The 115,343-nt window shown below is 59.9% G+C and carries 96 protein-coding genes and 2 tRNA genes (1 of these 98 running past the window's edge); 32 read left to right on the forward strand and 66 right to left on the reverse strand.

The annotated features are described in order from the left end of the window. From AC1DA5_RS04080 to AC1DA5_RS04150, 15 genes are all read right to left on the reverse strand, one after another. Positions 1-189 (reverse strand): hypothetical protein (locus AC1DA5_RS04080; RefSeq protein ID WP_480289314.1); only part of this gene is annotated, 189 nt, incomplete at its 3' end. A gap of 74 nt (positions 190-263) precedes the next feature. Then, on the reverse strand, positions 264-794 hold the full coding sequence (locus tag AC1DA5_RS04085; RefSeq protein ID WP_058236954.1) for a hypothetical protein: 531 nt from the start codon (positions 792-794) through the stop codon (positions 264-266). Next, positions 782-2,122, reverse strand: coding sequence for a TNT domain-containing protein (locus AC1DA5_RS04090; protein WP_480289316.1), 1,341 nt, complete (start codon positions 2,120-2,122; stop codon positions 782-784). The genes AC1DA5_RS04085 and AC1DA5_RS04090 overlap by 13 nt, the downstream gene beginning before the upstream one ends. Beyond that, on the reverse strand, positions 2,115-2,453 hold the full coding sequence (locus AC1DA5_RS04095; RefSeq protein ID WP_074026186.1) for a type VII secretion target: 339 nt from the start codon (positions 2,451-2,453) through the stop codon (positions 2,115-2,117). Before AC1DA5_RS04095 ends, AC1DA5_RS04090 begins: the two co-directional genes overlap by 8 nt. Next, a complete protein-coding gene (locus AC1DA5_RS04100) occupies positions 2,450-2,863 on the reverse strand; it encodes a YbaB/EbfC family nucleoid-associated protein (RefSeq protein WP_074026187.1) in 414 nt (137 codons plus the stop codon). Before AC1DA5_RS04100 ends, AC1DA5_RS04095 begins: the two co-directional genes overlap by 4 nt. Positions 2,864-2,937: 74 nt before the next feature. After that, positions 2,938-3,411, reverse strand: a complete 474-nt coding sequence (locus AC1DA5_RS04105; protein WP_070725212.1) for a peroxiredoxin — start codon at positions 3,409-3,411, stop codon at positions 2,938-2,940. A gap of 108 nt (positions 3,412-3,519) precedes the next feature. Further along, entirely contained in the window at positions 3,520-4,617 is a 1,098-nt protein-coding gene (locus AC1DA5_RS04110) for an ABC transporter ATP-binding protein (protein WP_480289431.1), read from the reverse strand. A 148-nt stretch (positions 4,618-4,765) separates the two neighbouring features. Then, entirely contained in the window at positions 4,766-5,515 is a 750-nt protein-coding gene (locus tag AC1DA5_RS04115; RefSeq protein WP_480289318.1) for a TetR/AcrR family transcriptional regulator, read from the reverse strand. A 102-nt stretch (positions 5,516-5,617) separates the two neighbouring features. Continuing rightward, entirely contained in the window at positions 5,618-6,790 is a 1,173-nt protein-coding gene (locus tag AC1DA5_RS04120) for a hypothetical protein (RefSeq protein ID WP_480289320.1), read from the reverse strand. A 152-nt stretch (positions 6,791-6,942) separates the two neighbouring features. Then, positions 6,943-7,944 (reverse strand): hypothetical protein, encoded by a 1,002-nt coding sequence (locus AC1DA5_RS04125; protein WP_480289322.1) that lies wholly within the window; start codon positions 7,942-7,944, stop codon positions 6,943-6,945. Between the two features lie 769 nt (positions 7,945-8,713). Then, positions 8,714-8,794, reverse strand: a tRNA-Leu gene (locus AC1DA5_RS04130). Positions 8,795-8,817: 23 nt separating this feature from the next. Then, on the reverse strand, positions 8,818-10,050 hold the full coding sequence (gene mnmA / locus AC1DA5_RS04135; RefSeq protein ID WP_092648664.1) for a tRNA 2-thiouridine(34) synthase MnmA: 1,233 nt from the start codon (positions 10,048-10,050) through the stop codon (positions 8,818-8,820). Further along, positions 10,047-11,282, reverse strand: coding sequence for a cysteine desulfurase family protein (locus AC1DA5_RS04140; protein WP_092648665.1), 1,236 nt, complete (start codon positions 11,280-11,282; stop codon positions 10,047-10,049). Before AC1DA5_RS04140 ends, mnmA begins: the two co-directional genes overlap by 4 nt. Continuing rightward, positions 11,279-12,277 (reverse strand): electron transfer flavoprotein subunit alpha/FixB family protein, encoded by a 999-nt coding sequence (locus AC1DA5_RS04145; protein ID WP_070726917.1) that lies wholly within the window; start codon positions 12,275-12,277, stop codon positions 11,279-11,281. The genes AC1DA5_RS04140 and AC1DA5_RS04145 overlap by 4 nt, the downstream gene beginning before the upstream one ends. Positions 12,278-12,279: 2 nt before the next feature. Then, positions 12,280-13,080, reverse strand: coding sequence for an electron transfer flavoprotein subunit beta/FixA family protein (locus AC1DA5_RS04150; RefSeq protein ID WP_058236966.1), 801 nt, complete (start codon positions 13,078-13,080; stop codon positions 12,280-12,282). A gap of 180 nt (positions 13,081-13,260) precedes the next feature. Between AC1DA5_RS04150 and glgX the strand changes: the two genes are divergently transcribed. From glgX to AC1DA5_RS04170, 4 genes are all read left to right on the forward strand, one after another. Then, positions 13,261-15,615 carry a glycogen debranching protein GlgX gene (glgX, locus tag AC1DA5_RS04155; RefSeq protein WP_257590276.1) on the forward strand — a complete coding sequence of 785 codons (2,355 nt, stop codon included), beginning with the start codon at positions 13,261-13,263 and terminating at the stop codon, positions 15,613-15,615. After that, on the forward strand, positions 15,608-16,708 hold the full coding sequence (gene trpS, locus AC1DA5_RS04160; protein WP_092648667.1) for a tryptophan--tRNA ligase: 1,101 nt from the start codon (positions 15,608-15,610) through the stop codon (positions 16,706-16,708). The genes glgX and trpS overlap by 8 nt, the downstream gene beginning before the upstream one ends. Positions 16,709-16,794: 86 nt before the next feature. After that, on the forward strand, positions 16,795-17,517 hold the full coding sequence (locus AC1DA5_RS04165; RefSeq protein ID WP_480289323.1) for a VIT1/CCC1 transporter family protein: 723 nt from the start codon (positions 16,795-16,797) through the stop codon (positions 17,515-17,517). Between the two features lie 150 nt (positions 17,518-17,667). Next, the gene (locus AC1DA5_RS04170; protein ID WP_092648669.1) at positions 17,668-18,345 is read left to right on the forward strand and encodes a hypothetical protein; all 678 of its coding nucleotides are present in this window, start codon (positions 17,668-17,670) and stop codon (positions 18,343-18,345) included. 15 nt (positions 18,346-18,360) lie between these two features. Here AC1DA5_RS04170 and AC1DA5_RS04175 read toward each other — a convergent pair whose 3' ends face one another. Continuing rightward, a complete protein-coding gene (locus AC1DA5_RS04175) occupies positions 18,361-20,730 on the reverse strand; it encodes a glycogen/starch/alpha-glucan phosphorylase (RefSeq protein WP_058236971.1) in 2,370 nt (789 codons plus the stop codon). A 333-nt stretch (positions 20,731-21,063) separates the two neighbouring features. On the opposite strand from AC1DA5_RS04175, the gene AC1DA5_RS04180 reads away from it, so the two are divergent. The 5 genes from AC1DA5_RS04180 to AC1DA5_RS04200 all read left to right on the forward strand — a co-directional run bounded on the left by AC1DA5_RS04180 (position 21,064) and on the right by AC1DA5_RS04200 (position 29,287). Further along, entirely contained in the window at positions 21,064-23,088 is a 2,025-nt protein-coding gene (locus AC1DA5_RS04180) for a maltotransferase domain-containing protein (RefSeq protein ID WP_480289432.1), read from the forward strand. Between the two features lie 197 nt (positions 23,089-23,285). Beyond that, positions 23,286-25,001, forward strand: coding sequence for a maltose alpha-D-glucosyltransferase (gene treS / locus AC1DA5_RS04185; RefSeq protein ID WP_058237816.1), 1,716 nt, complete (start codon positions 23,286-23,288; stop codon positions 24,999-25,001). Beyond that, positions 24,994-26,403, forward strand: coding sequence for a phosphotransferase (locus AC1DA5_RS04190; protein ID WP_058236973.1), 1,410 nt, complete (start codon positions 24,994-24,996; stop codon positions 26,401-26,403). The genes treS and AC1DA5_RS04190 overlap by 8 nt, the downstream gene beginning before the upstream one ends. Positions 26,404-26,505: 102 nt before the next feature. Further along, positions 26,506-28,695 (forward strand): 1,4-alpha-glucan branching protein GlgB, encoded by a 2,190-nt coding sequence (gene glgB, locus AC1DA5_RS04195; RefSeq protein WP_480289324.1) that lies wholly within the window; start codon positions 26,506-26,508, stop codon positions 28,693-28,695. A gap of 70 nt (positions 28,696-28,765) precedes the next feature. Continuing rightward, on the forward strand, positions 28,766-29,287 hold the full coding sequence (locus AC1DA5_RS04200; RefSeq protein WP_070726447.1) for an O-acetyl-ADP-ribose deacetylase: 522 nt from the start codon (positions 28,766-28,768) through the stop codon (positions 29,285-29,287). A gap of 62 nt (positions 29,288-29,349) precedes the next feature. Here AC1DA5_RS04200 and AC1DA5_RS04205 read toward each other — a convergent pair whose 3' ends face one another. From AC1DA5_RS04205 to AC1DA5_RS04320, 24 genes are all read right to left on the reverse strand, one after another. Beyond that, on the reverse strand, positions 29,350-30,312 hold the full coding sequence (locus tag AC1DA5_RS04205; protein ID WP_227469280.1) for a tetratricopeptide repeat protein: 963 nt from the start codon (positions 30,310-30,312) through the stop codon (positions 29,350-29,352). Then, the gene (locus AC1DA5_RS04210; RefSeq protein ID WP_058236976.1) at positions 30,313-31,326 is read right to left on the reverse strand and encodes a DUF8094 domain-containing protein; all 1,014 of its coding nucleotides are present in this window, start codon (positions 31,324-31,326) and stop codon (positions 30,313-30,315) included. Beyond that, a complete protein-coding gene (locus AC1DA5_RS04215) occupies positions 31,323-32,975 on the reverse strand; it encodes a hypothetical protein (protein ID WP_141757307.1) in 1,653 nt (550 codons plus the stop codon). Before AC1DA5_RS04215 ends, AC1DA5_RS04210 begins: the two co-directional genes overlap by 4 nt. A 498-nt stretch (positions 32,976-33,473) precedes the next feature. Beyond that, complete coding sequence (locus tag AC1DA5_RS04220; protein WP_058236979.1) at positions 33,474-34,727, reverse strand: N-acetylglucosamine-6-phosphate deacetylase; 1,254 nt, start codon at positions 34,725-34,727, stop codon at positions 33,474-33,476. A gap of 13 nt (positions 34,728-34,740) precedes the next feature. Further along, entirely contained in the window at positions 34,741-35,439 is a 699-nt protein-coding gene (nucS, locus tag AC1DA5_RS04225; protein WP_070726439.1) for an endonuclease NucS, read from the reverse strand. 27 nt (positions 35,440-35,466) lie between these two features. Next, entirely contained in the window at positions 35,467-35,889 is a 423-nt protein-coding gene (locus AC1DA5_RS04230; RefSeq protein ID WP_058236981.1) for a DUF2550 family protein, read from the reverse strand. 79 nt (positions 35,890-35,968) lie between these two features. After that, on the reverse strand, positions 35,969-36,232 hold the full coding sequence (locus AC1DA5_RS04235; RefSeq protein WP_058236982.1) for a F0F1 ATP synthase subunit delta/epsilon: 264 nt from the start codon (positions 36,230-36,232) through the stop codon (positions 35,969-35,971). After that, on the reverse strand, positions 36,232-37,686 hold the full coding sequence (atpD, locus tag AC1DA5_RS04240; RefSeq protein WP_371935771.1) for a F0F1 ATP synthase subunit beta: 1,455 nt from the start codon (positions 37,684-37,686) through the stop codon (positions 36,232-36,234). Before atpD ends, AC1DA5_RS04235 begins: the two co-directional genes overlap by 1 nt. Before the next feature lie 18 nt (positions 37,687-37,704). After that, positions 37,705-38,631 carry a F0F1 ATP synthase subunit gamma gene (locus AC1DA5_RS04245; protein WP_058236983.1) on the reverse strand — a complete coding sequence of 309 codons (927 nt, stop codon included), beginning with the start codon at positions 38,629-38,631 and terminating at the stop codon, positions 37,705-37,707. Between the two features lie 3 nt (positions 38,632-38,634). Then, positions 38,635-40,269, reverse strand: a complete 1,635-nt coding sequence (gene atpA, locus AC1DA5_RS04250; protein WP_070726435.1) for a F0F1 ATP synthase subunit alpha — start codon at positions 40,267-40,269, stop codon at positions 38,635-38,637. A 43-nt stretch (positions 40,270-40,312) separates the two neighbouring features. Beyond that, the gene (locus AC1DA5_RS04255; RefSeq protein WP_058236985.1) at positions 40,313-41,140 is read right to left on the reverse strand and encodes a F0F1 ATP synthase subunit delta; all 828 of its coding nucleotides are present in this window, start codon (positions 41,138-41,140) and stop codon (positions 40,313-40,315) included. After that, the gene (locus tag AC1DA5_RS04260) at positions 41,140-41,724 is read right to left on the reverse strand and encodes a F0F1 ATP synthase subunit B (RefSeq protein ID WP_058237819.1); all 585 of its coding nucleotides are present in this window, start codon (positions 41,722-41,724) and stop codon (positions 41,140-41,142) included. The genes AC1DA5_RS04255 and AC1DA5_RS04260 overlap by 1 nt, the downstream gene beginning before the upstream one ends. Before the next feature lie 5 nt (positions 41,725-41,729). Then, positions 41,730-41,936, reverse strand: coding sequence for an ATP synthase F0 subunit C (gene atpE, locus AC1DA5_RS04265; RefSeq protein ID WP_058236986.1), 207 nt, complete (start codon positions 41,934-41,936; stop codon positions 41,730-41,732). A gap of 45 nt (positions 41,937-41,981) precedes the next feature. After that, positions 41,982-42,881: a F0F1 ATP synthase subunit A gene (gene atpB / locus AC1DA5_RS04270; RefSeq protein ID WP_070726433.1), complete on the reverse strand. Its 900-nt coding sequence runs from the start codon at positions 42,879-42,881 to the stop codon at positions 41,982-41,984. A 143-nt stretch (positions 42,882-43,024) separates the two neighbouring features. Next, on the reverse strand, positions 43,025-43,552 hold the full coding sequence (locus tag AC1DA5_RS04275; protein WP_058236988.1) for a hypothetical protein: 528 nt from the start codon (positions 43,550-43,552) through the stop codon (positions 43,025-43,027). A 2-nt stretch (positions 43,553-43,554) separates the two neighbouring features. Further along, positions 43,555-44,697 carry a glycosyltransferase family 4 protein gene (locus tag AC1DA5_RS04280; RefSeq protein ID WP_058236989.1) on the reverse strand — a complete coding sequence of 381 codons (1,143 nt, stop codon included), beginning with the start codon at positions 44,695-44,697 and terminating at the stop codon, positions 43,555-43,557. Between the two features lie 12 nt (positions 44,698-44,709). Beyond that, a complete protein-coding gene (locus AC1DA5_RS04285) occupies positions 44,710-45,369 on the reverse strand; it encodes an L-threonylcarbamoyladenylate synthase (protein ID WP_058236990.1) in 660 nt (219 codons plus the stop codon). Positions 45,370-45,373: 4 nt separating this feature from the next. Next, on the reverse strand, positions 45,374-46,282 hold the full coding sequence (gene prmC / locus AC1DA5_RS04290) for a peptide chain release factor N(5)-glutamine methyltransferase (RefSeq protein WP_074026190.1): 909 nt from the start codon (positions 46,280-46,282) through the stop codon (positions 45,374-45,376). Then, on the reverse strand, positions 46,275-47,378 hold the full coding sequence (prfA, locus tag AC1DA5_RS04295; RefSeq protein WP_480289330.1) for a peptide chain release factor 1: 1,104 nt from the start codon (positions 47,376-47,378) through the stop codon (positions 46,275-46,277). Before prfA ends, prmC begins: the two co-directional genes overlap by 8 nt. Before the next feature lie 83 nt (positions 47,379-47,461). After that, on the reverse strand, positions 47,462-47,674 hold the full coding sequence (gene rpmE, locus AC1DA5_RS04300) for a 50S ribosomal protein L31 (protein ID WP_058236992.1): 213 nt from the start codon (positions 47,672-47,674) through the stop codon (positions 47,462-47,464). 174 nt (positions 47,675-47,848) lie between these two features. Next, the gene (rho, locus tag AC1DA5_RS04305) at positions 47,849-49,714 is read right to left on the reverse strand and encodes a transcription termination factor Rho (RefSeq protein ID WP_480289433.1); all 1,866 of its coding nucleotides are present in this window, start codon (positions 49,712-49,714) and stop codon (positions 47,849-47,851) included. Positions 49,715-49,983: 269 nt separating this feature from the next. Continuing rightward, the gene (gene thrB / locus AC1DA5_RS04310; protein ID WP_285015669.1) at positions 49,984-50,928 is read right to left on the reverse strand and encodes a homoserine kinase; all 945 of its coding nucleotides are present in this window, start codon (positions 50,926-50,928) and stop codon (positions 49,984-49,986) included. A 148-nt stretch (positions 50,929-51,076) separates the two neighbouring features. Beyond that, the gene (thrC, locus tag AC1DA5_RS04315) at positions 51,077-52,189 is read right to left on the reverse strand and encodes a threonine synthase (protein ID WP_285015672.1); all 1,113 of its coding nucleotides are present in this window, start codon (positions 52,187-52,189) and stop codon (positions 51,077-51,079) included. Between the two features lie 3 nt (positions 52,190-52,192). Further along, complete coding sequence (locus AC1DA5_RS04320; protein WP_480289333.1) at positions 52,193-53,500, reverse strand: homoserine dehydrogenase; 1,308 nt, start codon at positions 53,498-53,500, stop codon at positions 52,193-52,195. A 263-nt stretch (positions 53,501-53,763) separates the two neighbouring features. Between AC1DA5_RS04320 and AC1DA5_RS04325 the strand changes: the two genes are divergently transcribed. The 6 genes from AC1DA5_RS04325 (at position 53,764) to hrpB (ending at position 62,867) form a co-directional block, all read left to right on the forward strand. Then, entirely contained in the window at positions 53,764-55,506 is a 1,743-nt protein-coding gene (locus AC1DA5_RS04325; protein WP_480289335.1) for a pyruvate dehydrogenase, read from the forward strand. A gap of 264 nt (positions 55,507-55,770) precedes the next feature. Continuing rightward, complete coding sequence (gene pflB / locus AC1DA5_RS04330; protein ID WP_058236996.1) at positions 55,771-57,867, forward strand: formate C-acetyltransferase; 2,097 nt, start codon at positions 55,771-55,773, stop codon at positions 57,865-57,867. A 56-nt stretch (positions 57,868-57,923) separates the two neighbouring features. Continuing rightward, positions 57,924-58,175 (forward strand): autonomous glycyl radical cofactor GrcA2, encoded by a 252-nt coding sequence (gene grcA2 / locus AC1DA5_RS04335; RefSeq protein WP_058236997.1) that lies wholly within the window; start codon positions 57,924-57,926, stop codon positions 58,173-58,175. A 146-nt stretch (positions 58,176-58,321) separates the two neighbouring features. After that, positions 58,322-59,203 carry a pyruvate formate-lyase-activating protein gene (pflA, locus tag AC1DA5_RS04340; RefSeq protein WP_480289337.1) on the forward strand — a complete coding sequence of 294 codons (882 nt, stop codon included), beginning with the start codon at positions 58,322-58,324 and terminating at the stop codon, positions 59,201-59,203. Positions 59,204-59,326: 123 nt separating this feature from the next. Continuing rightward, positions 59,327-60,223, forward strand: a complete 897-nt coding sequence (locus AC1DA5_RS04345; protein ID WP_058237823.1) for an aldose-1-epimerase — start codon at positions 59,327-59,329, stop codon at positions 60,221-60,223. 13 nt (positions 60,224-60,236) lie between these two features. Then, a complete protein-coding gene (gene hrpB / locus AC1DA5_RS04350; RefSeq protein WP_480289339.1) occupies positions 60,237-62,867 on the forward strand; it encodes an ATP-dependent helicase HrpB in 2,631 nt (876 codons plus the stop codon). A 183-nt stretch (positions 62,868-63,050) separates the two neighbouring features. Here hrpB and AC1DA5_RS04355 read toward each other — a convergent pair whose 3' ends face one another. The 10 genes from AC1DA5_RS04355 to AC1DA5_RS04400 all read right to left on the reverse strand — a co-directional run bounded on the left by AC1DA5_RS04355 (position 63,051) and on the right by AC1DA5_RS04400 (position 75,126). Beyond that, the gene (locus tag AC1DA5_RS04355) at positions 63,051-65,279 is read right to left on the reverse strand and encodes a S8 family serine peptidase (protein ID WP_480289340.1); all 2,229 of its coding nucleotides are present in this window, start codon (positions 65,277-65,279) and stop codon (positions 63,051-63,053) included. 239 nt (positions 65,280-65,518) lie between these two features. Beyond that, positions 65,519-66,358: an aldo/keto reductase gene (locus AC1DA5_RS04360; protein ID WP_092648689.1), complete on the reverse strand. Its 840-nt coding sequence runs from the start codon at positions 66,356-66,358 to the stop codon at positions 65,519-65,521. Between the two features lie 100 nt (positions 66,359-66,458). Beyond that, the gene (gene lysA, locus AC1DA5_RS04365; RefSeq protein ID WP_058237001.1) at positions 66,459-67,913 is read right to left on the reverse strand and encodes a diaminopimelate decarboxylase; all 1,455 of its coding nucleotides are present in this window, start codon (positions 67,911-67,913) and stop codon (positions 66,459-66,461) included. Positions 67,914-67,958: 45 nt separating this feature from the next. Further along, positions 67,959-69,638 carry an arginine--tRNA ligase gene (gene argS, locus AC1DA5_RS04370; RefSeq protein WP_058237002.1) on the reverse strand — a complete coding sequence of 560 codons (1,680 nt, stop codon included), beginning with the start codon at positions 69,636-69,638 and terminating at the stop codon, positions 67,959-67,961. Positions 69,639-69,734: 96 nt separating this feature from the next. Next, positions 69,735-69,807: transfer RNA gene (locus AC1DA5_RS04375), tRNA-Arg, on the reverse strand. 84 nt (positions 69,808-69,891) lie between these two features. Then, positions 69,892-70,569 (reverse strand): DUF4126 domain-containing protein, encoded by a 678-nt coding sequence (locus AC1DA5_RS04380; RefSeq protein WP_074026192.1) that lies wholly within the window; start codon positions 70,567-70,569, stop codon positions 69,892-69,894. Positions 70,570-70,628: 59 nt separating this feature from the next. Further along, entirely contained in the window at positions 70,629-71,393 is a 765-nt protein-coding gene (locus tag AC1DA5_RS04385) for a glycerophosphodiester phosphodiesterase family protein (RefSeq protein ID WP_070726404.1), read from the reverse strand. After that, complete coding sequence (locus AC1DA5_RS04390) at positions 71,384-72,484, reverse strand: M23 family metallopeptidase (protein ID WP_058237004.1); 1,101 nt, start codon at positions 72,482-72,484, stop codon at positions 71,384-71,386. The genes AC1DA5_RS04385 and AC1DA5_RS04390 overlap by 10 nt, the downstream gene beginning before the upstream one ends. 258 nt (positions 72,485-72,742) lie before the next feature. After that, positions 72,743-73,792 (reverse strand): hemolysin family protein, encoded by a 1,050-nt coding sequence (locus AC1DA5_RS04395; protein WP_058237005.1) that lies wholly within the window; start codon positions 73,790-73,792, stop codon positions 72,743-72,745. Beyond that, positions 73,789-75,126: a hemolysin family protein gene (locus AC1DA5_RS04400; protein ID WP_092648700.1), complete on the reverse strand. Its 1,338-nt coding sequence runs from the start codon at positions 75,124-75,126 to the stop codon at positions 73,789-73,791. Before AC1DA5_RS04400 ends, AC1DA5_RS04395 begins: the two co-directional genes overlap by 4 nt. A 272-nt stretch (positions 75,127-75,398) precedes the next feature. Between AC1DA5_RS04400 and AC1DA5_RS04405 the strand changes: the two genes are divergently transcribed. Further along, a complete protein-coding gene (locus tag AC1DA5_RS04405; protein ID WP_092648701.1) occupies positions 75,399-79,181 on the forward strand; it encodes a multifunctional oxoglutarate decarboxylase/oxoglutarate dehydrogenase thiamine pyrophosphate-binding subunit/dihydrolipoyllysine-residue succinyltransferase subunit in 3,783 nt (1,260 codons plus the stop codon). Between the two features lie 335 nt (positions 79,182-79,516). Continuing rightward, a complete protein-coding gene (locus AC1DA5_RS04410) occupies positions 79,517-80,119 on the forward strand; it encodes a GDSL-type esterase/lipase family protein (protein ID WP_058237007.1) in 603 nt (200 codons plus the stop codon). Between the two features lie 34 nt (positions 80,120-80,153). Here AC1DA5_RS04410 and AC1DA5_RS04415 read toward each other — a convergent pair whose 3' ends face one another. The 4 genes from AC1DA5_RS04415 to AC1DA5_RS04430 all read right to left on the reverse strand — a co-directional run bounded on the left by AC1DA5_RS04415 (position 80,154) and on the right by AC1DA5_RS04430 (position 83,607). Beyond that, positions 80,154-81,563 carry an Nramp family divalent metal transporter gene (locus AC1DA5_RS04415; RefSeq protein ID WP_227469278.1) on the reverse strand — a complete coding sequence of 470 codons (1,410 nt, stop codon included), beginning with the start codon at positions 81,561-81,563 and terminating at the stop codon, positions 80,154-80,156. A 757-nt stretch (positions 81,564-82,320) separates the two neighbouring features. Then, complete coding sequence (locus AC1DA5_RS04420; RefSeq protein ID WP_371935780.1) at positions 82,321-82,395, reverse strand: 50S ribosomal protein bL37; 75 nt, start codon at positions 82,393-82,395, stop codon at positions 82,321-82,323. Between the two features lie 175 nt (positions 82,396-82,570). Beyond that, entirely contained in the window at positions 82,571-82,882 is a 312-nt protein-coding gene (locus tag AC1DA5_RS04425) for a hypothetical protein (protein WP_058237008.1), read from the reverse strand. Then, entirely contained in the window at positions 82,879-83,607 is a 729-nt protein-coding gene (locus tag AC1DA5_RS04430) for a sigma-70 family RNA polymerase sigma factor (RefSeq protein ID WP_371935781.1), read from the reverse strand. The genes AC1DA5_RS04425 and AC1DA5_RS04430 overlap by 4 nt, the downstream gene beginning before the upstream one ends. 193 nt (positions 83,608-83,800) lie before the next feature. Between AC1DA5_RS04430 and AC1DA5_RS04435 the strand changes: the two genes are divergently transcribed. Genes AC1DA5_RS04435 through rsgA form a run of 3 tightly spaced genes read left to right on the forward strand, consistent with a single transcriptional unit; the run spans position 83,801 to position 86,813 of the window. Beyond that, positions 83,801-84,307, forward strand: a complete 507-nt coding sequence (locus AC1DA5_RS04435) for a DoxX family protein (protein ID WP_070726395.1) — start codon at positions 83,801-83,803, stop codon at positions 84,305-84,307. Next, positions 84,304-85,743 carry a 3-phosphoshikimate 1-carboxyvinyltransferase gene (locus AC1DA5_RS04440; RefSeq protein ID WP_480289343.1) on the forward strand — a complete coding sequence of 480 codons (1,440 nt, stop codon included), beginning with the start codon at positions 84,304-84,306 and terminating at the stop codon, positions 85,741-85,743. Before AC1DA5_RS04435 ends, AC1DA5_RS04440 begins: the two co-directional genes overlap by 4 nt. Further along, complete coding sequence (gene rsgA, locus AC1DA5_RS04445; RefSeq protein WP_480289345.1) at positions 85,740-86,813, forward strand: ribosome small subunit-dependent GTPase A; 1,074 nt, start codon at positions 85,740-85,742, stop codon at positions 86,811-86,813. Before AC1DA5_RS04440 ends, rsgA begins: the two co-directional genes overlap by 4 nt. Before the next feature lie 101 nt (positions 86,814-86,914). On the opposite strand, the gene AC1DA5_RS04450 is transcribed toward rsgA, so the two are convergent. Continuing rightward, positions 86,915-87,655 carry a glutamine amidotransferase gene (locus AC1DA5_RS04450; RefSeq protein ID WP_480289346.1) on the reverse strand — a complete coding sequence of 247 codons (741 nt, stop codon included), beginning with the start codon at positions 87,653-87,655 and terminating at the stop codon, positions 86,915-86,917. A gap of 93 nt (positions 87,656-87,748) precedes the next feature. Between AC1DA5_RS04450 and AC1DA5_RS04455 the strand changes: the two genes are divergently transcribed. Genes AC1DA5_RS04455 through AC1DA5_RS04465 form a run of 3 tightly spaced genes read left to right on the forward strand, consistent with a single transcriptional unit; the run spans position 87,749 to position 93,071 of the window. Then, entirely contained in the window at positions 87,749-88,558 is an 810-nt protein-coding gene (locus AC1DA5_RS04455) for an inositol monophosphatase family protein (protein WP_058237012.1), read from the forward strand. Positions 88,559-88,611: 53 nt separating this feature from the next. Continuing rightward, positions 88,612-89,883, forward strand: coding sequence for an exonuclease SbcCD subunit D (locus AC1DA5_RS04460; protein ID WP_480289347.1), 1,272 nt, complete (start codon positions 88,612-88,614; stop codon positions 89,881-89,883). Continuing rightward, positions 89,880-93,071 carry an AAA family ATPase gene (locus AC1DA5_RS04465; protein WP_480289349.1) on the forward strand — a complete coding sequence of 1,064 codons (3,192 nt, stop codon included), beginning with the start codon at positions 89,880-89,882 and terminating at the stop codon, positions 93,069-93,071. Before AC1DA5_RS04460 ends, AC1DA5_RS04465 begins: the two co-directional genes overlap by 4 nt. Positions 93,072-93,083: 12 nt before the next feature. Here the strand turns inward: AC1DA5_RS04465 and AC1DA5_RS04470 are convergent, their stop codons facing one another. Genes AC1DA5_RS04470 through AC1DA5_RS04480 form a run of 3 tightly spaced genes read right to left on the reverse strand, consistent with a single transcriptional unit; the run spans position 93,084 to position 95,609 of the window. Then, positions 93,084-93,635 carry a DUF6912 family protein gene (locus AC1DA5_RS04470; protein WP_157886370.1) on the reverse strand — a complete coding sequence of 184 codons (552 nt, stop codon included), beginning with the start codon at positions 93,633-93,635 and terminating at the stop codon, positions 93,084-93,086. A 46-nt stretch (positions 93,636-93,681) separates the two neighbouring features. Then, entirely contained in the window at positions 93,682-94,992 is a 1,311-nt protein-coding gene (locus AC1DA5_RS04475; protein WP_480289352.1) for a CpaE/TadZ family protein, read from the reverse strand. After that, positions 94,989-95,609, reverse strand: a complete 621-nt coding sequence (locus AC1DA5_RS04480; RefSeq protein ID WP_058237017.1) for an SAF domain-containing protein — start codon at positions 95,607-95,609, stop codon at positions 94,989-94,991. Before AC1DA5_RS04480 ends, AC1DA5_RS04475 begins: the two co-directional genes overlap by 4 nt. A gap of 258 nt (positions 95,610-95,867) precedes the next feature. Between AC1DA5_RS04480 and AC1DA5_RS04485 the strand changes: the two genes are divergently transcribed. After that, the gene (locus AC1DA5_RS04485; protein ID WP_058237829.1) at positions 95,868-96,083 is read left to right on the forward strand and encodes a helix-turn-helix domain-containing protein; all 216 of its coding nucleotides are present in this window, start codon (positions 95,868-95,870) and stop codon (positions 96,081-96,083) included. A gap of 7 nt (positions 96,084-96,090) precedes the next feature. Here AC1DA5_RS04485 and AC1DA5_RS04490 read toward each other — a convergent pair whose 3' ends face one another. Next, positions 96,091-96,663, reverse strand: a complete 573-nt coding sequence (locus tag AC1DA5_RS04490) for a hypothetical protein (protein WP_092648705.1) — start codon at positions 96,661-96,663, stop codon at positions 96,091-96,093. 117 nt (positions 96,664-96,780) lie between these two features. On the opposite strand from AC1DA5_RS04490, the gene AC1DA5_RS04495 reads away from it, so the two are divergent. Both AC1DA5_RS04495 and AC1DA5_RS04500 read left to right on the forward strand, forming a co-directional pair. Next, positions 96,781-97,929, forward strand: coding sequence for a LysM peptidoglycan-binding domain-containing protein (locus AC1DA5_RS04495; protein ID WP_480289354.1), 1,149 nt, complete (start codon positions 96,781-96,783; stop codon positions 97,927-97,929). Continuing rightward, positions 97,926-98,408: an Rv3235 family protein gene (locus AC1DA5_RS04500; RefSeq protein WP_083314439.1), complete on the forward strand. Its 483-nt coding sequence runs from the start codon at positions 97,926-97,928 to the stop codon at positions 98,406-98,408. The genes AC1DA5_RS04495 and AC1DA5_RS04500 overlap by 4 nt, the downstream gene beginning before the upstream one ends. Positions 98,409-98,493: 85 nt before the next feature. Here AC1DA5_RS04500 and secA read toward each other — a convergent pair whose 3' ends face one another. The 6 genes from secA to mtrA all read right to left on the reverse strand — a co-directional run bounded on the left by secA (position 98,494) and on the right by mtrA (position 107,875). Then, positions 98,494-101,472: a preprotein translocase subunit SecA gene (gene secA / locus AC1DA5_RS04505; protein ID WP_092648707.1), complete on the reverse strand. Its 2,979-nt coding sequence runs from the start codon at positions 101,470-101,472 to the stop codon at positions 98,494-98,496. A 673-nt stretch (positions 101,473-102,145) separates the two neighbouring features. Beyond that, on the reverse strand, positions 102,146-102,820 hold the full coding sequence (hpf, locus tag AC1DA5_RS04510; protein ID WP_058237022.1) for a ribosome hibernation-promoting factor, HPF/YfiA family: 675 nt from the start codon (positions 102,818-102,820) through the stop codon (positions 102,146-102,148). Between the two features lie 177 nt (positions 102,821-102,997). Further along, complete coding sequence (locus AC1DA5_RS04515) at positions 102,998-103,705, reverse strand: ComF family protein (RefSeq protein ID WP_480289357.1); 708 nt, start codon at positions 103,703-103,705, stop codon at positions 102,998-103,000. A gap of 114 nt (positions 103,706-103,819) precedes the next feature. Then, positions 103,820-105,559 (reverse strand): LpqB family beta-propeller domain-containing protein, encoded by a 1,740-nt coding sequence (locus AC1DA5_RS04520; protein WP_480289359.1) that lies wholly within the window; start codon positions 105,557-105,559, stop codon positions 103,820-103,822. Then, positions 105,556-107,214, reverse strand: a complete 1,659-nt coding sequence (mtrB, locus tag AC1DA5_RS04525) for an MtrAB system histidine kinase MtrB (RefSeq protein ID WP_480289361.1) — start codon at positions 107,212-107,214, stop codon at positions 105,556-105,558. The genes AC1DA5_RS04520 and mtrB overlap by 4 nt, the downstream gene beginning before the upstream one ends. After that, a complete protein-coding gene (gene mtrA / locus AC1DA5_RS04530) occupies positions 107,195-107,875 on the reverse strand; it encodes an MtrAB system response regulator MtrA (protein WP_480289363.1) in 681 nt (226 codons plus the stop codon). Before mtrA ends, mtrB begins: the two co-directional genes overlap by 20 nt. A gap of 163 nt (positions 107,876-108,038) precedes the next feature. Between mtrA and AC1DA5_RS04535 the strand changes: the two genes are divergently transcribed. From AC1DA5_RS04535 to AC1DA5_RS04555, 5 genes are read left to right on the forward strand one after another with little or no spacing between them, the layout of a single operon-like run. Then, positions 108,039-109,466, forward strand: coding sequence for a DUF7847 domain-containing protein (locus tag AC1DA5_RS04535; protein ID WP_480289365.1), 1,428 nt, complete (start codon positions 108,039-108,041; stop codon positions 109,464-109,466). A gap of 14 nt (positions 109,467-109,480) precedes the next feature. After that, positions 109,481-110,212 (forward strand): DUF4129 domain-containing protein, encoded by a 732-nt coding sequence (locus tag AC1DA5_RS04540; RefSeq protein ID WP_480289366.1) that lies wholly within the window; start codon positions 109,481-109,483, stop codon positions 110,210-110,212. Next, a complete protein-coding gene (locus AC1DA5_RS04545) occupies positions 110,209-111,390 on the forward strand; it encodes a hypothetical protein (protein ID WP_480289368.1) in 1,182 nt (393 codons plus the stop codon). The genes AC1DA5_RS04540 and AC1DA5_RS04545 overlap by 4 nt, the downstream gene beginning before the upstream one ends. A gap of 19 nt (positions 111,391-111,409) precedes the next feature. Next, positions 111,410-112,408: an AAA family ATPase gene (locus tag AC1DA5_RS04550; protein ID WP_227469282.1), complete on the forward strand. Its 999-nt coding sequence runs from the start codon at positions 111,410-111,412 to the stop codon at positions 112,406-112,408. After that, a complete protein-coding gene (locus tag AC1DA5_RS04555) occupies positions 112,405-113,784 on the forward strand; it encodes a DUF58 domain-containing protein (RefSeq protein ID WP_480289370.1) in 1,380 nt (459 codons plus the stop codon). The genes AC1DA5_RS04550 and AC1DA5_RS04555 overlap by 4 nt, the downstream gene beginning before the upstream one ends. Positions 113,785-113,790: 6 nt before the next feature. Here AC1DA5_RS04555 and AC1DA5_RS04560 read toward each other — a convergent pair whose 3' ends face one another. After that, the gene (locus AC1DA5_RS04560) at positions 113,791-114,717 is read right to left on the reverse strand and encodes a stage II sporulation protein M (RefSeq protein WP_480289371.1); all 927 of its coding nucleotides are present in this window, start codon (positions 114,715-114,717) and stop codon (positions 113,791-113,793) included. An 85-nt stretch (positions 114,718-114,802) separates the two neighbouring features. On the opposite strand from AC1DA5_RS04560, the gene AC1DA5_RS04565 reads away from it, so the two are divergent. After that, a protein-coding gene (locus AC1DA5_RS04565; RefSeq protein ID WP_480289373.1) for an RDD family protein crosses the window boundary here: on the forward strand, positions 114,803-115,343 show its 5' portion. 299 nt of this gene lie beyond the right edge of the window; the window shows 541 of its 840 coding nt (coding positions 1-541); its start codon is at positions 114,803-114,805; its stop codon lies beyond the right edge, outside the window.

Consider the following 115,343-nt stretch of genomic DNA (forward strand, 5'->3'; position numbering starts at 1 on the left):
GTGGTAAATCGGATCACCAGCATGACTGATACTGATCGAACGAGGATGGTGTATATTGCGCATAAAATGAACATCTGCACAATCCGCCAGCTTCGACAGCTCCTCGAAAAACGGCTCATCAAGACTCGTGAGCGTCAATATTGCATCATCCCTTATTCTTAAGACATGTGACGGAGTCTTATCCTTCATTATACGGTCTGAACATATGAGAGCCATCCAGCTCCGGGTGGAGCCTCCGCTCTCAGAGTTTTCTTGCGTTGGCTCTAAGGGGCAAGGAATTGGGAAAGCGAAGGTTCTCCGTTTGCGTTGGTCACTGAATCGACCAGGTCGTGTACCTCTATGTCATGAATGTGAGAGTAGCGCACGCATTGGGAGACGTCATGTACAAGGTCGTCGCTCATCTTCATCGGCAGAAGTTCGCCATCTGGAGCTCGCAGAGTCGAAAGTGTGCGCGTCAAGCGGTGGAGAGCATATCCTTCCCGTATCTGACTAGTTCGGTGAGGAATGGAGAACTGCAGGTAGGCGCGAGCGTATCGATAGGGGAAGCTGGCGTTTAAGATAAGCCAGCGTAGGGCAATCTGTGCGTCCATAGTGACAAGTGAGAAGGAAATAGGACCACCTCGACCGCTTGAACCGAATGCGAAAGATCCGTCGTTGTGGTGTACCACGTGGAGGGCGGGGTCGCCATAGTCGTAGCTCAGCGTGACAGATTCATGTGCTACCTCGTTGAGTGCAAATCGGGCCCATCGGCATTCAGCTAAAGGCCGTAACTCATCGAAACTCAGTGTATCCATTCGAGGAGAATTCCTTTCTCTATGCACTCTGCAATTGACACCATTTCACCTCGTTCATTTAAGAAGATGAATTGCTTACCTCCGCCTTCAAATCCTAATGCGGGGGCGATTGTACCCTCTTCAACAGAGTAGCCACGAGGCAGTTCACCCAGCTGATAACCGTAGAGACGGTCATGAGCTTTCGGAGGCGGCATTGATCGCTTTTCAAATGGAATATGACGGCCTTCAGGTGCCGATGCGACGAATTGTCCCCCTGGATGACCGATCCGGTCGACGAATCGTCCATACTTTTCCTTGATTTGTTGAAGGCTGCTATGGCGCACAACTGAGTCAGGCAAGGCGCCGTTTGTATCTTGAAATCTATAATTCGGAACACCTCTCGAGTTTAAATTCTTTGAAGCCCACGCGTCGTAGGTCGGATACGGCTCTCCGTGCGCGTTCTTCCCAAATGGTGCGGGGCTTGTGTCCCAATGGGGGGTTGCGTCGGAGCGATGCAAGGAAAACTCGGTATATTGAGCTGGGTCTACGTGAGGGGCAGAAGCGTTGATGCGTGTCGAGGGTGTGTCTGCGCCTTTGCGGAGGAGCCTGTTGAGGGTGTCAGAGAACTTCCTGAACAACTCGGTGAGCTTGCCGAGCAGTCCCTTGAGATTCTTGACTGAATCAATGACCTTGTGAACAGTTGTGCTGATCCTGGATGTCATCGTGGCAACACTGGTGGATATTTGCGCCGCGATTGCGGGAATACCCAGCCCAGCGGTGGCAACCGCTTCGATAATGGCAGATGCGAACTTGCCGATGATTTCAGATAGAGCATCACGCACCAGGTCGTGAACAATCTGAACAAGCGTGGCAGCAACGTTAAGAGCCTGCCCCATCGCGCTGGCCCACTTGCCTGCCTGCTCAATCAGCTTACCCAGGTCGGCTTCCAAGACGGTGATCGCGCTGATGGTTTGCCCGCTCATAGATGACAGGTCAGAGCGCGTATACCCGGCCAACTGCTGGGAGCACGCGGACAGCTGACTGTTAATGTTGCCCCACGTCTGAGCATAGGCCGCAACCTGATCCGCATCGCCAGTGAACTCATCGAGCCACTGATCCAAAGGGTGAACATGCTCAAGCACCCATCCGGCACCCATCGCGATCAGCGAACCGATCGGGTCAGCGATAAAACTGGCCGCATCACCCACAGCAGCGAACGCAGCCATACCGCCACTGACCCAGCTGCCTGAATTGAACGCGCCAACCAGCTGCTCGCCGTCTTCAAGAAGAAACGTGCCGGCAAGCGGGCTGGTCGAGTCCTGACGCTGCGCCACCAAAGGATTAACCACGCCGACCTCGCTTCCCCCACACGCTCACCTCATTGTTGAAGGAGCGTGCCAGCTCGTCTTCGTGAGCAGTAAAATCCTCCACAGCAATACCCAGCTGACTGCACAGCCGGTCCAACGCGCTCGACGCGCTTGACAGCGCGTCACGCGCCTGACCTTCCACGAGCGACAGGGGCGGGACCAAAAAAGGCGAACACAACACGCCGAACGCGCCATCACCCACACCGACCTGAACGGACGCATCACGGGCCATCTGAATTCCCTGCCCCACGTGAGCGACATGACACCGGTGCTCATCAAGCTGGTCAGTGTTAATACGCAGATCACCAGTCATTGGTCCGCAAGCTTTCGCACAGTCGGCGAATCAGCACCGAAGATCTCTGAGGCCACAGCAACCATCTGGGTGCGCACATCGCTCAACGCTGCCCTGTACGCCTCCATCACGCTGGAAGTCAACTGGCTTTTCGACAAGGTCGACACCTGGGCGGCGAACTCAATCCTGTCAAGATGACCACTGTGATCCACATGCACCGTGACAATACGATCACGGCTCGAACCACTCCCACACGTATCCTCAGCCCGGCGCTGAAAACTCACCGCCGCTTGGGCATGACGCTCAGCGCCCGCCACCTGACAGTCAACCGCATCATGCGCCCCATCAAATTCATCCACACAACGTATATACGAGTTTGCACGGCATCCCGTCCATGAAACACACGTCACACCTTCAGCCGACACGCGCATAGAGCTGTCGCGCCTCGTTTGGGACACGGGCACCTGCCCTCCAGACCTGCAGGCGCAGACCGTCCCTGTACGACTCAGTCGATGCCGAGTTCCCTGCGCAGACGCTTGACGTGGCCTGAAGCCCTGACGCCATATTGTGCAAGGGCAATTGTGCCGTCAGGGTTGACGACAAATGTGCAACGTTTTGGTCCCAGAATTTTGCGGCCGAAACTCATTTTTTCGCCAAAGGCCCCATAGGCGTCAATCACGGTGCCTTCCGGATCTGACAGCAGCGGAAATGTCAGTAACTGGTTTGCCTCGAACTTTTCCAGCGCCGCCATGTCATCCTTGCTGATGCCGACAACCTCATATCCTGCGCCCTGCAGCGAGGCCAGCGAGTCACGAAAATCGCACGCCTCGGTGGTGCATCCGGGCGTGAACGCACGCGGGTAGAAGTACACCACCACGCCGCGTGCAGCACGAGCCAGCATGTCAGTCAGTGACACAGTGCCGTGCGTGGAATCCAAAGTGAATTCAGGAGCCTTGTCCCCCACCTTCAGTCCAGCCATGGCAGCCTCCTCATGTGTCCGCCGTATTTGTCCGTCGTCATCCACCACTGTAGGTCACGCCCGCTGCGAGCGCTCATGAAGGAACCATCCTGCCGCATCACGGCAACGCTAGAATCCTTTGGACTGCAGCCATCTCATCAGTTCTCGTGTCCTGGCCTCCCAGTAGTCATCCCGGTCAGCCGCGTCGCCCTCGTGCCTCCTATCGAGTTTCCTGCTGTCAATGGCATCCACGATCACCCCGTCACGCAGGTAGACGATCCGGTCCGCGCGCGCAGCGCACACCGGGTCATGTGTCACCATGACAATGGTGGTGCCATCCTGATGTGCTTCCTCAAGCGCCTCCAGCACCTCACCGGTCATGGAGGTGTTCAGCGCACCGGTTGGCTCGTCAGCGAACACGATCGATGGCTGGGTGGCGAGTGCGCGACAGATGGTGGCGCGCTGGAGCTGTCCCCCGGATACCTGGGTGATCTCATGATCAGCTACTGCGCCAATGTCGAATCGCTCCATCAGTGCGTCGACGCGTTCCTCGGCCGCCCTCGTCCCTGACCGTCCGGCAGCTTTCAAGGCGGGCAGCGCAATGTTGTCGCGAATCGTAAAGTTCTTCAGGAAGTGCGCCTGTTGGAAAACGAAACCCATCTCGTGCAGGCGCACGTGGCTCATCTGCTGATCGTTCAACTCGGTGAGCTCATGCCCTGCCAGTTCGACGGAACCGCCGGTGGGTCGATCCATCCCGCTCATGCAGTACAACAATGTGGACTTCCCTGAACCTGACGCACCCATCACAGCGACGAACTGTCCGCGCGGCGCCTCCAGGTCGATGCCTCGCAGCACCTGCGTGGGCGGCTCCGTCGTCGAAAAGGTCTTCGTCAGGCCCTGCACGCGCAGCAGCGTCTGCCCCGCCTGCTGTGTGTGATCTGCAGGTTCGCGCGCTTCCATGTTGTCTGAGGCCATGCGCATTGTTGCCCACACCAGACCAAGTGCAACGGCGCAGATAATATTGCCGATCGCCATCAGGCGTATGCGGTCAAATCGATCGGCAAGCACTCCGGCGGGCGGTGCCAACAGGACGGCGGGCAGGAACCCTGCCAGCGTGATCAGCGCGACCGACGTGCTCAAGCCGGTGTGCTGGTAGGCATAGATGGTCCGAGCGAACGGTGTCAAGTCGTTGCCAGTCTTGGCGATCAGCTGCGCCAGCCAGATCAGGGCGAAGCGGCGTCGGCCTTCGCGTTCGTGTGAGTTGGTAAGCGTCGGAGTACTGGTCGGTGCAGACGAGTTAGCCCCTGAGAGCCCGCCAGTTGGTGGCGGCGCGTCGGTTGGCTAAGGCGTGCCGGTGGGTGCAGCGGTGCTCATCTCAGTCGCGTCCATCCAACACGGCTTGCGAGGCAGTCGCGCCACCCTCGGCGTTCGTGCTCTTTCCCTCGGTCAGTGCGCCGTCGGCCTCCCTCGTAGCTTCGCTCCAGCCGTACACCATTGCTCGCAGCGCATCGTCGTATTGACGGTCTGCATCGTAGCGCCACCCGCTGTTGAACACGGCTGCGAGGTGCGGAAACGAGGCTGGAAGTACCGTTTGGTGGCTCATCTGGTCGGCCTCGCCGCCCACTGGCTCCCCCGCCTCTGCGAGGACATGGCCAACCGTGTAGTTCACCAGAGCGTTCAGCTGGTCAGCGGCCTGGGAGTTCACAGGCATTCCTGCCTCCGCGAGAGACGTCAGCAGGCGTTCCATCAGGGCGAATAGTTCCGGTCCGGTTGCGGGGCGTGTGCCGACGATTGAGATGGCACGAGGGTGTCTGAGCAATGCGCGTCTCAAAGTGTGCATCACAGCGACCAGGTGCTCGCGCCACGAAGGTGTTGTCTGGGCGGCTGCCGGTACGGTGACGTCGCGCCACATGACCTCCATCAGGCCGTCAAGCACCGCCACCTTGTTGGAAAAATGCCGGTAGATCATCATCGGATCGACGCCGAGATCGCGTCCGAGCCGTCGCATGGTCAGTGCGTCGATACCGTCGTCGTCCACGATCTGCATGATGTATCGACGGGGAGGCCCCACAAGTCCTTCCTCCTCATCGTTCGTCGCACACAGGTCGGGACAACCGTCCAGCATGTCAGCGCGCAAATTCCGCTGCGATAGACAGCTGCTGACCAGCATCAGGGCTCTTGAGCAGCGCCAAGCTTGAGGCCGCTTCGGACAGTGTGTCGCGCATATTCAGCAACAATTTGCTCCGGCGCTGCTCGGTCCTGTGTCGGCGACGGTGGGTTTTGTCATGCCGGTGTGGTAAGCGGTGCCTTCGAAGGTGACGGGCACGTATGTGCCGTCAATCTGGACCCATTTGCCGTCTCCGTAGGTGGGGTCTGCCATGACGGTGACCTTGTCGGAGATGGTGCCGTTGTCACCGACTTTGGGGTCGGCCACGGTGGTGGCTTGGGGCTGGAAGTCGAAGATGACTTCGAAGTGCGGCACAGGCTTGTTGATTTCTTCAGGGTCGCCGGGGAACTTGGGTGGGTAGGTGACGGTGTCTTGGATTTGGCCGCTGACATGCACCTTGTTCAGAGAAAAACGCGGAATATGACTGTAAGTGTAAGTGCTGGAGACCGTTCCGTTTCCGGTGGAGCGCCACTCCAGGCTGATCGGCGTGTTACTCGTTTTGCCGGTCCACACGTTCGTGCCGGTTGACGTGAAGACAGCCGGACCCGACAGCGTGACTTTCGCGTTTGCCCCGGCGATCCAGTTGCCCTTGTTATCGGCGGCACCGATGTTGTGGATAGCGCCCTGACGATCACCCTCACCGGTCACTGTTGCATCTTTCGCGTTGAAGCCGCCCGAATTGCGAGCCTCTTGTGCCATTGCCTGCGCAAGGGAGAGGATATCAGGCTGAACGCGCTTGACATCGTTGTACATGGTTTTCACGTCCTGGGCGATGTTGTGTCCGGCATGATCCTGGTCGAAGTTCTGATGGATCAGAAAGCCGAGTGCCGCGCCGTGTCGTTTATCCAGGTTCGGCTGATACTTGTCGAGCAGCCATGCTGCCTGAGAGTTGGTGACTTTCAGGTCGGCTGGGGCGAACGAGCGTGTCCCGCTCATCTTCGATAGCGTAGCGTTCTGGCCTGGTTGAGGGTTGTACTTCCACATCTGGACGCACCAGACGTTTTCTCCAGGCACGCCATTAGGGGAGTCGTAGGGGCCGAACCAGAATCCCCCTCCTCCAAAATCGGTTGCCCCCACGCTGGTGGGGATCCTCATTCCCTTGTCGAGCTGGTAGCCCGCAAGGGACGGCTTTTGCGCCAGGACTACTCCTGCGAAAGCTAACGTGAAGGCAACACATACTGCCATCACGCGACGCAGGGGTGTCGTCAGGCGTTCACCAAGCCTTGACTGCATCGTGGTACTCCTTCATCTAGCTAGAGTGGCGGAAGCGTCAAACCCCCGTCATCTACCACTAATGCGACAAAACAGAAAACACGCGTCGCCCGCGCATCAAGAAGGGGCCTGCCAGCACGTCGGCCAGCAGACCCCTTGGGCAGATCACACGGCTAGCAGTACCCGCCGGTCGCATTGCCGTGCGTGTCGAATTCCCCGCAAATCCGTGTATCGCCTGGATCTTCCCACTCCCACGTGTACTCGTCCTCGCCGCCACTGGGCGCGGGAGTGCTCGGGGCTGGTGCGGGCGCAGAGTAGTCCGGCTCCACGTAGCCGCCGCCCGACGTGTAGTCAGACTCCGAATACGTCGGCTCCACGTAACCGCCAGCAGGCTCACTGGCCGCAGCCTTGGCTTCCTCGGCCTTCTTCCACGCGGCGTGAGAATCCGACACCTTCTGAGCAGCAGCCTTCACCTGGCCGGTCATCTCAGTCAGTTTCGCGCTCATCTCGTCAAACGGGTCAGCCGCCTCACCGCTCACAGCATCAGCCTGACCGATCAGGGCTGTCGCCTCGTCCACAGCTTGTTGCGCCTGGGTGCGTGTCGCCTCGTCACTGACCTTGCCGGTCGTGTCAGACAGAACCTTGATTGCTTTGTCTACTTCCGCCTTGAGAGTGTCGCGCGCAGCCACCATCAGGTCTTTCGCGTGGGAGGCCATTGCGGAGCGAACCTTGTCACTGGCAGTGTCAATTTTCTGGGCGGCACTGGTGAACACTCCAGCCGAATCGTTCAATGACTGCGCACCATCAGCCAGCTCACGGGTAGTGCCCGACTGGGCGGCAGGCATCGTCAGTGCTGCTCCCTCGTCCAGTGCAGCGCGAAGGTCAGCGCGGCTCGAATCCCCGTCAGCCACCTTACCCTCCGAGTCGGCATACAGTTCTTCGCCCTCACTGATCGCGTCCGTCAGGGACGTGTATGCGCCAGTGGCGGCCGACTGCGCCGCGTCAAACTCGCTGCGCGCCTGGCTTGCCGCGTGAGAGCGGTAGGCGCTCACGCCAATAATCGCCACTACCAGTGCGACGACAACCGCGACGCACACCGCCACGACCATAGCCTTGCGGTTCTTCACAAGCCGCGCAAACACGCCGTTTTCTTGAACTCCACCACTCGTACTCATTGCCCTCACGTGACCTTTCTTTTACCCGAGTAAGTTTTGGATTCACCCGAGTTGTGGGACGAGAACACTCCACACGCCACACACGAACGCCACTCACACGATCCGCGCGCATCACTATACTCACAGCATAGCCAACTTCTTATGTAGCATGATCAAGTATGACAGCATTCCGAAAACCTCCGCCCGCGACCTTTCGTACAGAGGGGCCGGCCGAGGCGGCGCGATCGTTCAGTGCACATTCCCCTAGATTCAAGACAAATTGTGCACATACCCCTAAAACTGCCGCGCAACGGTGCACATACCCCTAGATTTAAAGCGAATTTTGCACATTCCCCTAGCTAAACTCCGTGCTGCCGGGTAGGCCAACAAGGAACAAGGCTCTGACCAGCGGTTATAGAAATAGCGCGGAAACCGGATCACGAAGATTTAGGGGAATGTGCACTTCCGCGCTACTTTTTAGGGGCTTGTGCACGGGAAGGCCGAAGATTTAGGGGTATGTGCACGGGAAGGCCCAAGATTTAGGGGTATGTGCATGCCGACCACTTAAATCTAGGGGAATGTGCACTTTCGCGCTACTTTTTAGGGGCTTGTGCACACCGGGCACTGGCAGAGCAGTAGCGTCAGTGCATTAGGAAGTTTATGGAGGACCGGACACGCCCACCCCATACACATATTTCGGGCATTAACCCCGGATCGGGCCACCGCCACACACAAAAAAGCCGGGACACCGCCAACACAATGTCCACGATGTCCCGATACATCACAAGAGTGCGCGAGGGGGGACTTGAACCCCCACGTCAAAGACACTGGAACCTAAATCCAGCGCGTCTGCCAATTCCGCCACTCGCGCGCGACATTTATCTTACGCGGCATCTATTCTAACGGTTTATAGCTGGCACGAGCTCCCTCATGGCTCACACCCCGCGAGACACCGGACACACTCCCCCGCCGAGCGGTCGACTCGATCGTTGCTTCAGCGATCACCTGCGTACCTCGGTACAGCACCAGCGACTGGCCCGGAGCCACGCCGCGGATCGGATCAGCCAGATCCACACTCAGTGCAGGCGCAGCGTCGCCCTCGTCAATATGAACCCCGGCGACAACGGAGGGCGTTCCGTGAGCGCGCACCTGCGCGGTCAGGACATCCTCGGGGACATCTGCCAGCATCCGTCCGGCCAACGCAGACCCGAACGCGACGGTCGCCTCCTGATCAACAGTGGCGAGGGAGCGCGGCGCCATCCACACCACGTCGGTGGTCGAAATGTGATCCACGCTCAGCAATTCAGCAGGCCCGACGATCACCTGATTGGATTGCGGGTTGGTGCGCAGAACGTAGCGCGGCTTGCCGTCAGCGGCCGGTCGTTCCAAACGCAGTCCGCGGCGCTGCCCCACCGTGAAGTTCCAGTATCCACCGTGTTCACCCACGATGTTGCCGTCGGCATCCACGATCTCACCCATGTCCTTGCCAAGGGCGCGCTGCAGGAAGCCCTGCGTATCGCCGTCAGGGATAAAGCAGATGTCGTAGGAATCGGGTTTGTTGGACACGCCCAGTCCGCGCCGATCCGCCTCGGCACGCACCCACGCTTTATCGGGCGCATCGCCTAGCGGTGTGATAACACGAGAAAGCTCCTCGCGCCCCATGATGGCCAGCACATAGGACTGGTCTTTTGCTTCGTCGCGGGCGCGATGCAGCTCGGGACCATCCGGACCGTCGATAACTCGCGCGTAGTGCCCGGTGCACACGGCATCGAAACCGAGGGTGCGGGCGCGATCGGCCAGTTCACGGAATTTCACGAATTCGTTGCATCGCACACACGGGTTGGGAGTATGCCCCTGGCGATATTGATCGACAAAGTCGGTGATGACAGTCCGTTCAAACTCCTCTGCCAGGTCCCACACGTAGAACGGCACGCCCAGTGTCTGCGCCGCGCGGGCGGCGTCCCCTGCGTCCTCCACCGAGCAGCATCCGCGTGAACCGATGCGGCATTCCTGAGGCTGGCTGGACAGCGCCATGTGAACGGCAACCACATCGTGGCCTGCTTCGACAGCGAGCGCACACGCCACAGCAGAGTCCACTCCCCCTGATAGTGCAGCCAGGACCCTCATCTGTCCTCCTTCACAACATGTCCCCGTTCATCGAATCCGTCCATTGCCTGCGCCTGCGAAAGCGCGTCAGGTAGAGCCTGACACAGTGCGCGCACATCGTCGAGGGTTGTTGATGTGGAGACGCACACACGTAGCACGCCCAGTGCTTCACGTTCCGATCTGTCCATAGCCATGACCACCTCAGATGGGCGTGTCACACCAGCATGGCAAGCAGAGCCTGCTGACACCATCACACCGGCTCGGTCCATCGCCATGAGCACCACTTCGGGGTGTGCGGTCGGCATCGACAGGTGAATGATCGAGGGCACGGTGGGCGCATCCCCCACCGTCGCTGACACGCCCTCAGGCAGGTGGTCAAGGATCTCGCGACGCATCTGCGAGCAGTGCCGATGCATATGATCCCGCTCGGAAACACATTCGACCATCGCGGCAGCCAGGGCGACCGCGCCCGCCACGTCCGGTGTTCCCGAACGGATTCCGCGCTCATGCCCCCCACCGGGTCGGTCCGTTGTCAACGGGATGCCGCGCCGCGCGACCAGGATGCCCGTCCCCACAGGCGCACCCACTTTATGTCCCCCGATGCTCAGCAGGTCAGCGCCGAGGGTGTCCATGCTGATCGGCAGGCATGAAAAGGCCTGAGCCGCATCCGTGTGAATGATGGGGCGCTGACCACGCGCAGCTCTTACCGGATCATTACCGGCAGCGCCGAATATGTCGGCAAGCTGGGCAACCGGCTGAATGGTTCCCACTTCCGAGCACACCGTGCACACCGACACCACCGCCAAGTGCTCACTGAGGTGTGCAGCGTCGAGCTCGCCAATGAATGTGATGCCCTGAGCGCTGGAAGGCAGTACCTGCCACGTGAATCCGGCAGGTTCAAGGACCTCGCGCTGATGTGCCACTGCGTCATGTTCGAGGGCGGACACTGCCACAACGCTGCGTGCAGGGTTGACAGCCCGCACCGCGCGAGCTGTCCCCGCCATGGCGAGGGCGTCAGATTCAGTGGCGCCAGACGTGAAGAGCACTTCGTGCAGGTTCACACCCAGCAGGTCTGCGATCTGTTCGCGCGCATCGTCCAGCATCCGGCGGGCAGCACGCCCACCCGCATGCAGGGAGGACGGGTTGCCGGGGGTGGCCGTCAAGTCATGTTGGGCTTTCAGCCAGGCTTCCCGGGCAACGGGCCGAAGCGGCGTGGTCGCCGCAAAATCCAGATAGTGCGTGGGCGTGGTCATTGGTCCTTTCGCGCCCGCAGATCCTCCAGAGCCTGCGGAACGACCTCGAAGATGTCGCCAACGATGCCGAAGTCAGCGATCTCAAAGATCGGAGCATCCGGGTCATCGCACACGGCAATGATCGTGTCGGAGGCTTGCATACCAACAGTGTGGTGGATTGCACCGGACACGCCCAGGCCGATGTACACCGACGGTGCCACTGACACGCCGGTCTGGCCGATCTGGATGGAGCGCGGTACCCACCCTTCATCTGAGGCAACGCGGGTTGCACCCACCGCACCTCCAAGTTCGTCAGCCAGCTGTTCGACCAGTGAGAAGTCTCCGCCGGTGCCGCGCCCGCCGACCACGACGACGTCTGCGTCGGTCAGTGACACGCGTCCGTCACCCGCGGCGTGAACGGATTGTGGGACCTGAACGGCGTCGGCTTCTGCACTGAACTTCACGGGCACGGTGGTCACGTCAGGCGTGGTCGCCGTCTCTGCGTCCTCGGCCTGAACAGACGAGGGCCGCAGACCGATAATCGGCGTGCCGCGAGTGATTTCCATTGTCGTTTCCCATGTTCCGGCCAGAACTGTCTTGGCTGCGTGGAGAACGCCGCCGCTGATATGCACATCTGACACGTCAACAGCCGCACCCGAGTCGAGCTGGACAGCCAGCCGAGCGGCAACCTCTCGCCCTCGGTAATTCGCCACACACAAAATGGCGGCAGCATCTGGAACGCGGTCGAAGCAGGCTCGAACCGCGTCCGCCACAACAGCACTGATGCGCGGCGAATGGCCGGCAAGGTCCGGGCTCAGGACGTGCGCCACGCCCTGCGCTCCCAACGCCTCCATGTCCGGCGCACTGTTCAGAGCGATCGCTGTAATCGGCCCGGTGGTCAGTGAGCGTGCCAGTGTGAGGAGCTGGTGCGATGCCGGGGTCAGCGTGTATCCCTGCGCGTCGTCACCCGTGTGGTCGGTCATCACCAGCAACGGCTGGTCAAGTGTTTCTGCCATAATCAGCACTCCTCCATCAGGTAGCGAGCCAGTTGGTGACCGCCGTCTCCCGAATCGGCCACGATCGTGCCCTCACCGTCGCGTTCACGTTCCTGCGCATCAAGGACGTTAATGGCACGCGGAGCGCCGTCCTGGCGAATCTCATCGAGCGACGCATCGTCCACATCGTCCAGTGAGAGCTCGTCGAGCGGCTTGGAACGCGCAGCACGCATCGTCTTGAACGAGGGATAGCGCGGCTCATTGATCTGGTCGGTTACCGACACGAGGACAGGAGTGGAACTGGTCAGCGTGTCATCAAAGCCATCAGCGGTGCGCTGAATCGTCACAGTCCACGGCCCTTCTTCCTCGCCCGTCAGGCTCATCTGATGGGCAAGACCCAGGTATGGCAGATGCAGGATCGTGGCCAGTGCCGCCGGCAACGCCGAGGTGAGAGAGTCAAGTGCGGCCATTCCGGTGATCACCATGTCGAGAGGCTCATCCTCGCGCAGCTGGTCGAGTGCGGCTCCCAGCACCCGCGCCGTGGTGACCACGTCTGCGCCTTCGAGACGCTCATCAGTGACGAGGATGGCGCGGTCGGCTCCCATTTGAAGTGCGCGCACGAGGGCATCTTCAGCGTCCTGCGGCCCCATTGTCACTGCGATCACTTCACCGCCGTGTTCTTCGACCAGGGAGACGGCAGCCTCGATCGCGTTTTCATCGAGTTCATTGAGCACGTCATCTTCTCCGCGTACCAACCGCCCGTCTTCGATACGACGCTCCGATTGGACGTCAGGTACGTGCTTGACACATACTGCAATTCTCATGCCTTTAGCGTGCCACACTTTGAGGCGAACCTCGTGGTGGCTTACGTTACGTCCACCAGAAGCGTCTCAGCTCCTCGCGAAGAAATGCGCGGTCAGAGCCGTCATTGAGACGCATGACTGGGGGTGATCACTTACAATCGAGACAGGAATTGTGCCTGCCTGACACACGTTTGAGAGTAAATGGATAGTAAAAGAAACATGGTGCCCAGCTCCGATCACGACTTCGCCGCTCCTGCACCGCGCATCCCCTCACCGAATCCCACACCTCGCCGGATCGGAGTGTATGCGCGTGAAGGCGGAATCGACGTTGCTGTTGTGGCGCGCCATGCGACGCGCGTGGATCTGTGCATCCTGGCAGATGACGGTACGGCACATGAAAAGCGCTGGTCATTGCTCGGACCCGAAGACGGAATCTGGCATGGGCACCTGGACGGCGCAGGCCTGGGAACGCACTACGGTTTCCGAGTCCACGGCCCGTGGGATCCTGACGCCGCAATGTTTCACAATCCGGCAAAACTTTTGCTGGACCCCTATGGGCGCGGCCTAGCCGGTTCGGTCCAGATGGGGGCTGCCGTTCACGCGCACACCGTTGACGAGGACCTGTACCCGGCAACCTATCCGCTGGAACAGTCTGACCTGAACTCAGCACCCTACATGCCGCACTCGGTTGTCGTGTCCACGCAGTTCGACATTGCCGACAAACCGCGCACACCGTGGGACCAGACCGTGATCTATGAGCTGCACGTCAAGGGCTTCACGCTCAATATGCCTGACATTCCGGATGACCTGCGGGGAACTTACGCAGGACTGGCGCACCCCGCAGCGGTGGACTATCTGAAGAAGCTGGGCATCACGGCTGTGGAATTGCTGCCCATCCACGCCAAACACGATGAGACGTTCCTGATTGAACGCGGGTTGACGAATTATTGGGGTTATTCGACGCTGTCGTTCTTTGCCCCTGAACCGTCGTACGCTACCGAGGCTGCACGCAGGCGCGGCGCTCAGGGTGTGATTGATGAGTTCCGAGGCATGGTGTCGATCCTGCATCAGGCCGACATCGAGGTGCTTCTGGACGTGGTCTATAACCACACATGCGAAGGGTCGGAAACGGGATCGACACTGTCGTGGAGCGGTTTTGATGCACCGCTGTACTATCGATTCGATCATGGGCGCCCTCGTCGCATGATCGACGTGACGGGAACGGGCAACTCGCTGAACACGGACGAGCCACTGGCCATGAAAATGGTGCTGGATTCACTGCGCTACTGGTCGCGCGAAATGGGGATCGATGGCTTCCGCTTCGATCTGGCGGCCACGCTTGGACGCTTCTCAACGGGCTTTGCGCCGATGCACCCTCTGCTTATCGGGATCGGAACCGATGAGGACCTGTGCCAGGACAAGCTCATTGCCGAGCCGTGGGACATTGGCCCGGGCGGGTGGCAGACCGGTAATTTCCCCTCACCATTTTCTGAGTGGAATGATCGTTACCGCGACACGGTGCGCGAGTTCTGGCTTTCCGATTTCAGGTCCCTGGCAATGGGTCGCGGTGCGATCGGCCCGATGAAGCTGGCCACACGCGTGTCCGGCTCTTCTGATCTGTTTGCTCACGGTGGTCACCGTTTTGACGGACCGCGGCGCTCCGTGAATTTCGTGACAGCTCACGACGGGTTCACCCTGGCTGACCTGACCGCTTTTGATCACAAACACAACATGGCGAACCTGGAACAGAACCGCGATGGTACGACGAATAATCATTCGTGGAACCACGGCATTGAGGGCACTATTGCGCAGACTCCGGTCGATGACGCTCACGACGCGCTGAACGGGTCGCCAGCCAGCTCTGACTTCCTGCAGGACATTTACCCCACGCGTCACAGGAGCCAGCGCAATTTGCTGACGACGCTGCTCACCTCGTCTGGTACTCCGATGATTGTGGCGGGCGATGAGTTTCAGCGCACGCAATTCGGCAATAACAACGCCTACTGCCAGGACTCTCCCATCTCATGGATCGATTGGAACATGTCGGACTCGCAGAAGCAGCAGCTCGCCACTGTTCGCTGGCTGCTGGCCCTGCGACGTCATCATCCGGTCTTGCGTCCCTCCCTTTTCGCAGATGGCAGGATAGCTGAGGGCGATGTCATAGCCGATCTGGGGTGGTTTGATCGTGACGCTCACGACATTGCGCAGGATGGCTGGGCTCAGGAGCACAACCGTGTCTTCCAGATGCTCCGTTCGGGGTATCAGCTGGGTGACCGCGACGCCCTCGTTGTGGTGAATGGAACATTGGATGTTGCCACGGTTCGTCTGGTGAGCGGGCGCGGCTCTGACTGGTACGTCGTCATGGATACCTCCTGGTCGTGCCCTTCCGATGGCGGTATCAACGTCGAGGGAGACATCGAGCGCCTGGAACGCGGGCTTCCTGACAGACTGGAAGTTGTCCGTTGTGGGGACGAAGTGACGATCGAGCCACAGTCCGTGATCGTCATGTTGTCAGCACGCACCCCTCATCATTCGGTAGACTACGGGCGTGACTAGTAGTGAAGACCAACTTGAAAATTCCACCAACCACGCTTCGCTGGAACGGGCAAAGGCCCGATCCGTTGAACTTGAGGAAGCCATTGATCAGGATCCGTCGCGATTCCGCATCCTCACCGGCGACCGGCCGACCGGAAAGCTGCACCTGGGGCACTATTTCGGCACGTTGAAGAACCGCGTGGAACTGCAAAACCGCGGCGTTGAAACGTGGGTTCTGGTGGCCGATTATCAGGTCATCACTGACCGCGACGCTGTTGGCCCGCTGCGCCAGCGCGTCCTGGGCCTCGTTGCCGATTACCTGGCCGTGGGTATCGACCCAAAGCGCAGCATCATCTTCAACCACTCGGCAGTGCCGGCACTGAACCAGTTGCTGTTGCCGTTCCTGTCATTGGTCACCGAGTCTGAACTGCATCGCAACCCTACGGTCAAGTCAGAGCTTGATGCGACGAACGGTCGCGCCATGTCGGGATTGCTGCTGACCTACCCGGTGCATCAGGCCGCAGATATCCTGTTCTGCAAGGCGAACCTCGTGCCGGTGGGACAGGACCAGCTCCCCCACCTGGAGCAGACACGCCTGATCGCTCAGCGTTTTGACCGCCGCTACGGGCGCGCCGACAAGGAGCATCCTGTTTTCCCGCGCCCTGACGCGTTGCTGTCGAAGACTCCGCTGCTGCTGGGCACCGACGGCAACAAGATGTCAAAGTCTCGTGGCAACACGATCGAGCTGGATATGACTGCCGATGAGACGGCGCGTGTGCTCAAGAAAGCCAAGACTGATCCTGATCGCGTCATCACCTATGACCCGGAGAATCGACCCGAGGTGTCGAACCTGTTGATGATGGCGTCACTGGCCACTGGCGAGGATCCCCACGCCATTGCCGACCGTATCGGCGATGGTGGCGGCGGCACGCTCAAATCAGTCGTGACCGACGCGCTCAACGAGTTCCTCGCGCCGATCCGCGAGCGCCGTGAAGAGCTGGCCGCTAACGAGGATTACCTGCTGGAGGTTCTCCATCACGGTGATGAAGTCGCCAATGAGCAGGCTGATCGCACGCTGGCTGAGGTGCGTCGCGCGATGGATATGGTGTACTGAGCGAGCCAAGGTTTGCGTAAGCTGGCCATTTTTAGATCAGCTTTTCCTTGCTAGAAACCCGCTTTGACCTGCGATAATGTGCTCTCATGAGTACTGTTGTCGAAGCGGTGCGCAGTGAACGGCAGGGCTTCATTTCCTCCAAGCTCAACTGGCTGCGTGCAGGAGTGTTGGGAGCCAATGACGGCATTGTGTCGATCGCCGGTCTACTGATCGGCATCGCCGCTGTCGACCCCACGAACACACATGCCATCGTGATTGCCGGAATCGCCGGTATCGCCTCGGCAGCACTGTCAATGGCAATCGGCGAATACGTATCGGTATCCACTCAACGTGACACTGAGCGCGAAATTGTCCGCCTGCAGCACGTGGCACAGAGCCGCAATCCCGGCCACGCTTTCAACGAGATCAAGCAGGTATGTCTGCAACGCGGCATGAGCGAGGAGAGCGCGCACCAGGTTGCCTCGGACCTGTCCTCACATGAGCCGGTCAATGCCGTCATTTCATTCAAGTACGGCATCGATTCGGATTCACTGACCAGTCCGTGGGCTGCGGCCGGCAGCTCCTTCATCGCATTCGTCAGCGGTGCTGCCCTGCCGATGCTGACAATGGTTCTGGCTCCCCCACCGCTTCGCATCGTGTCAACCTTTGTGTCTGTATTTGTGGCTCTCGCATTGACAGGGTGGATCAGCGCGTGGCTGGGACGCTCTCCGCGCCAGAGGTCGGTCCTGCGACTGGTGTGCGCCGGCAGTGCGACAATGATCATCACCTACGCGATCGGTCGACTGCTGGAAAGTGCGTCAATGGTGTGATTGACGAGATCGCGATGCCCGTGCTACACTGCTTTACTACAGACTCAATACTAACGACGTAGTTGGAAAGCAGATACGGTTGCGCTCGTGTCAGATAGGCGCGCCGCCATGGGAAGAATCTCGATCAGTATGGGGAGTGATCCAGTACTCATGCACACATCCATCACGAATCACATGCGCGCCACGCGCATTCTTCTGATCGCAGCAGGACTCTTATGCATCACAGCGACCTGTCTTGCACTGTTCGTCCTCACGCCCAGCACGCAGGCAAACAGGACTGAAGCGCGCAATCCTGATCTTGCACAATACGCTCAAAGCGCCGATATTCCAGAGCAGATCACCACTCAGGCACAGCAGGAAATGGCACAAGTGGGCGAGGAATACCCGCCCGGCGCCACCCCTCCCACCGTTGCCGACCTGCTTCCATGGGCAGTAGGCGCTGAAGTGGATTCAGTAAGCACCGATCACATTCAGTACACGTCCGGCGCCGATAACCCCGTAGCAATGCGTCAGGCACAGCAAACTGACCCGTCTGCCGACACTCCCGTCACAGTCGTCACCGCCGAAGGAGATGTTGCGGTCCTCGCAGCCCTTGACTGGGAGTGTGCCTGGATCAAGGAATTCGTTATCGCCACGAACAGTGGAAACGCGGACCGTGTGAACACAGCAGTGACGCAGATCAGCAAATTCCCCGATCTTGACGTCATCCAGCGTTTTAACCCCGAAGTCGGTGAAGGACACGCCCGTGACGTCATTCCCCGTATCCAGCAAGGAGACGTCGAATTTGCGAACTATTGGCTCGCTACGACATGTAGCGAGCCTGAATAGTTCAGCGTGACAGGATCACTGGTCGATCGGGGCTGCCTCAAGCTTCCACACCTCGCGCGCATAGTCGCGGATCGTGCGGTCCGATGAGAAACGTCCCGACTTCGTGATGTTGACCCATGTCTTGCGTGCCCATGCCTGGCGGTCACAGTAGTCACGCGCCATCTGGTCGCGAGCCGTGCGGTAGGCATCAAAATCACCCAGCACGTAGTACACGTCGGCCGGATCGTAACTACCTTCCAGCAGTGACAGACGCAGGTCATGGAAATCACCTGTGCCGCCGTCATCCAGCGTGCCGTCAGTCATTGCATCGAGCACACGCTTCAGTCCAGGTACGTTTTCATAGTGCCAGCGCGGATCGTATGTGCGGCGCAGCTCAGGCAACTCATCTTCCGTGGCACCGAAGATGTAGGCGTTATCCTGGCCAACAGCGTCCAGAATCTCCACGTTCGCACCATCGAGCGTGCCCAGCGTCAGTGCACCGTTCATCATGAACTTCATGTTCGAGGTGCCCGACGCTTCCTTGCCGGCAGTTGAAATCTGCTCAGACACGTCAGCAGCCGGAATGATGTGCTCAGCAGGCGAGACGTTGTAGTTTTCCACGAAGACAACTGTGATGCGCCCGTCAATGTCAGGATCGTTGTTGACCAGATCCCCGATTGAGTTGATCAGCTTGATGATCGCCTTGGCACGCACATATCCCGGCGCTGCCTTCGCACCGAAGATGAACACGCGCGGCGGCAGATCCAGTGACGGATCCTCCTTGAGGCGGTAGTACAGGTCCAGAATGTAGAACGCATTCATCAGCTGGCGCTTGTACTCGTGCAAACGCTTGATCTGCACGTCGAAGATCGCATCAGGATTGACCTCAATGCCCTGGCGGTTCTTGATCCACTGAGCAAAGTCAACCTTGTTGTCATGCTTGATGTCGATCAGTCGCTGCAGAACACTCTCGTCAACGCTGTCAGTGAACTGTGCGAGGACGTCAAGATCGGTGACCCACTGGTCTGAGCCGGTCACCTCGTCAAGCAGGGCGGACAGGCGCGGGTTGCACTGACGCAGCCAGCGACGAGGGGTCACACCGTTCGTCTTGTTATTGAAGCGCTCGGGCCAGATGTCATGCCACTGACGCAGCGTTTCGCGCTTGATAATTTCTGTGTGCAGCGCGGCCACACCGTTAATCGAATACGACGCATAGCAGGCGATCCACGCCATGTGCACCATGTTGCCCTGGACCGGAGCCATGTAGTTGATGGTTCCCTCGTCGATGGCGCGCTCAGTCATGTCGATGCGGAAGCGGCGGTCGATTTCGCGCACAATTTCCATGATGCGCGGGAAGAGGCGATCAAAGATCGATGTCTCCCACTTCTCCAGCGCTTCAGCCAGCACCGTGTGGTTCGTGTACGCGAACGTGTGACTGACGACGTCCCATGCTGCTTCCCACGTCCAGCCGTACTCATCCAGCAGGATTCGCATCAGTTCGGGGATAGCCAGAACCGGGTGAGTGTCGTTGAGCTGAATCGCGTTGAAATCAGCCAGAGTTGTCAGGTCGCCCTCGTGCTGGGCAATATGGTTGGCAACAATGTCGTGCAGCGAGGCGGCGCAGAAGAAGTACTGCTGGCGCACGCGCAGGATCTTGCCCTCGAACGTGGAGTCATTGGGGTACAGCACGCGTGAAATGTCGGCGACGGCTTCACGCTCGACAATGGCGTCAGTGAAGCGCTGCGAGTTGAACGCGTCGTAGTCGAATTCTTCAACCGGCTCTGCACGCCACAGTCGCAGCGTTCCCACGTTGCGTGTGCCGTATCCGGTGATCGGCATGTCGTAGGGAATGGCTCGCACATCCATGTCGGCATAGTGAATGATGCGCTGTTCTTCCTCGCGGCGCACAATGAAGGGGTAGCCCTCCTCCATCCACGCATCGGGCTGTTCACGCTGGAAGCCGTCCTCAAACAGCTGCTTGAACAGGCCGTAGCGGTACAGGATTCCGTAGCCGTTCACCGGGTAGTCCAGTGTGGCGCATGAGTCGAGGAAGCAGGCTGCCAGTCGCCCGAGGCCACCGTTGCCCAGCGCTGCATCCGGTTCCTGTTCCAGGACATCGGACAGCGTCTGGCCAAAAGAATTGACGATCTTTTCTGCTTCGTTCGTCAGGCCGAGGTTCGACAGGTTATTCAGCAGGGCGCGACCCATCAGGAATTCGGCCGAGAAATAGTGTTCCCGTCGTTTGGTTGCATACAGACGGTTGGTACGATCCCAGTCGCTCGCGACGCGGTCAACAACTGCCGCAGAAAGGCCCTGCCACATTTCCATGAGGGTGGAGCGATCTGCTGGTCGACCTGAAAAGGAGCGGACTTGCGAAGTGGCTGCATCAGCCAGGCTATAAGACATCTAGTAATCAATCCCTTCAGTTAGACACGCTGCAGCAGCTGAAGCACCCGCGTGTAATACGCTGAATCATTCTCACACACAGCAGTCTAGTGGTCCCTGCATTCAGCGTCGAATGGTGAATAACTCCGCTGAATGCATGGTGAGAAAATTTCATTGACGTTTCACGTGGGGTCTCGAACGTGTCATGGCTCAGTCACGTTCAGCCTTGATGCGACCACAAGATACGGCATGGGAATTCTTCTCGGCGATGCGCACACCACCCATGGTCCCCCACGTGCCTCCCAAATTCAGTACCCTAACAATGTGAGCCACAAATCTTCTCGACCACTCGACATGACCGTGACACGCATCCCCGCGGTGGAACTCTCCCCCGTTGTGGAAGGCGGGCGACTTCCAGCCAAGGCGACCGCCGGTGAGCCATTCCCCATTCGCGCAACGGTGTTTCGCGAGGGACACGACGCCTATCAGGCCGAAGCGGTCCTGATTGACCCCGACGGACATGACCACACGATTGCTCCAATGGTGGATATTGCACCCGGTCTGGATCGCTACGAGGCATGGGTGATGCCTGACCGACCCGGCAACTGGTCATTTTGCATTCAGACGTGGTCAGATCCCTACGCTACGTGGCGACATGATGCCACCATTAAAGTCGATGCCGACATCGACGCTGACCTCATGCTGGAAGAGGGCGCACGCCTGTTTGAGCGCATGATCGAAGGGAGGGCACTGGCCAATTCTGACCAGCAGGGTCTGGCTGAGCCCCATGCGCGCGTCCTCCACAGTGCAATCTCCATCATGCGCGATGCCACCCGATCAAACCAGCAGCGCCTGTCGGCCGGTATATCGTCTTCTGTGCGCCCCATTGTGCGTCAGTACCCACTGCGTGACCTGGTCGGTCGCACTGAGGCCTATCCGCTGCATGTCGCGCGCACCCGCGCCCTGGTGGGCTCCTGGTATGAGATTTTCCCTCGCTCAGCCGGAGCATTCCAGCGCCCTGATGGCACATGGGTCTCAGGCACACTGCGCACCGCAATTGAGGAACTCGATCGCATCAGTGCGATGGGATTTGATGTCATCTACCTCACACCAGTTCACCCCATCGGCACGACGTTCCGCAAGGGCAAGAACAATACGCTGAATGCTCTGGAAACCGATCCTGGTTCCCCCTACGGCATCGGGTCAGATGAAGGGGGCCACGACGCGATTCACCCTGACCTGGGAGATTTTGACGATTTCGATGCATTCGTCGCTGCCGCATACGAACGCGGCATGGAGGTCGCACTCGACTTTGCCCTGCAGTGTTCACCGGATCACCCGTGGGTCAGGGACCATCCCGAATGGTTCTCGCAGCGAGCCGACGGCTCCATCGCGTATGCGGAGAATCCGCCCAAGAAGTACCAGGACATCTACCCCATTAACTTCGATCACGATCCTGAAGGCCTGTTCGAAGCGATCCACGACCTGTTCCGCCTGTGGATCGCACACGGCGTGAAGATTTTCCGAGTGGACAACCCGCACACCAAGCCAGTGAACTTCTGGAAACGCATGATGGACACGCTGCATCGCGAATATCCAGACGTGATCTGCCTGGCTGAAGCGTTCACTCGCCCCGCCATGATGCGCACGCTGGGTGCCGTCGGTTTTGACCAGTCCTACACGTACTTCGCGTGGCGTACCTATAAGAAGGAGATCGAAGAGTACCTCAAGGAAGTCTCCGAGCAGACACCGCACCTGATGCGCCCGACATTCTGGCCGACGACGCACGATATTTTGACGCCGCAGATGACCGAGGGCGGCACCGCCATGTTTGCAATCCGCGCGATTCTGGCCGCATGCGGCGCTCCGACGTGGGGCATCTACTCCGGCTACGAGCTGGTCGAATCGGTACCGCGCCCCGGTTTTGAAGAACAGATCAACAACGAGAAATACGAGTACCGTCCGCGCAGGTGGGAGGATGCGGAGCGCACGGGTATTCCTCAGTTGCTCACCCTGCTCAACACTGCACGAGGGCGACATCGTGCCCTGCAGCAGCTTCACCAGATCAGCATTCACCGTACATCCAACGACCAGTTGCTGTGCTTCTCACGGCACATTCCCGGACAGTTCACACCTGATGGGAACTCGGACACGGTGATCGTGGTGGTCTCACTGGATCCGCATCATGAAGTGTGGGGCTCTGTTGACCTCGATGTCAACGCGCCCGGCATGGAGCTGCTCAACGCTGGCCACGGCGGCGGGTTGAACCTTGTCGATGAACTGGACGGCATGGAGTACCGCTGGGGTGCGTCGAATGTGGTGCGGCTGAGCCCGTGGACCCGCATCGGACACGTCTTTGGGGTTGAACAGCAACAGTAGAATGCACCGCGCGCCTCCAGGCGCCGCGGGTCCCACTCGCCGGGCATGAAATGCATACACACCGTGCATCAGCGCGCCGTAACTGGCAGTATGATGCCATGACCGTTGATGATTCATCGCGCGCTGAACTGGACGCCGCACCTGAGACGACGACCGCCACCTCCAGCCACTATGCGCAACTCTCACCATTCCACAATATGACGGTGGACCAGCCACACGAGGATGAAGCCGCCCTCGTCCCTGTGGCCGACGACCCCAGTTGGTACCGCCACGCAGTCTTCTATGAGCTGCTGATCCACTCTTTCCAGGACTCCAACGGCGACGGCGTGGGTGACATTCCCGGCCTGATCTCGCGGCTCGACTACCTCAAGTGGCTCGGTATCGATGCAATCTGGCTGCCCCCGTTCTTTCCTTCCCCTCTGGCCGACGGCGGCTACGACATTTCCGACTACAAGGGCATCGACGAACGCTTCGGCACGATGGATGATTTCCGTGCCCTCGTGGAAGCCGCACATGAACGAGGCCTGCGCATCGTGCTGGACATGGTCATGAACCACACGTCCGACCAGCACCCGTGGTTCCAGTCCTCACGCTCCGACCCGAACGGACCGTACGGCGATTTCTACGTCTGGCGTGACCGACCCAACGAATACGCCGACGCGCGCATCATTTTCGTGGACTCGGAAGTATCGAACTGGACGTGGGATGAGGAGCGCCACCAGTTCTTCTGGCATCGTTTCTTCTCACACCAGCCGGACCTGAACTATGAAAACCCTGCGGTGCGCGAAGCCATGAAAGACGTGGTGCGTTTTTGGTGCACCACCGGTGTGGACGGCTTCAGGTTGGATGCCATCCCCTACCTGTTCGAAGAAGAAGGTACGAACTGCGAAAACCTCCCGGCCACGCACGAGTTCATCGCGGACCTGCGCGCAATGGTCGAAGAAGAGTTCCCCGGCACCGTCATGATTGCCGAGGCGAACCAGCCGCCTCACGAGGTTGTCGCCTACTTTGGAACCGATGAGGCACCCGAGTGCCATATCTGCTTCCACTTCCCGATCATGCCGCGCATTTTCGCCGCACTGCGCGAAGAATCCTCCCACGGGCTGCGCGAAATCCTGGCTGCCACCCCTCCCCTGCCCAAGGGTGGCCAATGGGGTGTTTTCCTGCGCAATCACGATGAACTGACCCTGGAGATGGTCACGGACGAGGAACGCGCCAGGATGTATGAGTGGTACTGCCCTGAAGAGCGCATGCGTTCCAATGTCGGTATACGTCGACGACTCATGCCGCTGCTGCATGCCTCGCGCCGCGAGGTTGAACTGGCCTACGCGCTGCTGCTGTCCTTGCCCGGTTCCCCGTTCCTGTTCTATGGCGATGAGATCGGTATGGGTGACAACGTGGATCTGCCTGACCGTTTCGGCGTGCGCACCCCTATGCAGTGGGATGACACGCCGACGATGGGCTTTTCCGATGCCCCGCAGGATCAGTGGTTCCTGCCGGGAATTTCATCACCGACCTATGACCAGCGCGCAGTGAACGTGGCCGAGCACGCCACCCGCCCGACCTCGATGCTGAACTGGACGCGCAAGATGCTGAACACGCGCCGCAAGCATGCGCCGTTCGGATTTGGTGACATGACGCTGCTGTGGTCCTCTGACGATGCTGTGCTCGCGTTCTTGCGCCGAGACGAATCCGAAACGATTCTGTGCGTCAACAACCTGTCCACTGAACCGCACTCCGCGAAGATCCACCTGCCCGGCATGGCCGGCTGGCATCTGTACGATCTTGGATCGGGCAACGCGTTCCCGGATGTGCGTGACGATGAGACGGTGGACATCACGCTGCCGCGCCACGGCTTTTACTGGCTGGGCGTGACGTTCCTTGAACCAGAAAGTGAGGAAGAAGATGAGTAACGCACCGTCTTCCATTCAACTCCTGGAAGCGATCGCCCCGTGGCTCACGTCGAGGCGATGGTTCCCACGCACCAGCGACCGCACATTGCAGGTCATTGGCGAGCTCAATGCCGATTCAGGCTATCTGGAACCGCCGGGAACTCCGGAGTCCGATTCCGGTGATTTAGCGTCAGTTCGCCTGCTGATCATCCAGGCCGGCTCGCAACTGCTCAACGTCCCCCTCGTTCTCGTTCCGCAGGCCGGAGACGACGTTGCCGAAACGTTCGACAATCCTGCGACGGACGTTGACGAGGGCGACCCCATCGGATCGATTGGTGACCTGAGTATTCTGGACGGCGTGTCGGTGTGGGCATTTTGGGACACGTGGCTGGCGATGGGTCGTGCCGTTGGAACGGTGGATGCTGACACCGTTGAACGCATGCGCGACATGCGTGACCAGGTACAGGTGTATGGAGGCGAGCAGTCGAACACCTCGGTTATTTTCCGAGGTACCACAGACGAGACTCCTGGAATCATCGCGAAGGTACTGCGCGTGCTCACGGAGGGTGCTCACCCGGATGTTGAGGTGCCCACCGCGCTATGCGAGGCTGACTGGAACCACGTGCCACGCGTTTTCGGCTACGTTGCCGTCCCGGCACGCGTGCGTTCGTGGCCCAAGAAGGAATCGGAACTGTGTGTGGCGACCATTATCAGTGAGCTGGTACGCGATGGGCGCGACGGTTTCGTCTTCTTTGTCGATGGTGCCTCCCGCGGTGAAGATCTTACCGAGCAGGCACGTTCACTGGGTACCGTGACAGCTCAGATGCATGAGATTCTGGCGAGGGCTCTGCCCACTGCTGACGGGCCGACGCCATCGCAGATCGCTGCGCGGGTGCGCAACAACCTCGATGCTGCGCACGCTGAGGTCCCTGGCCTGACCGGCGAACTCGTGGATACATTGGGCCGCGAGCTGGACCAGCTCGCACAATGGGACGAGCCGCTTCAGGCGACCCGCATTCACGGCGACTACCACCTGGGGCAGACCCTGCTCAGCGATGATGGGTGGAAGATTCTGGACTTCGAGGGCGAGCCGCTGCGCCCCCTGGCCGAGCGCACCGCCCCTGACCTGCCGCTCAAGGACGTTGCCGGGATGCTGCGTTCCTTCGACTATGCGATGGCGCAGGCACGACGCCTTGCCGATGATGACTCAGCGATTGACGATGCCGTCGCTCACGAGTGGGTCAGCCAGCACCAGCGTGCGTTCCTTGAGGGGTATCACGCTGATTTCTCGGGTCGCGACGACGCACTCATGACTGCACTGATCATTGAGAAGGCAGCCTATGAGTCGATCTACGAACATAGGATGCGTCCAGACTGGCTGAGTATTCCCCTCGATGCGCTCACCGAACTGGCTGAGCGGTAAAACGGTCGACACGTGGAGCACATCGGACGGTCGTTTGTTGCAAAGAACGCCACGACCGTCCGAACGGCCACGCCGTGACCGTGTGCATGGGAAAATGAGGTCATGAACGCCTCACCGATTCCTCAAGATCCAGACCTCCTTGATACAGTGGCGCAGGGGCAGTACTACCTGCCTCATGCCGTGCTCGGAGCGCACCTCAGTGACGGGTCAGTGACGATCCGCACGGTGCATCATTTGGCCGACGCCGTCCAAATTGTCACGCCCGATCAAACAGTTGACGCTGTTCACGAACGCTCCGGCGTGTGGGTTGCCGTCTTTGAATGTGACGATATTCCCGACTACCGAGTGCGCGTGACCTACAGTGACCAGACGACACTGATGGACGACCCCTACCGTTTCCTGCCCACACTGGGCGAAATGGATATTTACCTCATTTCCGAGGGACGACACGAAGAACTGTGGAAAGTTCTGGGAGCACATCTGACTCACTACACCGGCCCGATGGGTGACGTCGAGGGCGTCGCATTTGCGGTATGGGCGCCCAACGCGTCTGCCGTGCGCGTCGTCGGCGACTTCAACTATTGGGACGGCACCGCCAGCGCAATGCGCTCACTGGGATCGTCCGGCGTGTGGGAGCTGTTCATCCCAGGTGTGGGCGTGGGAGCGCGCTACAAATTCGAGATCCGAGGGCCGGGCGGTAACTGGTTCCAAAAGGCTGACCCGATGGCACGTGCCACCGAGATTCCTCCGGCAACTGCCTCTGTTGTCACCGACCGTTTCCACAGGTGGGATGACGATGAGTGGATGGACAGGCGTGCTCACACCACCCCGCACACCGCTGCCATGTCAGTGTACGAAGTCCACATTGGATCCTGGAAACAGGGGCTGGGCTACCGTCAGCTCGCTGATGAGCTGATCGCCTACGTCACCGAAGCCGGTTTCACGCACGTCGAATTCATGCCGGTGGCTGAACATCCGTTCGGCGGTTCGTGGGGCTACCAGGTCACCTCGTACTACGCGCCGACCTCACGCTACGGCACGCCCGACGACTTCCGTTATCTGGTGGACCGCCTCCACCAGGCAGGTATCGGCGTCATCCTGGACTGGGTGCCAGCCCACTTCCCGAAGGATGACTGGGCGCTTGCCCGTTTCGACGGCACTCCCCTGTACGAGGATCCCGATCCGTTGCGTGGTGAACATCCGGATTGGGGAACGTACGTCTTCAACTTCGGGCGTCGGGAGGTGCGCAACTTCCTGGTTGCCAACGCCCTGTACTGGCTCGAGGAGTTCCACGTCGATGGCTTGCGTGTCGATGCGGTGGCCTCCATGCTGTATCTGGATTATTCACGCAAGGAAGGCCAGTGGCGGCCGAATCAGTACGGCGGTCGCGAACACCTGGAAGCCATCCAGTTCCTGCAGGAAGCCAACGCAACTGCCTACAGGCGTCACCCCGGCATCGTAATGGTGGCTGAAGAGTCAACAGCGTGGCCCGGCGTGACCGCGCCAACGTCAGGAGGCGGCCTGGGGTTCGGCATGAAGTGGAATATGGGCTGGATGAACGACACGCTGCGGTACATGCAGGAAGACCCTGTCAACCGTCGCTGGCACCACGGTGAACTCACGTTCTCGTTGGTGTACGCATTCTCCGAGAACTACATTCTGCCGCTGTCCCATGATGAGGTCGTTCACGGCAAAGGCTCGCTCGTTTCGAAGATGCCCGGTGATAAGTGGCAGAAAATGGCCTCGCTTCGCGCACTGTACGCCTACCAGTGGTCGCATCCTGGCAAACAACTGCTGTTCATGGGACAGGAATTTGGGCAGGAACAGGAATGGACCGAGCAGCATTCTCTGGATTGGTGGCTGCTCGATGACGATCTGCATTCCGGGTTGCTGTCGCTGGTGTCGGCTCTCAACAGGATCTATCGCGACGAGCCCGCGCTGTGGGACGACGACTACACGGGCTTTGAGTGGATCGACGCGTCAGACGGCGATCACAACGTGATCTCCCATATCCGCAAGGGAATGGGCTCCGATGACAAGCAGCACCTCCTTGTCTGCGTCACGAACTTTGCCGGCACACCTCACGAGGGCTACCGCGTGGGGCTGCCGTTCAGCGGCCAGTGGGAGGAAATCCTCAACACTGACAGCGAAGAGTTCGGCGGATCCGGTGTGATCAACATGGGGCCGGTCATCGCTGAAGATGTTCCATGGAACGGCCGGCCAGCATCGGCTGAGCTGCGCGTGCCACCGCTGGGTGCGCTCTGGCTGCGTCCTGTCACATCTGAGAACTAGACACGGACGGTTGAGCGGACGGGCAGCAATTCCTGCCTGCTCGCTCAACCGCCCGTGAGATATGCGAGCAATGATGGAACTGATCAGCGGCGACATCACAACACTTGAGGTGGACGCCATTGTCAACGCTGCGAACTCGTCACTGCTGGGTGGTGGCGGCGTGGATGGGGCAATTCACCGCGGAGCTGGGCCCGACCTGCTCGCCGCCTGCAAGAAAGTGCGTGCCAGCCAGTTCCCTGATGGTCTTCCCGTGGGGCACGCTGTAGCGACTGAGGGTTTCAGACTGCCGGCGCGCTGGGTAATCCACACTGTCGGACCTAACCGGCATCGCGGGCAGACTGACCCGGATCTGCTACGCTCCTGCTTCACGTCGAGTCTGCGGGTTGCCGAGGACATCAGTGCACGCTCCGTAGCGTTCTCTGCAATTTCAGCAGGAGTGTACGGCTGGGATATGGAACAGGTTGCGAGTATCGGCATAGAGGCGGCTCGCACCTATGAAAGCGAACAGGACGAGCACGCAATCAGGATCGTGTTCTGCTTATTTGATGACCGAGCCCTGCACGTATGGCGCAGCGTCGCCGGCGAGCACTAGACTGCCCCGACGCGCGGACGAGCCGATTCGAGCTGCCTCAGGTGCGATCACCACACCAGCCTCTAGATCATGAGAGCGGTTGCCAGCCTGCGACGGGCAGCGTTGACTTCCGGTGAGGATCCGGCCACGCGGAACAAGTCCAGGATGCGTGTGCGCAGCTCTTCACGCCTGTCATCATCGGTGCTGTGCTCCAAAGCGCTGATCAGAACGTCGAAGGCCTGAGCGTGCTGGCCGGCGTTAAACAGCTCATCAGCATGATCCAGGTCGTTATCCGCATTCCCAGCCGTGCCGCGCTCAAGCAGACGCACGCGCGCCAACTGGGCTTCGGCATCGTGGTCGCGCGCATTGCGCTCCACGATCTTCTCCCACGCCGCGATCGCGCCGTCGAGGTCACCTGATTCTTCCAGGTCCAACGCATGCTGGTGTTCAGGCGGTACGGGCGCCTTCACGTCCTCCCCGCTGACTGCGACGCGGCCCGTAACCCCCATCTGCTGGGCTGCCGTCAACAGTTCATCCAGGACCGGCACGACCTGTTCTTTAATCGCATTTCCCTGGAAGAGCGGGATCGGGCGCCCACCGATCAGTGCACACACCGTCGGCAAGGCCTGCACCTGAAGTGCGCGAGTGATGCCCGGAGCTTTCTCCACCTCGATCTTCACCAACTGGAAGGCGCCGCTCCTTTCGCGGACGATCCCCTCCAGCATGGACAGAACGGACGATGACTCCAAGGAGCGCGATGACCACAGTGCCATCAGCACAGGAACAGTGCGTGACGTTGCCATGATGTCCTCGAACTGAGCGTCATCGCAGTCGCGAATCAAAGGCACGTTCAGTTGCACCCCGGCATCACCGTCGGCAGGAGCGGCAGCAGGGACGCCCGAAGCGGACAGGTCAACGGCACCGTGAGAATCGGCGACCTGACGCTGCACGTGAGACTGTTCGGAGGCCTCCGCGCTGTGCGCTGCACGCGAGGCTGGTTCCCGCTGCGAATTGTGCTGCGCCATTGATGGATCACTCTCTGCCACTTATTCTCCTTCGGGTTTGGTTGAATCGTCGCGCGTGACCTGCTCGATCACACGTTCAGCGCCGATGACGCGAGCTTTCTGATCGGATCCGGCCTGCGGCAGCTCAATCAAAACCGAGACCAGGTATTTTGCAGATGCCGATCCGATAACCTTGGGGTCTCCCTCGTTAATAGCCGCAGGGGAGCCGCCCAGCTGCATGGTGGATCTGGCAACCGTGCGCTGGTAGGTGTGCGTCATTGCGAACGATGCGGACACGAGGGCTGATCCGTTGTTCAAGACGAGTCCTGAGATCGGCAATCCCTCCGTCTGTGCGTGAGCCGTGACGGTACCGGCGGCCTGCACGGATTGTCCGAGCGATGCGATCTCGTCGAAGTGCGAGCGCGCATACTCGTCTTCTGCGAACATGTCGGATCCGGCGGTGCCAGAATTGAGCATTTCGACGTATTTTTCCACTGCTTCGCTGGGCGTCATGATGAAGCCGTCGGCATCGGCAGGTACGTATGCTGCACCCGTCTCCAGTGGGGCTGTCGTGAATTCTGAGCCGCCCAGAAGGCGCACCCAGTTCTCCAGTTCGTAATTGGAGCGCGCATCCTGCTGAGTGATGACGTAAACAATCGGCAGTTCCCCGTCCGAGCTTTGCTCGATGTCCAGGAACATTCGCGGCCACGTCGTTGAGTTGGTCGATGTCACCATTTCCCCGGTGAGACTCAGCTGCGGCACCGTGGTGTCCTTGGCTTTGGCGAGCACGAACTGTGCACCGCGCATGCGCAGAGCCGGGTCTTTGACGCGTCCGGACAGGGCTTCGGTCGTGCCCTCGTCACTGGCTTGGTCGAGTGCGGCCTGGATATGTCCGAGGATCGTGTTGATGCGGTTGGCATCCAGGTTGGCCGCACCGTTTGCGCCGGACGCTGGCTGTTCAGTGGCCGGTACTTCTATTTCTCCTGACGAGCAGGCGCTGACCATCGACAGTGATGCGAGCATCACCACGGCAGCGCAGATGCGGCGGCGTATCACTGTTCCTCCTTGGTCGATCCTGTTCCGTCACGATGCAGCCAGTTCGACATGATGGACGTCCATGCGCCCTTTTGGGAACGGCCAGTGTCCTGAGGTCGTTCGGCGTCAGCTTGTGTATCGTCGCCCCGTGGATCGTCGCCGTCCTGTGAACGGTCGGTTCGGCTCGCGTGTCCAGTGCCGCTCACATGGTCGGCTTCGTTTTCCGCACGGTCGCCGTCTGTCTGACGTACGAGGGTGTCGCCGCTGTCTGCTTGGTGCGCCGACGGGACGATCGGGATGAGGCCAGTGTTGAATTCGTGGCCATCGATATTCACCGATTCTTCGCCTCGGGAGCGCGCTTCGCGTAATGCGCGTCGCGTCGGGAAGACCATCGGTACACGAGCCACGGACATGTCAATGACACCCGAATCGGTGGGGGCCGAATGTTCGACTGGTTCGGCTGGCTTTGCAGTCTCAGCCGGCTCAGCAAGCTCAGCCGGTTCTACAGCTTCCTCCGACTCAGCGGGTTCGGCAGCCTGTTTCTGTTCGACGAGGTCTTCAGCTTCGCCGTTCATGGCCGGCTCGACAGGTTCAGCGGATTCAGCAAGTTCTTCCGGCTCTTCCGCTGCTTCGTACTGGTTCGCCTCTTCGGAGCGTTTCACCTCTTCACAGTGATCGTGTTCTTGCCGGTGGGCTTGCTCCTCAGGCAAGCCGTCAGCTTCATCTGTCAGGTCGGCTACCGGGACCGGCTCGCTGACATCAAGCGACTCAGCCTTGTCTGCTTCATGGGTACCGTCCTCAGCTTGCGACACGTCACCCTCATCGTCTGCCTCGTCAGAGGCTTCCTCGGCGTCTGGCATCTGGGAGATGTCGATCGGGGCGGTGTCGGTGGTATCAGCCTGGTCACGAGACTTCAGCTCGTCGGCACGTGCCGCGCGGCGACGCTGGTTGCGCCAGATGATGACCGCCATGACTGCGGCGATCAGTGCCAGGACAATGGTCAAAAGCCACACGGCGATCGCTGCGATATTGGTGCGCTCAACCGGCCAAGTCAACGTCAATGTCGGGGCTTTCGAACCGTCTGTCGTGGCCAGTACGGACACCGTGTCAGGAACGGCTTTCAGTGTGAGCGACGCGCTCCCCTGGCCGGCTGCCTGATCCAACCACATGTCATTATCCAACGGGTTCGCAATCGAGGCCCCCGACTGAGCTTCTTCCTTGGCAGTCTGAGCTTCGGACTGTGCCTGGCCATCGGCCGTTGACTGAGGAGCAGCTGCGGATTGCTCGCCATCAGCCACATCCGACGATTGCGCCTGATTCGCATCCGTTTCCGCATGGTCGGTTACTTTCAGCTGTGTCATACCAGCTTCCAGGCCCACAACTTCGGTATAAGCCTCGTCACCGAGCCACCCGATCACATCAGGAGTGGATCCAACCACGACACTGACGGGCGTCGACGCATCGGCAGCTTCGACGGTCACTGTCACGTCTTCTGCTTTCAAAGGGAGCACACGCGCACGCGTCATCACATAGGGCTGATCTGGGTCAGCCTTGGCCTCAATGTGCTGTCCAGGTGCCCAAACGGTCAGTGTCAAAATGCCGATGATGCCAGCAACAAGAGCCACTGCTGCAAGGGCTAAAGCGCTGGCGTAACGTCTGATACCACTCACAGTGTCCGCTCCTCCGCAAAAATTCCTCGTATGTCATTCACAATACAGTGCCCGTTGATGTGAGCGCAGAACCGATGGTAATAATCCATCATATCGCAGAGTCGAAAAGGGCAGTGCCTGACGGGCTCACGAGACAGGCCCAACAAGTCAGGCTCAGAGGGGCCGAAGCCGGTGCTCCCAGCAATGCCGGTGCCAATGGCGTCTGGCTTCCACCCCCTGATCCCATCCAAAGGGTGCTTCTTCGGGCCACGCGACCACATGAGGTGTGCCAGGAGCAATCGGATGGACACAACCAGGACACGTGTACGTCTTCTGCGATCCCGACACGTACGACACCTGATAGTGCAGCCCACCAGGCCCCTCGGCACTAAGCGGCATGGAGGCCAGACGACTCATATCGAGGCGCGGATGTTCGCCGCCCCAAGGTCGTTTTCGTGACCGTCTGCCCCGCCCCATGTCGTGATCGCTCCTCTGGCCGCCTACGTCGTCTTGCCGCTCTTACTTATTCCTATCGCACACGACACCCGCGCGCCACACGCGCAAGGGGTGCAGCTCAGAATCCAGACAGACCACGTCAGCACGCTTGCCGACTTCGAGTGCCCCCACCGTCTCATCGCCAAGGATTCTGGCACCTTGAGCAGATGCCATAAATACCGCATCGACCAGCGGAATTCCAGCGCCTACTGCGACGCGCACGCAATCGAGCAGGTGAGCTGTTCCACCGGCGATCGCTCCGCCATCAGTCAGACGAGCAATCCCATCAGTTACCGTCACAGCCTGAGGCCCAAGCTGGTAGCTGCCATCCGCCATTCCGGCAGCAGCCATCGCATCAGTGATGAAGACGCAGCGCGACCGTCCGAGAACCTCGTACACACAGCGCACCAGCGTGGGATTGACATGCACACCATCACAGATCATCTCCACGACCGCATCACCTCGCGCACCCGCTGCAAGGAACTCTGCAATGGAACCGGGATCGCGGTGGTGCATCGGCTTCATGCCGTTAAACAGGTGCGTCACCGTCGCCAGGGGACGTGTATGGTCCGGGTCTTTCAGCTGATCAGCGTAGCGTCCTCGGGCGTCCTCAAAGACGGCTCGAACGTCGTCCGGCTCTGCATCCGTATGCCCCCACGATGGCAGAGCACCCCCCTCGCGCAGTACTTCAGCCACTGAACCCTCACCGCTGGCGTGCGGTTTCTCCGGCGCCACGGTCATGGTCACCGCGTGCCCGCCAGCCACGTCCAGCAGTTCAGCTGTCAGCACGGGATCCGGGTCGCAGATGAACTGTGGGTCCTGCGCGCCACAGCGCTCATGAGACACGAACGGACCTTCAAAGTGGATTCCAGCCAGCTCCCCTCGATCGGCCAGCGTGGCGAGCATGGCAGCACGTTCCTTGAGGGTCTGCGCGTCAGCAGTCACCAGCGATGCAACAAGGGAGGTCGTCCCGTGAGCGCGGTGCTCGGTAACAGCCGTCATCGCTTGCTCGGGGGTCTGCGCGTTCGGGAACGATTCGCCACCACCGCCGTGGCAGTGCACGTCGACGAGGCCAGGGATAATGATGTCATCGCTCGGCTTCAGATCATTGAGTTGTTCACGAATTGACGAGGGGGCCTCCTGCGCCGCCGCATCACCGACCCAGATAATGGTGTCGCGGTCCCACGCCACTGCCCCATCGTCGATCACCGTATCCGGTGTGACGACCCGTCCTCGAAGAGCAACGAGTGAAGTGGATTGATCAGTCTGATCCGTCATGGTCTCTCTTTTCCTAGAACAGGCGAGATTCTGCGTCATCGACGCCTCGCATTGCGTCGTAGTCGAGTACGACTACTTGGATTCCTCTGTCTTCTGCCAGTGTGCGTGCCTGCCGCGTGACCTCCTGAGCAGCGAAAATGCCGCGAATGTCAGAAAGCAGGGGATCTCTGGCCAGTAGCGACAGGTAGCGAGTGAGCTGTTCCACTCCGTCGACGCCACCGCGTCGCTTCACCTCGATAGCGATGGGAACATTGTGTTCGTCGCGCACCAGCAGATCCACCGGCCCGATTGGCGTGGGATATTCTCTGCGAACCAGCGAGTATCCCGTTCCCAGGATCAAGGGCACCTGTTCAGCCAGCAGAGCCTGCAGGTGGGCTTCCACGCCGTCCTTAATGAGGCCCGGATCCACGCCGAGGTCCTCGTTGACGTCGTGGAGAACGTCGAAAATACGGATGAGCAGCTGGTCGTCAGACTTGGCGGCCTGAACAGTCCACACCTCGCTCACGCCTAGATCCGTTTCATCGGTGCTGGGCTCATCGATGCGCATATGGCACGAGGCGCTCATCCAGTTCAGCGGCTTATAGGAGCCGCCATCGGAGTGAACCAGGACCGAGCCGTCTGCCTTCAGCATGATGACGCGCGGGGCTTTGTCCAGGTGCGCGGTTAGCCGGCCTGAATAATCAACTGAACATGTTGCTACTACGATACGCACGAAAGCGTGCCTGCCTTTTTGCTCGTTTTAGTCGATGGACGATTGCGAGGAACGCGGAGGGCCAGATTCTGCCCATGACACCAGGCCGTTGTAACTGGATGCGGCCATCGCCACCTGCCAGCGATCATCACCGGAGACCAGATGCACTTCGATCATGGTTCCGTCAACAGAGCGAGTGTCGGGCGCTGAGACTTCAAGGGTACGTCGAGGCATTGAGAAAACCGGCCGCATGGAAAACCCCACCAGGCGGTACCAGGTGAGGGTTTCGACTCCGTAATGGGCGACTCCGGCTGTCCAGCCGGACTGAGAGTCTCGGCGCGCCCAGCATCTAAACGATCCCAGGTAGGTGTCCAGCCGGCGGGCACGCACATTGATATAGCCGACGATCAGCATAGCGATGACGGCGAGTATGACGATGAGCCACAGCGCCCACACCAACGCAGTGTTCATGATGCTGTAGCTCCTTCCATGCAGTAATATCGCCTACGTCCGTGATGAATGCTCATCACGGACGTAGTTCTCAGTGTTCTCAGGACTCCATGCCTTCTGCAACAACGGTGACAACGTCAGAATCCACGGAGACGAATCCGCCGGCTACCGGAAATGTCTTCGTGTCGTCGCCAATGGTGAGAATGACGGGACCTTCTTTCAATCTAGCCAACAATGGTTGACGATGAGGCAAAATGCCCAGCGAGCCGTCTTCGACTGGGACCTGCACATACTGCGCAGCTCCCTGCCAGGACAGGCCTCGCTTCGTCACGATTTTGACGCTCAGCGCCCCTGTCTCGGCCATCAGGATTCTGCCTCAAGTTCGTGCCACTTGCGCTCCAGATCCTCAATGCCGCCGATATTGAAGAATGCCTGCTCAGGAACCTTGTCGTAGTAGCCCTCGGCAATGCGCTTGAAGGCTTCGATGGTTTCTGACAGCGGAACGGTGGAGCCTGGCTGGCCGGTGAACTTTTCAGCCATATAGATGTTCTGTGACAGGAACTGTTCGATTCGACGTGCACGCGCAACCGTGACCTTGTCTTCCTCGGACAATTCGTCGACACCCAGAATGGCGATGATGTCCTGCAGCTCCTTGTTCTTCTGCAAGATGGCCTTGACGTGGATTGCCACATCGTAGTGTTCCTGGCCGATCGCAGCCGGGTCAAGCAGACGGCTGGTCGATGACAGCGGGTCAACCGCCGGGTACAGACCCTTCGACGCGATCTCACGGGACAGTTCCGTGGTCGCATCCAGGTGCGCGAACGTGGTAGCCGGCGCGGGGTCCGTGTAGTCATCGGCTGGCACGTAGATGGCCTGCAGCGAGGTAATGGAGTGACCACCGGCAGAGGTGATGCGCTCTTGAAGCTGGCCCATCTCGTCCGCCAGATTCGGCTGGTAACCCACGGCCGAGGGCATACGGCCCAGCAGGGTGGACACCTCGGAACCTGCCTGAGTGAAACGGAAGATGTTGTCGATGAACAGCAGCACGTCCTGGTTTTGTACATCGCGGAAGTATTCCGCCATCGTCAGGCCGGTCAGCGCGATACGCAACCTGGTCCCCGGCGGCTCGTCCATCTGGCCAAAGACCAGTGCGGTCTTGTCGAAGACGCCTGCATCAGCCATTTCGTGAATCAGGTCGTTGCCTTCACGGGTACGTTCGCCCACACCGGCGAACACGGACACGCCGCCGTGATCCTGAGCAACACGCTGAATCATTTCCTGAATCAGCACGGTCTTGCCCACGCCTGCGCCGCCGAACAGGCCGATCTTGCCGCCCTGCACATAGGGGGTAAGCAGGTCGATCACCTTGATGCCCGTTTCGAACATCTTGGTGCGTGGCTCAAGCTGATCGAATGCAGGTGGTTGACGGTGAATAGGCCAGCGCTCTGTGATTTCGAGCTGTTCGCCATCTTTGAGGTTGAGCGGTTCACCGATCACGTTGAAGACGTGTCCCTTGGTGACGTCACCGACCGGGACAGTGATGGGGCCGCCGGTGTCGCGCACGCGGGCACCGCGCACCAGGCCGTCAGTCGGCTTGAGTGCGATTGTGCGAACCAGGTTGTCACCCAAGTGCTGTGCGACTTCCAGCGTCATGACGAATGATTCGGATCCTTCGCCCTGGTCAGGCAGCTCCACATCCACCTGCAGTGCGTTGTAGAGGGCCGGGATCCGGTCAGGCGGAAACTCGACGTCGACAACGGGGCCGACGACGCGGGCAACTCGGCCTTCGCCGGTTTCTGGTGATTCTGTCATGGTCATCTTCTCCATCATGTGGGCTCAGCCGTTAGCCAAGGCGTCGGCCCCGCCCACGATCTCACTAATTTCCTGCGTGATCTCCGCCTGGCGGGCCGAATTCGCCAAACGCGTGTACTTCGTAATCAATTCTTCAGCGTTGTCGGTTGCCGTGTGCATCGCTCGCTGACGCGACGCCAGTTCCGATGCGGCGGCTTGAAGCAGAACGTTGCGGATGCGGCTTTCCACATAAAGAGGCAGCAAAGCATCGAGGACGTCGCGCGCAGACGGGATGAATTCGTATTCAGGGAAAAGCAGTGATCCGTCGTCCTTTACCGGATCGACTTCATTTGTCTCGCCTTCACCATAGGCATCCACGACAGTCAGCGGCAGCATCTGCCTGACCTGAGGAATCTGACTCATCATGTTCCGGAATCGCGTGTAGACCAGGTGAACCTCGGACACGCCGGTCATCCTGTCCTCATCCAGGAACCGCTTCAGCAGTTCCTCGGCGATGCTGTGCGTCATCTCCAGGCTGGGTTCGTCCGATTCACCTTCCCACGAACGCTCGATCTCAGCGCCACGGAAGCTGAAGTAATTCTTGGCGCGACGCCCGCAGGTATACAGGATCGGGGTCTTCCCTTCTTCGCGCAGCGTGGTGATAAGGTGCTCTGTTTCACGCAGAATTGTCGCTGAATAGGCACCCGCCATGCCTCGGTCAGAAGCGACCACCAGCACGGCCACGCGAGGCGTGTCGTTTCGCACGTCGGTCAGCGGGTGCCCCATATCCGTGTGGATGGCAACTGAGGCCACAGCCTGCGTGATCGCCTGCTCGTAGGGTCCCACTTCGGTCGCATCGCGACGCGCCGCGCCGATCCTGGAGGCTGCAATCATCTCCATGGCGCGGAAGACCTTGCTCAGCGTTTGCGTAGACGCAATGCGCTGCTTGTAGATCCTCTGCTGACCAGCCATCGATCAGGCCTTCTTCTCACGGCGACGACGGATAATCTCTTCACGTGAATGTTCAGCTTCAACCTCGCCGTCCTCCAGGTTCTCACCTGGCTGAGCGCTCAGCCACTGCTGCGTGAACTTCTCTGCGGCCTCACGCAGAGCATTCTCCGTGTCATCATCCAGCACGCCAGTCTCGCGGATCGTGGTCAGCACGTCGGAGTGTGAGCGCAGGTAGTCCAGAAGCTGATGCTCATAGGAACTCACGTCAGACACGTCCAGCTCGTCGAGGTAGCCGTGCGTACCCACCCAGATCGATGCGACCTGTTCTTCCACGGGGTACGGCGTGGACTGCGGCTGCTTGAGCAGTTCCATCAGACGCTCACCACGAGTCAACTGCGAACGGGTCGTGGCGTCAAGGTCGGAAGCGAACATTGCGAACGCCGCCATCGAACGGTACTGGGCCAGCGTCAGTTTCAGCGTGCCCGCCACTTTCTTCATGGCCTTGATCTGAGCGTCGCCACCCACGCGGGACACCGAGATACCGACGTCGACTGCAGGGCGCTGGTTCGAGTTGAACAGATTCGACTGCAGGAAGATCTGGCCGTCGGTGATTGAAATGACGTTGGTCGGAATGTAGGCCGATACGTCGTTCGCTTTCGTTTCGATGATGGGAAGACCCGTCATCGATCCGCCGCCCAGTTCATCGGAGAGTTTGGCGCAACGTTCGAGCAGACGTGAATGCAGGTAGAACACGTCGCCGGGGTATGCTTCACGCCCCGGTGGGCGACGCAGCAGAAGGGACACGGCTCGGTAGGCCTCGGCCTGCTTGGACAGGTCATCGAACACGATGAGGACGTGCTTACCCTCGTACATCCAGTGCTGTCCGATAGCGGATCCGGTGTAGGGCGCAAGGTACTTAAAGCCTGCGGGGTCGGATGCCGGTGAGGCAATGATGGTGGTGTAGTCCATCGCCCCGTTTTCTTCCAGTGTGGAGCGCACCGATGCGATCGTCGAACCCTTCTGGCCAACCGCCACGTAGATGCAGCGCACCTGCTTGCTCGGATCGCCCGACAGCCAGTTATCACGCTGGTTCATGATCGTGTCGATCGCGATGGTGGTCTTACCTGTCTGACGGTCACCGATGATCAGCTGACGCTGGCCACGTCCGATCGGAATCATCGAGTCGATAGCTTTCAGACCGGTCTGGAGCGGCTCGTGGACCGAACGACGCATCATCACGCCGGGTGCCTGAAGTTCGAGGGCGCGTCGACCCGTCAGATCCTGGATCTCGCCCAGACCGTCGATCGGATTGCCGAGGGGGTCAACGGTGCGCCCCAGGTATCCGTCACCAACCGGCACAGACAGAACGTCACCTGTGCGGTGAACCGGCTGGCCTTCTTCAATGCCGCTGAAATCACCCAGCAGAACGGCACCAATTTCGCGCACGTCGAGGTTCATGGCCACGCCAAGCGTGCCGTCTTCAAAGCGAAGAAGCTCGTTTGCCATTGCACCGGGCAGGCCTTCCACGCGGGCAATGCCGTCGGCCGTTTCGGTGACGTGTCCGACTTCTTCGACTGCCGCTTGAGTGGGCTTGTAGGAGTCCACAAAAGAATCGAGAGCCGAGCGGATCTCTTCGGAGCTAATCGAGAGTTCAGCCATTGAGCGTTTCCTTTGTCTGTGTATTGTGGTGCGCCTTCATCTATCAGTGCGCGAGGGATTGGTGCAACTGTCGTAGTCGCGTTGCTATCGATGAATCTATGACGAGGTCGCCGGAGATGATTCGGAATCCTCCGATCAGGGAGGGATCGTATGTCATGTCGATGCTGACCGTTTCGCCCAGTTTCTCGTTGAGCATCGTCTGGAGGCGATGCATCTGAGTATCTGTCAACGGGCCGGCACTGATGACGGACACCAGGTTTTCATCTTTCAGGGACGCTGCGTCCTGCGCGATATGGCGCAGATGCGACATCAGCTGTCCTTTGTTGAGCCGTCCGACCTGGCGGCGCACAATCCGCAGAGTCCATGCGCTGACGTGAGGTCCGAAAATCTTTTCCGCCAGAGCTGCCCGATCGTCAGATGATCCACGCCCCAGCACCGACAGCTGCGTGCGCAGCTCCCGGTTGGACAGGAGGACCTGGTGAATGTCGGACAATTCGGAAAGAACCCGGTCCAAGCCGTCATGAGACTTCGCGTCACGCAGAAGAGCGTGAATACCCACCTGCTCCAGACCCTCGATAATGTCACTGGACGATGACCACTCGCCCTCAACGAGAGTGTGAATCACCTCGAGCGTCTGAGAGGTGACCGTGGCGGCGAACAAGTCGTCAGCCAGACGCACCTTGTCCTCACGAGCGCGCGCCGGATCGGTCAATGAGCGACCCAAGCGTGAATCGTCCCTGACCATATCTGCGATAGCGAAGAGCTCTTCCGCCACACGCAGTCCCTGGTCAGTTTCAGAGAACGTGGGCGACAAGATGCGCGACACAACTGACTGTGCGGCATCGACACTCATGCGGCTTGATCTGCGCATTATGCGTTCGTTCCTTGCGGCTGTGCGGAGGTCGACGCAGGCGTGCTCAACGACATGTCATCAAGGTCATCGAGGAAGCGGTCCATCACCCGATGTGACAGATCCTGATCCCTGAGCTGCTCAGAGACGATGCGTTCGGCCAGCTGGGTTGCCAGCTCACCAATGTCCGAGCGCAGCGAAACCACTGCTGACTGGCGTTCAGCCTGAATCTGGCGCTGAGCGTTCTCCTGAATGCGGGCGGCTTCTTCCTGGGCGGATTCGCGAGCCTGAGACTTGATGCGTTTCGCGTCAGCATTTGCCTGCTCGCGAATGGAATGAGCCTCAACGTTGGCCTGCGCCAACGCCTCTTCGCGTTCGCGTTCAGCAAGTGCACGGTCTTCACGTGCCTGTTCAGCAGCATGCAGACCGGCCTCGATGCGCTCCTCGCGCTCATCCATCATCGCGTAGATGCGGGGAAGAGCGAACTTGCCGATGACAAGCCAGATTCCCAGCAAAATGATGGCAGACAGAAAGACTTCGGCCACTGGTGGGACGAGGACGCTCGTCCCAGCCGCCGCATCTCCTGCTTCTTGCATTGGCAACATGAATATCACTGAACGACGAAGGGCATTGCGAAGCCGATCAAGGCGAGGGCTTCGACAAGTGCGGCACCGATGATCATGTTGGTGAACAGACGGCCGGCAACCTCAGGCTGACGGGCGGTTGCTTCCTGGGTCTTGCCCACCAGCATGCCAATACCCAAACCAGGTCCGAGGGTTGCAATTCCGTAGCCGATGTAGGCGATTGTTCCGGTCATGGATTCTTCCTTTTCTGTGTGTGTGCCAAGCGGCTGTGTATTTGACTAATGGGATTCCACCGACAACTTGATGTAGACAGCAGTCAGCGTGGCAAAAATGTAGGCCTGCAGGAAGGCGACGAAGATCTCGAAAAGCGTCATTGCAATGGCTGCCGCGAATGTGGCGACCGCCAGAGCCTTGAGCGAGCCTGCCGCCGCCAGCAGGGCTGACGTCCCGAAGAACGTCAATGCGAGCAACAGGTGTCCCGACATCATGTTGCACAGGAGTCGGACCGCCAGCGTTGCAGGGCGGACAATGAATGTTGAGAAAAACTCGATGGGAGTGATCAGCAGGTAAACCGGCTTAGGGAGTCCCTTCGGCAAGAGCTGCTCAGCAAAGAACGTGCCGACACCGCGGGTACGGATACCCGCCCAGATGAACGACACGTAGGAGAAGATTGCGAACACCAGCGGCACAGCGATTACCGACGAGGCGGCAATGTTGATACCGGGAACGATGCCGGTGATGTTCATTGCGATCACGCCGAAGAAAAAGACGCCGATCAGTGGCGCGTACTGTCGCCCTCGCTTCTCCCCCAACATCGGGATGGAGATCGAATCGCGGATAAACAGGGCGCATGCTTCAATCAGTTGCTGGAAGCGAGTGGGGACGATCTTCGCCCTCATTGCGCCCGCAACAAACAGAGCACAGATCAGCACCGCAGCAATGATGCGTGCCAGTGTCAGGCGGTTGACCACCGTACCGTGTTCAGGTCCGAACAGCGATGGCGGGAAGAAATCTGTCACACCGGGACTGTGGGGATGGCTGCGCAGCGCAGGAATAGCTGTCAGAGCTATCAGAAGAACCAGACCTGCCGTGACAATCCAGTACCAGAGCGGAAGGTTACGTCGCCTGGGCTCAGCGGAGCGTGACGTGACCTGTGTGGACACCTGGGTCGTTGACATCGCCGAGGACGGCCTCCTTTCGATCCGCATGCACTGCGCTACAGGCTAGCCGACACGTGGTGTCACGAGCGTTGCAGCGTCCCTACTCTAACAGGGTTCAGACCCTCTTTAGTGCCAAAACTACCTGATACGCGGGACAAACGTCACATTGAGGTGTCAGCACCCGGATCGTGCTCACCTAACCGCGTGCGGGAGTAGTCGCGAGTTTGCGCCACTTGACCGGATTGCGTCGCAGCTGGGACCACCGTGGGGGTGCGCGTACGCATCAAAATCACGAGTTCAATCACCATCAATGAGAGGATTGTCACGATTACCGTCATCGCGACAACGCGGTGATTGAGCCCCAGGGGGCGCGATGCCAAGAGCGCGACCGCCACTGCCACAAGCTTGAGCAAATATCCCCCGCCGATCCACGCCAGGAACAGATTCGGTCCCTGCGCGACCATGCGCGGCAGTGCAACGAATTCGGCGGCGCACAGGACTGCCACAACCAGGATGCTGACCAGCGCGGTCGCCCAGCCGACCGTTGACATCAACGCCCAGCACACCAGGATCCCGCCTGTCATCACGACGCCTGCAAGCACTATGAACCGGCGCAGCGCTGTCATGGCGTGATTCATCGCTGGCTGAGTAGCTGCGCGGGTGGGCGTGTGGTCATTGTCGAGTGACATGGCTACCTTTCGGATCTCGGGTCGGGCGCATCTGCCTCGGACTGTGGCGGGCGTGCGCGCGCTGATATCTTCCACGGGAATTCAGATGCGGTCAGGATCGTGGCCAGGACAATCAGCGGCACAAAAATCATCACTGTCCGGTTCCATTCAACCAGCAGCAAGGACAATGCGGCAGTCGAAATGATCGCCGTCCATAAATACAAAATCATGACAACGGCGCGATGGGAACGTCCTCGTGCCAATAGGCGATCGTGGAAGTGGGAGCGGTCGGCGTGGAATGGGCTCTTCCCACGCATCATGCGTCGAACTGCCGTCACCATCAGATCTCCGATGGGGACGACGATCACAGCCAGGGGCAAAATAATCGGCATGAGACCGGCGATGATCTGGCTTCGCTCCAGCACGTTGGGGTCGATCTGACCGGTGACGATGACACCGGAGGCAGCCAGAATCAATCCCAGCGTCTCAGCTCCCCCGCCCATCATGATGGACGAGGGGTGATAGTTGTACCACAAGAACCCGGCGCAGATCCCGACCAGTGCAATCACGATCAGTGACGCGGTTGTCGCATATGACTGTGCACCAAGCTGGCGTGACAGCAGGTAGGAATACCCGAAGAACACGGCCGCACCAATCCCCACGACTCCGGCCGCCAGACCGTCCAGACCGTCAATGAAGTTCACGGCGTTGATGATGCCGACCATGACGAACACGGTGGCAATCAGCGACAACCGTGACGACCCGATCGTGATGCCGAAGATGGGAAATGAAACGAGTTGAACACCCTGGAGTGCCATGAGACCGGCGATCAGGATCTGTCCGGTCAGTTTGGTCAGCCAGTCCAGCTCCAGCAGGTCATCGAGCACGCCCAGCACGCACATGGCTGCAGCACCTGCCATCACTGCCCACGGGATGCTGGTCGAATACACGGGCGCCATGTACGGGATTCGTGAGCCGATCAGCAAAGTGATGAGCAGACCGACGGTCATGGCGATGCCACCCAGTCGCGGTATCGGTGTGACCTGAATATCGCGTTCACGCAGCTTCGGCACAATCCCCCACCGCAGACACGCCCATCGCACCAGCGGCGTCATAATCGCGGTGACACCACTGGCTATGAGCATGAGCAGCAGGTAGACCTTCATCGGTGGCGGCCTCTACTTGTCCTCAGGACTTTTAAAAGTGCAGCCCGCCGTATCTTCCAGGTCGCGCGGGTCGATGACGCCCAGGCGGATCAGTGTGGGCTGCTCCGTGGCCATATTGATGATCGTCGAGGGAGTCGCCCCCGCCGTTGGACCACCGTCAATATACAGGTCGACGTGATCCTCGAACGAGGCAGCGGCCGCCTCAACACTGGTGGCGGGAGGCTCGCCCGTCAGATTCGCTGATGTGACGGCCATTGGACCGCATTCGCGCAAAATCGACAGCGCCACCTCACTATCAGGCATGCGCAGTGCGATCGTGCCGCCCGTGTCGCCCAGATCCCAGCCCAGGTCGGGGTGGGCGCGGACGATCAGCGTCAAACCTCCAGGCCAGAACCGTCGCGCCAGTAAACGCGTGCTCTCACTGATGTCAGTGCCAAGCACGTCCAGCGCTTCATTATCTGCGACCAGAACCGGCGGCGGTTTGGAGCGTCCTCGCCCCTTGGCGTGTTGAACAGCTTCGACGGCGGCAGGGTCGTGTGCGGTTGCGCCGATCCCGTAGACCGTGTCGGTCGGCATGACGATGAGGCCACCACCGTTGACACATGCGCGGATGCGCTGCAGATCCTGCGCTGAGATGCCATGTGAACAGTGAAGAATAGTCGAATGTGCCACGCGGCTATTGTTCCACGACGGGGGCGGTTGCGATAACCATGCGGGGCCGTCCCGTCAAATCCGGTGCCGTATGCGCATTCGTGAAGCCCTGAGCTGTAGCGTATGCCACAAGATCCTCTGCCTGAGATTCGGCGTGCTCCATAACGAGTGTGCCGCCCGGAGCCAGCAGGGCGCGCGCCCGGGTCATGATGCCACGTGGGATCACCAGCCCATCTTCTCCCCCGCCATACAAGGCACGCGGCGGGTCCAGTTGCGCTTCGCGTTGCGTAGGGTGGGCGCTGCCGGGAACATACGGCGGGTTCGACACGACAACGTCGGCCCTCCCCTCGTATTCGACGAGGGCGGATAATGCATCGGCGCGTACCAGATGAACGCGCACCGGCTCGATGTCAGCGATATTGCGAGCGGCAAGCTGACAGGCAGCCTCGTCAATCTCCACGGCAAGAACGCGCGAGGCGGGTACCTCGGTGGCAACCGCAAGTGCGATGGCTCCCGACCCTGTACACAGGTCCACCACCACAGGCTCATCCGCACTGCAGGTTCGCGCCGCGTCAATGGCGTGCTGCGCGACCATTTCGGTTTCGGGTCGAACAACGAATACGCCGGGCTCTGCGCGCAGGGTGAGCATCCGAAAATACATGCGACCTGTGATGTGCTGCAGAGGAATGCTGGTGCGCCTCGATGCGATGGCGCAGCGGTAGCGTTCTGCTGCGCGCGCGCCCACCTGGTCCGGGGCGCTCACGAGGCTGTCACAGCCCAGTACCCATTCCAGCAGCTCACGGGCATCCTGGTCGGCGTGTGCTCCCTCCAGGTTGACTGCTTGAAGGGCGCGTCTGCCCCACGCGAACAATTCGCGTGGCGTATAGGTTGCTGAACGCGGCAGCACCAGCTGCTCGTTCAGTGCCCTATTCATCGCCCGCTTTGCCCAGGCGCGCTGCCTCGTCAGTGTCGATCGCTGACTGGATGACAGGATCCAGGGAGCCGGACAACACCTGGTCAAGGTTGTAGGCCTTGAAACCGGTGCGATGGTCAGAGATGCGGTTTTCCGGGAAATTGTAGGTGCGGATGCGCTCCGAGCGGTCAACGGTGCGTACCTGAGACAGGCGCTGTGCGCTGGCTTCAGCCTCACGCTTGGCCCTGGCTTCAGCAGCAAGTCTGGATGCCAGCACGCGCATAGCTGCGATACGGTTTTGCAGCTGCGATTTCTCATTTTGCATCGACACGACGATGCCGGTCGGAATGTGAGTGATGCGCACAGCCGAGTCCGTCGTGTTCACGGACTGTCCGCCAGGCCCTGACGAACGGTAGACGTCGATGCGCAGATCGTTCTGGTCGATTTCAACTTCGTCATCTTCTTCAACTTCCGGCATGACGAATACGCCGGCAGCAGAGGTGTGGATTCGTCCCTGCGATTCGGTGACAGGGATGCGTTGGACGCGGTGAACGCCACCCTCGTACTTGAGATGAGCCCACACGCCTTCTTCCGGGCTGGGTGTGCCTTTGGCGCGGATCGCCATCGTGATGTCCTTGAAGCCGCCCAGCTCGGTGGGCGTGGAGGACAGTTCGGTGACCGACCATCCCTTCGTGGTGGCGTAGCGCTCGTACATACGTGCCAGGTCTGCTGCGAACAGGGCGGATTCTTCGCCGCCTTCACCGCTCTTGACTTCCAGGATCACATCGAGCGCGTCGTCAGGGTCGCGCGGCGTCAGAATATCGACGAGGGCATCGTGCGCCTGGCGGGTCTGTTCCTCCAGGCTTGTCACCTCATCCGCAAATGACGGATCCTCCTCGGCGAGTTCACGAGCTGCTTCCATATCGTCACTGGCTGCGCAGTAGCGCTGGTAAGCCTCGGCAACACGGTTCAGTTCGGCGTAGCGCCGCCCCACTTTACGAGCCTTTGCCTGATCGTTGTGCAGTGCAGGATCTGCCATTTGCTGCTCGACACTATGGTGCTCTTCGAGCAGTGCCTGCAGCGTCGGGAATTCATCTGCGTGTGATGCCGATGCCATGCGAGCTCCTCCGATTGTGGCGAAAAGATGTGCGATACAAAGACGCCGGTGCCCTGACGGGTCACCGGCGCTGAAGTCAAACGCTACTTGCTGCGTTTGCCGTAACGGGCTTCGAAGCGAGCCACGCGGCCACCAGTATCCATAATCTTCTGCTTACCCGTGTAGAACGGGTGGCACTGGGAGCACACGTCCACGCGCATCTGACCCGACGTAATCGTCGAGCGTGTTTCAAACGAGTTGCCGCATGTGCACGTCACCGTGGTGGGAACGTATTCGGGGTGGATACCCTTTTTCATGGTTTTCTCCTTACGGGATTCGAGGACGCCGGGTCCGCATGCGCAATCATCGACATCGCGCATTACGCGGTGAACCGGAACCGAGTTGCAATTGTGCCACTTTCCGGCCGATAGATCCAGATGATGTACCGGCGGTGCAGGTGAGATTACCCACCTGCACCGCCGGTGGGTAATCTAGTCAGCGTTCGGCGTGGTCTTCTGGATCAGCATGAGGAACTCAGCATTGGACTGGGTTTCCTTGAGTTTGTCCAGAACCACTTCCAGTGCCTGCTGTTGCTCAAGGGATCCGAGGACGCGGCGCAGCTTCCACATGATGCGCAGCTCTTCAGGCTTGAACAGGACTTCCTCGCGACGAGTGCCCGAGGCGTTGACATCGATGGCCGGGAAGATTCGACGATCTGCCAGCGCGCGCGACAGGCGCAGTTCCATGTTGCCGGTGCCCTTGAACTCTTCAAAGATGACTTCGTCCATCTTGGACCCGGTCTCCACCAAGGCAGAGGCCACGATGGTCAGTGAGCCGCCTTCCTTGAGGTTGCGGGCTGCGCCGAAGAACTTCTTGGGCGGGTACAGCGCGGAAGCGTCCACACCACCGGAGAGGATACGACCTGACGCCGGTGCCGCCAGGTTGTAGGCGCGTGACAGGCGCGTGAGTGAATCGAGCAGCACGACAACGTCCTGTCCCAGCTCGACCAGGCGCTTGGCTCGCTCAATGGCAAGTTCGGCAACCGTGGTGTGGTCGGAAGCGGGGCGGTCGAACGTGGAGGCGATGACTTCACCCTTGACAATGGAGCGCATGTCGGTGACTTCTTCAGGACGCTCGTCAACCAGGACGACCATGAGGTGAACCTCAGGGTTATTGACCTCTATTGCCTTGGCGATCTGCTGGATAATCATCGTCTTACCGGCCTTCGGCGGGGAGACGATCAATCCTCGCTGTCCCTTGCCGATCGGTGCCACCAGGTCGATGACGCGAGGCGTCACGGCCTTCGGGGTGGTTTCCAGGCGCAGCTGCTCATTGGGGTACAGCGGCGTCAGTTTGCCGAATTCGCGGCGCTCGCCGGCTTCCTCGACAGACATTCCGTTAACGGTGTCCACCTTGACCAGTGCGTTGTACTTCTGGCGCTGGCGCTCGCCTTCGCGAGGCTGACGCACCGCACCGGAGACGGCATCGCCTGCGCGCAGGTTCCACCGGCGCACATTGCCCAAAGTGACGTACACATCGTTCGGGCCGGGCAGGTATCCCGAGGTACGAACAAAGGCGTGGTTTTCCTGAACGTCCAGGATGCCTGCGATAGGTGCCAGCACATCGTCTTCACGAATTTCCGGCTCATTGTCGCGACGTCGGTTGTTGCGCGAATTTCGCTCCGAACGATCTGAGCGGTCTCGGCGCTCGTCACGGTCTCGTCCGCGGCGGCGCGCATTGCGTTCTCTGCGACCGCGCCCACGGGAGTTGTTCGCGTTGTCGCCTTCAGGCAGTTCAATCTCATTGAGTTTGCGGTGAGCTGACTCGCTACCGGACTGCTCAGCGTCGGCCGAGTCATCATCACTGTGAACACCGGCGAGTTCAGCACGCACATCGAGGGCAGCCGCGCGATTCTCACGCGCCTCGTTGCTGCGGTCATACTGGTTGGAGCGTGAACGTCCGTGACCATTGCCCTTGCGGGCCAGTGGCTTGCGTTCGCGGTGCTCGTCAGATGAGTCGCCCTCGTCGTGGCCGTCACCCTTGGGAGCCAGCGGCTTGCTCTGGACGTCCGACCCAGGAAAGTCGAGTGAGAATTGACGCGGCTCGACAGCACCGGCAGTGGCGACGCGGCGACGTCCTCGTGACCGTGTCGGTGTCGAGGCCTGTTCGCCTGTCGATTCAGATTGGTGGCGTTCAGAGGCGCCAGCGGCAGGGCGTTTGTGCTCTGAGCGTGCTTGAGACGAATTGTTGCCGCGGCGGGCGGCTTCGATGGTGGAGACCAGATCGGCCTTGCGCATGGTCGAGACTCCGCGGAGCCCCATCTGCGCTGCAAGTGCCTTCAGCTCCGTCAGCTTCATGGCTGACAATGGCGCGTGATTCGATGCGCCATCAGTGTGATCGTTGCTCACTAATTGTTCCTCACTTGATCGCCCTATGCGGGCAGATGAAATCCGTTGAAAGATACACAAACGGAGGTGTACACGTCGAACAAGTCTTGTGACGAGTACCAGGATGGCCGACACAGCGGCTATGACTGTACAACACAGTCACCGCTGAAAAGTTTAACCACTTCTCCCCCCACTATGCCATCTTTCGCGTGGCAATGCGAGGATTGTTGAGCGGAAAATCACACATTGGGACGCTGCGGGCGATCTGTTCGGATTCCATCCCCGCTGACAGCCAGAGAGCGCACAGTCCAACCCGACCGCTGCGCGCTCGCACGCATGTCATCATCCACGTGGTTCAACGCCATGACAGTGGGTCCTGCGCCGGAGACCACTGCCGCCACGCCGGCTTCACGCAGCCAGTCAACCAGTGCCAGTGACGGCTCCATCACGGCGCGCCGGTATTCCTGGTGCAGATGGTCCTCAGTTGCGTCGAAAAGCCAGCGGCTGATATCCGCATCGTCCGAGCCGAAAGTGCGCGCATTGTCGGACATGACGGCAACCAGCACAGCTGCACGTGAAATATTGGCAATAGCATCGCGATAGGGCACGACGTCGGGCAGGACCTGACGCGCCTTCGACGTGGCGAGTGGGAAATCAGGAATAAACACGGTGGGCGTCATCGACGCGGGGGGCTCAAATCGCAGGGCCTGAGCGTCATCATCACCCATCCACGCCACTGTCATGCCGCCTTCGATTGCGGGGGCCACATTGTCCGGATGCCCTTCCATGTGCGTGGCGAGCTGCAGGATCGTGTGATCATCCAGCGCCTCAGCGTCGCGGATCAGCTCGCGCGCCAGGGCCAGTCCCGCCACGACGGCACTGGCCGATGAGCCTAATCCCCTGCTGTGCGGAATGACGTTATGGCAGTGCATTCTCACGCCTACCTGCGGCGCGCCCACATGATCCAAGCCCACTCGCATCGCACGCACGATCAGGTTGTCGTCGCCCTCGCTGACAGTGCCTGCCCCTTCACCCTCGACAACAATGCTGGTCGGGCCGGCGGTGGCGTGAACGGACACGATGTCGCGCAGATCCAGTGCGATCCCGAGACAGTCAAAACCCGGCCCCAAATTGGCGCTGGTGGCCGGCACGCTGACACGAGCAAAATCCGCACGCAGTTGCACGATGGTCTCCCACACATTGATTAACAGTGAACGAGGGCGGCGCTCGCCGCCGTTCGTGAGGCGATGAAACTTAGTCTAGACCGCACACGGCGCCGAATCGCCCACTAACGACACAGCGATGCGCCTGCGTGCACCTCGGTAACGTCGGCTACTTCAACCCCAGCAGTTCAGCAACTTCGTGCGTGTCGGGTGCAACGACTTCGGCCTGCACACCCCCGTCAGGCAGGGCCGCGAGCGCCGTCTTCGTATCCTTCAGGCCATTGCCCGTCACCGTACACACAATTCGTGCGTCGCGCGGAACGCGTCCGTCTTCAGCTGCGCGGAGCAGCCCGGCCACGGATGCGGCAGATGCCGGCTCGACGAATACTCCGGCTTCGCCGGCGATGATCTGCTGGGCGCGCATGATTTCCTCGTCGGGAACAGCGGTGATGAGTCCCTTGGAATCGTCGCGCGCACGTGAGGCGAAATCCCACGACGCAGGGAATCCGATCCGGATGGCGGTCGCAATTGTTTCCGGGTTGTCGATGGGGTGTCCGGCAACAAATGGTGCCGCTCCGGCTGCCTGCACGCCCCACATCTGCGGTACGTGTGTGGCAACGGCTGGAAGGTTTCGGTAGGACTCTTCCATCGTGGTGACAGCTTTCTGGCCAGCGTATTCGTTGTAACCCATCCAGTAGGCGGAAATGTTCCCGGCGTTTCCCACGGGCAGTATGTGAATGTCGGGCGCATCGCCCAGCGCGTCAACGATTTCGAATGCGGCGGTCTTTTGCCCCTGTAGGCGGTAGGGGTTGACCGAGTTGACCAGTGCGACAGGGTAGGTTTCCGTCAGCTTGCGCACGATGCGCAGCGCATCGTCGAAGTTTCCGTCGACCTGAACCAGGCGGGCACCATGCATGATGGCCTGGGCCAGCTTTCCTGCAGCGATTTTTCCGGCGGGCAGGATCACGACGCATTGCAGTCCGGCAGCCACAGCATAGGCTGCAGCCGAGGCTGACGTGTTGCCGGTGGAGGCGCAGGCGATCATCTGGGTGTCGGTGGCGGCGATTTTGGACACGGCCATTGTCATGCCGCGGTCCTTGAACGAGCCAGTCGGGTTGGCGCCTTCCACTTTCAGCCAGACGCGCGCTCCGACGCGCTTCGAAATGGCAGGAGCTTCTACCAGTGGTGTGCCACCTTCCAGCAGTGTGACAACCGGGTCGGATTCTTCCAGTGGGAGCCGCTCAGCGTATTCACGCAGCAATCCGCGCCATTGATGAGCCATGTGTTATTCACCTTCCATACGTAGGAGCGACGCCACGTCGATGACGGCGTCAGATTGACGGAGTGCTTCAGCTACTGCCAGCACGTCAGCCTCACGGGCACAGTGCGTGGCGATCACGATGGTGGTTTGCGCACCCGGTTCACCGTCACGCTGGTCGACCGAGTGGATGGATACGCCGTGACGGGCGAATACGGAGGCCACGTCAGCTAAAACACCCAGATCGTCATGAACATGCAGACGAAGCTGATAGCGGGTGCGTGTCATGCCCTGTTCAATGATCGGTAGATGCGCGTAGGTGGATTCGCGCGGAGCATGGCCACCGTGCACACGGTGGGACGCCCCGGCGACCAGGTCGGACAATACCGCTGAGGCAGTTGGCGCACCGCCTGCGCCTTGCCCGTAGAACATGAGCCGTCCGGCAGATTCGCCTTCGATGATGACGGCGTTGTACACGCCGTCGACAGTGGCCAGTGGGTGTCCTGTCGGCACAAGGGCGGGGTGGACGCGCGCGTTGATCACTTCATTGCCCAGATCGTCGAGGCAACGCTCAGCCACGGCGAGCAGTTTGATCACGTGATTAGTGCGCGCCGCTTCCATCATGTCGTCAGCGGTGATCTGCGAGATGCCTTCGACGCTGACATCGTTCATGGATACGCGTGAATGGAACGCCAGGGAGGCCAGCAGTGCGCACTTAGCGGCAGCGTCATACCCTTCGACATCAGCAGTGGGGTCAGCTTCCGCGTAGCCTCGTTTCTGCGCGTCGGCAAGGGCTTGTTCGTAGCTGGCGTGTGCGGTGAGCATGGAATCAAGGATGAAGTTCGTCGTGCCGTTGACGATGCCGACAATACGGCTGATCTTGTCACCTGCCAGCGATTCACGCAGACCGTAGACAACTGGGACGGCTCCAGCCACTGCCGCTTCGAAGTACAGGTCCGTATCCGCCTGGGCCGCAGCCTCGTACAGTTCCGGACCGTGGGCGGCAAGCAGTGCCTTGTTGCCGGTCACGACCGTTGCCCCACCATTCAGGGCCCGCAGCACGTATTCACGTGCCGGTTCAATGCCGCCGATCAGTTCGATGACGATGTCTGCATGGTCGATCGCTTCTGCCGCATCCGTTGTCAGCAGTTCCGGATCGATGTCAACATCACGCGGGGCGTGCACATTTCGCACGACGACAGCTGAGATTTCCAGCTGCGCTCCGCATCGTTCGCTCAAGTCAGCGCTTCGTTCGTGGATCAGTCGAATGACCTGCGAGCCGACGGTTCCCGCTCCCAGGATGGCGACTCGCACTGTGCGCGGCTGTTCCGACATCGTGCACCCCTTCATTGATCAGACGTTTCGATAGTGATCCTAACCAAGGCCACAGGCCCGATGCGACAGTGTCCAGTGTGCGGCACATGGATCCGCGTCGTTGATGCTCGCCCCTCGTCAATGGCGACCGTCACTGCGAGCGAGGGCTCCCTCGTGAGCGTCATCACGAGGTGTATGGCAGCAAGATTGCGTACAGTAAAAGATGCGCCGCATGTATGTGGTGATTCGCAGATCGATCCTCGACGGTTAAGGAAAAAGACGCAATGAACGTCGCAGAACAACTCGTCAGCCAATTGGTGGAAGCTGGAGTACATCGGATCTATGGGATCGTGGGCGATTCGCTCAACCCAATTGTTGATGCGGTGCGCAAAACCGGAGGATCCGCCAGGGGCGGTATCGACTGGGTGCACGTGCGCCACGAGGAGTCGGCCGCGTTCGCCGCTGCCGCTGATGCTCAGGTGTCCGGAAAACTGGCAGTGTGTGCTGGTTCATGCGGCCCGGGAAACCTGCACCTGATCAACGGCCTCTTTGATGCGCAGCGTTCCGGCGCGCCTGTCCTGGCTATCGCCTCACACATTCCCAGCGTGCAGATCGGACAGTCTTACTTCCAGGAGACCCACCCCGACCGGCTTTTTGTGGAGTGCTCGTCGTACTGCGAAATGGTTTCCACCGCTCAACAGGCTCCGCGCGTCATGAACGCTGCAATCCGTCACGCGATTGGCACTCAGGGCGTCGCAGTGGTGACGATTCCCGGTGACGTGTCTGACCAGAAGGCGCAGGCTCCCACACCCCAGTTCGTTCCGGCTCGCCGTCCGATTCTGCACCCCAACCCCGATGATGTTGCTCAGCTTGCCACCATGCTCAACAAAGCCAAGAAGGTCGCGATTTTCGCGGGTATTGGTGTGGCGGGCGCACATGATGAGGTCATTGCACTGGCAGACGCACTGCAGGCACCAATCGGGCATACCCTGCGCGGGAAAGACTTCATTCAGTACGACAACCCTTTCGATGTCGGCATGACCGGCCTGCTGGGATACGGCGCAGCTGCAGAAGGCATGAACGATGCGGATGTCCTGTTGTTGCTTGGAACAGACTTCCCGTACAACCAGTTCCTGCCTGACACGCTGACCGTACAGGTCGACAACAGCCCCGAAAAACTCGGACGACGCACCGACGTGTCCCTGCCGATCTGCGCCGATGTCAAGGCATTGATTGACAGCCTCATGCCGCAGCTCAAGGGACGCCGCTCATCAGCATTCCTGAAGAAGCAGCTCAAGAAGCACGCCAAGATCATGAAGGCACCCGTCGGCTCCTATACGCGCAAGGTCGAGCACATCAAGCCGATTCACCCCGAATACGTCGCACACGTCCTGAACGAGATTGCCGCACGCGACGCGATCTTCACCGCCGACACCGGCATGTGCAACGTGTGGACAGCCCGCTACATCGATCCGCTGGGGTCGCGCCGACTGATCGGCTCCTTCCTGCACGGATCAATGGCGAATGCTCTGCCTCAGGCCATCGGCGCTCAGGAAGTATTCCCGGACCGCCAGGTGATCTCCATTTCAGGCGACGGCGGCCTGTCAATGCTGCTCGGCGAGCTGGTCACAGCCCGCATGCATGACCTGCCCATCACGGTCATCGTGTTCAATAACTCAACGCTAGGCATGGTCAAGCTGGAGATGCTCGTGGACGGAATGCCTGACTTCGGCACCGACGTGCACGACATGCACTATGCAGATGTCGCGTCCGCAATGGGATTCCAGGCTGAACGCGTGGACGATCCTCAGGATGTGCGCAATGCCTTGACGAGGGCGCTCAGCCATCGCGGTCCCTCCCTCGTCGAAGTCATCACCGATCCAAACGCGCTGAGCCTTCCACCTGAAATTACCGGCGAGCAGCTGTTCGGCTTTGCCACGGCCATGTCGAAGATCGTGTTGAACCGCGGTGCCGGCGAAGCAGTGTCGATGGCAACGTCAAATATGCGCAACATTCCACGCTTCTGATCCGGCGCGGACAGGACTCCCTCGTCGCTTACTGCATAATGCGACATTCGTCATGGGACTTTTGTCCCATTGCTCAGAATGCCGTCAGCATAACCACGCGCAGTGAGACGTAGTCCATAGGTCCTGATTCAGGATCCTCCTAGAAGGCCCAGCGCTTTCGAGAGACAATAAGGTCAGATGTCAAACAGACATACATTGGCTGGCCGCGAACCACGCCACCGAAACCCTTCAGATCGAAGGGACCGGAACCGGAGAAGAGGGATTATGACCACCCAGATGACCGCTCCAACATCCGTCAGCGAAGACCCGTGGGATGGGTTCGAGCGCGGTGCATGGACCGAGCACATCGACGTTCGTGATTTCATTCAGCGCAACTACACGCCATACGAGGGCGACGCCTCCTTCCTTTCTGGCCCTACAGACAAGACACTGCGCCTGTGGGACACACTGGAGAAGAATTACCTGTCCGAGGAGCGCAGGAAGCGCGTACTCGACGTTGACACGGATACACCGGCAGACGTTGACGCGTTCGGCCCCGGATACATCAGCGACGACGACAATGTGATCGTCGGCTTGCAGACCGACTCACCCCTCAAGCGCGCGATGATGCCGTTCGGCGGATGGCGCATGGTGGAAACCGCCATCAAGGAAGCCGGCAAAGAGGTCAACCCTGACGTGAAGAAGATCTTCACTCAGTACCGCAAGACCCACAACGATGCCGTGTTCGATATTTACACACCTCGTATTCGCGCAGCCCGTTCTTCCCACATCATCACCGGCCTGCCGGACGCCTACGGCCGTGGCCGTATCATCGGTGACTATCGCCGCGTCGCTCTGTACGGTGTCGACGCGTTGATCGAAGCCAAGCAGGTTGACAAGGACCGCTACGCTGATCAGCCGTTCTCCGAGCACTGGGCCCGCTACCGTGAAGAACACGCCGAGCAGATCAAGGCTCTGAAGAAACTGAAGAGCATGGCTGCCAGCTATGGCTTCGACATCTCCGGCCCCGCGAAGAACGCGCAGGAAGCTGTGCAGTGGACCTACTTCGCTTACCTCGGGTCCGTGAAGTCTCAGGACGGCGCTGCAATGTCGATCGGCCGCCTGTCCGCATTCTTCGATATCTACTTCGAGCGCGACCTCAAGGCAGGCGTGATCACCGAGCAGGACGCTCAGGAAATCATCGACGCCCTGGTTGTCAAGCTGCGTATCGTGCGTTTCCTGCGCACCGAGGCGTACGATCAGATCTTCTCCGGCGATCCCTACTGGGCAACCTGGTCAGATGCCGGTTTCTCAGAGGACGGTCGCACACTGGTCACCAAGACGTCTTTCCGTCTGCTGCAGACACTGCGCAACCTGGGACCGGCTCCCGAGCCAAACATCACGATCTTCTGGGATGAGAACCTGCCCGCAGGTTACAAGGAATTCTGCGCCTCGATCTCGATTGAGACGTCCTCCATCCAGTACGAATCCGATGAGCAGATCCGCGCTCACTGGGGCGACGATGCAGCGATCGCATGCTGTGTGTCTCCGATGCGCGTGGGCAAGCAGATGCAGTTCTTCGGCGCGCGCGTCAACGCCGCCAAGGCTCTGCTGTACGCCATCAACGGTGGTCGCGATGAGATGACCGGCAAGCAGATCGTTGACGAGTACGAGCCCATCAAGGGTGACGGCCCGCTGGACTTCGATGAGGTCTGGGCCAAGTACGAGGACATGCTGGACTGGGTTGTGGGCACCTACGTTGAGGCCCTCAACATCATCCACTACTGCCACGACCGTTACGCCTACGAAGCGATGGAAATGGCACTGCATGATTCGGATATCGTGCGCACCATGGGCTGCGGTATCGCCGGCCTGTCCATCGTGGCCGACTCCCTGGCTGCCATCAAGTACGCCAAGGTCGTCCCCGTGCGTGATGAGACCGGCCTGGTTGTGGACTACGAGGTCGAAGGTGACTTCCCGACCTACGGCAACGACGATGATCGTGCAGACGAAATCGCCGCCACCGTTGTTCACACCATCATGGACAAGATCCGTCAGATCCCCCTGTACCGTGATGCCATCCCGACTCAGTCGGTGCTGACCATTACCTCGAACGTGGTTTACGGCCGCGCAACCGGCGCGTTCCCCTGCGGACACAAGGCCGGCACACCTTTCGCGCCGGGCGCCAACCCGCAGAACGGTGTGGACACGCACGGCATGGTCGCATCCATGTTGTCGGTCGGTAAACTGGACTACAACGATGCCCTTGACGGCATTTCGTTGACCAACACGATCACGCCATCAGGTCTGGGTCGGAACAAGGGCGAGCAGGTCACGAACCTGGTCGGCATCCTCGATTCCGGCTTCATTCCTGAAGACTGATTGAGACGACGAACAGTTCTTTTGAGATACTAGAAACAACCTGAGAAGGAGAGATCATGGCAACGAAGACGTTTGATGAGCGCCTGGCCGACATGAAGGACAAGCGTGAGGAGAACGGCGGCATCAAGGGGCTGTACCACGCCAACATTAATGTGCTGGACCGTTCCACCCTGGAAGATGCGATCGACCATCCTGAGAAATACCCGAACCTGACGGTGCGTGTGTCCGGCTACGCAGTGAACTTCGTGAAGCTCACCCGCGAGCAGCAGCTGGATGTTCTGTCCCGTACGTTCCACCACTCAGCCTGATCCCCGCAGGTACGAGGGCGTCCTCGGCACTGCGCGATGACACCGCAATGCGAAGATCAGAAAACTGAAACGTGCCGCTTGGTTGCCTGCCGATCGATTCAACGATGGCAGGCAGCCAAGCGCTTTTTATGGCAGGAGGTGCATACATGACGACACAGTCACAGCCAGTGGCTATTGAGCTGCTCGGCGACCAGGATTTTCAGCCGCCAGCTAATCGGATGGCCGGGGCGGGCACAGCCGGCCTGCAGGAGCTGACCGACCTTGAGCGAACAGATCGTCTGCGCCGTATGCGCGAAGGAACACTCGGGTCGATTCACTCGTGGGAACTCGTGACCGCGGTGGACGGACCTGGTACCCGCATGACGATTTTTCTCAACGGGTGCCCGCTGCGCTGCCTGTACTGCCACAACCCTGACACTCTGAATATGCGCGACGGCCAGCCCATCGAGTCCGATGAACTGTTGCGCCGCATTAAGCGCTATCGCAGAATCTTCCGTACCACCGGCGGCGGAATCACGCTGTCGGGCGGCGAAGCACTGATGCAGCCTGCTTTTACTGCACGCATCCTGCGCGGCGCCCGTGAAATGGGTATTCACACGGCGCTGGACACTTCCGGCTTCCTGGGTGCGATGGCAACCGATGAAATGATCGAGGACACGAACCTGGTGCTGCTCGACGTGAAGTCCGGTGATCCTGATACCTACCGAAAGGTCACTGGCCGCGACCTGCAACCCACCATCAGTTTCGGGGATCGCCTGGCTCAGCACGGCACCGAAGTATGGGTACGTTTCGTCCTGGTGCCGGGTTTGACCGACGATCCGGACAACATCGACCGAGTGGGACGGATCGTCGAAAAGTGGCCGAACGTGTCCCGTCTGGAAGTCCTTCCGTTCCACCAGATGGCGATTGACAAGTGGAAGAACCTGGGGATGACGTACACGCTGGAGGACGTCAAGCCCCCGAGTGTGGAGCACGTGGATAAGGTGCGCGAGCAGCTGCGCCGCTTCGATATTGCAGCGGTGATGTAGCAGTGCCTCGCGCCACCCTTGGCGTGGGTTCCGTCACCCGCGCTCGGGGTGTCAGCGCAGCGGCCTCGAGCCACTACACTGGAAGAAATCTATGACGATTGCCAGCACAGATGGGTGGGAACGATGACACGTACACTTTCCGGACACGATATTGCTCTGCGCGCAGGCGCATACACCGCTCACGTGGTGTCGGTGGGAGCGGCTCTTGCTTCCCTGACGTTCAACGGCCGCGATGTCACGCTTCCGTTCGACCCGAACGTTTTGACGAAGGGCTACTTCGGCAAGACGCTGGCACCGTGGCCCAACCGCATCACCGAGGCGACGTACACGTGGAACGGTGAGCGCATGGACGTGCCGCGAAACGAAATCGAAACCGGGGCAGCTCTGCACGGGCTGGTGTCCTGGACCGACTGGACCGTCGTACACTCCGATTCTGATTCAGCGACCATGAGCACATTCCTGCCGCCGCAATACGGCTACCCCTTCGCCCTCGACCTGTCGGTGACGTACGCACTGAGCGCGGAGCGCGGCCTGAGCATCACGATCTACGCGAAGAATGTGGGCAGCGAACCTGCCCCCTATGGTTGCTCACACCACCCCTACATCACGATCGGTCAGCAGTCGATCGACGCGATGACGCTGACGGTTCCGGCCGGCAAGGTTTTCGATGTCGATAAGCGTTTGGCACCCGTCGAGCTGAAAGATGTGGAAGATCTGGATCTGGATTTCCGCTCCGGGCGGCTCATCGGCAGCCAGTCGGTCGATCACGCGTTCACCGAATTGCCCGACGGCACGTGGCAAGTCAGCCTGTGTGACGAGGGTGGCTCATCCGTGTCGGTCACCTCTGACGCGCCGTGGGTTCAGGTGTACTCCGGTGATCAGCAGGGACGTATCGCCACCGCTGTTGAGCCGATGACTTGCCCGCCTGATGCGTTCAATTCCGGGATCGACCTGATCGTGCTGGAACCGGGCGAGGACTACTCGATGACGTTCATGATCAGTGCTGACTTCGTCGAGTGAGCACACTGACACTGTGACGGATCCGGGGTCGAGTGCCAGCGAGCCCCGGCGATCGCTGTTTGATCTGATCACACATCCACCGGACCTGCCTATCGTGTCAGTCCTCGATCAGGTGACGCGCGCCGCGCACCCGGGGACGTTTGCCGTCGTGTCAGCCACCGCCGGGTCCGGTAAGACGACGCTCATTGCGCCCGCTGTCGCAGCGCGCGTCAGCGGCACGGTGGTCTGCACGCAGCCGCGACGTATGGCTGCGCGCGCTTCCGCCCGACGAATCGCCTCCCTGCTGGGTGAGCGTGTGGGGGAAACGGTCGGGTTCACGGTGCGCGGCGAGCGCGCCGTCGGCCCGCACACGCGTATCGAGATGGTCACCCCTGGCGTGTTGGTGCGCCGCCTCCAGGCTCATCCGGATTTGCCGGGAGTGAGTGCCGTAATTCTGGACGAGTTCCATGAGCGTGCGCTCGACTCTGATCTGGCCCTGGCGTTCCTGCTCGATGTACGGCAGACACTGCGTGAGGATCTGACGATCTTCCTCACCTCGGCAACGCTGGATATGGCGCCGACACTGACTTTCGTCCGCGCCCACGCCTGCGAGTGCGAGGGTGCAGATGTCATGACGATTGAGGCGCCGGGCGTGCTGTTTCCACTGGAACAGTCGTGGGCGCCTGCTGCACCGAGCGTTTCTGCTCTCGCACCTGTCGGTGGCAATGGTCGAGTGGGAGTAAGTCGAGAGTTCCTGGCTCACATGGGTCGCGTTGTCGATGAGACTGTGCAGCGCACCAGCGCAGATGTCCTGGTCTTTGTGCCAGGTGCACGCGAGATCCGCATGCTGATTGATGAGTTGCGTGCGCGTCTGCGAGGCGACGTGGAGATAGTGCCTCTGTTGTCCGCTCTGTCGGCGGCCGAGCAGGACCGTATCCTGACACCTGTGCCTGAGGGCTGCGAGCGACGGCGACGCGTCATCGTGTCCACGTCGATCGCTGAATCGTCACTGACTGTTCCCGGAGTGCGCGTCGTTGTTGATTCTGCGCTGGCTCGCCACCCGTCCATTGACCCGGCACGCGGTGTCACCACCCTGGTCACAGTGCCAGCGTCACGAGCTGAGATGGTCCAGCGTTCAGGGCGTGCAGCCAGGCTCGGCCCTGGCTGGGCGGTGCGGTGCTGCGCGGAAAATGAGTGGGCGCGCCGCCGGCAGACCCCGGCCCCGGAAATCGTGGAGTCTGATCTGACTGATGCACTGTTGCAGTGCGCGGTGTGGGGCGTGCGCGACTTTGCTGACTTGCCGTTGATGGATCAGCCCCCCTCGGGCAATGTCCAGGCTGCTCGCGAGGCGCTGGTCGCTATCGGGGCGCTCGACACTGAGGGCGCGCCCACACCTCATGGCGAGATGATTGCGCGACTGCCGGTCGCACCCTCGCTTGCTCACGCACTGGCAGCCTGCGCGCCGGTCATCGGGGTGGAGGCCGCGTGTGAGTGTGTTGCGATCATTGATGAGCAGATTCGCTGTGACAACGCCGATCTTGCTGCCAGCGTGCGCCGTCTGTGCCACTCCTCGCACGCCGAGTGGTCGCATATACGCGACCAGTCGGCGCGACTGACACGCCTCATGGGTCGATACGCTGCCGACATGTCGCGCCACGCACCTGCAGACCAGCTCAGCCGTGATGACCAGCTTGCCCTCGTCGCGGCCACCGCTCACCCGCAGTGGATCATGCGTAGGCGCCGCGATTCTCCCTTGTCCTACCAGTCGGTGTCCGGTCTGGGAGCGTCCCTGCCCGCTACCAGTCCCCTCGCCGGACAGCAGTGGCTGGCGGTGAGCGATATGACACGGCCGTCAGGCAGTTCAACCGCGCTGATCCGGGCGGCGCTCCCCCTCAGCGAGGATGATGCGCTGGGGTGTGCGGGCGCCCTTGTCCATGAGGACACGCGCGCCTGGTATGATCCGGCAGCACAGCGATTTCGCGGCGAACAGGCCACCATGCTGGGTGCTATTCGACTCGCGTCACGGTCACTCAGGACGCTGCCGCCGCAGACTGTTCAAGATCTCATGGCGCAGGTCTTCAATGAGCACGGAATGTCAGCGCTGACGTGGACACCGACCGCCGTGCAGTTGCGTGCCCGCATGGCAGCGCTCCACGAGACTGTCACAGATCCGTGGCCGGATGTGTCGGATGCAGCATTGGCCTCGAGTTTTCCGCAGTGGGGAGCTGAGGATTTACCTGCCTTGGCTTCGGGAAAACCACTGACCAGCATCGATACGATGCGACTGTTGCGTTCGCTGTTGCCCTGGCCTCAGGCTGCGCGACTGGATGAACTGACTCCGCCCGATATTGAGATTCCAACGGGAGCACGTCGGCGCATTGAGTGGACTGAGAACGGGCCGACGCTCACGCTGCGAGTCCAGGAAGCATTCGGGTGGACGTCTACGCCCAGATTCGTCGACGGCCGAGTTCCGCTGATTATTCACCTAACCGATCCGGCCGGTCGTCCGGTGGCGATCACTTCCGATCTTGCGTCGTTTTGGGCTGGTCCCTACCAACAGGTTCGCTCCGAGCTTCGCGGCCGGTACACGAAGCATGCCTGGCCTGAAGACCCCCTGGCGGCTACTCCCAGCTCGCGCGCAAAGGGACGAGGGCGATCCCGCTGAGATTGTTGAACGGCGGTTGTTGAACGCCGAGGGTTCGCCGGGGCTGCTCAAAGAGCGAAGGATTCCCGCCGGCGCTGCCTGTGGTGGCCTGGACAGACAACGTGGCGCCCACACCACACGGTGCAGGCGCCACGTTTGAGTGCGACATCGGATGCGGTTGCACCCGGTGCCATCCTCACTAAATCAGGAACGCGTCATGCGTCGCGAAGCTGTCAACGCTCCAGCCCCAGCAAGCGCAAGACCGGCCAGTGCCATCGCGGGCACCGATGCGCCGGTACGGGCAACGCTGGGCTTTGCACTGTATGCAGCTGGCTGCTTATTTTGCTCGTCGTGCTTGCGGGTCGTGTCCAGAGTTCCCTGAACAGCCACCGTCACATCGTCATCAGCACGCGCATCGTTATTACGTCCCCACGCGTCGACTGCAACATTCAGCTTCCTGTCCGCAGTGAATGCCTGAGCGACTTTCAACTCAGCTTCCAGAAAGGCAACTTGCGAGTCGAAGGCGCCAGTCCCGTCAAGGGTGGCCACGGACCGACCGTTGACTCGCAAAGCAGCTTTCGTGTAGGGCCCGGAGACTGCTGCACGAATCCTGACGTACTCACCCTGGGGAGCAACTTTCGCATCCGCAATGGCCTTCCACGACTGGCTCTCAGAGTCCCAGTACTCCACTCCCGCAACCGTCGGCTGAGGCTGATTCACTGTGACAGCAGCCAGTGCGTCCACCAGACCGGTGCCACGGTATTCCTTGCCGTCTGGCGCCTCTGCGTTGTTCGGGTCGGCCAAGACCGTGTAGCGGCCACCTGCCTGTTCACGCAGAAGGTTTGCTGCCTGGTCAGCACTCAGCGTCGGGTTAACGGACCGCAATAGTGCTGCAACGCCTGCGGCATGTGGCGACGCCATAGATGTACCGCTCTTCGATGCGTACAGTGCAGTCTTATCCCACCAGTCGAAACCAAGTGGAATCGTTGAGAAGATTCTCGATCCAGGTGCGGCGACATCAATAGCATTCGCGCCGTAGTTCGAGAAGTATGAGCGAATGAAGGGTCCGTCAAGCGGATCTGAACCCTTTGGCTTTTCCACCGAAGAGACCACGACTACTCCGGAAAGATCGCTGGGAAGGTCCACGCCTCCCACTGACGAGCGGTTCTCAATTGCAGCTCCAGCCACATCATTCGGGCTGCCACTGTCTGTCGTCGCGTTGTCAATGTCGCGATCGTCATTGCCGGCAGCCGAGATGTTGAGCACGTCGTGGTCGTGGGAGTAAGCAACCGCGCGAGTCACGGCCTCCAGGCCTGCAGCCTGGTTTTCTTCAGTGGGAAGCCAGTGTTCCCACGGATCGGTGAAGTATGAATTATTGGTCACCGCGATGTCGTGTTCTGCAGCCCAGATGAAGCTGCAGGTAACGTATTCGGGGTAGAACAGACCATCAGCGTTTCCTGCCTTAATCGCGGCAAGTTTCGCATGCGGTGCTACACCGTCAACGCCGATCCCATTGTGCGCTGCAGCAATCGTTCCGGCGACGTGTGTCCCGTGATCAGATCCAGATGTCGGGGAGGGCTGCCATGCCTCAAACGAGGTGTCAGGAATACCATTGTGAGAGCATCCAACGGATTTGCTGTGATCGATCTGGTCCTTGAGGTCTTCGTGAGTTCCATCGATACCGGAGTCGATGACACCGACGGTGACCGGCTCAAGCATGACATCGACGGCCGCTGCCTGGTCGGCACGGACAGCCTTCAGACCCCACGCTTTTTCGGATTGAGGATCGGGTGTGTACTCCTGGTCCAGTTCACTGTTCTTTTCAAGCTGGCTGCGACCCGTCATCCTCGTCGATGTGCCTGACTGCCCTGACGGGGCTGAGTCTTGAGCCGCTTCCACGACAATCTCGTCACCTTTAACCTTGGCGTAGCGGGTGGGTCCGACGTTCGTCAACGGCACCTTCTTGTCGGCCAGTGTCGTGCGCACGTGCTCCGCAAAGTTTCTGTCAGCTGTCTGAGCAAAGAATGAATCGATCTGCGGGTACTGCTGCAGGATCACGGCACCCGTGTCACGCACGGCCGCCACGGCAGAGTTAAACTGATCTGAACTGACGCCGCGCTCGAGGTTAATCGCAAAATTCTGGACGTAGGGAACACCTGGCTCAGGATCGCTCGCATCGTTCGCCTGGGGGGTTCCCTCGTCTGCCGCCCTGTCTGTTGCGGCCGGCTGGTTCGCCGCTACTGGCTGTCCTGACTGGGCGCCATCAGGTGACTGAGGGGCATCTCCAGATTGAGCAACTTCCACTTCTGCACCGTCGTCAGCTGGTGTTCCAGGCTGGGCACTCCCCACTCCCGTGACGACGCCAGCGCTGGCCACGCCAAGAGCAACCGTCACTGCTGTCAGCCGGGCAGCCCGCGTTACATTACGCTGCACACGCATTCTTGACCTCACTTTTACCATGTTGAAAGAAATCTGAGAGTTTAACTTCAGATAAACCGCAGGTTAAGTCAGATGCATTCAAGAAAGGCGCAAGGTTTCACATTCTGATTAGTTTGTCCACAACGTGATCACACACTACAGGTGTCAATATCTTCTGGTCTAAACTACGCCTGAACTGCCGCGACACACAACAACCCCTACGCAACACGCAGTTCTGCCAGTTTAAACGCTCTTTACTCAAATTCGTCCGGATGCGCCCCGATTCGGCCGCTTTCACTGTGGAGGGCATCGATCGCCTCCAAGTCAGTTTCCGGCAGGCTCACACCAGCTGCAGCCAGGTTTTCCTCCATGCGCTCAGGCGACGTGGTCTTGGGAATGACCACGCGACCACGTTGCATATGCCACGCCAGAACAGCCTGCGCCGCGGTGACACCGGCACGCTCAGCGATGTCGAGGATCACCGGGTCCTCGAGGTCGCGCGCCTGGCCCAACGGTGAGTACGCTTCGATGACCATTCCCCGGTTACGAGCATCGGACAATACGTCAGGCTGCGAGAAAGACGGATGAACTTCGGTTTGTAAGATCACCGGTGTCACGCCCGTCTCGTCGCGTAGACGGTCGAGGTGATGAGGCAGAAAGTTGGAGACGCCCAGCGCGCGCACGGCTCCCGTGTTGAGCATGCGGATCATGGAACGCCACGTTTCGACAAAAAGATCTTTCGAGGGAACCGGCCAGTGAATCAGATACAGGTCGATGACATCGAGACCAAGCGCACGTCGGGAATTATCCAGCGCCTCAATGGCTCGGTCAGCACCGTGATCGCTATTTTGCAACTTCGTCGTCACGAAAATATCGGAACGCTCCAGACCTGAACGTCGAATCGCCTTACCAACGCCGGCTTCATTGTGATATCCAGCGGCAGTGTCGATGTGCCGATATCCCGCCTCAATCGCCTGTTCGACCCGTTCTGCAGTTTCCTCAGGCGGTATTTGGTAGGTACCAAAACCAACTTGCGGGATGGTCATTCCCTGTTTCAACACAATGTCATTCACGTGAGAGGTCGAATCAGCCATGCATCGACCATAACGCACTGCGCCGCTGGTGCAAGTGGCATTGACGTAATAGGGCGCACAGCTGCCAGTGATCCTGAAGCTTCACCCAGCTTCACGCAGGTCAGGCGAGGCCCACGTCGCAGGCCAGTAGATCTTCCACGCTTTGGGAACGCACGATAACCTCAGCATTCCCGTCGCGCACGGCCACAACGCCTGGCCGCGGCACCATGTTGTAATTCGACGCCATCGACCAGCCATAGGCTCCCGTCGCCAGCACCACCAGCAGGTCACCGCGATGCAGGTCAGCGGGCAGGTCGACGTCCTTCACGACGATGTCACCGGACTCGCAATGCTTTCCAACCACTCGGCAGCGCACCAGCGGAGCACTAAGCCGCCGATTCGCCAGCGTGACGGAATATTCCGCGTCGTACAGTGCGGGTCGAATATTGTCCGACATTCCCCCGTCGACAGCCACGTAGCGGCGCACCAGATCGTCACTGACCTGCACGTCCTTCACCGCACCCACCGTGTACACGGTGACCGTTGTCGTGCCGATCACGGAGCGTCCTGGCTCCACGCTCACTCGCGGGACTGGTTCGTGATAGCGCTCAGCTTGTGCTCGAACGGTTGTAGCCAATTCACGCGCCACCTGCGCAGGTGTGGGTGGAATCGGGTCGGTTGACGTATAGGCGATGCCCAGTCCCCCACCCAGATCGATGTCATCGACGAGGACACCCAGTTCCTCATGAATCCTGTGGCGGAAAGCCATGACTATCCGTGCGGCGTGGGCAAAAGGCTCAGCCTGAGCGATCTGCGAGCCGATATGGTTATGCAGACCCATCAGCGTCAGGTTCGGAGCATCCAGAATCGCACGGACGACGCTCATCGCATCGTCTCCTGCCACCGATAGACCAAATTTCTGGTCTTCGTGGCTGGTTTGAATCATCTCGTTGCCACCTGCATGGATGCCGGTCTTCACTCGAACCATGACACGCGCTGTCACGCCGCTCTCGGCCGCAATGCGTTGAATCTGATCCACTTCACCAGGTGAGTCCACGAAGATGCGGGCAATGCCGCGGCCGTTACCAGCAGTGAGCGCCACACGGATTTCCTCGTCCGACTTATTGTTCCCATGCAGGCCGATCCGCTCGGGGTCCACGCCGCTGCGCAGCGCACTGGTCAACTCCCCGAAGGTGGAGGTGTCGATGCCCATGCCACGTTCAGTGGCGGTGCGGGCCACGTGGGAGCACATGAAAGCTTTGGCGGCATAGAATGCGTCGCCACCGTTCATGCCGTATCCGTCCCAGAATTCCTCGGTCATGGTGGACGCCCACATACGAGCGCGAGCCTGAAGGTCGCGGTCATCCAGAACAAAAAGCGGCGTGCCGAACTCTTCGGCCATCTCCGTCAGCGCGCACCCACCGATTTCGATGACACCATCATCTGTGCGGCGAGCTGACCACGGCCACATGTCCGCACGCTCGGAAGGCTCGGGACAGACGAGGGTATCAACGGTTGCTTTTGCTGGCACGCTGGGGATCAGAGTCGGGTCGTCCTGTGCATCATGTGCTGACATCGTGGTCCTCTTTCTCGATTCCTGGCGCTGGACAAGCTGCGTGCACTACATGCGCTCAGGGGCGCTCACTCCCAGCAGTGCCAGTCCGTTACGCAGAACCCGCGTCACCGCATCGTTGAGCCACAGGCGGGCCACGTGGGACTCGGTCACGTCCTCGTCAGCGCGAGGGGTGACGCGGCACTGCCCGTACCATGCGTGGTACGTCGCAGCAAGTTGTTCGAGGTAACGGGCCACACGATGAGGTTCACGCATTGAAGCGGCCTGCGCAACAAGCGCCGGGAATGTGGCAAGCACTCCGAGCAGTTCACTGTCGGCAGGATGGTCCAACGCGGACGGGTCGAATCCGGCGTCTCGGCTGACACCGTGTTCAGCTGCATTACGCGCCACGTTGCAGGTTCTGGCGTGTGCGTACTGCACGTAGTAGACAGGGTTTTCGTTTGTGTGCGAGGACAGCAGGTCCAGGTCGATGTCCACGTTTGAATCCATCGATACGCGCACCAGTGAGTAGCGCGCGGCGTCAACGCCCACAGCATCCACCAGGTCATCAAGGGTGACGATCGTGCCGGCTCGTTTCGACATGCGCACCGGTTGTCCGTCCTTGACCAGGTTGACCATCTGGCCGATCAGGATCTGCATGTTGACACCTGGCTTGTCACCAAATGCTTCGCACATGGCCATCATGCGGCCGATGTAGCCGTGGTGGTCAGCGCCGAGCAGGTAGATTGCTGCGTCTGCTCCGCGGGAGCGCTTATCCAGGTAGTAGGCCACGTCGCCTGCGAAGTAGGCAGCCTGGCCGTCCGACTTGATGAGGACGCGGTCTTTGTCATCACCGTAATCGGTGGTGCGCAGCCAGACGGCGCCATCCTCGTCAAACACTTCGCCGCGTTCGCGCAGGATTTCGATGGCACGTGTGACGGCTCCGGAGGTATGCAGGGAGTCTTCGTGGAAGAACACGTCAAATTCGGCGCGGAAGGCGCGCAGGCGATCCTTGATCTGCGCGAACATCAGGTCAACGCCGCGAGCGCGAAATGCCTCGACAGCCTCTTCATCCGGCAGTGTGGCAGGATCAGGCTCCCCTGCTGCCGCCGCATCGTGACGCACCTGGTCTGCGATGTCCTGAATGTACTGGCCGCCATACCCGTCCTCGGGCGCTTCCTGACCGCGAGCGCGCGCCACCAGTGAGCGGGCGAAACGGTCAATCTGGGAGCCGTGATCGTTGAAATAGTATTCGCGCGTGACTTCTGCGCCGCTCGCGCTGATCAAGCGGGCCAGCGAATCGCCCACGGCCGCCCAGCGTGCGCCACCCAGATGAATCGGGCCGGTCGGGTTGGCCGAGACGTATTCGAGGTTGATATGCGTGCCGGCAAGTGAGTCGTTGCGCCCATATGCTTCGCCTGCTTCCACGATGGTGCGCGCAAGCTCGCCGGCACTGGCTGCGGCCAGTCGGATGTTAATGAATCCCGGACCTGCGATCTCAACGCTGTCGATCCCCTCGTTCTCACGCAGTGCGTCTGCCACGACGGTGGCCAGAGCACGCGGCGCGGTGTGTGCTTTCTTGGCCAGTTGCATCGCAACGTTGGATGCCCAGTCTCCGTGTTCGCGTTGCCGAGGGCGTTCCACGGTCACTGTTTCAGGGATGTCAGCCTCATCCAGGGTGATGGTGCCGGCGTGGGCGGCATCGCGCACAATACGCGTGATCAGTGCAGAAAGTTCTTCAGGCGTCATGGTTCAAGATTAGACGGCATCGGCACCGTGCTTCCACTCGTTACCGCACTGTGGCGCACCCCGCGTTCAATCTCTCATTGAGCGCCTGCCTGTGAGCGCCCCGAACAGGACTCGAACCTGCGACCTTCTGCTCCGGAGGCAGACGCTCTATCCGCTGAGCTATCGGGGCCAACGCCTGTCGATTTTAGCACTTCCGCCTGCAGTGGCGCTCCCCTGCTCACGCGCACAGCCAGTGGAAAGGATCACCCGGCATTTAGTCGCGCGTAGGCCGCCCTCGTGCATCGTTGAAATTGTCGAGGGTGTCCGCGTCGCTGATGATCTCTCGTTCGTGACGACCTGATCGTGGGACGCGCTGTAGGGAGCGGCGCACCGTCACGATCGCCCACGCCATGAATGCGATGACAATGACGACCAGGATCAGAGCAATGATGGGGGCGACCACGGCGAGCAGTGAGATCCCCAGGGACGCCGTGTCCTCGCCTGCGGAGATGAACGGAGTGGCCAGGCCTGCGGTTGCCACATTGGCGATCGGACGCGCGGATGCTTTCGTCAGGTGGACGACCAGCGCGATCACCAGTCCGATGACGATGGGCAGCCAGTTGGACGTGTCGGCAAAAAACGAGTCCGGGTCGTTGGTGGCAACCGTTTGTGCACCCACACCAGAGGCGAAGACAATGCCACCGGATGCCGGCCGAATGAATGTGTGCACGATATCGTTGACTGAATCGAGGGCCGGGATCTTGTCAGCGACGACTTCGACGACTAGAAGGACTGCGAGGATTCCCAGCGACCACCATGATGACAGCCAGTTCCACGCGGGTGGCAGATTCACCCACGACGTGAATTTGTCCAGTACGCCCATGATGAGCAAGGGAATGTACGCGTTCAGGCCGGCAGCACTTGACAGGCCGGTGGCAGTCAGAATCTCCATAGGTTGATTTTCGCACCGCCGGACGTCGCATCGCTACTTCTGTGTGCAGTAAACAAATATCAGAGGCGCGCGAGTTCCAGGGCCATCGTGGGCCGGTCGGTAATAATGCCGTCCACTCCCATTCGCCTGACGTGTTCAATATCCGCGGCAGCGTTCAGTGTCCACACGTGGACAGCCAGGCCATGTCGGTGTGCCGTGGCAATGAAACGCGGCGTGACCACGCGAATCCCTCTAAATGCCAGTGGCACTTGTGCGGCAAGCACTCCCTGGTCAGGTCCAGGAACGTTCCATGTGCGCGCACTTGAGGCGGTCGAAGCTGCGCCCATGAGCCTCGCGATCCCTGACATTCCCAGCGACGTGGAAGCGAAGGGGCGGGCGTGGCGAACGCGGCGCAGACGCGGCTCACTGAACGAGGCAAGGACAACTCGATCCCACGCCTCTGCCTGATCAATGACATGGATCAGCGGGTCGACGACCTCATCAACCTTTGCATCAATGTTCCATCGCGCCAGCGGCAGTTTGCTCAGCACGTCTTCGAGTCGTTCAACCGGCTCACCGTTGGCCGTATCAAGGCTGCGGATCTGGTCGAACGTACGTTGCGCAATAGTGACCGGTTCACCGTGTGTGACCTGTATGGAGGGGTCGTGGTGGACGACAACGACACCGTCCAGCGTCAGGTGCACATCGGTTTCCTGGTGGATCACGCCCGCGTCGATGGCTCCGCGGAAGGCGCGCATCGTATTTTCGGGCCTCTCGTCAGCTCCGCCTCGGTGAGCGATGATGAGTGGTCCTCGCTCATCTGCCCGCTGGGAATTTACTGACATACCTGATCCAGGAAATGTGCCTGATGCTCCGGCATCCACTGCATCGGATCGACCGGCGTGTCATCTGCCGTACGGATTTCAAAGTGCAGGTGCGGCCCTGTGGACCATCCTTCATTGCCCACCGCACCGATCACCTGACCGGCCGTCACGGTGTCGCCTTCCTTCACCAGCACGTCACTGGAACTCTGATGGGCATAAGCCGAGTAGTACACGGTTCCGTCAGGGAGGCGGTGCTCAATACGCACGTAGGATCCTGAGCGGGAGTCCTGGCTGAATTCGACAACCGTGCCGTCAGCAATCGCGTGGATTGGCTCTCCCAGCGTGGACGCCATATCAACGCCTTCATGCATGAGGAGCTGGCCTGAGATGGGTGAGACGCGCATGGAGAACGGTGAGGTCACTTCGTAGCTGCCCTGCTTCAATGGCCACATGACATTGGCAGATTCACGCACCGCACGGTTTCCGTCAGCGGCACCTTCTGCTTGCACACACGGGTCGACGTCCAGTGGCTGGCGTGCTCGTGAACGAGATGCGGCACCGGCGTACGCCTCGAGCGTCCCAGCATGCGTGGTCGTGCTTCCAATCGTCGCCCAGCTGGTCTGAGCAGGCCCGCTGTAGGTGGCTGCGACCGGCTGGTTGGACACATCCTGCGGGCTGAGGAATGCACTCAGCGGGATCGCAATTCCAATAGTGGCGACAGCCAGGACGCTGAGAGCCAGCGGTTTGCGGGTGCGTAGGCGGCTCGACGGCGCATTATTCTGCCTCGTATAGGCTGTCGTGGTGCGTCGCACGCGTCGTGAACGTGTTGGACGAGCGTGGCGATCAGCCCGTTTGGGAAGCGCGGCCAGTCCGACCAGAGCCTCATTTCGCGAGGTGTCAGCCGCTTCGTCGTCGATTGACGAGGGCGACGCGTCCGCATGCAGCGAGCGGCGAGATGGGAAAGGTGAGATCACGCTGAGCGCGTCGATGGACTCAGGGCGTGTGTGCTGGTGGATCGTGCTGCGACGAGGAAACGGGGAGGCGATAGTGTGACCCTGTTCAGGTACCGTGTGTGGCGCATCGATTTGCGGTGTCAATTCCGCAGATCCCATGCCCGTTCCTTCCTGAATTCCACAGATATCGCCCTCGACGCATCGTCTTGTTGATTGCGCCGCATAGCACTGACATCAATATAACCCGCGACAGCTCTGATCACAAAACTATAACGGCCTGTGACCGAGGCTAGCTGATGCACTGCCAGATGGGAAGCCTAATCCGCGTGAGACGCACGGGTCATTCATCACATCAGGTCGCCAGTAGGCACCATCACGCACGTTGCACTCCCCCGCCGAGATCTCTGCCGCACAGTGTCACCCGATCTGTCCGCGCTGCAGGGAATCCCTGACTTCACCGACCAGGTCTTCGAGTATGTCCTCCAAGAACAATACACCGATGACTGCCCCCGATTCCCCCATCACCAGTGCACAGTGTGTCCCCGACTTCTGCATGCGTCGCAGGGCGTCTTCCACTTCGTCATTTTCATGGACGCGATCCATCTTCCGGATCCTCCATGCGGTGATCGGCTCCAGACGCTCCTTTTCAGTATCGGCATAGAGGATGTCCTTGAGGTGAATGTAGCCGATGATTTCGTCGCCGTCTCCAGTCACCGGGAAGCGTGAGAATCCCGTTTGCGCCACGAGGCGCTCGACATCGTGGGGTGTCGCGTCGCGAGGAACCGTGATCAGATCGTCGAGGGCGACCATGTCCGACTTCGCGGTTTCTTCAGAAAACTCGAGTGCTCCGCTGAGCAGTCCCAGGTCGTCCGAGATTGTTCCTTCGCGCTCCGACAGCTTGACGATCGAAGCGACTTCTTCGACGGTGAAGGTCGCGGAAATTTCCGACTGTGGCTCGATTCCGCGGATCTTCAGGAACCAGTTCGCTGCGTTGTCCATTGCATGAATAACACCGTGCAGTACGTGTCCCATCGCGACGAGCGGCGGAGCCAATATCAGCAGCGCGGTGTGCGGCATGGCGATCGAGATGTTCTTCGGCACCATTTCCCCGAACACCACATGTGCGAACAGGACGATCAGGAGGGCCACAACAAACGCGACAACGTGAGCGCTTGCTGACGGCATTCCGATTGCCACCAGCGGGTCGTGAATGAGGTGCGCGATCGCCGGTTCAGCAACGAATCCCAGTGACGTGGAGGCCACCGTAATACCCAGCTGGCAAATCGCCAGCATGAGGGAGACATGTTTGAGCGCGTACATCGCCTGCTTGGCGCCGCGCACGCCTTTGTCACGCAGAGGCTCAATCTGTGATCGCCTGGTCGAGGTGGTGGCGAACTCACCCGCCACGAAGAACGCGTTGATGGCCAACAGCAATATGGTCAGAAAGATGCCAAGTGCGGGGCTCATATCAGCTCATCCTCCTGCTCCTGATCATCGGTCTGGGGAGGCTCCACTTCAATTTGCGTGACGCGCCGGCCCTGCATCTGCGTGACAGTCAGGCGCACACGATCGACCACCACTGTGTCGCCTGTTTCGGGGACGCGACCTATATTGTCAATGATCAGCCCAGCCAGGGTTTCGTAGCCGCCCTCGTCGGGGACGATAATTCCGAGCCGTTCGGCCAGCTCGTCGGGCCGCAGCCTGCCGGGCACCAGGTATGTGCCGTCAACTTGGGTGCGTATACCGAGGCGACGATGATCATGCTCGTCGGATACCTCTCCGACGATTTCTTCCACGACGTCTTCCAGGGTGACGATGCCGGCAACTCCGCCATACTCGTCCACCACAACAGCCATCTGCAGGCCCTCTTCACGCAGGTGAAGCAGCAGCGGAGCAAGAGACATCGTCTCGGGCACTTTCGGGGCGGGGTTGAGCAGAGAGGACGACAGGACGGACACGTCAGAGCGTTTCTCCCACGGCACAGCAACCGCGCGGCGCAATGAGACAAAACCGAGCACGTCATCACTGTCATCACCAATGACGGGGAAACGCGAGTGACCAGTTTCCTTAGACAGTGCCACGACGTCAGCAGCTACCGCGTCGGATCCAAGCGTGCACAGCAGTCCTCGATCGGACATCACGTCCACGGCGGAGAGCTGACCGACTCGAATAGAGTTCGTGAACAAAGATGCGGTGGAGGTGTCCAGTGTTCCTTCTTCTGCACTGTGACGCACGAGGGCGGCCAGTTCGGACGCCGACCGGGCAGAGGAGATCTCTTCCTGGGGTTCAATGCCTATTAGCCGCAAAATCGCGTTCGCTGTGCCGTTGAGCAGGAAGATGATCGGTTTGCAGATCCACGTGAACGCCATCTGGAATGGCACCACCATACCGGCGGTTTTCAGCGGATGCGCCAGAGCAAGGTTCTTGGGCAGCAGCTCACCGAAGAGCATCGAAAATGCATTGATGAGCACGGCTGAGACGAGTACGCCGATTGTTCCAGCAATGGCGCTGGCCAATCCCACGGATATCAGGCCGTCGTTGATCAGTCGGGTCAGAACCGACTGAGTTGTATAGCCCAGCAAAATAGTTGTCAGCGTGATTCCGACCTGGGAACCAGATAGCTGGGTGGACAACGTGCGTGTGGCTTTCAGGACTTGTGCTGCGCGCTTATCGCCTGCTGATGCTCGCCGTTCGACGGATGCCTGGTCAAGTGCAACCAAAGAAAACTCCGAGGACACAAAGATGAAGGTGCCGAATGTCAGCACAACTCCGAGCAGCAAGAAAATGATGTCTAAAACCACGAGGCAACCTCATGTGTGTGCGACTGACTGGGCACACCGCTAGGCATCATTAAAGTGAATGTCAAGGGGCAACTGTCACTGTCCATGATGACCAATAGTGTACAGGCAAATGTTCGGGCATGAACAGTGGTGGACATGCGGCGCGGCCACCGTCGTAGCAATATGTAAAGGAATAGACAAGTATTGGGTGGGTATTTGGCCAGCACACGCACAGTTTGACAAAAACTCGATAAATTATCTCAATATCGAGAGACTTCCTCACAAAACCCTCTATGCTGGAGGCGAGCAAACCTCACGTTTCCACGATAGGAGTGACCACGGTGGACGCCTCCGATCAACACGAATCAACTCATGAGTCCGAAAAGGATCAGCAGTGGTGGATTGACCACATGAGGGTCCAGTACGACGAGGATCCCAGTTCAGTTGACGACGCCTGGCGCGAGTACTTCGAGGCTGTCGACGCCCTCGAAAAGGCTGACGAAGCCGATGTGCGCGTCACAGCTGAAGAGGACATACAAGCCAGCGAACCGGACGGCGACGAAGCCGACCAGACTTCGGCAAGTGACGTTGCCGACGAGTCGGAGGAAGAGCGTCCAGCCAACACGATGCTGGTCACACGATCCGACCTTCCTCCCGCACCACTGGCGCAGACCAGTGAAGCCACCTCGCCCTACACGCGCATGACGGCGGTGCGCGCGGCCACTGAGCTCAATGAGGATGCGCGGACCGAAGATCGTACCGATCTGTTGAAGGGCATTGCACGGGCAACGGCGAAAAACATGGACCAGTCGCTGACGATTCCGACCGCCACATCTGCCCGCCAGGTACCGGCAAAACTGCTGATCGAAAACCGTTCACTGCTCAACCGCCACTTGGCTCGCACGACCGGCGGCAAGGTCTCGTTCACTCACCTGATCGGATACGCGTTGGTGGAAGCCATGTGCGAGATGCCGTCAATGAACGTGCGCTACTCCACCGACAAGAAGGGCCGGCCGCAAATTGAGCGTCTCGCGCACGTCGGTTTCGGGCTGGCGATCGACGTGGCGCAACCCAACGGGAAGCGCTCGCTGATGGTGCCGGTCCTGCAGGAAGCGGACACACTGACATTTCTCGAGTTCGTTGCCGCCTATAACGACACGGTGCGTCGTGCTCGCGATGGTGAACTGACCCCGGATGATTTCCAGGGCGGCACCGTGACCCTGACGAATCCCGGCACGATCGGCACGACGACATCTGTTCCGCGCCTGATGACAGGTCAAGGACTCATCGTCGGTGTCGGCGCGACGAACTACCCCGCCGAATTCGCGGGCGTGTCCCCTCGCCGTCTGGCTCAGCTCGGCATCGGCAAGACGATGTTCCTGTCCTCCACCTATGACCATCGCATTATTCAGGGTGCGGCATCCGGCGAGTTCTTGCGGTTGATGGACAACAAGCTGTCCGGCAAGGACGGATTCTGGGATCGCGTCTTCGATACCTATCATGTCCCCCACCCGCCTTATCACTGGGAGCCTGATCGCGAATACGACATTGAGCGCGAAAAAGGCAAGCCTGCACGTATTGCGGAATTGATTCACGCATACCGCTCGCGCGGGCACCTTGCTGCTGACACTGACCCGCTGGCTTATCGTGTGCGGCGCCATCCTGACCTGGATATCACCAGCTACGGCCTGTCGGTGTGGGATCTGGATCGTCAGTTCCCCACAGGCGGTTTTGGCGGGGAATCCTACATGACGCTGAGGGAAATCCTCGATCGTTTGCGCGATACATATACACGCACCATCGGCATTGAATACATGCACATTCAGGATCCTGAGCAGCGCAAATGGGTCCAAGAGCGCATCGAGAAGCCCTACTCCGTGCCCTCGACTGAGGAACAGCGCCACATTTTGTCTACTCTCAATCACGCGGAGGCATTCGAGGAGTTCCTCCAGACCAAGTACGTCGGGCAGAAGCGGTTCTCACTGGAGGGCGGCGAATCGCTGATTCCACTGCTTGATGCGATCCTGTCGGATGCAGCACAGGCCGGTTTACCTGAGGTGGCTATCGGAATGGCTCACCGCGGCAGGTTGAACGTACTGGCCAACATTGCCGGCAAGTCCTACGGGCAGATCTTCTCTGAGTTTGAAGGCAACGAAAACCCGCAGGACGAAGGCTCCGGCGACGTGAAGTACCACCTGGGCACTGAAGGCGTGTTCAGCCGTGAAGACGGTGTGGCCACCAAGGTGTATCTGGCTGCAAACCCGTCGCACCTGGAGGCCGCTGACGGCGTCCTCGAAGGCATCGTGCGCGCCAAGCAGGATCAGCTCCATGACGATGATTTCTCGGTTGTGCCGATTCTGATCCACGGCGATGCCGCCTTCATTGGCCAAGGAGTCGTGCAGGAAACACTGAACCTGTCTCAGCTCAAGGGATATCGAACCGGCGGCACGATCCACCTGATCGTCAACAACCAGATCGGTTTCACAACCGGCCCGACATCGGGACGTTCAACCCGTTACCCGACGGACCTGGCCAAAGGCCTGCAGGTGCCGATCCTGCACGTCAACGGCGATGATCCCGAGTCAGTGGTGCGCATGGGACATCTGGCAATGGCCTATCGCGAGCGCTTCCATAAGGACGTGATCGTGGATCTGGTGTGCTACCGCCGACGCGGCCACAACGAGGGCGACGATCCGTCGATGACGCAACCCGTCATGTATGAACTGATCCGTCAGATCCCATCAACCCGCACCGTCTACATGCGTAACCTGATCGGACGCGAGCAGCTGACCGAAGAAGAGGTCGAAGCATCCATCAAGGAATACGAAGACGAGTTGAACAAGATCCTCACGCAGACCCGTGAGGAAGGCTGGCAGGTTCCTGAATCCCAGCTGCCTGGCCAGGGCATGATGATCGGTTGGGAATCCCCCGTTCCGGCAGGCGCCATCGAACGCATCGGTGAAGCATTCAACACCTTCCCTGATGGCTTCGTTCCCCATCCCAAGATGCTGAAGCTGTGTGAACGGCGTCAGGAAATGGCGACGGGCACACGCCCGATCGACTGGGGCTTTGGTGAGCTGATCGCTTTGGGCTCGCTGGTCATGGAAGGAACTCCGGTGCGTTTTTCCGGACAGGACGCCCGTCGTGCAACGTTCGTCCAGCGTCACGCGGTTCTACATGACCACAACAATGGCCGCGAGTTCACTCCGCTCAACTTCCTCACCGACGATCAGGCGATCTTCGAAATCTACGATTCGCCCCTGTCTGAGTACGTCGTCATGGGATTTGAATACGGCTACTCGGTTCAGCGTCCTGATGCGCTGGTCGTGTGGGAAGCACAGTTCGGTGACTTCGCCAATGGCGCCCAGTCAGTGATCGATGAGTTCGTCAGCTCATCTGAGCAGAAGTGGGGACAACGCTCCTCGGTTGTCCTTCTGCTCCCCCACGGCTATGAAGGGCAGGGCCCCGACCACTCGTCAGCGCGCATTGAGCGTTATCTGACTTTGGCCGCTGAAAACAACATGTGGATCTGTCAGCCGTCGACACCGGCACAGCATTTCCACATGCTGCGCACGCAGGCCTACAGGCGCCCTCGTAAACCCCTCATTGCGTTCACGCCCAAGCAGCTGCTGCGTCTGCCCGCAGCCAGCTCGTCGATCGACGATTTCACGTCCGGTCACTTCCTGCCCGTCATTGGCGAGGTCGACCAGCGCGTCACCGATGTCAATCGCGTGGTGTTGTGTTCAGGCCGTCTCTACTACGACCTGGTCAAGGAACGTGAGGCGAAGGAAGCATGGTCGACTGCGATCGTGCGCGTCGAGCAGTACTACCCCAAGCCGATCGATGAGATTCGTGAGCAGCTGGATCGCTACCCAGGTGCTGAGGTTATGTGGGCGCAGGATGAGCCCCGCAACCAGGGCGCGTGGCCGTTCATGGCGCTTAACGTGTTCACCGAACTGGGCGTGCAGCCCATCGTGGTGTCGCGTCCTGCGTCCGCTTCCCCTGCGGCAGGCCGGGCCTCCACCCACAAGCGCCAGCTCGCTGAACTGCTCGCCACACTCTTTGGCAAGGACTGACCTGCTCGCTTCATAGACGCCTCGTGCTCCTCGATTTGCGCCTCTCGCGCTCGAGGGGCACTTGGCATGTGAGCTCCGCTTCTGTACCATCCGCCCCGTCATCTAAGCAGGACTCTGGGCATTTAGCGCGCGGGCCTGAATCTGCGGAACTTCTTCCTCACTCCTCACAGGCCCGTGCACAGCTGGTGTGTGAACCTCGATCTGCGGAGCTTCTTCGTCGTTCCCACATGCCTTTGAACACCTGTCGCGCCAGAATCTGACCTGCCAGCTTGCGTTACATGTGATGGGCGCTGCGAGCGGCTAATCTAGTGGAAGGTGCATGAAGGAGGAAACCAGTGAAGCGCATCTGCGTGATCGGTGATGACTTGGTCGCCGGAATCGGTGACCCCCGAGCCTTGGGGTGGGTTGGACGCGTCATTGCACGCACCCGTTTTGCCTCAGCCCCCGCCGTCATGCCCCTCGCCGTTCCTGGAGAAACAACCGCAGGTCTCGCTGCCAGGTGGGAAAGTGAAGTCAACGCGCGGATTTCCTCATCCGACACATTGCACATGGTGGTAGCCGTTGGTGCGGCCGACGTGCCCAGTGGGTTATCCACACCGCGGTCACGCCTGAATCTGGCCAATATTGTGGACCGTGCGCGCGAGCGCGGCATCTCCACGCTTGTGGTCGGCCCGCCGCCTCTGGCCGGAGCCCAGCAGCAGCAGCTGGCGGCCCTTGACCGAGCATGTGCGGAAGTGTGTGACCGCCGGGGTATCACCTACGTGACGTGCCTGGAGCCCCTGGTCGCACATGACCAGTGGATCGCTGACATGGCCGCATCGACAGCCCGCTCCCCCCATGAGCTCACGTTGCCGGCGCAAGCCGGATACGCGCTGATGGCGTACCTGGTTCTTCACCAAGGCTGGTTTGAGTGGGTGGACGCTGACCCGATGCCGTAACAACCTGCCGGCCGCGGCGAGGTTGCCGCGCTGGTCAGAGCCACCCTCCAACGATTTCGAGGATCAGTTTCAGGTTGAGGATTGTCAGCACGATGGTGGACACCCATCCCAGGATTGCGACCCATTTCGCGTTGACGAAGCGCTCCCCCATGATTTTCTTCGACGATGTCAGCCACACCAGCGGCACCATTGAAATCGGCAATGCGATGCACAGGAATACCTGCGATCCCACCAGGAGTTCTTCGAGGGCGACCTCGGAACCATTAAATGCAATCGTGCAGACCAACACAGGAATCACAGTGATGACGCGGGTGATGACGCGGCGCGCCCACAGCGGAATGCGCAGCCTGATGAAACCCTCCATCACGATCTGGCCCGTCAGCGTGCCGGTAATCGTTGAGTTCTGGCCCGAGGCCAGCAGTGCGACAGCGAAGAGCGTGGACAGAACCGGGCTGGCAACTGTACCTGCCAGCGAGGGATTCTGGAGCGCATCGTAGAGCGAGCCGAATGTGGACAGGTCCTCGCTGGAACCGAAGAAGAGCGCAGCACCCAAAAGCAGCAGGAGGCAGTTGATCACGAACGCTGCACCCAGCTGGATGTTCGAATCCCACGTAGCGAAACGTACGGCGCGAGCCTGGTCGCCCTCGTCATGTCGGTTGTAGGAACGAGACTGCACGATGGATGAATGCAGATACAGGTTGTGGGGCATGACGGTTGCGCCCACAATGCCAAGTGCCATGGTGAGTTCGCCGCGGCTCAGCGTCTGGGGTGACGGCAAGAAACCCTTCGCCATGTCGGGGATGCTGGGTTGCGCAAGGATGACCTCGTACAGGAAAACCGCCATGATCGTCAGAATCAGCGTGACGACGATGGCCTCAATCTTCCTGAAACCGACGCTCATCAGCAGCAAGAGCAGCAGCACGTCGAGGACGGTGATGAGGACACCGACGATGAGCGGCAGTCCAAACAATAAGTGCAAGGCGATAGCTGCGCCGATGACTTCCGCCAGGTCGGTCGCCATGATGGCGAGCTCGGTGACGACCCATAGGACGAGCCCGAGTGTGCGCGAGGTGTGGGCGCGCGTAGCCTGCGCCAGGTCCATGCCGGCAACGATGCCAAGTTTGGCTGCCATGTACTGCAGCAGCATCGCGATCAGCGAGGAAACCAGAATGACGTTGAGCAGCAGATACCCGTATTGCTGACCGCCGCCGATGGAAGTTACCCAGTTGCCCGGATCCATGTAACCTACCGCGACCAGGGCGCCCGGGCCCGAAAAAGCGAAGAGTTGGCACAGGAAGCTCGCATTCTTATCAGGGATCGCCACAGTTCCGTTGATCTCCTGCAGAGACGGCCCGTTAGCAAGGGTCACTAAATGTCGGCGACCGTCTGTGCGCGGTGCTGCATCGTCGCGTCCAGTCGTGCGCACTCCACTCTCACGTTTCACGTGCATTTTCTCTTTCTCTTTATCAATCCCTCGGTGCGAGGAATCCCCTCAAACGCCTGGCCTCGAATAAGCCCAGGCAGCTTCCCAGAGGCACGGCGTGAGAACTCCTCGCAGGATCTCACGGATATACGATACCTCGTTTTCGGCTAACCGTAATTCATCTGGAGATCGCTGCGCCACATATCACAGCGGCTCTCATGGCCTAGGACCAGCGACCCCAATGTGGATCTCTCGATGCACATACCCCTAGATTTAAGGTCTCTCGTTGCACATACCCCTAAATTTGACTCGCAAAATGCACATACCCCTAGATCAAGCGTCAGCGAAGATGCCCACAGACAGCCTCATAGGCTGTGACCAGCGCTTTTGGAAACTGGCCCGAGGACAGGGTTTTTAAATCTAGGGGTTCGTGCACAAAAACGCGAAGATCTAGGGGAATGTGCACCTGCCCAAGTTAGATCTAGGGGAATGTGCACCTACTCGAGCTAGATCTGCGCTTGCGGAGCCGAATGTCAGCCCTTCAAGTCCACAACCGGCGTGTACCGCTCACGCCATACAGACATTCGCGCATTAACCCACATTTCGGGCATTAACCCGGTATTAACCCCATTCCAACGCGCTCCCCGCCCGCGACCGCCTGTCGCCCCAGGCACATAAAAAAGCCCAGCACCATGAGATGCTGGGCTTTACTCGCACGGCCTCAGGATCGTGAGATCCGGTCAGTGACGTGCGTCAGATTAGCTTGCTCGCACACCAACTAGCAGTTGGGACGCTTGCCATGGTTGGCAGCGTTCTTGCGACGTGCACGGCGCTTACGACCACGCTTCGACATCACGGCCTCCTCAAATTGTTGAATCAACTTGCCCAGTTTTCCATAGACTGACCCAAGTCACAAATATCTCAGGCTAATCGAAACCAATCTCACGTCCCCGGCCTTGGTACTCTCCTCCACTGCCCCGGCATTCACGCCCGTCGACCCTGGCTCTCAGGTCCACAAGCCCTGCCAATTACTCCTGTTCATACACGCTGCAGATCCGCATCCGCAGCGATTCAGGCGCACGCACCGTGCGCGCCAAGTAGGCCCGCTTGAGCATCTGCCGGAACTGGCGCTCACGTTGGATGGCTCGCTGACAGGTCTGACAGCGCTGCACATGAGCAACCAACAGCTCAGCCGCCCGCTCATCCAACGCTTCGATCGGGATCGCGCGCGCAGCGTCGCCCTCGTCGTGACAATCCGACCACGTGCGCATCTCGACATCCACGATCTCGCCGACGTGTGCACGCAGTTGGGAACAGGTGATGTGAATGAGTGATCTCATGCGTTGTCTCCTATCCCGTATTCGCGCGCAAGACCTGCCAAAGATTTCCTCAATGCCGCCCTGCCGCGATGCAGACGCGACATTACCGTGCCGATTGGAATGTCCAGCGTCTGAGCGATTTCTTTGTAACTGAGCTGCTCGACGTCCGCCAGCCACACGACCACTCGGTAGTCCTCTGACAAGTCCTCCATCGCGTCGCGTACCTGGTCGGACGGAATGCGGTCAAGTGCTTCGGCTTCAGCTGAGCGCAACCCCTCTTCCGAATGAGACGCGGCATCGACCAGCTGCCAGTCCTCCACCGTTTCCGTGCCCGAGCGTTTCGGGGAGCGCTTGGCCTTGCGGTAGTGCGTGATATACGTGTTGGTCAGGATCCGGTACAGCCAGGCCTTGATATTCGTGCCCGGCTTGTACTGGTCGAACTTTGCGTAGGCTTTCTCAAATGTTTCCTGCACTAGGTCCTCAGCATCAGCCCGGTGGCGCGTCATCGACAGTGCCGCGCCGTAGAGCTGGTCAAGCAGCGGGAGTGCTTCAGCCTCGAAACGTTCCTTCTTCCCCGCCGGCGCAGACTCTTTAAGCGCAGATCCATTGGCCACAGACTCATTGACGAGGGTGACCTGCCCGCCGTCAGATTCGCCATCCACGCGCGTCGACGGATCCAGATCCGCAGCCGTTTCAGCAGCGGTATCCTCGGCGCTGTGGGTGTGAGTGAATGTGTGTGCCATCAGCATCCACATTAGTGCCAAATGGCCGGCCAGGCCGGTCAGGCCGGTCACGCCCACCTGATATCGCGTGTCACCTGCCTGAAAAGCCCCGCGGATGCTCTGTTGCCTCATATACTTCATAACGAGCGGGGAACTGAATTTGTTCCATCGCTTCTTCACAGTCGCCAGATCATCCAGAAGGGCAGACCATAGGATCATGAATATTCTTCGCCTAGTCGCACGACCATTGCTCGCACTCCCATTCATTGCAACCGGGGTGAGCGCAATCAGGAATCCTGACGAACACGTGGAGCGCATTGAACCGGCACGTCCGCTGCTTGACAAGACCGGCCTGACGCTGAGCGATGGCCAGCTCAAACTTGCCACACGCGCACTGGGCGGCGTGACCGCTGTCGCCGGAGTGTCACTGGCTCTGGGCAAGGCCACACGAACCTCTGCAGCGGTATTGGCTCTGACCTCCATCCCTCTGGCTCTGGTGAACAACCCCGTGTGGACGGAGGGAACCCCCGATCAGCGCGCTGCGTGGAGGAACGGCCTGATCAAGGATTTCGCTTTGTTCGGCGGCCTGGTCATCGCCTCGACCGACCGTGAGGGACGCCCATCCGCCACGTGGAAGCTGCGCAACTGGGCCGATCACCGCTCCGAGCTGCGTGCGGCACGAAGTCAGGCATGGGATGACGCTTCGGAGGTCTATCAGGCATGACGGCGGGGGCTTTGCTTCCCCTCTGGTCCGCGCCTTTCATCGAACCTCACCAGCGAATCGATGCCAGCGTCACAGTTCCCGGTTCAAAATCGCTGACCAATCGTGCATTCATTCTGGCCGCTCAGAGTACGAATGAGTGTGTGATCGACGGAGCTTTGGATTCGCGTGACACACGCCTGATGGCCGATGCGCTCCAACAATTGGGCTGCACTGTCGATTGGGATTCCACAGGATCGGCGCGCGTGCGTCCCTCTCGGCACACGATGGGCGAGGCGCGCGCACACATTGACTGCGGCCTTGCCGGAACCGTCATGCGTTTCGTGCCCGCCCTGTGCGCCGCGGCCGGCATGCACGCGTTTTTTGACGGCGACGAGGGAGCACGCGTACGCCCTCTGGATGCACTCCTGAGCGCTCTGACCAGTGCCGGCGCTCGTATCACCTGTCATGGCGAACCAGGTTTCCTGCCTTTCGAACTCGACGGGATTCCCGCTGATATTTGCGGCAGTGATGGCGTGACCAACCGCCATGCACCGATGACGATTGACGTTGATACACACGAGTCGTCACAATTTGCCTCAGCGCTGCTGTTGAGCGCTCCCCTGCTCGCCACCCGTATGAACAGGCCGGTTCAGATTCGACTCACTGGCCGGGTGGTGTCTCTGCCGCACATTCAGATGAGCGTGCGAACCCTCCAGGAATGGGGTGTGACCGTTCGCTCCGGCACAGACGAGGGTGGCCTGAACGGCCCTGACAGTGCGACCTGTGGCAGCACAACACCAACCGACGCACAGGCTCCCTCGTGGATTATTGAGCCGGAGCTACCGATCCTGAGCCGCGTTGCCATCGAGCCCGACCTGTCGAACGCCGGGCCGTTCATCGCTGCTGCTCTGGTCACCGGTGGGCAGGTGCGAATCCCGCACTGGCCCCTGCACACGACGCAACCCGGTGACGCGTTTCGTCAGATCGCTCAGCAGATGGGTGGGCAGGTCAACGTGGATGCCGACGGGATCCTCTGCGTGAAGGGCCCCGAGCGTGGCCGGTTGCTCGGCGTTGACCGTGATATGAGTGACATTGGTGAGCTGACGCCGACCGTGGCGGCGCTGGCAGCTGTCGCATCGACCGAGTCGCATCTATCGGGAATCAGTCATCTGCGAGGGCATGAAACGGATCGTGTGAGCGCTCTGCGCACCGAGATCGAGCGACTGGGCGGTGACGTAACAGAGCACCCTGATGCGCTGACGATTCGCCCGCGAGCGCTCCACGCAGCGGACCTGCACACGTATCACGATCACCGCATGGCGACGTTCGGAGCAATCATCGGACTGGTGGTGGACGGCGTGCGCGTCTTCGATATTGGGACGACAGGTAAGACACTGCCTGATTTTGTCGCGCTGTGGCAGGCGACGGTCGCATCGGCCGAAAGTGGGGATCAGTGAACAGACGCGATATCGGCACTGATGATCCGCGGGTGCGAGTGCGTCCTGGTCGAGGATCCCGGCCGCGCACCAAGAAGCGCCCGGACTGGTCGACCCGCCCGCTGGGTCGCGTTATTGCGATTAACCGCGGGCGTTTCATTGTTGCCGCCGATAGCGGTGTACGCATTGTTGCAGTGCAGGCTCGTGAGCTGGGTCGCGGCTCTGTCGTTGTCGGTGACCGAGTGCGGCTGACGGGAGACCTGTCGGGTGCGAAAGATACTCTGGGGCGCATCGTCGCTGTTGAGGAGCGCTCATCGGTGCTGCGGCGCTCGCGTGAGGATGTGCCTGAACAGCGCGAGAAGATCATCGTGGCAAACGCGCAGCTGATGGTGATCGTTACGGCGCTGGCCAGTCCGCCGCCTCGGATCGGGATGATTGACCGGTGTCTGGTTGCCGCACATGAGGCAGGTATGGAATCCCTCGTCGTCCTGACGAAGTCTGACCTGGCGCCTGCTGACGACATTATTCGTACCTACGACGGCTTTGGTGTTCCCTTTGTCGTGACGACAGCAACAGGAACCGATGAAGGCGGCTGTGGGCAAGTCACGACTGGTTTGGGGGAACTGCGCGCTCACGTGGAAGGCAGGACGTCGGTGCTCGTCGGCCATTCGGGAGTGGGTAAGTCCACGCTCATCAATGCGCTGGTACCCGATGCGCATCGCAGTGTGGGTCACGTCAATGCCGTGACTGGACGAGGGCGGCACACGTCCACGTCGTTGGAAGCTTTCATGTTGCCGTCAGGCGGGTGGGTGATTGACACGCCCGGGGTCCGTTCCTTCGGCCTGGCCCACGTTGACGAATCCGATGTACTGGCGGTGTTCCCTGAGCTGAAGGATGTGTGTTCGTGGTGCTTGCCGATGTGCACGCATCTGGAGTCGGAGCCTTCATGCGCGCTGGACGCATGGATCAGTGGGCAGGAACCTTTCAACGCGCAACCGGTCAGCAGTGACGAATCGGACAGGAGGCGCAGGATTGTCGATTCGGCGCGCCGACTTCTCGAGTCCACGGCAAGCGCAAGAGCTCACCACTGACGCGCGCCGATCGGCGCACTCGGGCTAGCCGCCCCTGAGGGGCCAGGCCGACTGCGGGAGCTGAGCCGACCGCGAAGATCAGCCTGGCAGCCAGAAGCAGTTCAGCCCCGGCGGAAATGGCGAGCGAAGTTTTGCAGGAATAAGTGCGCGCCCGACACATCGGCCGACGCGGTTTCCGACTCAATGCGGGCACGTTCAGTCGGCGCATAATAACCCCGGTCCGCATATTCGCGGATTCGCACGTCAATACCTGCGTGATCAAGTTCGGGGTGGAACTGGCTGGCCCAGCACGACTCCCCTACCCTGATCAGCTGCACTGGCGCGATAGGCGGTCCCTGCGCAATGAGCACAGCACTGTCAGGCATGGCGGTCACGGCCTCGTGGTGGCCGACGAATGCGCGGAACGTGTCGGGCACTCCCTCGCACAGCGGATCCCCTGCGGCGGCCGACGTGAGTGTCATCTGCGGTGCGGAGATCTCCTCGGCAGCTTCAGGTCCGACGCGTCCGCCCTGATGCACAGCAAGTAGACCCAGGCCGTAGCAGATTCCGAAAAAGGGGAAGGACTCGTCGAGGAGGCGGTCAAAGAGTGCGAAAAGGTTACGCTCAATATCGTGCTGTACCTGACTTTTCCGGTCTTCAGGAGCGGCCACGTCAAACGGTGATCCGCACAGAATGATTCCGGAATACTCGTCGAAGTTGACTGATGGGAAGGGGTCAGCTTCCATTCGCACATGGACGATCTCATCGGATGATAGGCCTGCCAGGCGCGGCAGGTTAATCAGCTCATCGCGTGCAACGACTTCTTCGCTACGTGAGGTCAGCATGAGGAATGGTTGTGACATGTCCATACTGTAAACGGAATGTGCCGCGCTGCGCTCAGCGAAGCGCCGCCGTGAGATAGGACTTTACACGCCAAATGCCGATACTGTAGAAGCATGTCTGATACTCGCCGTTACATTGAGGACCTCCGCCTGGCGCACGTCCTCGCAGACCAGGTGGATGCGCTGACGATGGATCGTTTCGGTGCGCAGGATCTTCAGGTTGAGTCCAAGCCCGACCTCACTCCCGTAACCGATGCTGACCGTGCGGCGGAGGATTTGATCCGCTCCCAGCTGTCCCACGTGCGCTCGCGCGACGCGGTAGTCGGTGAGGAACGAGGCTCGTCGGGCCATTCTGCCCGCCGGTGGATCATCGATCCGATTGACGGGACGAAGAATTTTGTGCGCGGTGTGCCGGTGTGGGCAACGCTGATCGCTCTGGTTGAAGATGATCGGGTCGTGATGGGACTTGCCTCTGCGCCCGCGTTGAAGCGGCGCTGGTGGGCTGCTGCTGACCAGGGAGCGTGGACCGGCACCTCGTTGATGCGAGCGAAGAAAATCTCCGTGTCGAAGGTGGATTCGATCGAGGATGCGTCCCTGTCGTATTCCTCGCTGGACGGATGGCTCCACCATGATCGAGGAGGGCAATTCCTCCAGCTACAGTCATCATTTTGGCGCACCCGTGCCTACGGTGATTTCTGGAGCTACATGCTGGTCGCTGAAGGTGCGGTCGATGCAGCATGCGAACCGGAACTGAACGTGTGGGATATGGCGGCGTGCTGTGCGATTGTGACTGAAGCTGGCGGTTCTTTCACGTCGTTGACCGGCGAGGACGGCCCGTGGGGTGACAATGCGTGTGCCTCCAACGGACTGATTCACAAGGAGATTCTGACCCAGCTGGATTGGCCTGACAGCACCTCTGATTAGGGTGTTTGCCGGGGCGGTACGCAAATGCACATGGCATGGGGCACACTGACAGCATGTTGATTGTGCACACCTCTGACTGGCATGTTGGCCGCACCCTGCACGGGGCCGACCTGTCCCCAGCGCGCGACCTCTTCTTCGAGTGGCTCATCGATCTGGTGAAGTCGCGCCACGTCGATGCGCTCCTCATCAGCGGCGATTTATTCGATCGAGCAGTCCCTCCCGCCCACGTTCTCCGTCCTCTGTCGGACGCCCTTGTTCGCTTATGTTCACTGACTCGTGTCATCATCATTCCCGGCAATCACGATTCCGCCATTCGGCTGGGCTACCTCGCTCCTTTTCTTCAAGACTCACTCACGATTGCTTCCACCATCGAGGACATTGACCGCCCCATCGTCGTCACGTCCAGCGACGGTGAGCATGCTACCATCTACGCGATTCCCTACCTCGAGCCTGACCTGGTGCGCGAACCCCTGTCTGACATTATTGACGAGGACGGCCAGGCGATTCCGTTGGTGCGTTCGCATGAGGCCGTCATGAGTGCTGCGTTGCGCCGAATCGGTGCCGATATCGAGGCTCGCCACGGTGGACACGGTATGCGCAGCGGTGAGGCGACCGGCGGACATGACGGCGGGCGTGACAACGATGAGTCCAGTGGCGCTCTGAACAGCGATGACGGCGTGCGAATCGTCATGTCGCACGCATTCTTCACAGGCGGAGCCCCATCTGAATCAGAACGCGACATCCAGGTCGGTGGGGTCGCCTCGGTGCCAGCGGGTGTCTTCGACGAATACGGTATTGACTATGTGGCTGCCGGCCACCTCCACCGGCCGCAAAATATCAGCGGAAGCAGCGCCACGATCCGCTACAGCGGATCACCTATGCCGTTTTCCTTTTCTGAGGCTTCCTCCACCCAGTCGGTGACGCTTCTTCATATTGACGGAGGCACACTCACCGACATTGAGGCCGTTCCCACCCCTATCTGGCGCAATCTCGACGTGATCGAGGGGCCCTTTGAACAGGTTATTTCTGACCAGTATGCGGAGCAGAGAGACGACTTCGTCTCGATCACGGTAACTGACGACATTCGTCCGCGTGACCTGATTGCACGCATCCGTCACGTCTTTCCCTACGCGCTCGCCATCTTGCATGCGCCACCCGTGCCCGCCAGCCAACGCCTTACCGGTCCGAGCAGACAGGCCGCGCGCTCAGATCGTGCCGTCATTGACGAGTACTTCGAGCAGACGATCGGCCGTTCCCTGAATGAAGCAGAGCGGTCCGTCATTGATTCAGTGTGGGAGCAGATCCAGGTCAGGAGCGTCCAATGAAAATTCGTTGCCTTGATCTAGAAGGTATTGGCCCGTTTATCTCTCACCACACAGTGGACTTCACGCGCTTCGACGATGGTGGGCTTTTCCTGCTGCACGGTCCGACCGGGGCTGGAAAATCGACGATTCTTGACTGCGTGAGCTTCGCGCTTTACGGCACAGTTGCACGTCAAGGCGATGCAGATAATGCACGTCTGCGTTCAACGCTGGTTGATGAGAAGGCACCCTCGCGCGTGTCCCTGGTCTTTGAAACAGATGCGGGTATCTTCCGCGTGACGCGCACTCCCCAGTTCACGCGTGAAGGCCGTAAGACTGCCATCAACCAGAGTGCTCACCTGGAAAAGGTTCGAGCCGACGAATCCGGCACCTACGTCACCGTCGATGCGCTCTGTTCCGGAGTCAAAGATACGAATATTGAGATCACTCACCTCATCGGTCTTAACGGCGTTCAGTATCTGCAAACAGCGATTTTGCCGCAGGGAAAATTCTCCCAGTTTCTCACTGCCTCATCTGAAGATCGTCACGCACTGCTATCCAGCATCTTCCAGACTTCTCTTTTCGTCAATTTCGAAACGGCACTGAAGGAGAAGGCCAAGGCGGCGCGAGGAAGCCTCGAACACGATCAGCAACGGGTCAGTTCACTGATTCACTCACTGCCCGCGCAGTTATGGCAGGCACTCGGTGGCACAGACCCTGATTCGACACCGCCGCCCAGCGCCCAGGAAAGTGGGTCCGACGAAAACCAGTCGACGGCAGAGCTCAGCGCACACGATTCTCCACCGATCACTGCCGCCATGCTGGTTGAGTTGATCGGCATTGACGATGCTGCCATACGTACGCATCTGGAGGATGGTCAGAGGATTCTTGAGCATCAAGCACACGATGATCTGAAGCGCTCGCATGAGTGTGCGCACACTGCAGAAGAACTAGGCAAGCAGCTGCAAGCCGCGACTGACCTCGCCCGGCGTGTGCGTGAGCGCATCGAACTGGAAAAACGCGCGAGCACACTCAACGCTGAGCGTCAAGACATTGACGCAGTGCGCACCCAACTGGCTCGAGCACGCCAGGCAGCTCACGTTATTCCTGTTCTCCATCGCCTGGACGAGGCTCGAACGCGCCAGGTCGACGCGCGCGATGCACTGGCGGACGCGATGGCTGCTGCCCGCAGTGCCCACGTCGATCCTGCTTACCTGTCAGGTCTGGACACCGACGAATCGCGCGAGCCTTCCCTGGCAGATGACAGTGAGATAGCTGCCACGGTGCTCACGCTGACCCGCGCCCATGACACTCTGCACGCTCGCCACATCAAAATCTCTGAACTGGCCGCCGTGGAGGCCGCTTTGCCAGAGCGACGCGAAGCCTTGCAGGGGCAACAAAGTCAGCTCGAGCAGCTTAACCGGCAGCAGGAGTTGCTGCGTCAGCGCATGCGCAACGATGCCGAACAGTTGGAAGCCCTGGCTGCGTCCGATGAGCGGGCAACGACCGCTTCGATCGACCTCACCGCGGCTCAAACGCGCCACGAGGCTCTCGACAAGCGGCTCGACGCCGCGCGCCGTGCCGTCACTGTTGCTCAGAAGTTAGAAGACACGATACGCGAAGCTGAACAAGCTCAGGCGCGCATCGACACAGTTCATGACACTATACAGCAGGCGCGGCGCGCACTGCTCGCGCAGTCAGCCCTGCGTATTGCTTCGACTCTGGAATCCGGCAAGCCGTGTCCGGTGTGCGGCTCAACCGAGCACCCATCCCCTGCCCAGGCAGGCGAGGCGGGCACCGTCGATCCTGCTGACATCGACCAGTTGCACGTGCAGTATCAGCAGGAACAGGATGCATTCACCCAATTAAGCGCGCAATGCGCATCGATTCGTTCCACATGGGATGCCCTCGGGCAGCAAGCTGACGGAAGCGTGGAGGATCTGACAGCCGCACTGGCAGACGAAGCACGCACAATCGACGCTCTGAAAGTTGCTCTACAAGCGGTGCAACACGACCAGAAGACCGCCGAGAAGCTTCGGACGCAGCGCACACGTGACGACGAGTCATGCCGTGACCTGCTCCGCCGCAGTGATCGCCTGACTCACGACATTGAAACGGCGCAGGCAGCTCTAGATACTGATGAGAAGCGGTGTACAGCGGCGCGCGCCCACGGCGATGGCGAAGCGACCTTGCAGGACATAGATCACGACATCACAGTGCAGATCGACGCCATTGACACATTGAGACAAGCCTGTGAAAACGCCATCCACGCGCGAGCTGCCGTCGACCAGGCGCTGGCTGAACAGGCGGATGCCCTCGAACGATACGGCTACGCAGAAGGCGATGGTGGCACCGCCCAGGTGCGCGCTGACATGCGCACCGACGTGGCAATCAGCGAAATGGATGCTCGCATCACAGCGTTTGATCGAGATGACGCACACGTGCACAATTCCCTGCAATCCGAGCGCCTGAAAGACGTTGACACGTCCCGGAGTCCCGACGTTGACGCGGCAGCGCGCAGCTACAAAGACGCTCAGTCAGTATCGCGTGAAGCAGCCCAACGTGCCGGCGCCAGCTCGCAGGTTGCTGCCGATGTGAAAAAAGCTGTGGCAACTGTTCAGGAACGCCTCGACACACTGGTGAAGAACCGCGACGCGTTCGGGCCGCTTGACTACCTCTCGCAGCTGGCATCATCGGGTCAGCTCTCGGCGGACTCACCGCAAACTTCTCTGTCCCACTGGGTGCTCGGTAGACGACTGGATGACGTTCTGGCCTGCGCTAACCCTCGTATCATGACAATTTCGAACGGGCGCTACGAGCTGATTCGTTCAGACAAGGACTATTCGCGCAATAAAGCTCAAGGCCTCGGCCTGACGGTACTCGACCATGAAACAGACAAGGTACGCTCCCCGAAGACGTTATCGGGAGGAGAAACATTCTACATTTCCCTTGCTCTGGCACTGGGCCTGTCCGATGTCGTGACCACCGAAAACGGTGGCATCGAACTGCGCACGATGTTCATCGATGAAGGCTTCGGGTCACTTGACTCCTCCACCCTCGACACGGTGATGGCGCAGCTGGCGTCCCTGCACACATCAGGGCGTACCATCGGCGTGATTTCGCACGTCGCAGACATGACGTCGCGGATCTTAGACCAGATCGAAGTCATACCAGTGGCATCGGGAGGATCAACACTGCGGGTACGCGCATAGGCACCTCGAGAATCACACGCGGGTACGGCCGCAGCTGACGATGCCACCACCAGCGCACGTGGTGCGCTCACTCGCGTCAAACCACAGCAACGGTTCATCCCACAGCGCGTCAAGAGCCCCGGTCACATCGTCCTCAGTGAGGGCCTGCGTCACGCGCTCAACCAGCGGCGCCGCCTCCGCGTCATCAATGAAGAAAGCCACCACATCATCCCACCGGTACGTCTGGGGACGTGCCTGTGCAACATGCACAGCAGCCAGGTCGCCTGCCTCATCGCTGACCTCAGCCTCAGCCTCACACGCGATGACAACTCGGCGTGCCGGCACACAGAAGGCAGGTGAATCAAGGCATGCGCGAGCCTCATCACCATCTTCTTCGTCCTCTGCATCGCGGCGATCGCGGATCAATTCGAGTGAGGCGAGAGCAGCCTGGTTCATCGCAGAGTCTTCACGCTCCTCAATGTCGTCGCCTCGAAGCCCATCCTCAAGAATCGCCACATACCCTGGTCGAACAGGCGGCTGATCGGCAGATAACTCGTCTAAAACCGCTGGCACATACAATCGCATGCCTCCAGTGTCCCACATCAGTGCCGCGCGCTTGCCGCGGTGAGCATCACGCAGCATGTTCAGGAAGCACAGCCAACACCACCTGGGTCAGCGCGGCCAACGCCTGACCGACCGGCTGATCAGGTTCGGCATGAACAATTGCCCGCGCGTGCAGCAGGGAGGCGCTCACGCGCGAGTCCTCCGGGACAAGTTGAATACTGCGCCCGGGAATCACCGGAGCGAGGGCCTGGACAATCGCGTTGACAGGTCGAGGCCCTGCTCCCGACGATGACACATGGTTGGCCACCAGGATCGGCTCGACGTGCGGGGCGATCTGGCCTACCCACTGATACGCGTCCACAAGCCGATTGATACCCAGAGAATCACCACGAAACACGCACATCACCGCATCAGCGTTCCGCACAATTGCCGCGACCAGGTCATCGCGCCACCCCTGATGCCGATTCCCCGGTGCCACCGGATCCAGCGTTGCTGCAGCCACGTCCACGATGATGAGGTCATACAGCGAGCGGGCCGCCGACAGTGCGCTGACCACCGCTGCCGGTGATACCTCACGCCAACGTTGCGGCGACGTGATTCCCGTGAGAATGTCGAGGGAATCGGTCAGTGGTACTGCAGCTCCCCGAATCTCGTCGGCTCCGACATCAGTGCGCGCAGCAGTCCGTGAGAGCACAGCGATACCCGACGCATCCTGCGCAATACCCGCCATATGAGCCAGGGATGGTGCACACGTGTCAGCATCGACGAGGAGGACGCGCGCACTGGCTGACGCACCCGCCGCCACGTTGAATGCTATTGTCGACCTTCCGGGAGCACCTGACGGCCCCCACACACAGACGATCTTCCCGAATTCCGCAGTCCCGTCAACGCTGCGCTGCCCGTCTGATAACTCGTCATCACCGTCGGCAAATGCGTAGGAGCGCTTTTGATGCGCTATCTGGGCTTCCCGTCGGCCGGACGCATCCTCCCCCGTTTGGGGAAGCTCACCGCTCTCCGGAGAAAAAGATGCACTCATCCCCAAGGCGCGCAGCGAATCCACGATCCCATCAGGTGAATCGGGCTGAGCAATTCCATCAGCATGCAGCGCACGTAAGGACGGCGCATCAGCCAGGGGCGCGAGAACAATGACACCGATATGGTGCGCGTGCAGGTCCTCCACGATGCGGGCATCAAGGTCAGGATCATCAGCATCAATAATGGCGCATTGTGCAACCGATGAGCGCGCGCATGCCCGCACTTCCGTCAGGTCAGCGCACCGGCGCGACACAGTAAACTCCTCGCTTTCGTTGATCGCCTGGACGAGGCGCCCCTCCGTCTGGGTCGGCGCGCACACGATCACACTGATCGGCCCACTCATTGTCCGATCGGAACGGCCGTGATCGTTCCGTTTCCTCCCGTAGCTTCAAGCACGGCTGAGACGTCAGAAAATGGGATACGTACTTCAATTCTGTGCACCGATGCAGCACCGATTCCTGCGGCGCCCTCGACACTGCGAATAAAAACGGCGTTGCCCGATACGACCGTTGGGTGGGACTGATGGTCTTTGCTCATGGAGGCTGAAGGGATCGACCACAGTTCAATGGATGTGCCGGTAGCAGTGGACTCCGGTAGTCCGGCACCTATGTCGATCACGAGGCGGCGATAATCGTCGTCTTCGTCCGTTGTCACTGCTCCCGTTGCAATCAGCTCACCTTTTCCGATGCTGTGCGACGCCAGCGCTCCGTCAGGAAGCTCATCGCGCTGCACATACGCATTGCTTTCGGGCCGTGCATCCACGATCTGCAGATTCGACGTGTCCAGCGGTTCTCCCGGAGCGATGTCGCGCGTTGCCTGATAGATGCTCACTCCGCCGCGGGCATGAGATACAAGGAGTGTGCACGCAAGGATAGACAGCGTGACGAGTGCGATGCCGATCAGGAATCGCGGATCACGTATGACGCTGCGCCGGCGCGGTATTCGGGCGGTGTTCTTCATATGTGGCACTCCCACATCATGCCCGGTTTTTTCCTCGATGTGGAGTTATCCACAAAAACTTCCGCTCGCCCCCACACACTGCCTTTGCGGTCAGTTCGCTCTGACCTGCATCTTCACACATGAGGCCTCGTCGAGGAGTCCTCTCGCCTCGTCCACATGCTCACAAAGTGGACACGCAACTTTCGATGAACACCGCACTATATCCACAACAAGTGAATAAAGCTTTACTGAACTGAAAGGAAATGTCATGATATGGATATGACTTCACGATTCCTGACACTGGCCGACGTCGCTGAAACACTGAACCTGACGATGTCCGCCGCCCGTTCACTGGTGACGTCGGGGGAACTTCCTGCAATCCAGGTTGGCGGCAAGAAGGCATGGCGGGTTGAAGCCAGTGTTCTCGAGCAGTACATTCAGGATCAGTACGCGGCTACTCGTGAGCGCATGAAGGTCGAATCGGCTCACAGCTAACGGCGCGTCAGATCATCAGCGAATCTGCCATCTGGCTCGGCGCACGCAGCGTGCGTATCCCACCCGTCGACAGCGACATGACGACTGGAGTGGTGAAGTCACGCGTGTCAAGAGCCTGCCCGCTGGACATGCTTTCAAGATCAAAGTGGTCACCCATGACAGCACAGACGTATCCTGCGTGCTGGCCGCCTTCATGGTCGATGACGACGTACACATTCTCATCTCTCAGCGCGCGCAGAACGTGACTGATCGCCACCTCATGTGCCAGCGCTGACTCATCGGCTGCGCGACTTCCCAGCGGCCAGGCTGCGACAATGGCGTGAGCCGGGATGAGCACCATGTGTACCCCATTGTCGATCACAATCCACTCACGCGCGCAGTCTCGAACGATCCCTGTCATGCGCTCACCTCCGCGCAGTAAGACGTTCAAGTTACTCCCCCGCGTCGCGAGCAGGCGCGCTGACATCGTTACACGCGCACACTCAACATCTGCGAGCTCGTCGACAAGAATGTCCATTTCCTCGCGCCGTTCAGCATCGAAGCGCGCACTTAAGTCTGCCAGAAGGCGATCCAGATCCATGCGCACAGTGTGGCACAAAGTAAAAGGAACTGCCACCACTTGACATCAATTATTCTTTCGTGCACACTCTAATCAATTCTTACGAACTAACATCAACTGACACGAAAGAAGTTCGATATGAATGGAGACAGTAGGTCTGGATACGTAGTCGAGACGGATGTCATGGATGGAACTGATTGCAATCGTGGGCTGGTGACGGTCACTGCCTGGGCAGGTGTACCTCTCCTGGCACTGACCGCCTACCTCGCTGTCCTCATTGTGCGATCAGGTGATCTGTATCGACCGGAGCTGTTGATTGCTCTGATCATCGCCTGTGTTGCAACGGTTTTTCTGGCATGGAACCAGCTCTGCGTCTTCCTGGCACTCCTCGCGACAGCTTCGTCGCGCACTGATGCACTGTCGCGGGCTCTCATTCGTTTTATTCGTCGCTTCGGCACGCAGCAGGCACGCGCAGTAATCGCGCGTCATGCTCTGGCGTTGAGCGTGTCGACCACCGCGATCAGCGCTATTGGAATGCCGGTTTTTGCCGCGCCACTCACGCCTTCCACCCCTTCTCTGACCAGTACATCATCTGCCACGCACGTTCTTCCCTTTTCTTCCATCGACGAGGGTGACTCCACGATTCCCGATGATCTGACCTGGCCAGCGTTGACCGCACAATCCACTTCGACAGCGCAATCAGGAGGTCCAAGCGCACAGCTTCCCTCCCCTTCTCACCAGATGCCACACGACACTCAACCAGAAGGCAACGCGATGGCACCCTCGCACTCTGGGCCGTCGACACAGACCGAGCACTCTGCACCATCTGCGAAGAACACTCCGCCTCAAGTCAGCCACCCTGCTGGATCATCGGCTTCCCAGGGCACCGACTCATCCAAGCAGCCCGCCTCCCCCTCGCACGCATACAGCACCGATTCCTCGGGGAAGCCTGCTTCACCTGTTTCCTCCAACGGTTTAAGTTCTGCCGGACAGGCAGCCTCATCCGTCCACTCACACGGTGTTGGCGCCGCAGGACACGATGCTTCGCCCGCCCCCACCCACAACACCGCTTCGTCCAACACGGGCAGCGCCACCCACTACGAAATCCAGCCTGGCGATTGTCTGTGGACGATCGCTGAAACATCCCTCCCCGCCTCAGCATCCGATGCCACGATCGCCCGCCATGTCGAGCGACTGATCCATGCGAACGCTGAGGTAATCGGAGACGATCCTGACCTGATCCACCCAGGAACAGTTATCACGATTCCCCCTAAGGAGAACTCATGAGCACGATACGCGCAGCCGAACGTTACTCCCGCAGCACAGATGGCTGCCTGAGATGGGATATGCGTCGAGATATGCCCACCCCGCTCGTCCTCGATTTTGAAGAGCGCCTCAAGCCCGATCCGGCGCGCCCCATTGCGCGCGACACGTTGCCCGACGCAGGGACGTGGGCAGCCAACCTGACGCGCGGCATCATTGAGGTTCTGCTGGGACGCAGACCCATCATGCAGCTTCGACGGTGGGTCGTGCCGGGGCTCTACGACCAGATTGATGCCACGGACTTCGATCCGGGCGGCGCGCTCCCCGCGCGGCGCACCAGCCCTGCCCCATGTCGCGTCATGTCAGTGAGCACGTGCGCCATCAAACCTGGGACGTTTGAAACCACCGTCGTCTTTGCGGTGTGCGGCCGGATCAGGGCAGCAGCGCTGAGGCTGGAAGATTTTCGAGGGCGATGGCTCGCCACCGCTCTCGACATCATTTAGAATCTGTCCGCGCACTACCTGTCAGGAGACATAGGGAATTCGCCTGCAAAGAGAGCGGATCTCTCGCCTGCCAGGTATCGATGCCTTAGCGGTTTTTCCTCCGCTTGGCCGCAGCACGACGCTGCGCACGGTTCCCGCCGCCAGACGAAGCCGCGTTACCGCTCCTGCCTCGTCCAGCAGCCCGACCGCCAGCAGGCGACGCCTCGCCAGCGGTGTTACTCGATGAATACTTCAAGCGTGCTGCCTGCTTTTGCTGGCCCACATCACCCATCACAGATGTAGCACGCGCCAGCGCTGCAGACGAAGCTGCAGCTTTTTGCTCGGCTTCCTGCTGCATCTGACGAATCCGGCGCTGCTGTTCACGTTCAGCCTCTGACGCCTCGTCGGAGTTCCCTTCCTTGGCGTCATCCTCCGAATCCCACAGCGCTGAAGCAGTTTCCAGCGCTCCGGTCGTGTCTTCTTCAGCAGCCTCATCGTCCTGTTCACCAGCAGGTGAGAGCACGCCCTGTTCGCGCAGACGCTGCCACGCGAGTTCGAACTGGTGCAGGTAGCCGAAGATCTGCTGAACCGATTCTTCGCGGATACGCTCCATCATCGCCTGGAACATCTGCGCGCCCTCAGCCTTGTATTCGACCAGAGGATCGCGCTGTCCCATTGCACGCAGGCCGATGCCTTCCTTGAGGTAGTCCATCTCATACAGGTGCTCGCGCCACAGGCGGTCGACCGTCGCCAGCACGACACGGCGTTCGAGGTCACGCATCGGATCTTCCCCGAGCTGCTGAATTGCCAACGGGTTCTGGTTGAGCTGCTCCTCGCCCAGCTCATAAACCGTGTGGATGTCACCCCTGATTTCAAAATTCAGGTCATCGCGCACCAATGAGTCCTGCCCGCCGTGAGCTTCGGCCACCTCTTTGGCGCTCACTGATACCGGATAGTAGGAGCGCAACGCTGCCCACAGCTCGTTCAGATCCCAATCGTGAGCCGAATCTTCCTGCGTGTGCTCAGCAATGAGTGATTCAACCAGACGATCCATGAACCAGGATACCTGATCCTGCAGGTCGGCACCCTCAAGGACCTGACGACGCTGGTCATAAATCAACTCGCGCTGGTTAGTCATCACGTCGTCATATTTGAGGACGTTCTTGCGGATCTCGGCGTTACGGCCTTCGATCTGCGATTGTGCACTGGCAATGGAGCGTGACACAGCCTTGGATTCCAGTGGCATATCTTCCGGGTATGCGTTCGAGGCCATAATGCGCTGCGCAATCGTTGAATTAAACAGGCGCATCAGGTCATCTTCCATTGACAGGTAGAAACGAGACTCGCCCGGATCTCCCTGACGGCCGGAACGACCACGCAACTGGTTGTCAATGCGTCGCGACTCATGGCGCTCAGTGCCCAGGACGTACAGGCCACCGGCCTCGCGCACCTCTTCGCGTTCAGCTTCAACTGCCGCTTCGGCTTCCTCCAGTGCTTTCGGCCACGCCTCGCGGTACTCCTCAGCGTTCTCAGTCGGATCGAGACCCTTGGCAGCAAGGTTGGACTGCGCAATGAACTCCGAGTTGCCGCCCAGCATAATGTCGGTACCACGGCCAGCCATGTTGGTGGCAACGGTGACTGCGCCCTTGCGGCCAGCCATTGCCACGACTTGAGCTTCACGCTCATGCTGTTTGGCGTTCAACACCTGGTGGGAGATGTGATGCTGACGCAGCATATTGGACAGCACTTCGGATTTCTCCACAGACGTCGTGCCCACCAGGATCGGCTGTCCAGCCTTGTGGCGTTCCTCAATATCCTCAACGATCGCGTTGAGTTTGCCTTTCAGCGTGGGGTACACAAGGTCGGAGTGATCCTTACGGATCATCGGCCGGTTCGTCGGGATCGGAATGACACCCATCTTGTAGGTATTGGAGAATTCGGCGGCTTCCGTTTCAGCCGTACCCGTCATACCGGAGCGTGACCCCTCAGGATACAAGCGGAAGTAGTTCTGCAGCGTAATGGTTGCCAGCGTCTGGTTTTCAGCCTTGATCTGGACCTTTTCCTTCGCTTCGATCGCCTGGTGCATACCTTCGTTGTAGCGGCGCCCGGGCAGCACACGTCCGGTGTGTTCATCGACAATGAGGACTTCGCCCTTACTGACGATGTAGTCCTTGTCGCGGTGGAAGAGTTCCTTAGCCTTGATGGAGTTGTTCAGGAAACCGATCAGCGGCGTGTTGGCGGCTTCGTACAGGTTCTCCACGCCCAGCTGGTCCTCGACTTTATCGATGCCGGGTTCCAGGATGCCAACCGTTTTCTTCTTCTCGTCGACTTCGTAATCCACGTCGCGTTCCAGCAGCTTCGCGATGCGCGCGAACTCGGTGTACCACCGGTTGACATCACCGGTCGCCGGCCCGGAAATAATCAGAGGCGTACGCGCCTCGTCAATCAGGATCGAGTCAACCTCGTCAACGATGACGAAGGCATGGCCGCGCTGCACCATGTCTTCAGTGCGCTGAGCCATATTGTCTCGCAGGTAGTCGAACCCGAACTCGTTGTTCGTGCCGTAGGTGATATCGGCGGCGTACTGTTTGCGTCGCTCGTCTGGGGTCTGGCCGGTGAGGATACATCCGACGCTGATGCCGAGGAAGCGGTAGACGCGTCCCATCAGCTCTGACTGATAGTGCGCCAGGTAGTCATTGACGGTGACCACGTGGACGCCTTTGCCGGTGAGGGCTCGCAAGTACGAGGGCATCGTGGCAACCAGAGTTTTACCTTCACCGGTTTTCATTTCGGCAATGTTGCCCATGTGCAGGGCAGCGCCGCCCATCACCTGGACGTGGAATGGCCGTTGACGCAGCGTCCGCCAGGCAGCTTCGCGAACTGTGGCGAACGCTTCCACCATCAGTTCATCCAGCGTCTCGCCGTCTTCGTAGCGCTTCTTGAATTCGGGGGTCTTAGCCTGTAGTTCTTCATCGGTCAGTGCCTTAAAATCCTCTTCAAGTGCATCTACGTGGTTCGCGATACGCTCGAGTCTCTTCAGCGTTCGTCCTTCTCCAGCTCGGAGGATTTTGTCAATCAGTGACACCGGTTCTCCTGACGTCTCATTCGAGGCACTTTGCCCCTACGTGCACGCACTCTAGTTAAAAGGCGCATATCACGCTTATACAGTCTACGAAAAATCTGCCACAAACGATTAATGGCATTCAACTCTTTCGCTCTCAGCCACACTCAGCACCCTGTCGTCGCGTATTCGACCGTCCTCTCACTCCCCCACAACCCCAACTGTCGATCTCGCGCCCTACCGCACAGATGCCACGCCAAACTTGTCTCTAGCCATGCAGGTCACAGGCGTATAGGCATATCCGCCCTTCGCTGCAGTCAGCTGAGATCGACAGTTGGGGCACAGAAGGCGGGCAAGAGGGGCACGCATGAAGGATGAACCCGTACAAGGCGCGGGCTCAAGAGATGAGCACGCGCGAATGGCGGCGCGAGAGCGGGTACGAGGGAGAAAGGCACAAGACGCGTCCGCGGCGGCAGCACCGATCGCTGGTACAGCTTTCACGCATACAAAGGTGTGGCCCGCTGCCAAGGCAGCGGGCCACATAAGGGGCCAGTCAGCGGTTAAGCCGACGCCAAGACCTATCAGGCCGGCGCTGTGAACTAACAGGTCAGCACGATGAACTGACAGCACTATGAACAACAGGCCAGCGCGATGGCTATCAGGTCAGCGCTTACACCGATGCTTTGACCTATTTCGCCTAGTCGTCTCGCGATTCGCCTTCTCCGATTCGAGTATTCAGGCGGATCACACCGTAGGTCCAGCCGTGACGGTGATACACCACGCACGGTTGGTGTGTTTCCTTGTCGACGAAGAGGAAGAATGGGTGACCAACCAGTTCCATCTGGTCGAGCGCCTCATCCACACTCATCGGCTCAGCTTCATGGACTTTTTGCCTGACAATGACGGGAGAATCACCCAGCTGTTCTTCACGGGCCTCACCCGGCTTGAGGTCGTACGCGCTCTTCAGTTCGGCACGAGGCGCGGCGGCTGGCTTTGCCTCGGGTTCAAGTTCGGATTCAAGGGTGCGCGGATCGAACTCCTCATGCGGGTGTGGCTGATAATGGCGCCGATGATCTTTCGCGCGGTCGCGCGCACGACGCAGCCTTTCAAAGAGCTTTCCCGCTGCGATATCAACTGCCGCATAGCGGTCCGCTGAGGTTGCTTCGGCACGGATGACGGGGCCTTTCCCGTAGACCGTCAGCTCGATACGCTCAGCGGTGTCGGCTTGCCGCGGGTTCCTTTCGTGGGTCAATTCCACGTCCACGCGCTGTGCCCGCGGATAGAACTGCGTTGTCTTCGACACCTTCTCTTCAACGTACTCACGGAAATTCGGATGGATTTCGGCATTACGTCCGACAATTGTGATGTCCATGTCTCCTCCAGAGATTCAGTGGGCCCGGTGCCCACGTCAACAGTGCTCACGCTTCATTGCGATGAGCGGTGAGTGTTGTTATCACCCCCTGTATCGCGGCAGGCCCGACGTTACGGAACCGACCTGCCTTCTGTTATGTGCCTTCCATCATAATGCATGGTCGTGACGTATTTCACGTTACTGGGGTGTGCCTGTCGCACTGACCCGACACAGAGTGACGACCGCCTGAACCGGCGGCCCCAGCACTTGCGCCATTTCACGCACCGTCGCCCCCGTCGTCATCACATCATCGACGAGGATGACGTTCACTTTGGGCACAATATCGACACGCCGAATCATCGACCCGCTGCGTCCTGCGGCGCGAGCAGCCCCGCTTTTCCCAGACTGGCTGCTGCTTCCCACACGCAAGCGCACTGCATCGATGACGCGTACACGCATCCGCGAGCGCCCACCATCAGCATCAACGCGCGCATGCGACAGACCCACCGCTACTCCGTGCGCCACATCGAGCGCCACGAGTTGTCCGCGAAAACGCCTGGCAAAGCGTGACGGAGCCGGCACGACCCATATTTCATCCGCATCAAGTGTTCGCCACGCCGCCTCGCGCGCCACATGTTCCCCCAGCGTGATCCCACAGCGCCACAGAAATTCACTCAGATCTACGCGTGGACGATGCTTGGCAGCCAGAACGATCGAACGCAGCGCTCCCGCATATTCACCCAGTGCCCACGCCATGATCATCTGCTGTTCGTTCACCTCAACCGCCTGCCAGGTGCCCGGATCATTCGTGGCAATGGCACGGCAACGCTCGCACAGAATCGCATCCCATTTACCGCACCCCACGCATTGCACGGGCAAGATCAGGTCCGACAGTGCATGGGACACCCTCGTCAATGTGTGATGCAAAAGGTGAGTTGCGTCGGCGTAATCCACTCCTCCAGCAGACCTCATTAGGGGCCTCGTGTCGACTCACACGGGCCGTTCTGTGGATAACCCGTCTCAGCCCGGATAGGAAATCTCGCGAACGGGGGCGCCCACGGCCTGCCACACCGACCCTGAACGCGAATACAGGTTCCCTTCTCGGGTGCGGATGTAGATGTTCGAGGGTATCGCCCCTCCACTGATCATCTCGACCTCACCAGGCACAGGCATGGTGGAGCCGAATCCACCCAGGGGCTCGATGCGGATCTGAGGTGAAGAATCCGAGGCAGACTCGTCGAACACGAGCGTCACGGTGCCAGCCCACGACACGTCATTGACCGTGGCAGACGTGGCGCTGACCTGGATGGGCGTGCCCACGCTGGTCGGCACTCCCTGAGGGTCACGCACGATCGGCGCGACCCACACCGAACGGGTCGTACCGACTTCGCGGATCAGAGCCAGGCGCGCACCGTCGGGTGAGACCTCCACCGAGTGAATAGTGTGGGAGTGGTCAAATGGTGAGGGGAGCTCAATGTAGGTGCCGCCCAGCCCCATGATGTAGATGGGAGAACCTGGCGTGGTTGACGACGTTGCCCACGCCATGTCGAAGCGGTCGACTGAGGGCCATGATGGCGAGGCGACCGGATGCGCGACCTGCCCGCCATCACCGTCAGCAATATAGACAGTGTCCTGCCCCACCCACGCCATCGCAGCATCAGAGGTGGGTCCAATTGCCGGCTTTGACGCGTCTGGCCCAATTTGCTCCGGGGTAAGAAGCAGGCGCGTGGAATTGCCAGATACGCTGACAAAACCTGTATCTGAAATCCCCACCGCACTGTCCATGCGATAGTCGGGACCCAGCGGCACTGCCAGGTCCCCGATCGTCGCACCCTCAGACACAATGCGCACCGAGGTGACGGACGTGGATTGCGTTAACGTGGTGTAGATCTGCCAGTACAGTTCCGTCGGGTCCTGTACCGGCGCGACCTGCCCGTTAAGTGCCACGCTGGCCACCTGGTTGTCAACGCTGATTCCTCCAGCGCCCAGGGCTACGCCTTCTGGAATCGCCGAGGTGACGGCCGGCGCGATCGACTGGGACGGTCCCGCGAGGAGTCCTTCCATAAGGTGAGTAGCCAGGCGGCGAATCGGATACCACCGCGGATCAGGCACCAGCGCTCCCCCGTCATTGGACGGGAAATACAAGGAGACGAGCTGGTGGGAGGCTGTCAAGGAAGCTTCCGACACCATGACCCCATCGTCCAGAGAATCGATGCGCCACTGACCATCTTCCTGGACCAAGTGGAACGACCGTGCGATCTGAGAACCCGATTCGGAGGGTGTCAGCAAACCGTTGGCGTCGATTGTTGCGACCGCGGGGGCGGTGACATCTGTCGTCACATCGCCCGTTCCTTCCTGCGACTGTGTCGAGGGTGTTGACGCGGTCGCATACACCTGAATCATTGTGGTCGGCTGCCACGTCTGGGCAGCTTTTTCAGTCAGATACAGGCGCGCCGCTGCAAAGTCATCAGTTGTACCGGCAGCGCACGCCAGCAGAAAATCGGACACCAACATGTCCGGGGTGCTGCCCTGGGCCGGGCCCCCTGCCGCCACTTCAACCGGTTCGGCTGATGGCGTGGGAACGTCGAACGGGTGAGGTGAGCTGGCACTCGGCAACACTGAGCAGGCAGCAGCTGACAATACCATCGCAATGCCTGTTGCGCATGCGAATGCACGCATAAGGACCGGCGACTGCGAGACGTGCGAACCTGCTGACCGGTGCCGCATAGCGCATGCACGCGCGATTCGATTCAGCCTCATTCCGCCGCGCCTCCTTCGGACGAACCATCCTCGCGCCCCTCGCCCCATTCATCCTTCCAAAGTTCCAGCGGGCGGGATGCCACGGCTGTGCCCACCTTGCGCGGCAACGTGATGACGAATGAGGATCCTGCTCCCGGCACGCCCCAGGCTTCAATGGTGCCGCCATGCAGGTTGATGTCCTCGCGCGCAATTGCCAGACCCAGCCCGGTTCCACCCGTTGTGCGCGTGCGAGCGGGGTCGGCTCGGAAGAAACGGTCGAAGACATGGGAAACGGTCTCTTCACTCATCCCCACGCCGTGATCGTGCACCCGCAGGGCGACATCGGTGTCGGTGGCGGCAATGTCGATATCAACGGCGCGGCGCTCCGCGTGTTCGATCGCATTGACAACGAGGTTGCGGACAACTCGTTCGACGCGGCGCGAATCGATCTCTGCGTCGCATCTGTTTTCTGGGTTGTGGATGATGATCGGCACGTTGAGACGCTCAGCCAGTTCATTGTGATCGTTGACCACTTTCGCTGCGAGTGCACGCAGATCCGTGGACTCGGCATCCAGCAGGGCACTTCGGGCGTCATAACGGGAAATCTCCAGCAGATCAGCCAGCATGGAGTCAAAGCGTTCGACCTGTTCGTGAAGGAGCTCGGCAGATCGCTTCGTCGATGGGGATAAGTTGTCGCGATCCTTCCAGATCATCACTTCCGCCATGCGGATTGTGGTCAGCGGGGTGCGCAGTTCATGTGAGACATCGGAGACGAAACGCTGCTGGAGTTTCGACAGCTCGTCATACTCGGTGATGCGGTGTTGCAGGGAATCCGCCATGTTGTTGAAGGCCTGTCCCAAGCGAGCCATTTCGTCGACACCTGTCACCGGTACGCGTGCGTGCAGGTCGCCCTCGGCCAGTCGCGATGCGGCGGACGAGGTGATGCGCACAGGACCCATCAGGTGATACAGAATCAGGAAAACTGCCAGCGGCAACACGATCGCAATAGGGATGACGGCCCAGCCCAGAGAGCGCATCACCATCGTGATGATGTTCTGTTCCTGTTTGAGCGAGTAGATAATGTACATTTCGTACAGCCCGGCGCGCGGCAGGTTGACCTGAGAGCCGACGATGATGCCCGGCTGTTCACTGCCATCCCTGTCGTGCAGCGCCACGGATTGCCACTGACCGCTGGTCGATTCAACAACCGCGTCACGCAGTGGGTCCGTGATGGTTGTCAAGTAGTCGACGTTGATAATTTCGTTGATGCGGAAATTAGTGTCGGACGAGGGCGAGCGAAGCACCATCACCGACACTGCTCCGGCGCCGGCAGCTGAACCACGCACATTAGCCACCATTCGACGCGCCAGCTCCTGAACCTGGTCAGGGCTGGAGGCTGTCGACTGGTCGAACATGGATTGCGCGGAAGCGAATCGAACACCAGCGTCCTCCAAGATGGCGTCTTTCCTGTTATCGAAGACACTGTCGGTGAGCTGCTCGGACGTGATCAGAGCAAAGATAATCAGCAGTGCCAGCGCCGAGGCGCACAGTGACAGGGCGATACGCACTGAAAGCGAGCTGCGTGCCTTTTGCCAGAGCCACAGGCGTTCATGCCAGCGCGGTTGCCGAGTGGTCGCGTCCGATTCCGGCGCAGTGTCACGACCCTGTTCCGGCACGATACCCCACTCCGCGCACAGTAATGACGATTTCGGGGCGCTCCGGATCGCGTTCAATCTTCGAGCGCAGACGCTGGACGTGGACGTTGACCAGACGAGTGTCGGCAGCGTGACGGTAGCCCCACACTTTTTCCAGTAGTTCCTCGCGCGTGAATACCTTCCACGGGGCGCGGCACAGCGCAACCAGCAGGTCGAATTCGAGCGGTGTCAACGCGATCGTCTCGCCGCCTCGGCGCACCACGTGTCCGGCCACATCAATGGACAGTTCGCCCAAGCGCAGGTGTTCCTCGGCGCTTTCGTCTCGACCTCGCAGGCGGGCCTTCACACGGGCGACAAGTTCCCTGGGTTTGAACGGCTTGGGTACGTAGTCATCTGCACCGGCTTCAAGTCCGGCCACCACGTCAGCAGTGTCGGAGCGCGCGGTCAGCATGACGATGGGAACGTCGGATTCGCGCCGAAGCCTACGACATACTTCAATGCCGTCAATTCCCGGCAGCATCAGGTCCAGCAGCACCAGATCTGGAGCATCGGTGTGGAATTCATCGAGCGCACGAGTACCGTCTTCCACTGCGGTGACGGTGAAGCCTTCAGATTCGAGGACGATGCCGATCATCTCCGCCAGTGCGACGTCATCATCTACCACCAGGATATGTGCTGCCATAATCACAATAGTGTCACGAAATGGACAATTTTTACAGTCGACCCGCTTTCAACTTCCGTTCCTTTTGTGGCACTCACGGTCGTGAAAAATAGAATTGTCCATGACTTCATGGCACGATTAAAAACGATCACTGCACTGACACTAATGTCCAAGGAGTCAGACCATGAGTGAAAGCGATCAGTCGCGTACATTCGATCAATCGGCATCGGAGGGCGCATCGTCGTCTCCGCCTTACGAGGCCAATCAGACCGCGCCCGAAGCCGGCCACGACGCTTCCTGGTCAGCACCAGGTTCTGGATCCGCGTCTTCCGCATCGCAATTTGATTCCGCCGCTACCGGCGGGGCATCTGGCCACGCCGGAGCCTATAGGCCAGGTTCCGACTCACGTGAAGGGCCTGATTCATCCTGGGGTGCTCCGCCTCCGCGGTGGGGACAGCGCACGTCGTTCGCTCCGCCTGCCAATGGATCTGACCAATTCGCCGCACCCGGCCAACCAGCCTCACAGGCTTCCGCCCAGTGGTCGCATGCAAGCGACCACTCGGCGCCAGGGAGCGGTGATCAGAACTTTGCTCCCGGTGCCGGCCCTGCCCCGCAGAATGCTCCTCGGGCGCAGCAATGGGGTCTGGGTGACCCCAAGCCAGGGGTCATTCCGCTGCGCCCTCTCCAGATCGGTGAACTGTTCGAGGGAACGTTCCGTGCGATGCGTTCGAACCCGTCTGTTGTTTTCGGTTTCACCCTTGTCGTCGTCCTGATCGTCGCAGTGATCACCGCGATCATCTCGTCTTTGACGGTCGATTCGGTCTTCAACAAGCTTTTCCCGCTGATCGACCAAACTGACGAAGACCCAACCGTTCTCATTGACTTCATCCTGTCCGACCTGTCCAGCATCGCCACCAACCTCGGTATCAACGCGGTGACTACCACCGTTCTTCTGACAATCTCCACCGTGCTGGTCACCGGCGTGCTGTGCGCAACCGTTCAGGACGCTGTTTTGGGCAGGGCGTGCACACTGGCGGAAGCGTGGAACCAGATCAAGTCACGCGTAGGCGTGCTGTCCCTGTACGGTTTGCTCCTGTCGATCCCCAGCATCGCCATCGGTGCGCTGATGATCTTCGTGCTCACTCAGTTGGGAAGTGCTCAGGAAAGCGACATGCAGCGCATTGCCATCATGCTCCTTGTTGCCACCGTCGCGGCACTCATTGTCTCACTGGTCTACCTGTTCCTGCTGATTCGACTCCTGTACGTCGAAATCGTCATCGTCATCGAACGCTCCGGTCTGATCGACTCCATCAAACGCTCATGGAAGCTGACCAAAGGCAGTTTCTGGCGCACATTCGGACGCTACGCGCTGATCTACATTCTGCTCACTGCGCTTGTATCTGTCGCCAGCGGCGTGGTCGGTGCCGTCACGGGCCTGCTCGCATTGACCGGCTCCCCCACCATTTTGTTCGTCTCGTCCGTCCTGGGCACAACGATCGCGCAAGCCGTCACGCTGCCGGTCGTCGCCTGCTTTACGACACTGATGTATGTCGATGAACGCATGCGCAAGGAAAACCTCGGCCCCGCCCTGGCTCAAGCTGCCCGCGCCTGACTGGCAGGCCACTGATGCGAATCGTCAACCTGGACGTGCCCGTCACTCCGGATGCCCCAGAGGCTCAGGAGTGGCTCCAACGCGAGCTTTCCAAGACGCGCTATCAGTTTCCAGACCCCGTCGACAAGTCCGGTGAGACACTCCTGCAGCGCATCCTGCGATTTCTTCAGGAGCAGTCTTTCCCTACATTGCCCGGCTTCAAGATTCTCATGGTGGCGCTGGCTGTCTTTGCCGTGCTTCTCATTGTCGCGCTGATCCTCAACCCCATTCGCCTGCGCAACCGTGTGCGTTCTCATTCGGTCATGTCCGACCAGGACGTCTCCGCACGCCAGGCGCATGACAACGCATCTAGCTATCTGAAAGAGGCGGACTTCGCGCAGGCGTTCATCTGGGGAATGCGCTACCTGGTCCTGAGTCTTGACGAGCGTGACGTCGTGCGTGCCACGCCTGGCCTGACCGCTCATGAAGCGGCCACGGCTGCCAGCGCGCAGTTTCCAGACTCGCGCGACTCCCTCGTCAATGCGGCCGCGCTGTTCGATGCTGTCCTGTACGGCAGGTCAACTCCGACACGTGACGATGTCACCCGCCTGATGACACTGACGAAAGCGCTACGCACTTCACGCACCTCCTCAGGCGAATCACTCGCAGGTGACCCACCGTCAGGCGACTCGTCTCCAGACGGCTCAGTATCTGAACACTCACCCTCAGACGCTGACCGTGTTCCCTCAGCCCAGGGGGCCAGGTGAATCAGCAACGAGCCACGGTCGCCACGCTGTCCGCACGGCAACGACTGCGCGAAAGCAAACCCCTGCTGATCCTGATCGGCATCATTGTCGCGTGCATGGCGCTCCTGCTGATTATCCCGACCAATTCGCAGGATCGGCGCCCATTTTCCGCCGGAAATCTGCACGATGAAGGCTCGGCCGCCCTCATTGAAGTCCTGCGCGAACAAGGGGTGAATGTCTTCGTCACGTCTTCGCCGGAGGACGCTATCGCCCGCGCTCAGCAGCCTGATACCACGCTCGCAGTCGCAGGAGATGTGGTGCCACTGAATTTTCAGATGTACACCGACCGGATCGACTCAATCGTGTGGATCGCGAACGGTCAGATGACCGGCCCGGAATTCAACGGCGTCAAGTTTGCCGGCACGTCCCAGCTTCTGCCTGGTGTCCTGAAACCGGACGTCCCTGCGACGGTTCGTTTGCTGGAGGATTCAACGTGCCGGTCCGAGGCGGCCAAGCGGGCCGGAAAGATTTCGAAGTCCGAGGTCACAGTCAGCGTGCACGAACCGTGGACCGGGTGCTTCGAGCAGTCTTCCGGCCAGTTTGCTTACGCTGAGAAGATCGAGGGTGACCAGTACCGCGCCATTATTCCCGGCGGGGCGGTGGTGCAGAACAAGACGATCGCTCAGGCGGGTAATGCTGCGTTGGCGTTGAACACCCTGGGCCGCAACGCGAACCTGGTGTGGTTCGTGGGCTCACTGAACGCCGGCACGACGGTTGCCGCACCTGCCCCTCCGATGCCGCTGTGGCTCAAATACGGAATTTTACTGCTGGGCCTGACGATGGCAATGCTGGCGTGGGTCAAAGGCGTGCGCCTTGGTCGCCTCGTTCCTGAAAACCTGCCCACGCCTGTCCCCGCCATTGAAACCGTCCAGGGACGAGGACGACTCCTGCGTTCCAACCGTGCGCACGCCCACGCAGCCACGTCGTTGCGCGTCCACACGGCACGAAGGATTGCCCGCCGCCTGGGGGTCACCGACCATTCCTCACGCGCCGCGCTGACCGAGGCGATTAGAGCCTCAGGTGTGGATGTGATGCGTGCTGACGACACATTGTGGGGGCCGGCCCCCACCAACGATCAGGATCTTGCCCGCCTTGCACAGGAACTCAAACAATTGGAGGCTGATATTCGCCATGAGTGACCAGATGACCAATGACCAGATGAGCACCCCACCTCACCAGTCTTCTCACGAGTTCTCTCAAGAAGAGTTCGAGTCAGCCCAGCAATCCTTGCTGCGGATCCGCTCCGAGATCAGCAAAGCGGTTGTCGGCCAGGATCAGGCCGTCACCGGCTTGATTATTGCGCTCGTGGCAGGCGGACATGCACTGATTGAGGGTGTGCCCGGCGTTGCGAAGACACTGCTGGTGCGCTCCCTTGCTGCGGCTGTGGATCTTGAGATGACACGAGTCCAGTTCACGCCCGACCTGATGCCGGCTGACATCACCGGGTCGATGGTGTGGAACGCGGGCGATTCGTCCTTCGAGTTTCGCGAAGGCCCGGTCTTTACGAATATCCTGCTGGCCGATGAGATCAACCGCACCCCGCCAAAGACCCAGTCCGCTTTGCTTGAAGCAATGGAAGAACACCAGGTCAGTGTTGATGTCACGACTCATCGTCTGCGTGAGCCGTTCATGGTGGTCGCCACGCAGAACCCCGTTGAGCAGGAGGGAACCTATCCCCTGCCTGAAGCGCAGCTGGACCGTTTCCTGGTCAAGCTCGACATGCCGCTTCCGCCGGCAGATGTGGAACGGGAAGTGCTGGCGCGTCACCAGCGCGGATTCGATCCTCTGCAGCTCAGGCAGGCGGGAGTGGAACCTGTCGCCACGGCTGATGATCTGGCTCTGGCCCGAAAGGCTGCTGCGCACATCAACGTGGACGACGCAGTAATCGCCTACATCGTCGATCTTGTCCAGGCAACCCGTCGTTCCCCGGCAACATCGCTCGGCGTCTCGCCACGAGGCGGTACCGCCCTGTTGGCCACGTCGCGGGTGTGGGCGTTCCTGATGGGTCGATCATTTGTCACTCCTGATGACGTCAAGGCGATGGCGCCGGCAACTCTTGCGCATCGTCTCTCACTGAATGCTGAAGCAGAACTGGAAGGTACGACAAAAACGGCAGTGATCAACAACGTCCTGGCGACGGTGGCGGTTCCACGGTGATTATCCCTTCGTGGAGAGCTGTCGCCCTCACGGCGCTTGGCATCATCCCCATCATCTTTTTCCCCACGATGGCATTGACGGTCGCGTGGTTCCTCCTCGTGGTGGCGATGGTGCTGGTTGACAGTGCGCTCGCGCTTTCGCCGCGAAGGCTGGAAGTCACGAGGGAGACGCCTTCACCTATTCGTGCCGGCACTGATTCAGTCTGCACCCTCACTCTGGCAAATCCCTCCGGCAGGGTCGTGCACATGGATGTGCGCGATGCATGGCCGCCGTCGGTGCGCCAGGAGCCTCATCGTCACCATGTGCGTCTCGAGGCGCACGGTAAGGCGCGATTGCGGACAGCGATTTTTCCTGCCAGGCGTGGCACGGTTTTTTCTGATTTTGTCACCGTGCGCACGTGGGGTCCTCTTCGGCTGGGGTCCCGTCAGGTGTCGTTGCGCGCTGACCTGACGCTGACAGTGATCCCGGAGTTCCGCTCGCGCCGCCTGCTTCCGTCCCGGCTGCAGCGCCTCCACGATCTGGATGGGTCGACGGCCACGGTTCTGCGCGGACCGGGCACCGAGTTTGATTCTCTGCGCGAGTATGTCATCGGTGATGACCCTCGTGACATTGACTGGCGTGCCACTGCCCGCTCACGCGACCTCATGGTGCGCACGTGGCGCCCTGAAAGAGATCGCCACGTGGTGATCGTTGTGGATACCGGGCGCGCAGGATCCCTGCTTTTGGGCCCCACAGATGTGGAGATGATTCGCAGCAGCGACCTGTCAGTAGTTGAAGAACATACGCATGACGCTGACGTGGTGGATGTCGGGTCGGCGCCTCGCCTGGATTCAGGTATTGAGGCAACGCTGCTTCTGGCAGCTTTAGCTGATCGAGGTGGGGACAAGGTGCACGTGATGGCGGTTGACCGTCAGGTGCGTGCCCGTGTCAGCGGTCTGACGGGGCCACGCCTTCTCAACCAGTTGGCGATCGATTTTGCCGGCGTGCAGCCCACCGTTGAACCTACTGACTGGAATAAGGTGATCGTGGAAGTAGGGCGCATGGTGCATCACCATTCGCTGCTGGTCTTGGTTACCGAAGTTCCGCCGTTGGGGTCAGATCCTGACTTTGTGGATTCTGTGGCAGCCCTGTCGCGCAATCATCGTGTGGTCGTAGCCTCGGCGCGTGACCCGCATCTGGATCACATGCTGTCAGAATCTGACACGATTGATCAGGTGTATGGTGCGGCAGCTGCTTCCGCTGCCCGCCGTGAGATCCGTCAGGCCTGTGAGGACCTCAATCGCATCGGTGTGATGACGCTCGACGTGTCGGCGGGTCTGCTCAGCGCCAAACTGGCTGACTTGTATGTGCAGCTGAAAGGCCAGGGACTGGCCTAGCACAAGTCAGGCAGCAACGGGTTGCGCGTAGCCGGCATCCGATTCCAGATCGCCAATGATCCCGAGCTTGTGGGCACGCCCTCCGAGGATGAACGTGTACAGCCACAGTGCGGTGATGACCAGTACCCCACTGCCGATGCGAATCCAGTTCGGCAAGGATGATGGCGTCACGAATCCTTCGATGAAACCGGAGATTGCCAGGAGGATCACCAGGCCGCCGCAAATCACCACCATTGACCTGCCAGCTCGCGCAAGGGCTCGTCCGCGGGTGGTACCACCAGGGCTGATCAATGCCCAAAACAGGCGCAGCCCTGCCGCACCGGCAATGAAGATCGCCGTCAGCTCGGGCAGACCGTGCGGAAGGATGTAATGCAGGAAGAAAGCTGGCCCCGCATAGTGCACAACCAGCGCACCTGTTACCCCCATGGAGACAGCATTGCTGTAAATGATCACGAACGGCATGATTCCGGTGATACCCGCGCCGATCATCTGGATGGCGATAAATGCGTTGTTAAACCATACGGATGCGCCAAACTGGGCGTTCGTGTCTTGTGAGTAGTACTCCACGAAGTCGTGGAAGACGAATGATCGTGCTGCTTCTGGCTCCATCAGCGTTTCAATGGCAGCGGGGTTGCGTCCCAGCCACACAATTTCAGTGATGGTAATCGTCAGGAACAACGCCATGATGCCGATTGTCCACCACCGCACTTCGTACAGTGCGGCAGGCAGCGTCACTTTGAACCATCGAGCCATGCCAACCAGGGATGCGCCTGACGTTCCGGTCAGGCGTGAACGCGCTCGCGCCAGGTCGTTGGACAGTTGGTGGATGAGGTCCGGATCAGGCATGGTGGCGCGTATCATCGCCAGGTCCGAAGATGCACGCCTGTACAGCAGGCTGAGTTCGTCAATCTGATCGCCGTCCAGGCGGCGCATCCGTGCAAGCGTATGGAGTCGATCCCATGAAGGCGACCGCGAAGCTTTCAGCGCATCTATGTCCACTCGAGCTAGCATGTCATACATGAGCCCAAACGTCTCGCCCGTACGCAAGATTTCCGATAACCGGTTGAAAACCGGCGAGGGTGTCTCCCTGGACGTCTACCCCGCCTCCCCCGTGGTGCGTGGGTTGGCTCTCCTTATCGATATGTATGTGTATATCGCCACCTTCGGCAGCGTGTTCTTGCTGATGGCGTTTCTGGGCACCTTTGACTCAGGGTCACGGGAACGCATCGGTGTCATCGGCACGATGGTGATGATCTTCCTGATCGCCCCGATGACTGTGGAGTTTTTGACGCATGGTCGCTCACTGGGCAAATGGGCGTTCCACCTGCAGGTTGTTCGAGATGACGGTGGTCCTGTCACGATGCGTCAGATCGCGATGCGAGCGGTGTCCGCGCTCCTGGAAATTTTCATGACGATGGGGTCGGTTGCCGCGGTGACATCGCTGGTCAACAAGCAGTCAAAGCGTCTGGGTGATATCGCTGCAGGAACGATCGTGGTCCGACTGCCTGAGCCGGCACATTTTGTTCCCCTGGTGATGCCACCGGAGTTGAAGCGATGGG

The sequence above is a fragment of the Pauljensenia sp. C0254C2 genome, from assembly GCF_056583835.1.

Bases quoted from the DNA above. Each gene is read 5' to 3' on its own strand.
- AC1DA5_RS04540 (WP_480289366.1), top strand. From the start codon at position 109,481: ATGCGAATCGTCAACCTGGACGTGCCCGTCACTCCGGATGCCCCAGAG.
- AC1DA5_RS04245 (WP_058236983.1), bottom strand. From the start codon at position 38,631: ATGGCTGGTCAGCAGAGGATCTACAAGCAGCGCATTGCGTCTACGCAA.
- atpA (WP_070726435.1), bottom strand. From the start codon at position 40,269: ATGGCTGAACTCTCGATTAGCTCCGAAGAGATCCGCTCGGCTCTCGAT.
- AC1DA5_RS04200 (WP_070726447.1), top strand. From the start codon at position 28,766: ATGATGGAACTGATCAGCGGCGACATCACAACACTTGAGGTGGACGCC.
- AC1DA5_RS04450 (WP_480289346.1), bottom strand. From the start codon at position 87,655: ATGTCACAACCATTCCTCATGCTGACCTCACGTAGCGAAGAAGTCGTT.
- pflB (WP_058236996.1), top strand. From the start codon at position 55,771: ATGACCACCCAGATGACCGCTCCAACATCCGTCAGCGAAGACCCGTGG.
- AC1DA5_RS04175 (WP_058236971.1), bottom strand. From the start codon at position 20,730: ATGTCTTATAGCCTGGCTGATGCAGCCACTTCGCAAGTCCGCTCCTTT.
- AC1DA5_RS04230 (WP_058236981.1), bottom strand. From the start codon at position 35,889: ATGAACACTGCGTTGGTGTGGGCGCTGTGGCTCATCGTCATACTCGCC.
- glgB (WP_480289324.1), top strand. From the start codon at position 26,506: ATGAACGCCTCACCGATTCCTCAAGATCCAGACCTCCTTGATACAGTG.
- grcA2 (WP_058236997.1), top strand. From the start codon at position 57,924: ATGGCAACGAAGACGTTTGATGAGCGCCTGGCCGACATGAAGGACAAG.
- AC1DA5_RS04085 (WP_058236954.1), bottom strand. From the start codon at position 794: ATGGATACACTGAGTTTCGATGAGTTACGGCCTTTAGCTGAATGCCGA.
- mnmA (WP_092648664.1), bottom strand. From the start codon at position 10,050: ATGAGGGTCCTGGCTGCACTATCAGGGGGAGTGGACTCTGCTGTGGCG.
- AC1DA5_RS04490 (WP_092648705.1), bottom strand. From the start codon at position 96,663: ATGGATCTGGATCGCCTTCTGGCAGACTTAAGTGCGCGCTTCGATGCT.
- AC1DA5_RS04150 (WP_058236966.1), bottom strand. From the start codon at position 13,080: ATGAGAATTGCAGTATGTGTCAAGCACGTACCTGACGTCCAATCGGAG.
- AC1DA5_RS04165 (WP_480289323.1), top strand. From the start codon at position 16,795: ATGAGTACTGTTGTCGAAGCGGTGCGCAGTGAACGGCAGGGCTTCATT.
- AC1DA5_RS04115 (WP_480289318.1), bottom strand. From the start codon at position 5,515: ATGCTGGACGGTTGTCCCGACCTGTGTGCGACGAACGATGAGGAGGAA.
- AC1DA5_RS04105 (WP_070725212.1), bottom strand. From the start codon at position 3,411: ATGGCTGGACTGAAGGTGGGGGACAAGGCTCCTGAATTCACTTTGGAT.
- AC1DA5_RS04435 (WP_070726395.1), top strand. From the start codon at position 83,801: ATGAATATTCTTCGCCTAGTCGCACGACCATTGCTCGCACTCCCATTC.
- AC1DA5_RS04455 (WP_058237012.1), top strand. From the start codon at position 87,749: ATGTCTGATACTCGCCGTTACATTGAGGACCTCCGCCTGGCGCACGTC.
- mtrA (WP_480289363.1), bottom strand. From the start codon at position 107,875: ATGGCAGCACATATCCTGGTGGTAGATGATGACGTCGCACTGGCGGAG.
- AC1DA5_RS04465 (WP_480289349.1), top strand. From the start codon at position 89,880: ATGAAAATTCGTTGCCTTGATCTAGAAGGTATTGGCCCGTTTATCTCT.
- AC1DA5_RS04280 (WP_058236989.1), bottom strand. From the start codon at position 44,697: ATGAAGGTCTACCTGCTGCTCATGCTCATAGCCAGTGGTGTCACCGCG.
- AC1DA5_RS04390 (WP_058237004.1), bottom strand. From the start codon at position 72,484: ATGGGATCTGCGGAATTGACACCGCAAATCGATGCGCCACACACGGTA.
- AC1DA5_RS04125 (WP_480289322.1), bottom strand. From the start codon at position 7,944: ATGAGTACGAGTGGTGGAGTTCAAGAAAACGGCGTGTTTGCGCGGCTT.
- AC1DA5_RS04460 (WP_480289347.1), top strand. From the start codon at position 88,612: ATGTTGATTGTGCACACCTCTGACTGGCATGTTGGCCGCACCCTGCAC.
- AC1DA5_RS04395 (WP_058237005.1), bottom strand. From the start codon at position 73,792: ATGAGCCCCGCACTTGGCATCTTTCTGACCATATTGCTGTTGGCCATC.
- hpf (WP_058237022.1), bottom strand. From the start codon at position 102,820: ATGGACATCACAATTGTCGGACGTAATGCCGAAATCCATCCGAATTTC.
- AC1DA5_RS04325 (WP_480289335.1), top strand. From the start codon at position 53,764: ATGAACGTCGCAGAACAACTCGTCAGCCAATTGGTGGAAGCTGGAGTA.
- prfA (WP_480289330.1), bottom strand. From the start codon at position 47,378: ATGGCATCGGCATCACACGCAGATGAATTCCCGACGCTGCAGGCACTG.
- AC1DA5_RS04345 (WP_058237823.1), top strand. From the start codon at position 59,327: ATGACACGTACACTTTCCGGACACGATATTGCTCTGCGCGCAGGCGCA.
- AC1DA5_RS04520 (WP_480289359.1), bottom strand. From the start codon at position 105,559: ATGAGGCTGAATCGAATCGCGCGTGCATGCGCTATGCGGCACCGGTCA.
- AC1DA5_RS04550 (WP_227469282.1), top strand. From the start codon at position 111,410: ATGAGCACCCCACCTCACCAGTCTTCTCACGAGTTCTCTCAAGAAGAG.
- glgX (WP_257590276.1), top strand. From the start codon at position 13,261: ATGGATAGTAAAAGAAACATGGTGCCCAGCTCCGATCACGACTTCGCC.
- AC1DA5_RS04500 (WP_083314439.1), top strand. From the start codon at position 97,926: ATGAGCACGATACGCGCAGCCGAACGTTACTCCCGCAGCACAGATGGC.
- AC1DA5_RS04480 (WP_058237017.1), bottom strand. From the start codon at position 95,609: ATGAAGAACACCGCCCGAATACCGCGCCGGCGCAGCGTCATACGTGAT.
- lysA (WP_058237001.1), bottom strand. From the start codon at position 67,913: ATGTCAGCACATGATGCACAGGACGACCCGACTCTGATCCCCAGCGTG.
- AC1DA5_RS04235 (WP_058236982.1), bottom strand. From the start codon at position 36,232: ATGGCCGAGACAGGGGCGCTGAGCGTCAAAATCGTGACGAAGCGAGGC.
- thrC (WP_285015672.1), bottom strand. From the start codon at position 52,189: ATGGCTCATCAATGGCGCGGATTGCTGCGTGAATACGCTGAGCGGCTC.
- AC1DA5_RS04535 (WP_480289365.1), top strand. From the start codon at position 108,039: ATGAGTGAAAGCGATCAGTCGCGTACATTCGATCAATCGGCATCGGAG.
- treS (WP_058237816.1), top strand. From the start codon at position 23,286: ATGACGGTGGACCAGCCACACGAGGATGAAGCCGCCCTCGTCCCTGTG.
- AC1DA5_RS04475 (WP_480289352.1), bottom strand. From the start codon at position 94,992: ATGAGTGGGCCGATCAGTGTGATCGTGTGCGCGCCGACCCAGACGGAG.
- AC1DA5_RS04470 (WP_157886370.1), bottom strand. From the start codon at position 93,635: ATGCGATTGTATGTGCCAGCGGTTTTAGACGAGTTATCTGCCGATCAG.
- AC1DA5_RS04320 (WP_480289333.1), bottom strand. From the start codon at position 53,500: ATGTCGGAACAGCCGCGCACAGTGCGAGTCGCCATCCTGGGAGCGGGA.
- AC1DA5_RS04095 (WP_074026186.1), bottom strand. From the start codon at position 2,453: ATGACTGGTGATCTGCGTATTAACACTGACCAGCTTGATGAGCACCGG.
- AC1DA5_RS04495 (WP_480289354.1), top strand. From the start codon at position 96,781: ATGAATGGAGACAGTAGGTCTGGATACGTAGTCGAGACGGATGTCATG.
- AC1DA5_RS04255 (WP_058236985.1), bottom strand. From the start codon at position 41,140: ATGCGCAGATCAAGCCGCATGAGTGTCGATGCCGCACAGTCAGTTGTG.
- AC1DA5_RS04485 (WP_058237829.1), top strand. From the start codon at position 95,868: ATGACTTCACGATTCCTGACACTGGCCGACGTCGCTGAAACACTGAAC.
- atpB (WP_070726433.1), bottom strand. From the start codon at position 42,881: ATGTCAACGACCCAGGTGTCCACACAGGTCACGTCACGCTCCGCTGAG.
- AC1DA5_RS04440 (WP_480289343.1), top strand. From the start codon at position 84,304: ATGACGGCGGGGGCTTTGCTTCCCCTCTGGTCCGCGCCTTTCATCGAA.
- AC1DA5_RS04170 (WP_092648669.1), top strand. From the start codon at position 17,668: ATGCACACATCCATCACGAATCACATGCGCGCCACGCGCATTCTTCTG.
- AC1DA5_RS04180 (WP_480289432.1), top strand. From the start codon at position 21,064: ATGACCGTGACACGCATCCCCGCGGTGGAACTCTCCCCCGTTGTGGAA.
- argS (WP_058237002.1), bottom strand. From the start codon at position 69,638: ATGACGCCTGAAGAACTTTCTGCACTGATCACGCGTATTGTGCGCGAT.
- AC1DA5_RS04425 (WP_058237008.1), bottom strand. From the start codon at position 82,882: ATGAGATCACTCATTCACATCACCTGTTCCCAACTGCGTGCACACGTC.
- atpD (WP_371935771.1), bottom strand. From the start codon at position 37,686: ATGACCATGACAGAATCACCAGAAACCGGCGAAGGCCGAGTTGCCCGC.
- AC1DA5_RS04385 (WP_070726404.1), bottom strand. From the start codon at position 71,393: ATGTCAGTAAATTCCCAGCGGGCAGATGAGCGAGGACCACTCATCATC.
- AC1DA5_RS04140 (WP_092648665.1), bottom strand. From the start codon at position 11,282: ATGACCACGCCCACGCACTATCTGGATTTTGCGGCGACCACGCCGCTT.
- AC1DA5_RS04360 (WP_092648689.1), bottom strand. From the start codon at position 66,358: ATGGCTGATTCGACCTCTCACGTGAATGACATTGTGTTGAAACAGGGA.
- AC1DA5_RS04190 (WP_058236973.1), top strand. From the start codon at position 24,994: ATGAGTAACGCACCGTCTTCCATTCAACTCCTGGAAGCGATCGCCCCG.
- prmC (WP_074026190.1), bottom strand. From the start codon at position 46,282: ATGAATAGGGCACTGAACGAGCAGCTGGTGCTGCCGCGTTCAGCAACC.
- pflA (WP_480289337.1), top strand. From the start codon at position 58,322: ATGACGACACAGTCACAGCCAGTGGCTATTGAGCTGCTCGGCGACCAG.
- AC1DA5_RS04560 (WP_480289371.1), bottom strand. From the start codon at position 114,717: ATGCGCCGCCTGGACGGCGATCAGATTGACGAACTCAGCCTGCTGTAC.
- AC1DA5_RS04405 (WP_092648701.1), top strand. From the start codon at position 75,399: ATGCTGGAGGCGAGCAAACCTCACGTTTCCACGATAGGAGTGACCACG.
- atpE (WP_058236986.1), bottom strand. From the start codon at position 41,936: ATGACCGGAACAATCGCCTACATCGGCTACGGAATTGCAACCCTCGGA.
- AC1DA5_RS04275 (WP_058236988.1), bottom strand. From the start codon at position 43,552: ATGTCACTCGACAATGACCACACGCCCACCCGCGCAGCTACTCAGCCA.
- AC1DA5_RS04145 (WP_070726917.1), bottom strand. From the start codon at position 12,277: ATGGCAGAAACACTTGACCAGCCGTTGCTGGTGATGACCGACCACACG.
- AC1DA5_RS04260 (WP_058237819.1), bottom strand. From the start codon at position 41,724: ATGTTGCCAATGCAAGAAGCAGGAGATGCGGCGGCTGGGACGAGCGTC.
- AC1DA5_RS04120 (WP_480289320.1), bottom strand. From the start codon at position 6,790: ATGCAGTCAAGGCTTGGTGAACGCCTGACGACACCCCTGCGTCGCGTG.
- AC1DA5_RS04220 (WP_058236979.1), bottom strand. From the start codon at position 34,727: ATGACGGATCAGACTGATCAATCCACTTCACTCGTTGCTCTTCGAGGA.
- AC1DA5_RS04100 (WP_074026187.1), bottom strand. From the start codon at position 2,863: ATGCGCGTGTCGGCTGAAGGTGTGACGTGTGTTTCATGGACGGGATGC.
- rho (WP_480289433.1), bottom strand. From the start codon at position 49,714: ATGAAGCTGACGGAGCTGAAGGCACTTGCAGCGCAGATGGGGCTCCGC.
- rpmE (WP_058236992.1), bottom strand. From the start codon at position 47,674: ATGAAAAAGGGTATCCACCCCGAATACGTTCCCACCACGGTGACGTGC.
- AC1DA5_RS04380 (WP_074026192.1), bottom strand. From the start codon at position 70,569: ATGGAGATTCTGACTGCCACCGGCCTGTCAAGTGCTGCCGGCCTGAAC.